Annotated in this window: 103 protein-coding genes; 53 read left to right on the top strand and 50 right to left on the bottom strand. The window is 65.4% G+C overall.

The features are described 5' to 3' along the window. The first annotated feature begins 243 nt into the window (after window positions 1-243). The 3 genes from ABIA90_RS36670 to ABIA90_RS36660 all read left to right on the top strand — a co-directional run bounded on the left by ABIA90_RS36670 (window position 244) and on the right by ABIA90_RS36660 (window position 3,485). Complete coding sequence (locus tag ABIA90_RS36670) at window positions 244-1,710, top strand: amidase family protein (protein ID WP_354121016.1); 1,467 nt, start codon at window positions 244-246, stop codon at window positions 1,708-1,710. 146 nt (window positions 1,711-1,856) lie between these two features. Beyond that, complete coding sequence (locus tag ABIA90_RS36665) at window positions 1,857-2,438, top strand: TetR/AcrR family transcriptional regulator (protein WP_071916179.1); 582 nt, start codon at window positions 1,857-1,859, stop codon at window positions 2,436-2,438. Between the two features lie 303 nt (window positions 2,439-2,741). Next, window positions 2,742-3,485: an outer membrane protein gene (locus tag ABIA90_RS36660; protein ID WP_354121015.1), complete on the top strand. Its 744-nt coding sequence runs from the start codon at window positions 2,742-2,744 to the stop codon at window positions 3,483-3,485. A gap of 76 nt (window positions 3,486-3,561) precedes the next feature. On the opposite strand, the gene ABIA90_RS36655 is transcribed toward ABIA90_RS36660, so the two are convergent. From ABIA90_RS36655 to ABIA90_RS36630, 6 genes are all read right to left on the bottom strand, one after another. Further along, window positions 3,562-3,768 (bottom strand): YodC family protein, encoded by a 207-nt coding sequence (locus ABIA90_RS36655; RefSeq protein WP_028153663.1) that lies wholly within the window; start codon window positions 3,766-3,768, stop codon window positions 3,562-3,564. 329 nt (window positions 3,769-4,097) lie between these two features. Continuing rightward, window positions 4,098-4,847 (bottom strand): HAD family hydrolase, encoded by a 750-nt coding sequence (locus ABIA90_RS36650; protein ID WP_354121014.1) that lies wholly within the window; start codon window positions 4,845-4,847, stop codon window positions 4,098-4,100. After that, window positions 4,838-5,725 (bottom strand): oxygen-dependent coproporphyrinogen oxidase, encoded by an 888-nt coding sequence (gene hemF / locus ABIA90_RS36645; RefSeq protein WP_208085104.1) that lies wholly within the window; start codon window positions 5,723-5,725, stop codon window positions 4,838-4,840. Before hemF ends, ABIA90_RS36650 begins: the two co-directional genes overlap by 10 nt. Before the next feature lie 115 nt (window positions 5,726-5,840). Then, window positions 5,841-6,206: a 6-pyruvoyl trahydropterin synthase family protein gene (locus ABIA90_RS36640; RefSeq protein WP_028153666.1), complete on the bottom strand. Its 366-nt coding sequence runs from the start codon at window positions 6,204-6,206 to the stop codon at window positions 5,841-5,843. Between the two features lie 17 nt (window positions 6,207-6,223). Beyond that, window positions 6,224-6,859, bottom strand: a complete 636-nt coding sequence (gene queE, locus ABIA90_RS36635) for a 7-carboxy-7-deazaguanine synthase (RefSeq protein ID WP_354121013.1) — start codon at window positions 6,857-6,859, stop codon at window positions 6,224-6,226. A gap of 18 nt (window positions 6,860-6,877) precedes the next feature. Beyond that, the gene (locus ABIA90_RS36630) at window positions 6,878-7,336 is read right to left on the bottom strand and encodes a tRNA (cytidine(34)-2'-O)-methyltransferase (RefSeq protein WP_354121012.1); all 459 of its coding nucleotides are present in this window, start codon (window positions 7,334-7,336) and stop codon (window positions 6,878-6,880) included. 278 nt (window positions 7,337-7,614) lie between these two features. On the opposite strand from ABIA90_RS36630, the gene petA reads away from it, so the two are divergent. The 5 genes from petA (at window position 7,615) to ABIA90_RS36605 (ending at window position 14,161) form a co-directional block, all read left to right on the top strand. Continuing rightward, on the top strand, window positions 7,615-8,145 hold the full coding sequence (petA, locus tag ABIA90_RS36625; protein WP_063985148.1) for a ubiquinol-cytochrome c reductase iron-sulfur subunit: 531 nt from the start codon (window positions 7,615-7,617) through the stop codon (window positions 8,143-8,145). Window positions 8,146-8,207: 62 nt separating this feature from the next. Next, window positions 8,208-10,271: a cytochrome b/c1 gene (gene fbcH / locus ABIA90_RS36620; protein WP_071916174.1), complete on the top strand. Its 2,064-nt coding sequence runs from the start codon at window positions 8,208-8,210 to the stop codon at window positions 10,269-10,271. Window positions 10,272-10,543: 272 nt separating this feature from the next. Beyond that, window positions 10,544-11,218 carry a dienelactone hydrolase family protein gene (locus tag ABIA90_RS36615; RefSeq protein ID WP_063985146.1) on the top strand — a complete coding sequence of 225 codons (675 nt, stop codon included), beginning with the start codon at window positions 10,544-10,546 and terminating at the stop codon, window positions 11,216-11,218. 228 nt (window positions 11,219-11,446) lie between these two features. Then, window positions 11,447-13,612 (top strand): anthranilate synthase component I, encoded by a 2,166-nt coding sequence (locus tag ABIA90_RS36610; protein ID WP_354121011.1) that lies wholly within the window; start codon window positions 11,447-11,449, stop codon window positions 13,610-13,612. A gap of 9 nt (window positions 13,613-13,621) precedes the next feature. After that, window positions 13,622-14,161 carry an adenine phosphoribosyltransferase gene (locus ABIA90_RS36605; RefSeq protein WP_038943444.1) on the top strand — a complete coding sequence of 180 codons (540 nt, stop codon included), beginning with the start codon at window positions 13,622-13,624 and terminating at the stop codon, window positions 14,159-14,161. Between the two features lie 24 nt (window positions 14,162-14,185). Here the strand turns inward: ABIA90_RS36605 and ABIA90_RS36600 are convergent, their stop codons facing one another. The 9 genes from ABIA90_RS36600 to ABIA90_RS36560 all read right to left on the bottom strand — a co-directional run bounded on the left by ABIA90_RS36600 (window position 14,186) and on the right by ABIA90_RS36560 (window position 24,323). Continuing rightward, window positions 14,186-14,518, bottom strand: coding sequence for a GIY-YIG nuclease family protein (locus ABIA90_RS36600; RefSeq protein ID WP_063985144.1), 333 nt, complete (start codon window positions 14,516-14,518; stop codon window positions 14,186-14,188). Window positions 14,519-14,612: 94 nt separating this feature from the next. Continuing rightward, a complete protein-coding gene (locus tag ABIA90_RS36595) occupies window positions 14,613-15,281 on the bottom strand; it encodes a hypothetical protein (RefSeq protein WP_063985143.1) in 669 nt (222 codons plus the stop codon). 59 nt (window positions 15,282-15,340) lie between these two features. After that, window positions 15,341-16,093 (bottom strand): P-loop NTPase family protein, encoded by a 753-nt coding sequence (locus tag ABIA90_RS36590; protein WP_085402523.1) that lies wholly within the window; start codon window positions 16,091-16,093, stop codon window positions 15,341-15,343. A 194-nt stretch (window positions 16,094-16,287) separates the two neighbouring features. Beyond that, window positions 16,288-17,490: a M48 family metallopeptidase gene (locus ABIA90_RS36585; protein ID WP_354121010.1), complete on the bottom strand. Its 1,203-nt coding sequence runs from the start codon at window positions 17,488-17,490 to the stop codon at window positions 16,288-16,290. A gap of 32 nt (window positions 17,491-17,522) precedes the next feature. Further along, window positions 17,523-18,083 (bottom strand): LemA family protein, encoded by a 561-nt coding sequence (locus tag ABIA90_RS36580; RefSeq protein WP_014497379.1) that lies wholly within the window; start codon window positions 18,081-18,083, stop codon window positions 17,523-17,525. Between the two features lie 136 nt (window positions 18,084-18,219). Further along, complete coding sequence (locus ABIA90_RS36575; RefSeq protein WP_354121009.1) at window positions 18,220-19,197, bottom strand: small ribosomal subunit Rsm22 family protein; 978 nt, start codon at window positions 19,195-19,197, stop codon at window positions 18,220-18,222. Between the two features lie 154 nt (window positions 19,198-19,351). Continuing rightward, window positions 19,352-22,816 (bottom strand): chromosome segregation protein SMC, encoded by a 3,465-nt coding sequence (gene smc, locus ABIA90_RS36570; protein WP_166085454.1) that lies wholly within the window; start codon window positions 22,814-22,816, stop codon window positions 19,352-19,354. Window positions 22,817-23,034: 218 nt separating this feature from the next. Further along, window positions 23,035-23,691, bottom strand: a complete 657-nt coding sequence (locus ABIA90_RS36565) for a DsbA family protein (protein ID WP_028150717.1) — start codon at window positions 23,689-23,691, stop codon at window positions 23,035-23,037. 140 nt (window positions 23,692-23,831) lie between these two features. Next, window positions 23,832-24,323, bottom strand: coding sequence for a DUF721 domain-containing protein (locus tag ABIA90_RS36560; RefSeq protein ID WP_354121008.1), 492 nt, complete (start codon window positions 24,321-24,323; stop codon window positions 23,832-23,834). A gap of 128 nt (window positions 24,324-24,451) precedes the next feature. On the opposite strand from ABIA90_RS36560, the gene mutY reads away from it, so the two are divergent. Together mutY and ABIA90_RS36550 are read left to right on the top strand one after the other, a co-directional pair. Beyond that, complete coding sequence (mutY, locus tag ABIA90_RS36555; protein WP_354121007.1) at window positions 24,452-25,591, top strand: A/G-specific adenine glycosylase; 1,140 nt, start codon at window positions 24,452-24,454, stop codon at window positions 25,589-25,591. 52 nt (window positions 25,592-25,643) lie between these two features. After that, window positions 25,644-26,066 carry a PaaI family thioesterase gene (locus ABIA90_RS36550; protein ID WP_354121006.1) on the top strand — a complete coding sequence of 141 codons (423 nt, stop codon included), beginning with the start codon at window positions 25,644-25,646 and terminating at the stop codon, window positions 26,064-26,066. A 208-nt stretch (window positions 26,067-26,274) separates the two neighbouring features. On the opposite strand, the gene ABIA90_RS36545 is transcribed toward ABIA90_RS36550, so the two are convergent. Beyond that, window positions 26,275-27,555 carry a flavin-dependent oxidoreductase gene (locus tag ABIA90_RS36545; RefSeq protein ID WP_354121005.1) on the bottom strand — a complete coding sequence of 427 codons (1,281 nt, stop codon included), beginning with the start codon at window positions 27,553-27,555 and terminating at the stop codon, window positions 26,275-26,277. Between the two features lie 140 nt (window positions 27,556-27,695). Here ABIA90_RS36545 and ABIA90_RS36540 point away from each other — a divergent pair, with 140 nt between their 5' ends. Further along, complete coding sequence (locus ABIA90_RS36540; protein ID WP_063986629.1) at window positions 27,696-28,316, top strand: glutathione S-transferase family protein; 621 nt, start codon at window positions 27,696-27,698, stop codon at window positions 28,314-28,316. 93 nt (window positions 28,317-28,409) lie between these two features. Here ABIA90_RS36540 and ABIA90_RS36535 read toward each other — a convergent pair whose 3' ends face one another. Continuing rightward, entirely contained in the window at window positions 28,410-29,333 is a 924-nt protein-coding gene (locus ABIA90_RS36535) for a LysR family transcriptional regulator (protein ID WP_354121004.1), read from the bottom strand. Window positions 29,334-29,424: 91 nt separating this feature from the next. On the opposite strand from ABIA90_RS36535, the gene ABIA90_RS36530 reads away from it, so the two are divergent. The 5 genes from ABIA90_RS36530 to ABIA90_RS36510 all read left to right on the top strand — a co-directional run bounded on the left by ABIA90_RS36530 (window position 29,425) and on the right by ABIA90_RS36510 (window position 35,629). Further along, window positions 29,425-29,868, top strand: coding sequence for a nuclear transport factor 2 family protein (locus ABIA90_RS36530; protein ID WP_354121003.1), 444 nt, complete (start codon window positions 29,425-29,427; stop codon window positions 29,866-29,868). Window positions 29,869-29,921: 53 nt separating this feature from the next. Further along, entirely contained in the window at window positions 29,922-30,089 is a 168-nt protein-coding gene (locus ABIA90_RS36525) for a YjiS-like domain-containing protein (protein ID WP_354121002.1), read from the top strand. Between the two features lie 132 nt (window positions 30,090-30,221). After that, the gene (locus ABIA90_RS36520; RefSeq protein ID WP_354121001.1) at window positions 30,222-30,806 is read left to right on the top strand and encodes a biliverdin-producing heme oxygenase; all 585 of its coding nucleotides are present in this window, start codon (window positions 30,222-30,224) and stop codon (window positions 30,804-30,806) included. Continuing rightward, window positions 30,803-33,349: an HWE histidine kinase domain-containing protein gene (locus ABIA90_RS36515; protein ID WP_354121000.1), complete on the top strand. Its 2,547-nt coding sequence runs from the start codon at window positions 30,803-30,805 to the stop codon at window positions 33,347-33,349. The genes ABIA90_RS36520 and ABIA90_RS36515 overlap by 4 nt, the downstream gene beginning before the upstream one ends. A gap of 270 nt (window positions 33,350-33,619) precedes the next feature. Further along, the gene (locus ABIA90_RS36510; RefSeq protein WP_354120999.1) at window positions 33,620-35,629 is read left to right on the top strand and encodes a HAMP domain-containing methyl-accepting chemotaxis protein; all 2,010 of its coding nucleotides are present in this window, start codon (window positions 33,620-33,622) and stop codon (window positions 35,627-35,629) included. A 58-nt stretch (window positions 35,630-35,687) separates the two neighbouring features. Here the strand turns inward: ABIA90_RS36510 and ABIA90_RS36505 are convergent, their stop codons facing one another. Further along, window positions 35,688-36,374, bottom strand: coding sequence for a glutathione S-transferase family protein (locus tag ABIA90_RS36505; RefSeq protein ID WP_354120998.1), 687 nt, complete (start codon window positions 36,372-36,374; stop codon window positions 35,688-35,690). 161 nt (window positions 36,375-36,535) lie between these two features. After that, complete coding sequence (locus ABIA90_RS36500) at window positions 36,536-37,411, bottom strand: LysR family transcriptional regulator (RefSeq protein ID WP_354120997.1); 876 nt, start codon at window positions 37,409-37,411, stop codon at window positions 36,536-36,538. 103 nt (window positions 37,412-37,514) lie between these two features. On the opposite strand from ABIA90_RS36500, the gene ABIA90_RS36495 reads away from it, so the two are divergent. Further along, entirely contained in the window at window positions 37,515-38,405 is an 891-nt protein-coding gene (locus ABIA90_RS36495; protein ID WP_166085767.1) for an SDR family NAD(P)-dependent oxidoreductase, read from the top strand. 16 nt (window positions 38,406-38,421) lie between these two features. Here the strand turns inward: ABIA90_RS36495 and ABIA90_RS36490 are convergent, their stop codons facing one another. Together ABIA90_RS36490 and ABIA90_RS36485 are read right to left on the bottom strand one after the other, a co-directional pair. Further along, complete coding sequence (locus tag ABIA90_RS36490; protein ID WP_028150730.1) at window positions 38,422-38,748, bottom strand: hypothetical protein; 327 nt, start codon at window positions 38,746-38,748, stop codon at window positions 38,422-38,424. 179 nt (window positions 38,749-38,927) lie between these two features. After that, on the bottom strand, window positions 38,928-40,058 hold the full coding sequence (locus ABIA90_RS36485; protein ID WP_354120996.1) for a site-specific DNA-methyltransferase: 1,131 nt from the start codon (window positions 40,056-40,058) through the stop codon (window positions 38,928-38,930). A gap of 401 nt (window positions 40,059-40,459) precedes the next feature. On the opposite strand from ABIA90_RS36485, the gene ypfJ reads away from it, so the two are divergent. Next, a complete protein-coding gene (gene ypfJ, locus ABIA90_RS36480; RefSeq protein WP_354120995.1) occupies window positions 40,460-41,395 on the top strand; it encodes a KPN_02809 family neutral zinc metallopeptidase in 936 nt (311 codons plus the stop codon). Between the two features lie 188 nt (window positions 41,396-41,583). Beyond that, window positions 41,584-42,147, top strand: coding sequence for a molybdenum cofactor biosynthesis protein B (gene moaB, locus ABIA90_RS36475; protein ID WP_354120994.1), 564 nt, complete (start codon window positions 41,584-41,586; stop codon window positions 42,145-42,147). Between the two features lie 237 nt (window positions 42,148-42,384). On the opposite strand, the gene ABIA90_RS36470 is transcribed toward moaB, so the two are convergent. The 3 genes from ABIA90_RS36470 to ABIA90_RS36460 all read right to left on the bottom strand — a co-directional run bounded on the left by ABIA90_RS36470 (window position 42,385) and on the right by ABIA90_RS36460 (window position 44,132). Beyond that, window positions 42,385-42,513, bottom strand: coding sequence for a hypothetical protein (locus tag ABIA90_RS36470; protein WP_354120993.1), 129 nt, complete (start codon window positions 42,511-42,513; stop codon window positions 42,385-42,387). Then, the gene (locus ABIA90_RS36465; RefSeq protein WP_354120992.1) at window positions 42,513-43,490 is read right to left on the bottom strand and encodes a bifunctional helix-turn-helix transcriptional regulator/GNAT family N-acetyltransferase; all 978 of its coding nucleotides are present in this window, start codon (window positions 43,488-43,490) and stop codon (window positions 42,513-42,515) included. Before ABIA90_RS36465 ends, ABIA90_RS36470 begins: the two co-directional genes overlap by 1 nt. A 66-nt stretch (window positions 43,491-43,556) precedes the next feature. Next, window positions 43,557-44,132, bottom strand: a complete 576-nt coding sequence (locus ABIA90_RS36460; RefSeq protein WP_231144353.1) for a glycosyltransferase family protein — start codon at window positions 44,130-44,132, stop codon at window positions 43,557-43,559. Between the two features lie 335 nt (window positions 44,133-44,467). On the opposite strand from ABIA90_RS36460, the gene ABIA90_RS36455 reads away from it, so the two are divergent. Together ABIA90_RS36455 and ABIA90_RS36450 are read left to right on the top strand one after the other, a co-directional pair. Continuing rightward, on the top strand, window positions 44,468-45,307 hold the full coding sequence (locus ABIA90_RS36455) for an RMD1 family protein (RefSeq protein WP_354120991.1): 840 nt from the start codon (window positions 44,468-44,470) through the stop codon (window positions 45,305-45,307). 176 nt (window positions 45,308-45,483) lie between these two features. Next, window positions 45,484-45,867 carry a hypothetical protein gene (locus ABIA90_RS36450; protein WP_071916148.1) on the top strand — a complete coding sequence of 128 codons (384 nt, stop codon included), beginning with the start codon at window positions 45,484-45,486 and terminating at the stop codon, window positions 45,865-45,867. A gap of 179 nt (window positions 45,868-46,046) precedes the next feature. Here ABIA90_RS36450 and ABIA90_RS36445 read toward each other — a convergent pair whose 3' ends face one another. Both ABIA90_RS36445 and ABIA90_RS36440 read right to left on the bottom strand, forming a co-directional pair. After that, window positions 46,047-47,228, bottom strand: coding sequence for an acetate/propionate family kinase (locus ABIA90_RS36445; RefSeq protein ID WP_354120990.1), 1,182 nt, complete (start codon window positions 47,226-47,228; stop codon window positions 46,047-46,049). Between the two features lie 4 nt (window positions 47,229-47,232). Then, window positions 47,233-49,620, bottom strand: coding sequence for a phosphoketolase family protein (locus ABIA90_RS36440; RefSeq protein WP_354120989.1), 2,388 nt, complete (start codon window positions 49,618-49,620; stop codon window positions 47,233-47,235). Between the two features lie 210 nt (window positions 49,621-49,830). On the opposite strand from ABIA90_RS36440, the gene ABIA90_RS36435 reads away from it, so the two are divergent. From ABIA90_RS36435 to ABIA90_RS36420, 4 genes are all read left to right on the top strand, one after another. Next, window positions 49,831-50,994 carry a PA0069 family radical SAM protein gene (locus ABIA90_RS36435; protein ID WP_354120988.1) on the top strand — a complete coding sequence of 388 codons (1,164 nt, stop codon included), beginning with the start codon at window positions 49,831-49,833 and terminating at the stop codon, window positions 50,992-50,994. A gap of 23 nt (window positions 50,995-51,017) precedes the next feature. Beyond that, a complete protein-coding gene (locus ABIA90_RS36430; protein ID WP_354120987.1) occupies window positions 51,018-51,473 on the top strand; it encodes a VOC family protein in 456 nt (151 codons plus the stop codon). Window positions 51,474-51,549: 76 nt separating this feature from the next. Then, window positions 51,550-52,320, top strand: a complete 771-nt coding sequence (rnhB, locus tag ABIA90_RS36425; RefSeq protein ID WP_354120986.1) for a ribonuclease HII — start codon at window positions 51,550-51,552, stop codon at window positions 52,318-52,320. Window positions 52,321-52,419: 99 nt separating this feature from the next. Then, window positions 52,420-53,928, top strand: coding sequence for a glycosyltransferase family 39 protein (locus ABIA90_RS36420; RefSeq protein ID WP_354120985.1), 1,509 nt, complete (start codon window positions 52,420-52,422; stop codon window positions 53,926-53,928). 111 nt (window positions 53,929-54,039) lie between these two features. Here ABIA90_RS36420 and ABIA90_RS36415 read toward each other — a convergent pair whose 3' ends face one another. Further along, on the bottom strand, window positions 54,040-54,846 hold the full coding sequence (locus tag ABIA90_RS36415; RefSeq protein ID WP_247314283.1) for a uracil-DNA glycosylase: 807 nt from the start codon (window positions 54,844-54,846) through the stop codon (window positions 54,040-54,042). A gap of 139 nt (window positions 54,847-54,985) precedes the next feature. Here ABIA90_RS36415 and ABIA90_RS36410 point away from each other — a divergent pair, with 139 nt between their 5' ends. The 3 genes from ABIA90_RS36410 (at window position 54,986) to ABIA90_RS36400 (ending at window position 59,680) form a co-directional block, all read left to right on the top strand. Next, the gene (locus ABIA90_RS36410) at window positions 54,986-56,647 is read left to right on the top strand and encodes an electron transfer flavoprotein-ubiquinone oxidoreductase (RefSeq protein ID WP_354120984.1); all 1,662 of its coding nucleotides are present in this window, start codon (window positions 54,986-54,988) and stop codon (window positions 56,645-56,647) included. 329 nt (window positions 56,648-56,976) lie between these two features. Beyond that, window positions 56,977-58,770 (top strand): tetratricopeptide repeat protein, encoded by a 1,794-nt coding sequence (locus tag ABIA90_RS36405; RefSeq protein WP_094184200.1) that lies wholly within the window; start codon window positions 56,977-56,979, stop codon window positions 58,768-58,770. A gap of 25 nt (window positions 58,771-58,795) precedes the next feature. Further along, window positions 58,796-59,680, top strand: coding sequence for a 4-(cytidine 5'-diphospho)-2-C-methyl-D-erythritol kinase (locus tag ABIA90_RS36400; protein ID WP_354120983.1), 885 nt, complete (start codon window positions 58,796-58,798; stop codon window positions 59,678-59,680). Between the two features lie 90 nt (window positions 59,681-59,770). Here the strand turns inward: ABIA90_RS36400 and ABIA90_RS36395 are convergent, their stop codons facing one another. Continuing rightward, complete coding sequence (locus tag ABIA90_RS36395; RefSeq protein ID WP_354120982.1) at window positions 59,771-60,706, bottom strand: AEC family transporter; 936 nt, start codon at window positions 60,704-60,706, stop codon at window positions 59,771-59,773. A gap of 99 nt (window positions 60,707-60,805) precedes the next feature. Here ABIA90_RS36395 and ABIA90_RS36390 point away from each other — a divergent pair, with 99 nt between their 5' ends. After that, window positions 60,806-61,699 (top strand): LysR family transcriptional regulator, encoded by an 894-nt coding sequence (locus tag ABIA90_RS36390; RefSeq protein WP_354120981.1) that lies wholly within the window; start codon window positions 60,806-60,808, stop codon window positions 61,697-61,699. Here the strand turns inward: ABIA90_RS36390 and ABIA90_RS36385 are convergent. Continuing rightward, on the bottom strand, window positions 61,696-62,562 hold the full coding sequence (locus ABIA90_RS36385) for an alpha/beta fold hydrolase (protein ID WP_354120980.1): 867 nt from the start codon (window positions 62,560-62,562) through the stop codon (window positions 61,696-61,698). The two genes, ABIA90_RS36390 and ABIA90_RS36385, sit on opposite strands and share 4 nt — an antisense overlap. Window positions 62,563-63,046: 484 nt before the next feature. On the opposite strand from ABIA90_RS36385, the gene ABIA90_RS36380 reads away from it, so the two are divergent. Continuing rightward, complete coding sequence (locus ABIA90_RS36380) at window positions 63,047-63,310, top strand: hypothetical protein (protein WP_354120979.1); 264 nt, start codon at window positions 63,047-63,049, stop codon at window positions 63,308-63,310. A 38-nt stretch (window positions 63,311-63,348) separates the two neighbouring features. On the opposite strand, the gene ABIA90_RS36375 is transcribed toward ABIA90_RS36380, so the two are convergent. The 5 genes from ABIA90_RS36375 to ABIA90_RS36355 all read right to left on the bottom strand — a co-directional run bounded on the left by ABIA90_RS36375 (window position 63,349) and on the right by ABIA90_RS36355 (window position 67,781). Then, window positions 63,349-63,765: a RidA family protein gene (locus ABIA90_RS36375; RefSeq protein WP_354120978.1), complete on the bottom strand. Its 417-nt coding sequence runs from the start codon at window positions 63,763-63,765 to the stop codon at window positions 63,349-63,351. A 72-nt stretch (window positions 63,766-63,837) separates the two neighbouring features. Further along, entirely contained in the window at window positions 63,838-64,470 is a 633-nt protein-coding gene (locus ABIA90_RS36370) for a LysE family translocator (protein ID WP_354120977.1), read from the bottom strand. Window positions 64,471-64,514: 44 nt separating this feature from the next. Continuing rightward, a complete protein-coding gene (fabF, locus tag ABIA90_RS36365; protein WP_354120976.1) occupies window positions 64,515-65,777 on the bottom strand; it encodes a beta-ketoacyl-ACP synthase II in 1,263 nt (420 codons plus the stop codon). 1 nt (window position 65,778) lies between these two features. Next, window positions 65,779-66,294, bottom strand: a complete 516-nt coding sequence (locus tag ABIA90_RS36360) for a winged helix-turn-helix transcriptional regulator (protein ID WP_354120975.1) — start codon at window positions 66,292-66,294, stop codon at window positions 65,779-65,781. A gap of 479 nt (window positions 66,295-66,773) precedes the next feature. Then, window positions 66,774-67,781, bottom strand: a complete 1,008-nt coding sequence (locus tag ABIA90_RS36355; RefSeq protein ID WP_354120974.1) for a polyprenyl synthetase family protein — start codon at window positions 67,779-67,781, stop codon at window positions 66,774-66,776. Window positions 67,782-67,914: 133 nt separating this feature from the next. Between ABIA90_RS36355 and ABIA90_RS36350 the strand changes: the two genes are divergently transcribed. The 6 genes from ABIA90_RS36350 to glyS all read left to right on the top strand — a co-directional run bounded on the left by ABIA90_RS36350 (window position 67,915) and on the right by glyS (window position 73,607). Further along, window positions 67,915-68,142, top strand: a complete 228-nt coding sequence (locus tag ABIA90_RS36350) for a putative signal transducing protein (RefSeq protein ID WP_014497336.1) — start codon at window positions 67,915-67,917, stop codon at window positions 68,140-68,142. After that, complete coding sequence (locus ABIA90_RS36345) at window positions 68,135-68,965, top strand: tRNA1(Val) (adenine(37)-N6)-methyltransferase (protein ID WP_354121136.1); 831 nt, start codon at window positions 68,135-68,137, stop codon at window positions 68,963-68,965. Before ABIA90_RS36350 ends, ABIA90_RS36345 begins: the two co-directional genes overlap by 8 nt. Window positions 68,966-69,116: 151 nt before the next feature. After that, a complete protein-coding gene (locus ABIA90_RS36340) occupies window positions 69,117-70,025 on the top strand; it encodes a S49 family peptidase (protein WP_166350279.1) in 909 nt (302 codons plus the stop codon). Window positions 70,026-70,129: 104 nt separating this feature from the next. After that, on the top strand, window positions 70,130-70,321 hold the full coding sequence (locus ABIA90_RS36335) for a hypothetical protein (RefSeq protein WP_071916131.1): 192 nt from the start codon (window positions 70,130-70,132) through the stop codon (window positions 70,319-70,321). 239 nt (window positions 70,322-70,560) lie between these two features. Next, the gene (locus ABIA90_RS36330) at window positions 70,561-71,508 is read left to right on the top strand and encodes a glycine--tRNA ligase subunit alpha (RefSeq protein WP_354120973.1); all 948 of its coding nucleotides are present in this window, start codon (window positions 70,561-70,563) and stop codon (window positions 71,506-71,508) included. Beyond that, window positions 71,508-73,607: a glycine--tRNA ligase subunit beta gene (glyS, locus tag ABIA90_RS36325; protein WP_354120972.1), complete on the top strand. Its 2,100-nt coding sequence runs from the start codon at window positions 71,508-71,510 to the stop codon at window positions 73,605-73,607. The genes ABIA90_RS36330 and glyS overlap by 1 nt, the downstream gene beginning before the upstream one ends. A 311-nt stretch (window positions 73,608-73,918) precedes the next feature. Here glyS and ABIA90_RS36320 read toward each other — a convergent pair whose 3' ends face one another. Then, window positions 73,919-74,272 carry a DUF1236 domain-containing protein gene (locus tag ABIA90_RS36320; RefSeq protein ID WP_038944551.1) on the bottom strand — a complete coding sequence of 118 codons (354 nt, stop codon included), beginning with the start codon at window positions 74,270-74,272 and terminating at the stop codon, window positions 73,919-73,921. Window positions 74,273-74,495: 223 nt separating this feature from the next. Here ABIA90_RS36320 and ABIA90_RS36315 point away from each other — a divergent pair, with 223 nt between their 5' ends. The 3 genes from ABIA90_RS36315 (at window position 74,496) to ABIA90_RS36305 (ending at window position 79,655) form a co-directional block, all read left to right on the top strand. Then, on the top strand, window positions 74,496-74,651 hold the full coding sequence (locus ABIA90_RS36315; protein WP_014497329.1) for a DUF3096 domain-containing protein: 156 nt from the start codon (window positions 74,496-74,498) through the stop codon (window positions 74,649-74,651). 96 nt (window positions 74,652-74,747) lie between these two features. After that, window positions 74,748-77,687: a pyruvate, phosphate dikinase gene (ppdK, locus tag ABIA90_RS36310; protein WP_354120971.1), complete on the top strand. Its 2,940-nt coding sequence runs from the start codon at window positions 74,748-74,750 to the stop codon at window positions 77,685-77,687. A 513-nt stretch (window positions 77,688-78,200) separates the two neighbouring features. Next, window positions 78,201-79,655 carry a cell wall hydrolase gene (locus tag ABIA90_RS36305; RefSeq protein WP_354120970.1) on the top strand — a complete coding sequence of 485 codons (1,455 nt, stop codon included), beginning with the start codon at window positions 78,201-78,203 and terminating at the stop codon, window positions 79,653-79,655. Window positions 79,656-79,816: 161 nt separating this feature from the next. Here ABIA90_RS36305 and nadC read toward each other — a convergent pair whose 3' ends face one another. The 3 genes from nadC to nadA are packed head-to-tail and all read right to left on the bottom strand — an operon-like array spanning window position 79,817 to window position 83,430. After that, entirely contained in the window at window positions 79,817-80,695 is an 879-nt protein-coding gene (gene nadC / locus ABIA90_RS36300; protein WP_354120969.1) for a carboxylating nicotinate-nucleotide diphosphorylase, read from the bottom strand. A gap of 11 nt (window positions 80,696-80,706) precedes the next feature. After that, window positions 80,707-82,314 carry an L-aspartate oxidase gene (locus tag ABIA90_RS36295; protein ID WP_354120968.1) on the bottom strand — a complete coding sequence of 536 codons (1,608 nt, stop codon included), beginning with the start codon at window positions 82,312-82,314 and terminating at the stop codon, window positions 80,707-80,709. A 9-nt stretch (window positions 82,315-82,323) separates the two neighbouring features. Next, window positions 82,324-83,430 carry a quinolinate synthase NadA gene (gene nadA / locus ABIA90_RS36290; protein ID WP_354120967.1) on the bottom strand — a complete coding sequence of 369 codons (1,107 nt, stop codon included), beginning with the start codon at window positions 83,428-83,430 and terminating at the stop codon, window positions 82,324-82,326. 337 nt (window positions 83,431-83,767) lie between these two features. Here nadA and ABIA90_RS36285 point away from each other — a divergent pair, with 337 nt between their 5' ends. The 8 genes from ABIA90_RS36285 to ABIA90_RS36250 all read left to right on the top strand — a co-directional run bounded on the left by ABIA90_RS36285 (window position 83,768) and on the right by ABIA90_RS36250 (window position 95,151). Next, on the top strand, window positions 83,768-85,021 hold the full coding sequence (locus tag ABIA90_RS36285; protein WP_354120966.1) for an MFS transporter: 1,254 nt from the start codon (window positions 83,768-83,770) through the stop codon (window positions 85,019-85,021). A gap of 41 nt (window positions 85,022-85,062) precedes the next feature. After that, a complete protein-coding gene (acuI, locus tag ABIA90_RS36280) occupies window positions 85,063-86,049 on the top strand; it encodes an acrylyl-CoA reductase (NADPH) (protein ID WP_071916123.1) in 987 nt (328 codons plus the stop codon). A 112-nt stretch (window positions 86,050-86,161) separates the two neighbouring features. After that, entirely contained in the window at window positions 86,162-86,761 is a 600-nt protein-coding gene (locus ABIA90_RS36275) for a hypothetical protein (protein WP_354120965.1), read from the top strand. Window positions 86,762-86,915: 154 nt separating this feature from the next. Continuing rightward, window positions 86,916-87,149 carry a DUF6894 family protein gene (locus ABIA90_RS36270; protein WP_028152150.1) on the top strand — a complete coding sequence of 78 codons (234 nt, stop codon included), beginning with the start codon at window positions 86,916-86,918 and terminating at the stop codon, window positions 87,147-87,149. A gap of 224 nt (window positions 87,150-87,373) precedes the next feature. Continuing rightward, on the top strand, window positions 87,374-89,116 hold the full coding sequence (locus ABIA90_RS36265; RefSeq protein WP_354120964.1) for a methyl-accepting chemotaxis protein: 1,743 nt from the start codon (window positions 87,374-87,376) through the stop codon (window positions 89,114-89,116). A gap of 179 nt (window positions 89,117-89,295) precedes the next feature. Next, complete coding sequence (locus ABIA90_RS36260) at window positions 89,296-91,002, top strand: methyl-accepting chemotaxis protein (protein WP_354120963.1); 1,707 nt, start codon at window positions 89,296-89,298, stop codon at window positions 91,000-91,002. A 205-nt stretch (window positions 91,003-91,207) separates the two neighbouring features. Then, entirely contained in the window at window positions 91,208-93,178 is a 1,971-nt protein-coding gene (locus ABIA90_RS36255; RefSeq protein WP_354120962.1) for a methyl-accepting chemotaxis protein, read from the top strand. Window positions 93,179-93,462: 284 nt separating this feature from the next. Next, window positions 93,463-95,151 carry a methyl-accepting chemotaxis protein gene (locus ABIA90_RS36250; RefSeq protein WP_354120961.1) on the top strand — a complete coding sequence of 563 codons (1,689 nt, stop codon included), beginning with the start codon at window positions 93,463-93,465 and terminating at the stop codon, window positions 95,149-95,151. Between the two features lie 3 nt (window positions 95,152-95,154). On the opposite strand, the gene ABIA90_RS36245 is transcribed toward ABIA90_RS36250, so the two are convergent. The 6 genes from ABIA90_RS36245 to ygfZ all read right to left on the bottom strand — a co-directional run bounded on the left by ABIA90_RS36245 (window position 95,155) and on the right by ygfZ (window position 101,711). Then, window positions 95,155-97,911 carry a DUF2339 domain-containing protein gene (locus ABIA90_RS36245; protein WP_354120960.1) on the bottom strand — a complete coding sequence of 919 codons (2,757 nt, stop codon included), beginning with the start codon at window positions 97,909-97,911 and terminating at the stop codon, window positions 95,155-95,157. 51 nt (window positions 97,912-97,962) lie between these two features. Beyond that, complete coding sequence (locus ABIA90_RS36240) at window positions 97,963-98,931, bottom strand: NUDIX hydrolase (protein WP_063985091.1); 969 nt, start codon at window positions 98,929-98,931, stop codon at window positions 97,963-97,965. A 19-nt stretch (window positions 98,932-98,950) separates the two neighbouring features. Beyond that, on the bottom strand, window positions 98,951-99,457 hold the full coding sequence (locus ABIA90_RS36235; RefSeq protein WP_028152156.1) for a tyrosine phosphatase family protein: 507 nt from the start codon (window positions 99,455-99,457) through the stop codon (window positions 98,951-98,953). Window positions 99,458-99,601: 144 nt separating this feature from the next. Then, window positions 99,602-100,216, bottom strand: a complete 615-nt coding sequence (locus ABIA90_RS36230; protein ID WP_085402572.1) for a YfbR-like 5'-deoxynucleotidase — start codon at window positions 100,214-100,216, stop codon at window positions 99,602-99,604. Further along, window positions 100,213-100,839: a DNA-3-methyladenine glycosylase I gene (locus tag ABIA90_RS36225; protein ID WP_354120959.1), complete on the bottom strand. Its 627-nt coding sequence runs from the start codon at window positions 100,837-100,839 to the stop codon at window positions 100,213-100,215. Before ABIA90_RS36225 ends, ABIA90_RS36230 begins: the two co-directional genes overlap by 4 nt. After that, window positions 100,836-101,711, bottom strand: coding sequence for a CAF17-like 4Fe-4S cluster assembly/insertion protein YgfZ (gene ygfZ, locus ABIA90_RS36220; protein WP_354120958.1), 876 nt, complete (start codon window positions 101,709-101,711; stop codon window positions 100,836-100,838). Before ygfZ ends, ABIA90_RS36225 begins: the two co-directional genes overlap by 4 nt. Window positions 101,712-101,812: 101 nt before the next feature. Between ygfZ and ABIA90_RS36215 the strand changes: the two genes are divergently transcribed. The 5 genes from ABIA90_RS36215 to ABIA90_RS36195 all read left to right on the top strand — a co-directional run bounded on the left by ABIA90_RS36215 (window position 101,813) and on the right by ABIA90_RS36195 (window position 105,924). Next, window positions 101,813-103,147, top strand: coding sequence for a dihydroorotase (locus ABIA90_RS36215; protein WP_071916114.1), 1,335 nt, complete (start codon window positions 101,813-101,815; stop codon window positions 103,145-103,147). Between the two features lie 157 nt (window positions 103,148-103,304). Then, entirely contained in the window at window positions 103,305-104,174 is an 870-nt protein-coding gene (locus ABIA90_RS36210; RefSeq protein WP_354120957.1) for a sulfurtransferase, read from the top strand. A gap of 108 nt (window positions 104,175-104,282) precedes the next feature. Further along, on the top strand, window positions 104,283-104,972 hold the full coding sequence (locus tag ABIA90_RS36205) for an RNA polymerase sigma factor (protein WP_354120956.1): 690 nt from the start codon (window positions 104,283-104,285) through the stop codon (window positions 104,970-104,972). 88 nt (window positions 104,973-105,060) lie between these two features. After that, window positions 105,061-105,594, top strand: coding sequence for a DUF4142 domain-containing protein (locus ABIA90_RS36200; RefSeq protein WP_247314219.1), 534 nt, complete (start codon window positions 105,061-105,063; stop codon window positions 105,592-105,594). Window positions 105,595-105,603: 9 nt separating this feature from the next. Further along, a complete protein-coding gene (locus tag ABIA90_RS36195; RefSeq protein ID WP_354120955.1) occupies window positions 105,604-105,924 on the top strand; it encodes a cupredoxin domain-containing protein in 321 nt (106 codons plus the stop codon). A gap of 196 nt (window positions 105,925-106,120) precedes the next feature. Here the strand turns inward: ABIA90_RS36195 and ABIA90_RS36190 are convergent, their stop codons facing one another. From ABIA90_RS36190 to ABIA90_RS36175, 4 genes are all read right to left on the bottom strand, one after another. After that, window positions 106,121-106,387: a hypothetical protein gene (locus tag ABIA90_RS36190; RefSeq protein ID WP_014497305.1), complete on the bottom strand. Its 267-nt coding sequence runs from the start codon at window positions 106,385-106,387 to the stop codon at window positions 106,121-106,123. Window positions 106,388-106,664: 277 nt separating this feature from the next. Beyond that, window positions 106,665-107,042, bottom strand: a complete 378-nt coding sequence (locus ABIA90_RS36185) for a TIGR02301 family protein (protein WP_011085347.1) — start codon at window positions 107,040-107,042, stop codon at window positions 106,665-106,667. A 47-nt stretch (window positions 107,043-107,089) separates the two neighbouring features. Further along, complete coding sequence (locus ABIA90_RS36180) at window positions 107,090-107,524, bottom strand: NUDIX hydrolase (protein WP_354120954.1); 435 nt, start codon at window positions 107,522-107,524, stop codon at window positions 107,090-107,092. A gap of 30 nt (window positions 107,525-107,554) precedes the next feature. Next, window positions 107,555-108,055 (bottom strand): hypothetical protein, encoded by a 501-nt coding sequence (locus ABIA90_RS36175; RefSeq protein WP_354120953.1) that lies wholly within the window; start codon window positions 108,053-108,055, stop codon window positions 107,555-107,557. Window positions 108,056-108,118: 63 nt separating this feature from the next. On the opposite strand from ABIA90_RS36175, the gene ABIA90_RS36170 reads away from it, so the two are divergent. After that, window positions 108,119-108,883, top strand: a complete 765-nt coding sequence (locus ABIA90_RS36170) for an SOS response-associated peptidase (protein WP_354120952.1) — start codon at window positions 108,119-108,121, stop codon at window positions 108,881-108,883. 108 nt (window positions 108,884-108,991) lie between these two features. Here the strand turns inward: ABIA90_RS36170 and ABIA90_RS36165 are convergent, their stop codons facing one another. Together ABIA90_RS36165 and ABIA90_RS36160 are read right to left on the bottom strand one after the other, a co-directional pair. After that, the gene (locus ABIA90_RS36165) at window positions 108,992-110,185 is read right to left on the bottom strand and encodes a CaiB/BaiF CoA transferase family protein (protein ID WP_354120951.1); all 1,194 of its coding nucleotides are present in this window, start codon (window positions 110,183-110,185) and stop codon (window positions 108,992-108,994) included. 36 nt (window positions 110,186-110,221) lie between these two features. Continuing rightward, complete coding sequence (locus tag ABIA90_RS36160; protein ID WP_354120950.1) at window positions 110,222-111,151, bottom strand: glycine reductase; 930 nt, start codon at window positions 111,149-111,151, stop codon at window positions 110,222-110,224. Between the last annotated feature and the right edge of the window lie 232 nt (window positions 111,152-111,383).

Genomic DNA, 111,383 nt, shown 5'->3' with positions numbered 1-111,383 from the left:
TAGCCCCTTAGCAGACGTTCCAGCGCTCTGGGTCGATGCCGGCTTGTGACCCAAAGCAGAAATCGCCGTTGAAACCAATCATTGCCCGCAATCCATCGGCACCTCACGCTCATGTGTCCCCGGCGAGGCCACCACTTCTATTGAATTACGATCGTAATTTAATATTGTGACCGTAATGGCATCGAGCTGAGCCGCTGTTGGGCGGCGGCCGGGTGCCGCCCAACAGCTCCTAGCGAGGATTTCATGGACGACACGACCACGGCCTCACGCCACGTCGCATCGCGACAAACCACAGATGTCGACTCGCTTGTGCTCGCAACCGCTGCAGCAGCGATTCGCAACGGCGACATCACCTCGGAGGCCTACACCGCGGCGCTCTTACAGCGCGCCCGAGCGCTTGCCGAGCTGAACGCCTTCATCACAATCGACGAGGCCGGGGTGCTGGCGGCCGCGAGGGCCGCAGACAAATCGCGTGCGGCCGGATCGGCGGCCCCGCTCCTTGGCGTGCCGCTTGGGGTGAAGGACAGTTATTTGACGAAAGGGCTACCTACCAGCCTGGGCGTCGAAGGTCTCGCTCATTTCGTGCCGCGCGAAGATGCCGACGCTGTCCGGGCCATTAAGCGTGCGGGCGCTTTGGTCTTCGGCAAGAACAACCTCGTCGAGATGTCATACGGCTTGACCGGTCACAACGCACGTTACGGCCAGGTCAAGAATCCACACGCACGAGATCGCGTGTCGGGCGGCTCCTCAAGCGGCTCCGCCGCATCCGTGGCCGCCGGCATCGTTCCCGCGTCCTTGGGCGGTGACACAGTTGGGTCGATCCGGGTGCCAGCATCGTTCTGTGGCGTCGTGGGCTTCAAGCCAACCACTGGACGTTGGCCACGCGACGGCGTTGCGCCGATCTCCCATACGCTCGATACGACGGGCGTGTTCGCCCGAAACGTCGAGGACTGCATTTTGGTGGATCAGGTCGTGACCGGTGAACAGGCTGCGGAGTTCTCCAACGGCGGCTACGGACTGAAGGGGGCCCGGCTGGCCTTCGCGCCGCGACAGTTCCTGGATCTGGTGGACTCAGAAGTCGAGACCCGCTTCCGCGAGGTGGTTCGGCGCTTTCAGGACGCCGGCGCCGAGATCGTTGAAATAGACCTTGGCGACGATTTCAATTCCCTGGTCCAAACCGCAACATGGGGCATCTTCGCTCATGAGACGATGGACGAAATTTCGGAGTTTCTTCGCCGCCATGACATTCCGACCACGTTCGAGGCCATTTACGAGGGCCTTAAGCCCCAACTTCGGCAGGCGTGGGGGCACATCGTACTGCCGGGTGGTGCAGGTGCTACCTCGGCAGAGGCCTATCAGACTGCGCTCGACGTGAGCCGGCCGGAAATCCAGCGCCGGCTCAACACGGCGTTCGTCTCTCATGGGGCGCTGGTCATTCTGCAACCGACCACGCCCTGCACGGCGCCTTTGATCGAGGAGCAGGCGACCGTCCATATCGCGGGGCAGGAAGTTAGCTACCTCGCTTTGGCGAACCATACCGTGTCGGCAAGCAGCGTGGGGTTGCCCGGTGTCAGCCTTCCTGTTGGCTTGTCTCGCGCGGGGCTGCCGATTGGGCTTGAACTGGATGCCCCCTTGGGGAGCGACCGGGGGCTTCTAAACCTTGCCCGCGGCATCGAAGGCATCTTGGGCGCAGAGTCGAGTGCGATCTAACGTCGTGATCGACCAGCATCCGTTTTCAATCAGTTTGGCAGCGATAATGTCGATCCAGTGGCCCAGCAACTTGATCGCGACGTCCAGGCTTGGCTGGAAGCGGCCGCAGCGTAAGGGCCGCGGGATATTGGTGGAAAGGAGAGAAGATGCGCTTCGAGAAAGGTCATAAGGCGGCGACGCGACGGCACATCATCGATGTGGCGTCGAAGTGCATGCGCCGGAACGGCATCTCCGCCACCGGGATCGCCGGGATCATGGACGAGGCCGGCCTGACCAAAGGCGCATTCTCTCCGCACTTCGAATCCAAAGACGCGCTCGTTCGCGAGGCGCTGGCGAGCGCGCTCGACGACCAGCAACATCGCCTCGATGAGGATCAACGGAGAGGCCTGGACCTTGAGGGCGCGATCCGGAGATACCTGAACCGTGCTCACCTCGAAGACCCGACGGGCGGATGCCCCTCGGCGGCGTTGCTCCCCGAAATCGCCCGACAGCCCCTGTCCACCAAGAAAGATTACGAGAAGGGACTGCGAAGCTACGTTGCGACATTGGCCGCACTGCTTCCTGACGCAGATGCATCAGCGAGCCGCCGCCGCGCGACCGCCATCTTCGGTCTCATGGTGGGCACCCTTCAGTTCGCACGGGCCGTGCCCAACGCTGCGCAGGCGGAGCAGATCCTGGAAGGCGGCGTTGAGGCCGCCTTGCACTTGGCACGAGCTCCCTCTCCCTAGATTAGGAAGCCGGGAGAGGCAGTCCCTCGAGGTCCGCTTCACCAAACAGAGCAGGCACCGCGTCGCATTGTCCGCCGCGAGCAGCGAAGGGCGTCGCCGGCTCCGAGCGCAACGATTGGGCGATCTAATTCGCGCATTCAATCGCGCTTTGATGCTGCTTTGGTTTTGCTTCATATGATTGGCAGGCCGCCAGGGCGGCTCAATAAGGGGGTTTTGAAATGAGGAAGTTTGCACTTGCATTGCTGTCGACAGTCGCTCTCGGCCCGATCACGGCCGCAGGCTGCGGATCTGGCGCCGGTCCGTATGTCGTCGAAGGCTCCCGCTCAGGTGGGCAACTGGACGGGATTCTATATCGGCGGCAACGTTGGTTATGGCTGGGGCAGCTACGGTGCGTCGAACGCCACCGGGACAATCGTGAACTCGAATGGCGGTTCGGGCATCTATGGCTTCAACCCCGTATCCGGCAACGGTAATGGCGTCACCGCCGGTATCCAGACCGGCTACAATTGGCAGATCGAGCAGACGGTGCTCGGCATCGAGGCTGATTGGCAGTATCTCAATTCAAAGGCCAGCACCGGCAACTCGGCTATTGCTGTTCCCGTCTTCATCGGCGGCAATTTCAGCGGCAGCACGTCCGTCAGCACCGATTGGTATGCGACCTTCCGTGGCCGAGTGGGTTATGCGTTTGGGCCGGCGTTGCTCTACGCGACCGGCGGTATTGCGTTGGCCGATACCAAGGTCAGTGCGAACGCTACGGGCAGTATCGTCACTGCCCTCTTCCCGCCAACCCTGGGACCGCTGGGCTCCATGAGCGCTTCTGACAGCGCCGTCCTGATCGGCTACGCGGTTGGCGGCGGTTTCGAATATGCTCTGGGGGCAGGGTGGTCGGTCAAGGGCGAGTATCTGCACATGGGTTTCGGCACGAAAGGCTACAACTTGACCGGCTCGCTTCAATCGCCGGCCGGGTTGACGGGCGTCATCGCGACTCACGTCGATATCAAGCCGAGCTTCGACATCGCCCGCGTTGGTGTGAACTATCGCTTCTGATCAGCGGATCTGAAGACGTGAAGAAAGGGAGACTTCAGGTCTCCCTTTCTCGCAATCGCAGGCCGCTTAGGCGTGCCTACTCGTCATCCTCGTCTTCGTCCTCGTCCTCGTCGTGATCTTCCACTTCCAGGCGGTCGAGCGCGGCCAGCGGCAGTGTCTCGCGGAACAGATCGCCTTCCGAGCCCATCCAGAGGCAGAGGATGTCGTCGCCTTTCACCTCTGCGACGGTCAGCGGCTGGCCGCCGGATTTCAGCATCACGACGTCGCCGGTTTTCAGTTCCATGGATGGTCCTTTCGGGGTTGATCGACGAGAGGGGAGGCTAGCAAGCCGTCATGACAGGCCGATCACGGGCTATGGCACCCGTGAATTTGCTGCGGCTTGCACAGACTGCCGAAACGTCGATGGCAGAGGTTCGAGTGGGGGATCGCTCGAGGTCACCAGGGGCTATTCCGTCCCAGGCGCGGCGATGATGGCATCATGCGCCTGTTTTGCCCGACGCGTCAAATGATTTCGTAAAATCAGCAATGCATTGCGTTTGCGGCAAGCTGTTGAAATTGCAGCAGTCGGCTACTGTGCATGGGGTTGTTTTCGATGTTTTGTTTTCGCCCGGGTTACGGCTGGTCCGGCACGAGATCGGTCAGCGAGCGGATGATGCGGTCGGGCTTGACGGCCGAGCCTTCGGGCAGGCCGTCGCCATGCACGTCGATCCAGATCGAGTAGATGCCGAGGCGCTGCGGCGTCACGACTTCCCATTCCAGATTGTCGCCGATCATCCAGGTGTCTTTCGCGGTGACGCCGAGCGCCTCCATCGCGTGCAGATAGGCGCGCTCCTCGGGCTTGCCGAAACCGTGCTCGCCCTCGATCTGGATGTGATCGAAGCGATGCGTGAGCTCGAAGCGCTCGACCTTGGCGCGCTGCATGTCGGCGGCGCCGTTGGTGACCAGCGCGAGTTTGACGCCGCGTGCCTTGAACGCGTCGATCGCATCATGCGCACCGGGGAACACGAAGATCGCTTCTTCGCGATAGGTCGTGAAGCGGTTGGCGAGGCGATCGGCGAGATCGTCGGAGAGGGCGCGGTGGCCGTCGGCGGCGAGCGCGGCGAAGCCGCCCCGCACCGTGAGCCGCCGCGCCTCGCCAAGCTTCATCCGCCACGCGGCTTCCGCATTCGCCCAGAAGTTTCGTGCGAAGGCCAAAACTGCGGTCGCGACCTGCTGCGGCGGCAGCGGCGCGAGCTCGTCGGCAAATTCTTCTGCGATCGTATTCCAGGCGATCTCGGGCCGGCCGTAGGCCGACAGGATGGTGTCGTCCATGTCGATCAGCATGGCGCGCGGCAGCGGAGGCATCGCGGTGCTCATGGCCATTTCACCTCCGGCGGCAGCGACGACAGAATGGAGTCCACGTTGCCGCCGGTCTTGAGCCCGAAGATGGTGCCGCGGTCGTAGAGCAGGTTGAATTCGACATAGCGACCGCGCCGGATCAATTGCTCCTCGCGATCCTCCGCGGTCCAGGCGCTCGCGAAATTGCGCCTGACGATGTCTGGGTAGATCTTCTGGAAGGCGCGGCCGACATCCTGCGTGAAGGCGAGGTCGGCGTCCCAGTCGCCGCTGTCGTGCCAGTCGTAGAAGATGCCGCCGATGCCGCGCGCCTCTTTGCGGTGCGGCAGGTAGAAATACTCGTCGCACCATTTCTTGTACTTGTCGTAGTCGGCAACGCCGTTCGGGCCCGTGCAGGCCTCCTTCATCGCGGCGTGGAAGGCGAGCGTGTCGGGATCGTCCTGGGTGCGCCGGCGGTCGAGCACCGGCGTGAGATCGGCGCCGCCGCCGAACCAGGCTTTTGTGGTGACGACGAAGCGGGTGTTCATGTGCACGGCGGGCACGTGCGGATTGCGCAGATGCGCGATCAGCGAGATGCCGGAGGCCCAGAACTTGGGGTCGTCTGCTGCGCCCGGGATCTGGGCGCGAAACTCGGGCGCGAATTCGCCGTGCACCGTCGAGCAGTGCACGCCGACCTTCTCGAACAGGCGGCCGGACATCATCGACATCACGCCGCCGCCTCCGGGCGCGCCGGTATGATCGGTGCGCTGCCAGGGCGTGCGTTTGAAGCGGCCGGCATCGCCCGGATAAAGGCTTTCCGGCGCGTCATCCTCCAGCCGCTCGAAGCTCGTGCAGATGTCGTCGCGCAAAGCTTCGAACCAGGCGCGGGCGCGCGTCTTGCGGTCTTCGATTGTCGAGATGTCCATATCCAATTCCAAAACCGGTCTCGTAGGGTGGGCAAAGGCGCTCGTGCGCCGTGCCCACCATCTTCACTGTCGTCTTGATTGGTGGGCACGCTTCGCTTTGCCCACCCTACGAAGTCTAACCCTGCGGACCGTAATAGGTGCAGCTCTCGTTGCAACTGTCGCGGTGGATGCTGACGCGGGTGAGCTTGCCGATATGCTGGAGCCGCTCCCAGACGAAGCGCGAGAGGTTTTCCAGCGTCGGTGTGCCCAGCGCCTCGATCTTGTTGAGGTATTTGTGGTCCAGCGTGAGCCGTACGTCCTCGATCGCGCGCTGGACGAGGCCGAGATCGACCACCATGCCGGTCGCAGGGTCCGGAGTGCCGCGCAACGTCACCTCGGCGCGGAAGGAGTGGCCGTGGATCTCCTCGCTCGCGGCGCCAAATGTCGTTCCCGACAATGAGTGCGCCGCCTCGAAGCGGAACGATTTCGTCAATTCCCACATCTGTCCGAAAACCAATCCTATCTGATGCCGAGCGATTTATGCGTCTGTACGCTCAACCGCCATTGCGGATGGCGCAGGCAATAGTCGATCGCACGCACGGTGTTTTGGGCAACCTCGGGTCCGTCCATCGGCTGCAGCGAGAAGCGTTCGAAGGCGAGGCTCTCGAAGGTCTCGGGTGCGGCGAGGGCCTGCGGGTAGACCAGCTTCAGCTCGTGGCCGCGGCGCTGGACGAGTTCGCTGCCGCCCTTGGGGCTGACGCAGATCCAGTCGAGCCCCTCAGGCGCCGCAATCGTGCCATTGGTCTCGACGCCGATCTCGAAGCCGCGGGCGTGGAGGGCGTCGATCAGGGCGGCATCGACCTGGAGCAGCGGCTCGCCGCCGGTGAGCACCACGTAACGGTTGTTGTCAGCGGCAGCCGTCCATTGCGCGGCGATGGTGTCGGCGAGTTCCGCGGCCGAGGCATAGCGGCCGCCGAGCGTGCCGTCGGTGCCGACGAAGTCGGTGTCGCAGAATTTGCAGGTCGCGGCCTCGCGGTCGGCCTCGCGGCCGCTCCAGAGGTTGCAGCCGGCAAAACGGCAGAACACCGACGCGCGCCCGGCATGGGCGCCTTCGCCTTGCAGGGTCAGGAAGATTTCCTTGACCGCGTAACTCAATGGTCTCTCCTCAACATATCAAACTTGCGGGTTCCGGAGCTGCCGCAGCGCCTCGCCTGCGGCCATCGCCGCGGTCATGGCGACGTTGAGCGACCGCAGCCCCGCCGTGATCGGGATCACCAGCCGCGCGTCCGCAGCCTCGACCACCGCGTCGGTGACGCCGGCGCTCTCGCGCCCGAATAGCAGGATGTCCGCCGTCTGGTAATGAAAATCGCGGTAATCGGTGGCGGCCTTGGTGGTGAACAGCAGCAGGCGGTAGCCCTGTGTCGCACGCCAGTCCTCGAATTTCGACCAGGAGTCGTGGCGGGTCACGCTGACATGATCGAGGTAGTCCATTCCCGCCCGGCGGAACAAGCGGTCGGAGAACGGAAAGCCTGCCGGCTCGATGATGTGGGCGGCGATGCCCAGGCAGGCACAGAGCCTGAGAATCGTGCCGGTGTTCTGGGCGATGTCGGGTTGGAAAAGCGCGATCTGCATGGGCTGTATCGGGGTCGGTGCGGGCCGGAAATGTCTCAATAAAACATCGCTGGCTGCGGAATTCGTGCATTGCACGCCCCCACGCCGTTAGCGGGCTTGCGCTCGCCCGGCAAGGGTGCCAATAGAACGATTCTGGACTGCTGTTTTCGCCTTGTTTCGGTGGGGACAAGTGAAGTTCTGCCGCCGCGGGGGGCCGCGGGCGCCGGCACACTGTTTCGGAGACCTTGGGGGCTCCCGGAACGGTTCCGTCGGCAGCATAAGAAGAAAGGGTTGGAATCGTGACGACAGCGTCTTCGGCGGACCATCCGACACGCCGTGATTTCTTATTCGTTGCAACGGGGGCAGCTGCAGCAGTAGGGGGCGCAGCTGCGCTCTGGCCCTTCATCTCTCAAATGAATCCTGATGCGTCGACCATCGCCGCCGGTGCGCCGATCGAGGTCGATCTCAGCCCGGTTGCCGAGGGGCAGGACATCAAGGTGTTCTGGCGCGGCAAGCCGATCTACGTCAGCCACCGCACCAAGAAGCAGATCGACGAGGCGCGCGCCGTCAACGTGGCGAGCTTGCCCGATCCGCAGTCCGACGAGGCCCGGGTCAAGCCGGGCCACGAGCAGTGGCTGGTCGTGATCGGCATCTGCACCCATCTCGGCTGTATCCCGATCGCTCATGAGGGCAATTACGACGGGTTCTTCTGCCCCTGTCATGGTTCGCAGTACGATTCGTCCGGCCGCATCCGCCAGGGGCCCGCGCCCGCGAACCTGCCGGTGCCGCCGTACCAGTTCGTTTCCGACACCAAAATCCAGATCGGCTGAGCTTCGGGCCTTCGCCCGAAGCTTCGCGCCGTCTCGTCGTTATATTTCCTCAGGATCGCATCATGAGCGGACCATCCGACTACCAGCCGAGCAATCCGGCCCTGCAATGGATCGAGCGACGTCTGCCGATCATCGGTCTCGTCCATTCCTCCTTCGTCGTCTATCCCACCCCGCGCAACCTGAATTACTGGTGGACCTTCGGCGCCATCCTCTCCTTCATGCTGGGGATGCAGATCCTGACCGGCGTGGTCCTGGCGATGCATTACACGCCGCACGCCGATCTCGCCTTCAAGTCGGTCGAACTGATCGTCCGTGACGTCAATTACGGCTGGCTGCTGCGCAACATGCATGCCTGCGGCGCGTCGATGTTCTTCTTCGCGGTCTACGTCCACATGCTGCGCGGCCTCTATTACGGCTCCTACAAGGAGCCGCGCGAGGTGCTGTGGATCCTCGGCGTCATCATCTACCTCCTGATGATGGCGACGGGCTTCATGGGCTACGTGCTGCCGTGGGGCCAGATGAGCTTCTGGGGCGCCACCGTCATCACCAATCTGTTCTCCGCCATTCCCTATGTCGGCGAGAGCATCGTGACGCTGTTGTGGGGCGGCTATTCGGTCGGCAACCCGACGCTGAACCGCTTCTTCTCGCTGCACTATCTGCTGCCGTTCCTGATTGCTGGCGTCGTCGTGCTCCACGTCTGGGCGCTGCATGTCGCCGGCCAGAACAATCCTGACGGCGTCGAGCCGAAGACGGAAAAGGACACGGTGCCGTTCACGCCGCACGCGACCATCAAGGACGGGTTCGGTGTCGCCTGCTTCCTGCTGCTCTACGCCTGGTTCATCTTCTACATGCCGAACTATCTCGGCGACGCCGACAACTACATCCCGGCGAACCCGGGCGTGACGCCGCCGCACATCGTGCCGGAATGGTATTACCTGCCGTTCTACGCGATCCTGCGTTCGATCCCGAACAAGCTCGCGGGCGTGATCGGGATGTTCTCGGCGATCATCATCCTGTGCTTCCTGCCCTGGCTCGATGCCGCCAAGACCAGGTCGTCGAAGTACCGGCCGCTGGCCAAGCAGTTCTTCTGGATCTTCGTCGCGGTCTGCATCCTGCTCGGCTATCTCGGCGCGCAGCCGCCGGAAGGCATCTACGTGATCGCCGGCCGGGTCCTGACGGTCTGCTACTTCGCCTATTTCCTGATCGTGCTGCCGCTGCTCTCGCGCATCGAGACGCCGCGGCCGGTGCCGAACTCGATCTCGGAGGCGATCCTGGCCAAGGGCGGCAAGGCGGTGGCTTCGGTCGCCATCGCGCTCGTTGCCGCCGGCGCGCTGTTCCTCGGCAGCCTTCAGGACGCTCGCGCCTCCGAAGGCAGCGACAGGCCGCCGGGCAACAAATGGTCGTTCTCCGGCCCTTTCGGTAAGTACGACCGCGGCGCGCTCCAGCGCGGCCTGCAGGTCTACAAGGAGGTCTGCTCGAGCTGCCATGGCCTGTCCTACATCGCCTTCCGCAACCTCGCGGAAGCCGGCGGCCCCGGCTATTCGGTGGCGCAGGCAGCGGCGTTTGCCTCCGACTACAAGGTCAAGGACGGCCCGAACGATGCGGGTGACATGTTCGAGCGCCCGGGCCGGCCGGCGGACTATTTCCCCTCGCCATTCCCGAACGAGCAGGCGGCCCGCGCGGCGAACGGCGGTGCGGCACCGCCCGATTTGTCGCTGATCACCAAGGCGCGCTCCTACGGCCGCGGCTTCCCCTGGTTCATCTTCGACTTCTTCACCCAGTACCAGGAGCAGGGCCCGGACTATGTCGCGGCGGTGCTCCAGGGCTTTGAGGACAAGGTGCCTGAAGGCGTCACTATCCCCGAAGGCTCCTACTACAACAAGTACTTCCCGGGCCACGCCATCAAGATGCCGAAGCCGCTCAGCGACGGCCAGGTAACCTATGGCGACGGCTCGCCGACCACGGTCGCGCAATATTCCAAGGACGTCACCACGTTCCTGATGTGGACCGCCGAACCCCACATGGAAGCGCGCAAGCGTCTGGGCTTCCAGGTGTTCGTGTTCCTGATCATCTTCGCGGGCCTGATGTACTTCACGAAGAAAAAGGTCTGGGCCGACTCCCACTGAGCGGTGCAAGACGAGACATGAAGAAGCCCCCGCGAGGGGGCTTTTTTGTTGCCCGTGTCCCGGACGCGCTGCAGCTTGCAACGCTGCTGCGCAGAGCCTGGACCCAGCATGCTTGTGGCTGGGCCCCCGACCAGCAACGCACCACGCCGCGAAGGGCGGCGGCTGCATTGCATCCGGGGCACGAGAGTGTGTTGTTTGGCGCGATTGCCTATCGCGCTCCCAGCGGCCAAAGTACCTTTAACCGCTCCCCCAGAAACTCATCGGAGGACACCATGGGAACCGCCATCACCTTCAAGCGCCCGGACGGCAAGGACGCCTCGGGCTATCTCGCCAACGCCGCGCGCGGCAACGCGCCGGGCGTGGTCGTGATCCAGGAATGGTGGGGCCTGTCGGACCAGATCAAGGGCCTGTGCGACCGCTTTGCGCTCGCCGGCTTCGATGCGCTGGCGCCCGATCTCTACAAGGGCAAGGTGGTGCCGTATCACGACACGGACGCCGCCGGCAAAGAGATGAACTCGCTCGATTTCATGGACGCCACCACGCAGACCGTGCGCGGCGCCACGCAATATCTGTCGCGCAACGGCGCCAAGGTCGGGCTAACAGGCTTCTGTCTCGGCGGCGCCGTCACCATCATCGGGGCGACCAAGATTCCGGAGCTCGCGGCCGGCGTCGTGTTCTATGGCATCCCGCCCGAGCAGGCGGCCAAGCCCGCCGACGTCAAGATCCCGCTCCAGGCCCATTTCGCCAACAAGGACGACTGGTGCACGCCGCAACTGGTCGATGCCTTTGAAAACGGCATGAAGGCCGCCGGCAAGTCGCTCGAGCTGTTCCGCTATGATGCCGAGCACGCTTTCGTCAACGAGCAGCGCCAGGCCGTGCATGACCGCGAAGCCGCCGAGCTCGCCTGGGGCAGGGCGACGGAGTTTTTCAGGAAGCATCTGGGCTGATCGCCTCTAGGACGGCGCCCGCCCACCCTTGACGCCGTCCCCTTGCCATGGTGAGTATCCGCCCCATGAGCACCGCCGTCCGCCCAGCCCGTCTTTGGTGGCGCACCTCCTAAAGAGGTGGCCGGTGCGATTTCATTTCTCAAAATCGTCGAAGGTCGCCACGCAGTGCGGCGGCCTGATCGTTTGTCCTGTGTGGCGTTTCCTCGGCAAGTTTCGTAAGAGGACGACATGAACAGGACAGTCTTTGCCCTCCCGGCCCGAAGTGACTACGTGACCCGCGGCGGTCTCGCGATCGCGCGTGTGGCGGAGCAGTTCACCGGCGGCGCCAACAGGCTCGACGATCTCATCAACCTGCTCGACCGCCGCCGCGGTGTGGTGCTGTCCTCGGGCACGACCGTGCCCGGCCGCTACGAGAGCTTTGACCTCGGCTTCTCCGACCCGCCGCTCAAGCTCGAGACCACTGGCGTCAATTTCAAGCTGGAAGCGCTCAATGAACGCGGCCAGGTGCTGATCGCCTTCCTCGCAGACGTGCTGCACGAGCCCTGCGTCGTGATCTCCGAGAAGAGCGCCACGCGGCTTGCCGGCCACATCATCCGCGGCGATGCGCCGGTCGAGGAAGACCAGCGCACGCGGCGCGCCAGCGTGATGTCGCTGGTGCGCGATCTCGTCGCCGCCTTCTCCGCCAACGATGACGGGCTGCTCGGCCTGTTCGGCGCCTTCGCCTACGACCTCGTGTTCCAGATCGAGGACCTCGTGCAGAAGCGCGCACGCGAGCAGGACCAGCGCGACATCGTGCTCTACGTCCCCGATCGCCTGCTCGCCTACGACCGCGCCACCGGCCGCGGCGTGGTGCTGAGTTACGATTTTGCGTGGAAGGGCAAGTCCACCGAAGGCCTGCCGCGCGAGACCGTCGAGAGCCCGTACCTCAAGACACCGCGCCAGGGCTTTGCCGATCACGCGCCTGGTGAATATCAGGCCACGGTCGAGACCGCGCGCGCGGCTTTCGCGCGCGGCGATCTGTTCGAGGCCGTACCCGGACAACTCTTCGCCGAGCCCTGCGATCGCTCGCCGGCGGAAGTGTTCCAGCGCCTCTGCGTCATCAACCCGTCGCCCTACGGCGCGCTGATGAATCTCGGCGAGGGCGAGTTCCTCGTCTCCGCCTCGCCGGAAATGTTCGTGCGCTCGGACGGCCGCCGCGTCGAGACCTGCCCGATCTCGGGCACGATCGCGCGCGGCACCGATGCGATCGGCGATGCCGAGCAGATCCGCCAGCTCCTGAACTCGGAGAAGGACGAGTTCGAGCTCAACATGTGCACCGACGTCGATCGCAACGACAAGGCGCGCGTCTGCGTGCCCGGCACGATCAAGGTCTTGGCGCGCCGTCAGATCGAGACCTACTCAAAACTGTTCCACACCGTCGATCACGTCGAAGGCATGCTGCGTCCCGGCTTCGACGCGCTCGATGCCTTCCTTACCCATGCCTGGGCGGTGACGGTGACGGGCGCGCCAAAACTCTGGGCGATGCAGTTCGTCGAGGATCACGAGCGTTCGCCGCGGCGCTGGTATGCCGGCGCGATCGGCGCGGTGAATTTCGACGGCAGCATCAACACCGGCCTCACCATCCGCACCATCCGCATGAAGGATGGTCTGGCCGAGGTGCGCGTCGGCGCCACGTGCCTGTTCGATTCCGATCCCGCGGCCGAAGACCGCGAGTGCCAGGTCAAGGCCGCAGCCCTGTTCCAGGCGCTGCGCGGCGATCCGCCAAAGCCACTCTCGGCCTTCGCGCCCGATGCGACCGGATCGGGCAAGCAGGTGCTGCTGATCGATCACGACGACAGCTTCGTGCACATGCTGGCCGATTATTTCCGCCAGGTCGGCGCCGACGTCACCGTGGTCCGCCATGTGCATGCGCTCGACATGCTCAAGCGGAAGGCGTGGGATTTGCTGGTGCTGTCGCCCGGACCAGGCAGGCCCGAAGATTTCGGGATCAAGAAGACCATCGATGCGGCGCTGGAGAAGAAGCTACCGGTGTTCGGCGTCTGTCTCGGCGTGCAGGCGATCGGCGAATATTTCGGCGGCGAGCTCGGTCAGCTCACGCACCCCGCGCACGGCCGGCCCTCGCGGGTGCAGGTGCGCGGCGGGCGCCTGATGCGCAATTTGCCGAACGAGATCGTCATCGGCCGCTATCACTCGCTCTATGTCGAGCGCGACAGCATGCCCGAGGTGCTTGATGTCACCGCCAGCACCGAGGACGGCGTCGCGATGGCGCTCGAGCACAAGACGCTGCCCATTGCCGGCGTGCAGTTCCACCCGGAATCGCTGATGTCGCTCAGCGGTGAGGTGGGCCTGAGGATTGTCGAGAATGCGTTCCGGCTGGATGCGCGCGTTGATTGAGAGGCACCAATGACCTTTGACCACGATCTGAAGGCGAGCGTCCGCACCATCGTCGACTATCCCAAGCCGGGGATCATGTTCCGCGACATCACCACGCTGCTCGCGGATGCGCGCGCGTTCCGCCGCGCGGTCGACGAGCTCGTCAATCCCTGGGCCGGCAACAAGATCGACAAGGTCGCCGGCATGGAGGCGCGCGGCTTCATCATCGGCGGCGCGGTGGCGCATCAGCTCTCGGCCGGCTTCGTGCCGATCCGGAAGAAAGGCAAGCTGCCGCACACCACCGTGCGCATTGCCTACTCGCTCGAATACGGCATCGACGAGATGGAGATGCATGTCGACGCGATCCAGCCCGGCGAGCGCGTCATCCTGGTCGACGATCTCATCGCCACCGGCGGCACCGCGGAAGGCGCGGTGAAGCTCCTCCGCCAAATCGGCGCCAATGTCGTCGCCGCCTGCTTCATCGTCGATCTGCCCGATCTCGGCGGCGCCGCCAAGCTGCGTGCCATGGACGTGCCGGTGCGCACGCTGATGACGTTCGAAGGGCATTGAGCCCGGTCGGCGCCCCGGCGATCGTCAGATCGCCTCGGCCTTCAATGCGGACCGCCAATGCAGCATGCGCTCCTTAAGGAGCGCGTTCCTGACGTAGTCCGTCTCCTCATCTTCCAGCCGCTCGCATTCGCCGAACGTCAGGCCCGCCTCGCCATGCGCGTTCCAGGCGGCCTGGAGGGTACGGCAGGTGTGGCTGCCTTGGCGGAGCGAGAACCAGATGCGGTTCTGGATGGTCTGCAGGTTCGGCGCCTGGCCGACCCAGGCCTCGCCCGATGCCGCGCAGCGGACGACGTAGATGCCCGCAATGGTCTTGCGCTCCTTGTAGGCGGCGATGGCTGCCTTCCGGTCGATGCTCACGGAGGTGGGACCTTGCTGAGAGGGATACCGATGTCCGCCTCTCAATAGGCCCGGTCGGGCCTGTGGTCAATATTATCCGGGTAAAATAATCGCCTCAGGAGCTTTGCAGGATCAGGCTGAGCTCGAGCTCGCGGAAGGCGAGGTAGTTCCGCCGGGTCCACTGGTGCAGCTCGGTGGAGGCGTCCTTCTCCTGGCGCAGATAGCCGGTGAAGGAGAAGTTGAGCCGGTCGATATAGGTCTTGAGGAAGCCGGGTAGCGCGGGCAGGCGGAACAGCCGCCCGGTCGCCATCGCGGCCGGCAGCTCGCCGCGTACGATGTGCTCATTGTCCACCGTGATCAGGTTTATCCGCGGGATCTGTCCGCGCAGCATCTCGTGGGCGCGGGCCGAGACGCGGTCGGTGTCGGCGACGAACAGGATCATCGGCGCGACGTGGCGGCGCGCGGCCTCCTTCAACAGGCCGATCTCGTCGCTCATCTTGAAGAACTCGTCGAAGGCGTGGAAGCCGAGGTCGATCACCTTGGCCATGCCGTCATCGACGATGACGCGGTCCATCAGCTGCATCTTGCCGTAGGTGTCGATCACATCAGCCGTTTCGGTGACCTTCGGCAGATAGTCGAGTAGCGACGGTTCCTTCAGGTTGACGTCGAAGGCCGCGACGTCGCCGTTCTTGAGCAGCAAAAATTCGCTCAAAAGCCGCGCCAGCAGCGTCTTGCCGACCTGCGGGCGGGGCGAGCAGATGATGTAAAGGGGCGTCGCGGGCATCGACAGTATATCAGGCGAACTCACCGCCCAATCCAGCCGTATCCGCCCGGGCTCTGCAACTATTTTTCGCTGTTGCGGGTGGCGGGCTTCGAACCGACGATGTCGGTCAGCCGGATCCGGTCGAACTCGCTCCAGACATTCGCCAGCCAGTGGCGGACATAGCCGCGCAGCACGAAGGAATAGTTCGCGGCTTCGTCGTTGATGCCCTTATTGGCGACGAATTTCAGGAACGGGACGGAGGACACCTCGACCTGCTCATAGGCCATTTCGTTGAGCTTGGGGATGGTCAGCTCGGTCGCGTCCTTGATGCGGTGGAAGTAGGAATTGTAGGTCGCCTGGTCCCACTGGAAGAACTGGGTGTCGTTGATGAAGTTCTTCACCAGGAAATATTTTGCGCCCCCCATGAATCCCGCGGTCTCGGCGATTTCGTCGAGCGACGCGATCGAGGGGCCCAGGATGTGGAACACCGCGAAGGTAATCTGGCCGGCCTTGGCGGCGTCGAGGAAGCCGATGTCGCGCAGCGAGGCCAGCGCCGGCGAGAGCAGGCCGGCGCGGACGTCGATCACGGTCACCGACGGGCTCGCCGCGTTGAGCGTGTCGAAGATCTTCATCTGGTCCGAGGTCGTCATCATGTCGACGATCTCGGTGATCTCGGGGTGAAAGCGCTTCAGGGTTCCGCGCGGCGACTCCGTGTCGAAGGCGCGCGTCGGTACGTTGTTGGCGGAAAAATAATCGAGCAAGGTGCGCGACACCGTGGTCTTGCCCACCCCGCCCTTGTCCGCGCCCACCACAACCACTGCCGGCTTTGCCATTGCTGTCCCCTAACGCGCCCTCCGATTGCGCCTTGCAATCGGTCGGGCCCCAAATCGATGTCCCAAGTCTGCTGTTGGGCGCGAACATGGCAGAAACAAGGGAGAATTCAAATCCTCGGCCTATGGTTGTGGCAATTTCCGAGGTTTTTCCCAATCGCAACGCAACCCTTCGCAAGTCGCTTAAAATCCCGCCCTTAACGACGGCCCCATGGGCCCATCGGATTGCCGGCTGCAGTTCCGGAGGGTGCGGGCACGGGCGGCGGACTGGCCGAGCCGCCTGCATCGTCCCAAGGCCCCTGGCGCAACGGCGGCGGGCCGCCCTGCCGCTCCACCTGTGCCTCAGGCTCGTCCGCCTCGTCGGGCGGTGGCAGCGGGCCGGGATCATGGCCGCCGGCGAACTTGACCAGCGCGTCGACCCGGGACTGCACCGAGGGATGGGTCGCGAACAAATCGGCAAAGCCCTCGCGCGGATTGTCGACGCAGAGCTCCATCACCGCCGAAGTCGCGCCCGGCAGCTCGCCGCGGTTCTCGATCTTGCGCAGCGCCGAGATCATGGCGTCCGGATCTTTCGTCAGCTCGACGGAGCCTGCGTCGGCGAGATATTCGCGCGAACGCGACAGCGCGAGCTTCACCACCTGCGACAACAGCCACGCCACCACGATCAGCACGACCGCGATGATGATCACGATCACCGCGCCGCCGCCGGAGCTCTTGCTGTCGCTCGACGACGCGGACGATCGCGACGATGAGGACGAGCCCGACGACCACGAGCCGCCGGAGCCGGAGCTCCATTTGAAGCTCGTGAACAGGCGGAAGAACAGCTCGCCGAAGAAGCCGACCACGCCGGCGATGATGACGGCGACGACCATCAGCTGCACGTCGCCGTTCTTGATGTGGGTCAGCTCGTGGCCCAGCACCGCCTCGATCTCCTTGTCATCAAGCGCATTGAGGAGACCCGTGGTCACGGTGATCGAATATTGCCGCGGATTGAGGCCGGTCGCGAACGCGTTCAGCGCCGGGCTCTCCATGATCTTCAGCTTCGGCATCGTGATGCCGCGCGAGATGCAGAGGTTTTCGAGCAGATTGTAGAGCCGCGGCTCTTCCTGCCGGGTGACGTCGTGGCCGCCGGTCACGGCATCGATCATCGACTGGTGGAAGAAATAGGCGATTACGATCCAGGCCGCCGCCGCGATCGTCGCGAACGGCGCGGCGACGATGAGGTCGTGGAAAGCGCGGCTCAGATAGTAGGCGACAGTGCCATTGCTGTTGATGACGACTTCCGCGACCAGCGCGCCGGCATAGACCAGCACGTAGACCAGCATGAACAGGCCGGCGAGCAGCAGCATCGAACGAAACTTGTTCGAGGCGATGTGCGTGTAGAGACCATACGCGGCCATGACGCGATGCCCTGCCGGCCTATCGGCTCAACTCAGAACTTCACCTGCGGAGTGGCCTCGACTTCGGTGCGGCTCGCGCCGAGATCGAAGAAGTCCTTCTTGGTGAAGCCGAACATGCCGGCGAACAGGGCGGCGGGCATCTGCTGGATGCCGGTGTTGTACTCCTGGACCGCGTTGTTGAAGAAGCGGCGGCTCGCCGCGATCTTGTTCTCGAGGTCGGAGAGCTCGCTGGCGAGCTGCTGGAAGTTGGCGTTGGCCTTGAGGTCCGGATAGGCCTCCGACAGCGCGATCAGCCGGCCGAGCGCGCCGGAGAGCTGGTTCTCGGCGGCGGATACCTGTGCCGGCCCCTGTGCGGACATCGCCGAGTTGCGCGCCTTGATGACGTCGTCGAGCGTGCCACGCTCATGCGAGGCATAGCCCTTCACCGTCTCGACCAGGTTCGGGATCAGATCGTGGCGCTGCTTGAGCTGCACGTCGATGTCGGCAAAGGCCTGGCCGACGCGCTGGCCCAGCGCCACCAGCCGGTTGTAGGCGCTGAACGCCAGGAACACGAGGACGACGATGACGCCGAGAACGATCCAGCCGGTCGACATGGAGAACTCCTGAAGGGGGAAGAAGGCGGGCGCAGCCTAGACCAAATTGGCACAGGACGAGAGCCCGGCGCAGAGGAAGGTAAGACTTGGTCGAATGGGGAACCATCCGAGTTCAAGGCAAAAGCGTCCGACGAAGTTAACTTTCGGCAATGACCGCGTCACCCCAGCGCCAGCGCCGGGCGTTTGCATAGGCGGCCTTGTCGCGCCGCGGGACCTTGGTGATGGCGAGGCCGCCCTCCGTGCAGAGCTTTGCGGTGATCTCGGCCTTGCCGACATCCGGCGGCGCCAGCACGCGCGCGGCGCGTGTTGGGGGCGCAGTCCGGGTCAGGGCGACATAGATGAAGCGCTCGTCCTCGAACGGCACGTCGGCGCCCTTGATCTGCCGGTGCGCCTGCGAGCGCGGCAGGCGCTGGCTGAAATGGCACCAGTCGGGCGCTACGAGGGGGCAGGGTTTTTCGTGCGGGCAGGGCGCGGCGACGTAGGCACCTAGCGCGATCAGTTGCTGGCGCAGTGCCAGGATGCGGGCGTAGCCGGCCGGTGTGCCGGGCTCGATCACGACCAGCGCGTGGCGGGCCTTGGCCCACATCGTTTCCGCCAGCTTGCGCTGATCGGTCTCGCTGAGCTCGCCGACGACGTAGCTCGCGACGACGAGATCGGCTTGCGAGGCTTCCGCGAGGTTGGCACCGGCGTCGCCCGGCAGATAGCGGCAATCGGCGAGACGCGTGCTGTCGCGCGCCAGTTCGTGCGCGAGACGGCTGAGGGTGGCGTTGGCGTCGAGCAGGGTAAAATCCCGCAGCGACGGAAAGGCCTCACCAGCGGCCCAGCTCGCGGTGCCCGGGCCCGCGCCGACGTCGAGCAGGGTTTCCGGGGCGAGGTCCGGCGCCATCTCGGTCAGCGCATTCAGGCTGGCGGCCACGGCCGCATAGGTCGCCGGCATCCGCGCCAGCGCATAAGCGAGCGCATCGGCCTCCGACTTGATGGTGCCGGAGGTGCCGCCTGCGCGATAGGCGGTCGAGATTTTTTGCGAGCGCTGCGCGGCGTCGGTGCGGGAGAAGCCCTGAAGCTTGCCGTCGAGGGCGGCTTTCAGTTCGGCGGGGAGGGTGGGTGAGATCATTTTCTCATCGTCATGCCCCGCGTAGGCGGGGCATCCAGTATTCCGAGACGGCGCCGTGAACCGAGAGGCCGCGGCGTACTGGATCATCCGCTCCAGTGCGCAATTTGCGCACAAGGCGGATGATGACGTCAATGGGTGTGGGGCGACCGCAGCGTCACGCCACGTTCTGGTCGAGAATGTCCACCGCCTCTGACAGGCTCACCGACACCAGTTGCGAGACGCCGCGCTCGGCCATGGTGACGCCGAACAGCCGGTTCATCCGCGCCATCGTGATCGGGTTGTGCGTGATGATGATGAAGCGGGTGTCGGTCGAGCCGGTCATCTCGTGCAGCAGGTTGCAGTAGCGCTCGACGTTGTGGTCGTCGAGCGGTGCGTCGACTTCGTCCAGCACGCAGATCGGCGAGGGGTTGGTGAGGAACACCGCGAAGATCAGCGCCATCGCGGTCAGCGCCTGCTCGCCGCCCGAAAGCAGCGACAGCGTCTGCGGCTTCTTGCCCGGCGGCTTTGCGATGATCTCGAGACCGGCTTCGAGCGGGTCGTCGCTCTCGATCAGGTGCAGCGCGGCCTCGCCGCCGCCGAACAGCTCGACGAACAGGCGCTTGAAGTGGTTGTTGACGACCTCGAACGAGGTCAGGAGCCGCTCGCGCGCTTCCTTGTTGAGGCTCTGGATGCCCTGGCGCAGCCGCTTGATGGCTTCGACGAGGTCATCGCGCTCGGTGACGAGGCCCGTGTGCTGGGTCTCGACCTCGCGCAGCTCTTCCTCGGCGCGCAGGTTCACCGCACCCAGGCGCTCGCGGTCGCGGCGCATCTTTTCGAGGTCTTCCTCGATGTCGTGCAGCGGCGGCAGCTCGGCGCCGGGCTCGATCTCGGCGAGGCCGGCAACGGCCTGCGGCTCGACCTCCAGCATGTCGCGGATCTCGCGCTCGATGTCCTCGAGCCGGCGCCGTGCGCCTTCCATGCGTTCCTCGGCGCGGGCGGTGGCCTCGCGGGAGCTGGAGAGCGCCTCGAGGGTCAATTTCGCGACGCGATCGGTTTCGGCCATCGCGGTCTCAGCCGAGGCGAGCGCGTCGGCGGCCATGCGGCGGTCGTTTTCCGCGTATTCGATCTCGGTGATCAGCGCGCTGCGCTTCTCGGCGAAGACGGCGGGCGCGTTTTCGAGATCGCTGCGCTCGATCGAGACCTCGGTGATGCGGGTCTGGATGGTGTCGATGTGAGAGGCCGCGCTCTCCTTGCGGTTCTGCCACTCGGTGCGCTCGGCGAGGATCGCCTGCACGCGGCGGTCGGCGAGTTCCGCCTCGCGCGCCAGGGCCTGCGCCTCGGCGCGGACCTGGGCGGCCATACGGCGATGGCCTTCGATGTCGCTGCGGACGGCGGCGAGACGGGTTTCGGTGTCCTCGCTCGACGGCAGCTCGGTGATGCCGGCCTCGGCATATTCGTACGCGGCCTCGGCCTCGGCGCGGTCGGCGGCGAGGCGGCTATGGGCTTCCGACAGCGTCGCCTTGCGCGCGGCGCGGCGGCTGATCTCGCGCTCGGCGGTGGCATGGCGCTCGCGCGCGACGTTCACCTCGCGCTGCGCGGCGCGCCAGGCCTCGCGGCTCGCACCTTCGGTGCTGGCGGCCATCTGCAGCTCGGATTCGGCGTTCTCCAGCGCCTGACGCTTGATCTGCGCGTCGATGCGGGCCTGCTCCAGCTCGTTCTCGATGTCGACGAGGCGGGCGCGCTCGGCGAGGCGCCGTGCCGCGCCGGTCGGGGCGTGGGCCGCGGCGACAAAGCCGTCCCAGCGCCAGACGTCGCCTTCGGGCGAGACCAGCCGCTGGCCGGTCTTGAGCTGCGAGACCAGCTCGGCGCCGCGCTCGCGCGGCACCACGCCGATCTGCGCCAGGCGGCGCGCCAGCTCGGCGGGCGCCTGAACGTGGCTCGCGAGCGGCACGACGCCCTCGGGCAGCTCCGGATCGCCGTCGGTCACGCCGGCATTGGTCCAGCGCATCGGCGCGGACGGATCGACCGGCGCATCGAGATCGTCGCCGAGGGCTGCGCCGATCGCCTTCTCAAAACCCTTGTCGACGGTGATGCCGTCGATGATCGGCGGCCACAGATTCTTGGTCTCGCCATTGACGATCTTGGAGATCGTGCGCGCCTCGGTATCGAGGCGCTGCACGCGCTTGTCGGCTTCGACGAGCGGCGAGCGTGAGGATTCCAGCGTCTGGCGCGCGGCAACATGCGCAGCTTCGCTGGCCTGGGCCGCAGCTTCCGAAGCAGCAAGGGTCTGCTCCGCGTTCTCGACCGTTGCGGTCAGCTCGTCGAGATCGCCGAAGCCGCCAGTCTCGTCGGCAAGCTTCTGCTCCTCGGCCGCGACGTTCGAAATCTCCTGGTCGAGGCGGGCGAGCTTGTCGCGATGGGTGCGGACATTGGCTTCGAGCTGGTTGCGCTTGGCGGTGAGGTCGGCAAGCGCCGTGGTGAGCTCGGCGAACTGGTGCTCAGTTTCGGTCAGCACCGCCTCGGCTTCGCCGACGCGCTCGTCGACGCCGGAGCGCTTCTCGACCCGCGACTTGATCTCTTCCTTCAGCTCGGCGTCTTCGGTGTCGAGCCGCTGGAGCGCGACGTCGGCGTCCATGGTCTGCTGCTGGGCGCGGGAGATGTCGCCCTCGAACTGGGCGAGGCGCCGCTCGAGCTCGGCGACGCGCTCCTTGGCGCGCTCTTCCTCGCGGTCGAGCAGCTCGCGTGCGTTGGTCAGGCGCTGCAGCCCGGCCGCGGCGCGCGCTTCGGCATCGCGCAGCGCCGGCATTTCGGTGGCGCGGATGGCCTGGATGCGGGCGGCTTCGGCCTGGTGCTGGGTGCGTTCGGCCATCTCGCGAACCGCGAGATCATGGGTCTGGCCGGATTCGTTGACGTCGGCATGCGCGCCGATCCAGCGCAGGTGGAACAGCGTGGCTTCCGCCTTGCGGACCTTGGCCGCGACCTCGCGATAGCGCACGGCCTGACGGGCCTGCTTCTTCAGGCCTTCCATCTGGCCGGCGAGCTGGCCGATCACGTCCTCGACGCGGGTGAGGTTGGTTTCGGCCGCCTTCAGCCGCAGCTCGGCTTCGTGGCGGCGGGCGTGCAGACCGGCGACGCCGGCGGCGTCTTCCAGCACGCGGCGGCGCTGCTCGGGCTTGGCCTGGATGATCTCGCCGATCTTGCCCTGGTGGACGAGGGCGGGCGAGCGCGCGCCGGTGGCGGCGTCGGCGAACAGGATCTGCACGTCGCGCGCACGCACGTCGCGGCCGTTGATGCGATAGACCGAGCCGGCCTCGCGCTCGATGCGGCGGGAGATTTCGAGCAGCTGGCTGTCGTTCATCGCCGCCGGCGCGGTGCGATCGGTGTTGTCGATCGTCATCGTCACTTCGGCGTGGTTGCGCGCAGGACGGTTGCCGGAGCCGGCGAAGATCACCGCGTCCATATCGGCCGCGCGCAGCGACTTGTACGAGGTCTCGCCCATCGCCCAGCGCAGCGCCTCGACCAGATTCGACTTGCCGCAGCCGTTGGGTCCGACCACGCCGGTCAGGCCGGGCTCGATGACGAAGTCAGTGGCCTCAACGAAGGACTTGAAGCCGTGAAGGCGCAGGCGGGTGATTTTCATAAGCACGCATCTCTGTTGGCAGGCGCGAATCCCCCTGCCGGGACAATACCATGGAAGGCAATGTCACTCTCTGGGTGAGTCGCGCGAGGCGCCTCATGCGGTCGGACAATGGCCGCGGTGCGCCGCGAGGGCAACCGGCGAAAACCGCTTTTCCCAAGGGATTTATGCCGGGAAAGATACGGCTTTCGAGATGCGAATCAGGCGTTGAGCGGGGAAAATCAGCTCTTCAGCAGCGGATTGATCTTCTTGGCGAATTCATCGAACGAGGCTTCGCCCTTGATCTTCTCGCCGTTGATGAAGAACGTCGGCGTCGAATCCACCTTCAGAACGTCGCTGGCGTACTTCTGGTCGGCGGCGATCTTGTCGAGCAGCGCCTGGTCCTTCAGGCAGGCTTCGACCTGCTGCTGGGTGAGACCGGCCTGCTTGCCGATCCGCGTCAGCGTCTCCGTGGTGTTCTTCAGCACCCAATCGTTCTGCTGGCGGAACAGCATGTCGGTGACCGCGAAATATTTCGACGCGTCGTCCTTGGCGATGCAGCGCGACAGCATCGAGCCGGCGGCGGCTTTGATGTCGAGCGGGAACTCGCGGAAGATGTAACGCACCTTGCCGGTGTCGATGTATTCCGACTTGATCTTGGGGAACACCTGCTCGTTGAACGCCGCACAATGCGGGCAGGTCATCGAGGCATATTCGGTGATGGTGACGGGGGCGTCCTTGGGGCCGAGTGCCATGTCGGGCAGCGACACGGGCTTGGCCACATCGGCGGCCGACTGCGCCATCGCCTCGGAGATGAACCGCAGCGGCGACAGCCCGGCGAGCGCGGCAAGACCGGTCAGCGACAGCATCGTGTTGAAGGCGCGGCGGGTGATGATCAAGGTCGGCTCCCGGATTGGTGTGGTCTCGCCCCAAGGTTCTTATCAAAGTTCCCGTTCAGGCGGCCTGTCGCTAGCTTGAAACGTAGTTTGAGGCAATGGCGAGCGATAGGGAGGGGTCCAGATTACCGGCGGAATGAGGCTCAATTTCGCTTGATGGCGGCCCCGAGCCGCGCCAGCGCTGTCTTCAATTCTTCATCTTCGATGTCCCCCAGGCTTTCCGCCTCCTTGGCCACCGATTTGGGATCCGGCGGACCGGGCCGGACCGGCGGCCGGGCGCGCGACAGGGGGGCCTGGCGGAAGGCGAGCTTGCCGACCGCGCTCCAGCCGAAGAAGCGATTGACCCGCTCCAGGATCACATCGGCGGAGTGCTGGATCTCCAGCGCCATCGGCCCCTCGACCCGCAGCACCAGGGTCGCCGGCTCCTGCGGCTGGCCCTCGACCGGCCGCGGCCATTGCATCTTCAGAGGCTCGGCATGGGCCGCAATCTCCGGCCCGGCAATCTGCGCCCACCGGGTCACCAGCTCGCGCGCCGCAAATCCCTGCTTGGCATAGGCCTCGGCAAAGACGTCGTTGAGCAGCAGCGACAGCGGCTTGGCGCTGATGGGACCGGGTCTGGGAGGGAATTTGGACATGGACCCTTATAGCACCTTGGAGCGCAGGCCTCACCATTGGGGAGCGTTCCGCGAAGAAAGACGTGGATGCCCGCGACGAGCGCGGGCATGACGTGGAGAGGCCGGCGCGTTGGCGCTACAGTGAGAGCATGAGCCCCAAATCGGCACTAATGGCCAAGTCGGAACCAATTCAGTCGGAGGCATCGGCTCGCCCAACGCTGCTGCTCGCCTGGTACGACCGCCATCGCCGCCGTCTGCCATGGCGCGCCATGCCCGGCGAGACCTCGGACCCTTACCGCGTCTGGCTGTCCGAGATCATGCTCCAGCAGACCACGGTGAAGGCCGTCGGCCCCTATTTCGAAAAGTTCGTCGCGCGCTGGCCGGATGTCACGGCGCTGGGCCGGGCGTCGCAGGATGACGTGCTGCGGATGTGGGCCGGGCTCGGCTATTACTCCCGCGCGCGCAATCTCCATGCCTGCGCCGTGGCCGTGACGCGCGAGCACGACGGTGTGTTTCCCGACACGGAAGAGGGGCTGCGCGCGTTGCCGGGGATCGGCCCCTATACGGCGGCAGCGATCGCCGCGATCGCGTTCGACCGCCGCACCATGCCGGTCGACGGCAACATCGAGCGCGTGGTGTCGCGCCTGTTCGCGGTCGAGGAGGAGCTGCCGCAGGCCAAGCCGCTGATCCAGCAATTGGCGGCGACGCTGCTTGCCGACTCTCGCGCCGGCGAGGAGACGTCTCGCGCCGGCGACAGCGCGCAGGCGCTGATGGATCTGGGCGCCTCGATCTGCACCCCGAAGAAGCCGGCCTGCTCGCTCTGTCCGCTCAATGAGGATTGCACCGCGCGTGCGCTGGCGACGCAGGAAACGTTTCCGCGCAAGGCGCCGAAGAAGAGCGGAACGTTGCGGCGCGGGGCTGCCTTCGTCGTGACGCGCGGCGGCGAGCTGCTGGTCCGCTCGAGGCCCGAAAAAGGCCTCCTTGGCGGCATGACCGAGGTGCCGGGCTCGGACTGGCTGGCTGGTCAGCAAGACGCAACGGCGAAGCAGCAGGCGCCCGACCTGAAGGGGCTGTCGCGCTGGCAGCGCAAGGTGGGCGTCGTCACCCACGTCTTCACGCATTTTCCGCTGGAGCTGGTGGTCTACACGGCGAAGGCCGAAGCGCGCACGCGCGCGCCCAAGGGCATGCGCTGGGTGCCGATCGCGACCCTCGCCGGTGAAGCGCTGCCCAACGTCATGCGCAAGGTGATCGCGCACGCGCTCGATCCTTCAACGGCCGCACCCTCCTGACAGCACGCTGGCGGCAGCGCTACGCTATCAGCGCCCGATACGGAGGCTGCCAATGGTGAAGACCGCACTCGACAACTTCAAGAGGCCGCCCTGCGCCGAGCTGCTCGGATGGCGTCTGCTCGATGCCCGTCCGGAGGAGGGCTGGATCAGGCTCGGCTTCGAGGGCAAGCCCGAGTTCTGCAATCCGGCGGGCTTCATCCAAGGCGGCATGCTCTCTGCCATGCTCGACGACACGATGGGGCCGGCCGTGCTGGTGATGAGCGAGGGCCAGCTCTACACCACCACGATCAGCATGACCGTGAATTTCCTCAGCCCCGCAAAGCCCGGCTCGATCATCGGCGAGGCCAAGGTGACGCAACTCGGCAAGACGATTGCGTTCGTCGAGGCGAAGCTGATGGCAGAAGATGGCACGGTGCTGGCAACGGCGAGCGCCAGCGAGCGGCTGCTGGAGGCGGCGAGGGTGGTGGGGAAATAGTCTGACGGCACGCGCGGTATCCCTTCTCCCCTTGCGGGAGAAGGTGGCGCGAAGCGCCGGATGAGGGGTATGTCTCCGCGAACTCAAATGCGAGTTGGACTCGCGGAGACAGACCCCTCACCCGAGTGAGCCTGCGTCCACCGGCGTCGCTGCCCTCTCCCGCAAGGGGCGAGGGCACATTAATGCGCATCTCGCTTCTTGCGCGAGCTCACGCTCCCATCCGCTTTGCATCAGCGCTCACGATCGGCGGCTTCGCATTCAGCGCCTCGACCTGGAACCCCGCAACGCGCTTGTAATTCGCGGCGATGTCTTCCAGCTCCTGCTGCGACAGCACGTCGGTGACGACGTCGTAGCCGTCAGGCGCGCGCTCCTCGACGAGCTGCATCACCTGCTCGGGGCCGTTCTTGCGGTTGAGCAGGACGAGGTCGGTGGTCGCGGGCCTGCGCTCGGCCTCATAGGCGAGCAGCGCTGCAGTCGTCGGGCCATGCGCCAGGATCTCGCGCGTGATGGTGCGGGCATCGAGGATCGCCTGCGAGGCGCCGTTCGAGCCGATCGGGTACATCGGATGCGCCGCGTCGCCCATCAGCGTGACGCGGCCAAAGGTCCATTGCGACACCGGATCGCGGTCGACCAGCGGATATTCGTAGGCGTGCGGGCAGTTCTTGATCAGGCCGGGGACGTCGAGCCAGTCGAACTGCCAGCTCTCGAACCAGGGCAGAAACTCCTCGAGCCGCGCGGTGCGGTTATAATCCTCGCGCCGCCACTGATAGGTCGGCGGCATGTGGCGCTCGGCAACCCAGTTGATCAGATGGTTGCCCGCCGCATCGGGCGCCTTCGAAATCGGATAGCAGACGAATTTCAGGATCTCGTGCCCGGCCATGATCATGGTGCGGCCGGTGAGGAACGCCTTTGACGGCGTGACGCCGCGCCAGAGGATGCGGCCGTTCCAGATCGGCGGTCCCTCCTGCGGATAGAGCTTTTCTCGCACGGCGGAATGGATGCCGTCGGCGGCGATCAGGATCGCACCCTCGTAAGTGCCGGCGGCCTTGCCGCTCGTCTTGTCGATGAAGTCGGCGCGGACGCCGCCCGCCGTCTCGGTCCAGCCGGTCAGATGATGGCTGGTCAAAATGTTGTCGCGGCCGAGTCGCTCGACCGCAGTGTCGAGCAGGAGCTGCTGGAGGGTGCCGCGATGGATCGAGAACTGCGGCCATTTGTAGCCGGCTTCCAGCCCGCGCGGCTCGCTCCAGATCGGCTTGCCGTGCTTGGAGAAATAGGCGAGCTCGCGGGTGCGCACGCCGCTTTCGTCCAGCCGGTCCATCAGCCCGAGCTCGATCAGCTCGCGCACCGCATGCGGTAGCACGTTGATGCCGACGCCGAGCGGCTTCAGTTCCGCGACGCTCTCGAACACTTTTACGGGAACGCCGATTCCGTGCAGGCTGAGCGCAAGCGTCAGCCCGCCGATGCCGCCACCGGCGATGAGTACGGTCATGACAAAACCCCTCCGATTGCAGGCGTCTTGGCACAGGCGGGCGGCGGTGGGCAACTGCGAAGAGCAAAGCACGGAGAACAGCGTGCTATGGACCTGGCGGCCCGCAGCCGTTAGTTTCCAATTTTCCCATGAGGTCCGACATGCTCAAGCTCTACTACGCCACCGGCACCTGCGCGCTCGCCACCTACATGACCCTGGAGGAGGCCGGCGCCGACTACACGGCTGAACGGCTGAGCTTCAAGGATAACCAGCAGAACAGCCCGGACTATCTCGCGATCAATCCGAAGGGCCGCGTGCCGGCGCTGGTGACCGATCGCGGCGTGCTGACCGAGACGCCCGCGATGCTGGCCTATATCGCGCAGACCTTCCCCAAGGCGAAGCTCGCCCCGCTCGACGATCCCTTCGACTTCGCCCAGGTGCAGTCGTTCAATTCCTATCTCTGCTCGACCGCGCACATCAACCATGCCCACAAGATGCGCGGCGCGCGCTGGGCGACGCAGGAGAGCTCGTTCGCCGACATGAAGGCGATGGTGCCGAAGAGCATGGGCGCCTGCTTCTCCTTGATCGAGCAGAAGATGTTCAAAGGTCCCTGGGTGATGGGCGACCAGTTCACGATCTGCGATCCCTACCTCCACACGCTCTCGCACTGGCTCGAAGGCGACAGCGTCGACATCAACGCGACGCCGAAGATCGCCGACCACTTCAAGCGCATGTCAGACCGCCCCGCCGTGCGCAAGGTGATGGACGCGCAGAAGGCGTAAGGTTCTTGTAGGGTGGGCAAAGGCGCGAAGCGCCGTGCCCACCACCTATCCGCGCTATGAAAGGAGTGGAGGGCACGCTTTGCTTTGCCCACCCTACGATAGCTTGCGCTTGGCTTGGTCCAATTCCCGCCCCGTCTCCAGCATCAGCCGCCTGAGCCAGATCGAGCCCGGGTCCATCTGTGCGCGGGTCGGATGGAACATGAACTGCTCGTCGATCCCTGGATCGAGCGGCGGCGTCACCGTGACGAGGCCGAACTGCTTCGACAGCGCCGCGATCAGCCGGCGCGGCACGAAGGCGACGAGGTCAGTGCGGGCGGCGACGTGCAGCGCTTCGAGATAGCCTGACACCACCAGCGAAATGTGCCGCTCGATGCCCTTGGTCCGCAGCCAGGTGTCGATGAGATCCTCCGGCTGGCCGCGGATGATCACGCCGACATGGCGCGCGGCCAGGAACGTCTCGCGCCGCTTCAGCTTCGCAGCCATGGGATGGCCGCGCCGCACCGCCAGCGCGTCGCTGTCGGTGTAGAGCAACTGGCGGTGAAAGCCCTTGAAGGCGTTGCCGATCGAGATCACGAGGTCGATGGTGCGGGCGAACTCGGCGTGAAAGATCGCAGGGCCCCGCCACGGTACGACGTCGATGCGGACGTTGGGCGCGGCTCGCGTCACCTTCTCCATCAAGGGCGGCATCAGCAGCTCGACCGCGAGATCCGGCATCATCAGGCGAAATTGCCGCTCGCTGCGCGCGGCGTCGAAGTCGTCGGGTATGAACAGCCCGCGCACCTGGTCGAGCGCCTGGGCCAGCGGTGCGCGGAGGGCTTGCGCCCGCGGCGTTAGCTCCATGCGCGCGCCGGTGCGCACCAGCAGCGGATCGCCGAAGATGTCGCGCAGGCGTTGCAACGCATGGCTCGCGGCCGGCTGCGACAGCCCGATCCGAAGCGCGGCCCGGCTGACATTGGCCTCGCGCAGCAGCGCGTCGAGCGCGGTCAGGAGATTGAGGTCAAGCGAATTCAAATTCATGAAGCGAATAGATATCATATCCACTATCGATTTGAAGAATTCTCATCCGGCGGGGATGATCTCCGTGTTGCCACCAAACGGAGATGCCGCCATGAGCGCGAGCGCCAACAAGAAACTGATGCAGGATATCTTTGCCGCCGCCGCCAGCCCCGATCCGGCCGCGCGCGACCGGACCCTGTTCGCCGCAAGCCTTGCCGACGATGCCAGATGGGTCGTGACCGGACAGTACTCCTGGTCGCGCACCTTCACCGGCAAGGAGGCGATCCTCAACGATCTGCACGGTTATGTGCGCACCCGCTTGCGCGACCGGACCCGCACCGTAGCTCACCGTTTCATCGCCGATGGCGACGTCGTCGTGGTGGAAGCCAAGGGCGACAACGTCACGCCCGAGGGCGTTCGTTATGACAACGACTACTGCCTGGTGTTTCGCCTCGAGGACGGGAAGATCAAGGAGATCCGGGAATATTGCGACTCGACCCTGACCGAGAAGGCGCTCGGTCCGTTTCCGCAGACGCTCGTGAGGGCCGCGAGCTGACCGGATTGAGGACCATCTCGTCCGCCGACCGGTGCCGTCGGCCCGGGTCGGCGATGGTCGTGTCGATCTGGCGCGGGCTGGCAGCGATCGTTCGTGTCAGGCGCGAACGGTCCCGGGCCCGGTACCAGCTCGCCGCCATGAGCGATCGGGAGCTTCAGGACTGCGGCATGACCCGGGCGGAGATCGCGTACGAACTGAGGAGACCGGTGCGACGGAGTTAGACAAACGGACGAGATCCAGGCGCCACCTGCCTCCCATTTTATCGTAGCCGGCGGAACCTTCGGGTTCCGCCGGGCGTTTGCTCAGTTCGGGGGCAATCGCGCCCCCGGCATTGCACGCGTTTGGGAAATTTCATGCTGGCTGGGGTTTCGGACGTTTCAACACAGGTGGGCCGCAGCTTTTCCGGACTCCGCGAACGATTGAGAGATGCGACTGCGAATGCGCACCGGGAGCTCGATGCGCAGCTTTCGTCGTTCGACCTCACAGTCTTGTCCGGCTACCGCCGCTTCCTGCAGGCCAGCGCCGGCGCACTTCTTCCGCTCGAAGCTGCGCTTGTGCAGGCTGGCGTCGCCAAGATGTTTCCGGATTGGCGGGAGCGGGCGCGTAGCGCCGCGATCGCGGCCGATCTCGCGCAGCTCGGCAGCGCCGCGCAATCCACCGTGTCCGTGCCGCCGCTGACGCGCAGTGGCATGCTCGGCACGTTGTACGTTCTGGAGGGCTCCCGGCTCGGCGCAAAGTTTCTGCTGAAGGCGGTCGCGGATGCGGGCGATCCGCGCATCGGCGAGGCCACCGCCTATCTCAGCCATGGCGCGGGCAAACGGCTCTGGCAGAGCTTTCTGGCGAAGCTTCAAAACGAAGAGGATTGCGACGCGGACGAGACGATCGAATCGGCACGTCTCGCCTTCGCGGCCTTCGAGCAGGCGGCGGACCGCGCATGAACGAGGCGGTCAATCTCACCAATTGCGATCGCGAGCCGATCCACATCCCCGGCAGTGTCCAGCCGTTCGGCTTCCTGCTCACGGTGCTGTCGGATTTCACGATCTGCATGGCCTCCGACAATGTCGACAGCTTTCTCAGGACTGACGTCGCCGACCTGCTCCAGCAGCCGCTGTCGCGCGTCATCTCGGAAGCCGCCGTCGAGACCATTCGCAGCCGCGTCGATCATCTCAGCGGCCCCGATACGACCGAGCGCATGTTCGGTGTCGAGCTCCAGCCCGGCAAACCGCCTTACGATCTCTCCATCCACTTCTCCGGCGCCTATCTGGTCATCGAGGCGGAGCCCAGCGTCAACGAGCCCGGCGTCAATTCCGGCGAGCTCGTCCGCCTGATGCTGGAGCGAATCCGCAAGACGCGCGGCATGACCGAGCTCGCCCGCGAGGCGGCGCGCCAGCTCAAGGTCCTGACCGGGTTCGACCGCGTCATGGTCTATCAGTTTCATCCGGACGGATCGGGCGAGGTGATCGCTGAAGCTGCGGAAGCCGGCCTCGAACGGTTCCTCGGACTTCACTATCCGGCCTCCGACATCCCCAAACAGGCCCGCATCCTTTATCAGCGCAACTGGCTGCGCATCATCGCCGATATCAATTCGAAACCAGCCGCATTGTTTTCGACGGCCACGCACAATGCGGGGCTGCTCGATCTCTCCATGAGCGTGCTGCGCTCGGTCTCGCCGATCCACATCGAATATCTGCGCAACATGGGCGTCGGGGCCTCGATGTCGGTGTCGATCCTGCGCGACGGCAAGCTGTGGGGCCTGTTCGCCTGCCATCATTATTCGCCGCGCTACATCTCGTTCGAGAAGCGCACCGCGTCCGAGCTGTTCGGGCAGATGTTCTCCTGGATCGTGGAGGGGCGCGAGCGCGAGGGCAATGTCGCCTATGAGATGCGCGCTCACCAGGTGCAGGAGCGGTTGATCGAGACCGCGGCCTCGCACGAGCACAGCCGGCGCGCGATCGTCGACTTCCTCGGCGACTATCGCGGGATGATCGATTGCGACGGCGTGGCGGTGTGGTCCGACAACAAGATCACGCTTCAGGGCCAGACGCCGACCGAGGACGAGGTGAAGGATCTGGTTGCCTTCATCAACCGGACCTCGCCGGGACGGATTTTCGCCAGTGCCGAGATTGCCAAGGTCTATGCCGCCGGCCAGTCCTTTCGCGACCGCGCGGCGGGATTTCTCGCCATTCCGATCTCGCGGACTCCGCGCGATTGCCTGATCTTCTTCCGGCGCGAGGTCGTGCGCTCGGTGAACTGGGCCGGCGCGCCCGACAAGGTCTATGACGAGGGTCCGAACGGACCGCGGCTGACGCCGCGCAAGAGCTTTGAGCTCTGGCAGGAAACGGTGGCGGGCCAGTCGAAACCGTGGTCCACGGCCGACATCCGCATCGCCGAGAGCCTGCGCGTCACGCTGCTCGAAGTGATCCTGCAACTGTCCGACCTTGCGGCCCGCGAGCGTCGCGGCGCGCAGGAGCGGCAGGAGCTGATGATCGCCGAGCTCAATCACCGCGTCCGCAACATTTTGAGCCTTGTCCGCGCGCTGGTGGCGCAGAGCAAAGACACCGCCACGTCGGTCGAGGAGTTCGCCGGCGTGCTCGGCGGCCGCATCCAGGCCTTGGCCCGCGCCCACGACCAGATCACCAATTTGAACTGGGCGCCGGTTGCGCTGCGCTCGCTGGTCGAGTCCGAGGCCGGCGCCTATCTCGGCGCGCGCGCCGGCCGCGTGAAGATGGGCGGGCCCGACGTCGCGCTCGATCCCAAGGCGTTCGCGACGCTGGCGCTGGTCGTGCACGAGATGATGACCAATTCCGCCAAATACGGCGCGCTCGCGGATTCCACCGGCCAGGTCGAGGTGGTCTGGCGGCTCGATCCGAATTCGAGCCTCGAGATCGAGTGGAAGGAGAGCGGCGGGCCGCCGGTGCAGCCGCCGTCGCGCCGCGGCTTCGGCACCACCATCATCGAGCGCTCGGTGCCGTTCGACCTCAAGGGCGAAGCCGAAATCCGCTTCGACCTGCTGGGCGTCCAGGCCAAATTCGTCATCCCGCCCAATTTCGTCGAACTGGTCCCATCAATCGCAGGAGCCGCCATGCGCGTCGAGGAGCAGCAACCCGCCCGTCCGCGAATTTCCGAGACGGCACTGATCGTCGAGGACAATCTGATCATCGCCATGGCGGCGGAAGTCATCCTGCTCGATCTCGGTGCCCGCCATGTCGATACTGCGGCGAGCGTCGACCAGGCGTTGCGCGCGATCGAGCGCACGCGTCCGGGTTTTGCGCTGCTCGATCTCAACCTCGGCAACGAGAGCAGCATCAAGGTGGCCGAGAAGCTGAAGGAGATCGGCGTGCCCTTCATGTTCGCGACCGGCTATGGCGAGCGCGCGCCGATCCCGGAAGAGCTGGCGTCCGCGCCGGTGGTCCAGAAGCCCTACACGCTGGAAGTCGTCGAGAACGCGCTCGGCAAGTTGCAGGGGATGGTCGCCCAATAAACATCCATCCCGGCGACGCGTGCAGCGCTCTGCAAGCGGCTGCGGGCTTTGCGCCGAAACCTGCGCAACTGCTGATAAAATCAGCAGGTCCTGTGCGGGCCGGCGCACACATGCGCGAAAAATCGGAAGGTTCAATTAACGAGTGTCCCTCATTGTACCGCGGTGCAGCGTGGGTGCCGAAAAGCGACTCGCGGCTGCCGGGGGTGGCCGTGACGATTGCCGGGGTCGTTCGTCCGCCCGAATTCACATGCACCTGGGTGGACAGTGGGAATGCCGAACTTTCGTTTGCGGATCAGGGGACGCCTGTACGCAGGCTTCATGGCCTTGGTGGCGGTTGGTCTCGTGATGGCGGTGGTCGCCATCTGGAATTTGCGGTCCGTGCAGGACCAGGTCGCAAAGGCTTCGGCGTTTTCGGACAGCACGGCGCGGGTCCTGGAGGTCTCGACCCATCTTCAGGCGATCCAGCGCGCCAATCTGCGCTACATCTACGACGCCAGCGAGCCCGCAATGAAGGAGGCCGCAGAGCGGGAGACCGCGGCGACCGAGCTGTTGAAGGTCGGGGCGCAGGGGACGCTCTCCGAGGAGCGGCGGAAGCTCTACAACGATCTGATCGCCGACATCGCAAAAATGCGAAGCCTGCGTGACAATCTCGGCGACGCCGTCAATGAGGCGCGGACCGGCAAGGCGACCCTGCTGCCGAGCGGTGACGAGCTGACTGTCAAGATGGGCAAGCTGGTCGATGTGGCGCGCGCAGCCGTCGACGAAGACACCGGGGCCCTCGTTGCGGACCTCGAATCCAGGCTCCTTCTCGTCCAGATCGCGAACTGGCGTTTCCTGGCCCTGCGCGACAGCAAGGGGCCCGCCAACTTCAGAACCAATGTGGACAGGGCGTCGCAGCGCCTCTCGGCGCTCGAAAAGAGTCCGCAGGCGACCGAACTGCGCACGACGCTCGCGCCGGTGAAGACCTCGCTCGGAATCTACAAATCCGCGTTCGAGACGACGTCGGCCGCGATGCTCCAGGCCGACGAGATCTACCACAAGAGCCTCGCGCCCCTCATCGTCGACAGCATCGCCAAGCTCAAGGTCGCGGAAGCCGCCTTAAAGAAGGACTACAAGGAGTCGCGCAGCCAGGCCGAAGCCGTGATTGACGGCACGACCACCGTGCAGGGGATCGCGGGCGGGCTCGCCACCCTGTTCGGATTGATCGTCGCCTTCCTGATCGCCCGCAGCATCGTCGGTCCCCTGACCTCGATGACGCGCGCAATGGGGCTGCTGGCCGGTGGCAATCTCGAGGTCGAGATTCCCGGGCGCGGCAAGGCCGACGAGATCGGCGACATGGCCAAGGCGATCGAGGTGTTCAAGACCAACATGATCGACACCGAACGGCTGCGCACGGAGCAGACCGAGACCGAGGCGCGGCAGGCGGAGAGCCGCAAGGCCGACATGGTCCGGCTCGCCGACCAGTTCGAGCAGGCGGTCGGCGAGATCGTCGACACCGTGTCGTCGGCATCGAACGAGCTGGAGGCTTCGGCCGGCACGCTGACGGCGACCGCGACGCGCGCGCAGAATCTGTCGACCGAGGTGGCCTCGGCGTCACAGGAGGCCACGGCCAATGTGCAGGCGGTGGCGTCCGCGACCGAGCAGCTGTCCTCCTCGGTCACCGAGATCGCCCGCCAGGTGCAGGAATCCGCCCGGATCGCCAACGAGGCCGTCGGGCAGGCAAGCAGGACCAATGAGCGCGTCGGCGAGCTGTCCAAGGCGGCCGCCCGCATCGGCGACGTGGTCGAGCTGATCAGCACGATTGCCGGCCAGACTAATCTGCTGGCACTGAACGCGACGATCGAGGCGGCACGTGCGGGCGAGGCCGGTCGCGGCTTTGCCGTGGTCGCCTCCGAGGTCAAGGCGCTGGCCGAGCAGACCGCGAAGGCCACGGGCGAGATCGCCCAGCAGGTCTCCGGCATCCAGGCCGCGACGGAGGAGTCGGTCGGCTCGATCCGGGAGATCAGCGGCACCATCGAGCGGCTGTCGGAGATCTCGTCGACGGTCGCGGCGGCCGTGGAAGAGCAGGGCGCCGCCACACAGGAAATCTCCCGCAACGTCCAGCAGGCCGCTCACGGCACGCAGCGCGTCTCGACCAATATCGGCGACGTGCAGCGCGGCGCCTCCGAGACCGGCTCGGCCTCCTCGCAGGTGCTCTCGGCGGCGCGCTCGCTGTCTTCAGACAGCAATCGGCTGAAGCAGGAAGTCGCAAAATTCCTGAGCTCGGTCCACGCCGCCTGAGCCGCAAACGCAAAAGGCCACGCGCATGCGCGTGGCCTCCAAAAGCTGCGTCGCGCGATCAGGCGACCTTCGTCGTCATGTGCTTGAACATGTTGGCGCGCGCCTCGTCGTCCATCTCGGCCTTGAAGGTGAACTTGTCCTTCAGGGCGATCGCACGCGCCGCCGCCGGCCGCGCCGAGATCTCGTCCACCAGCCGCTTCACGTTCGGGTAGCGCGCAAAGGCATCGTCGCCGAGCTTGAACGGCACCATCCGCGCCCAGCCCCACAGCGCCATGTCGACGATCGAATAGCTGTCGCCGACCATGTAGCTGCGGCCTTTGAGGTGAGCGTCCAGGATCTTGTAGTGGCGATCGGTCTCGTACTGGTAGCGGTTATGGGCGTAGTCGTGGTTCTGGTCCTTCGGCGCAAAATGCTTGAAGTGCACGGCCTGGCCCGAATACGGCCCGACGCCGGTGGCAATGAACATCAGCCATGACAGCGTCTCGCCGCGGACGTTGGCGGCGGGAAGGAACTTGCCGGTCTTCTCGGCGAGGTAGAGCAGGATGGCGTTCGAGTCGAACACGATGGTGCCGTTGTCGTCGATCGCCGGCACCTTGCCGTTCGGATTGATCTTCAGATAGTCCGACGCGAACTGCTCGCCCGTGCGGGTGTCGATCTTGACCGGCTCGAAGGCCAGGCCGGCCTCTTCGAGATAAAGCGCGACCTTGGTCGGGTTCGGCGATCCGTTGAAATAGAATTTGAGCATGTTTGTCTCCCCAATTCCCTTTTTAGAGAATGATTGCGGCGTCGCGGCCTTCTGTGCCTGAACATGGCCGGGGAGAGCAACCGGCGAGTTTGCCGGGCGGTGTCTGCGCGGTACGCAGATCAGCCAGCGTAACAAAGGCCGATCGCCGCCGTAATGGCGGTTCAAGTCCGGCTGAGCCGTTCCCGCAGGAATTCGATGAAGCGCTGCGTCTTGGCTGGCAGCAGGCGCGTCTCGGTGACTGCGTAGACGGTGACGGGCGAGCCCTGCCATTGCGGCATGATGCGACGCAGCCGGCCATCCGCCACTTCCTCGGCCACGATCTCTTGCGGCAGAAAGGCGATGCCCATGTCGAGCGTTGCGAGGCGGCGGATCAGTCCCACGTTGTTGAGCCGAAAACGGCCGCCGACGTCGGTCTGCTCCATCTGCGTGCCGCTGTGTAACGTCCACGCATTCACCTTCGTCATGCACAGGCATTGATGACGGGTGAGGTCCGCAGGTTCATGCGGCTCGCCGTTGATGTCGAGATAGCGCGGCGAGGCGTAGAGATATCCCGGCATACGGGCGAGCGGCCGCGCGATCATGTGGGATGGCTCTGATTCTCCGACGCGGATCGCCAGATCGAACGGCTCCAATACGAGATCGACACGTCGCGGCGTCAGGTCGAATTCGAAATCGATGTCGGGATATTGCCGCGCGAATTCGGCGATCAACGGTGCGAGGTAGGTGTTCGCGAAATCCACCGGCAGCGAGACGCGGAGCATGCCGCTCGGCTGCGCCAGCATCCCGTCCAGTTGCTCGTGCGCCAGGCGCGCCTCGTCCACAATGCGCTTGCAGCGCTCGAAGTAGATCTGGCCGGCTTCGGTCAATTCGATCTTGCGGGTCGTCCGGTTCAACAGGCGAAGCCCGATCTCCTTCTCCAACAGATCGATCCGGCGCGACAGCGTCGAATTGGGCATGTCGAGGGTCTTGGCGGCGCGACGGAAGCTACGGGCCTTCGCGACCTCCACGAACAGCGCCATATCGTTCAGCAACGCCATTTCATTATTCCATCAATGGATCAATCAGTTCCAATTTACGGCATTTATTCCATTGAGTGGAAGGTCCATCTGCCCTTTGCTGACATTGCAGGGCGAGCCATCCATGAAACGCGTAGAACTCGACAAGAACCTGAAGGTGAATCCGCCGGCGCTCGAAGGCCTCAGGCTCGCTGGATTGAATGTGGCGGTGATCGGCGGCACCGGCGGCATTGGCCGGGCGTTCAGCCGCCAATTGGCGGCCAAGGGGGCGCGTGTCCTCGTCGTCGGCCAGACATTCCGCGATCAGAACGTGCCGGGCATCGCATTCATGCAGGCCGATCTGAGCCTCATGCGGGAAGCCAGGCGGATCGGCCGTGAGCTTCCCGCCGAGACGCTCGATATCGTCGTCTTCACGACCGGCATCATGGCGGGGCCCAGGCGTGAGGTGACGGCGGAAGGCATCGAACGCGATCTTGCTGTCAGCTATCTGAGCCGCTTCGTCATCCTGAACGCGATCGCCTCTCGTCTTGGAAGGGACAGGGCCACGGCCACATTCAAGCCCCGGATATTCGTCATGGGATTTCCCGGGACGGAGCAGAGGGCCGATGTCGCCGATCTGAATTCGGAACGGAGCTACAAGCGGTTCGCGGCCCACTCGAACACCGTGGCGGGCAACGAAGTGCTCGTCCTCGAGGCCGCCAGGCGCTTTGCCGATGTCGATGTGTTCGGCCTCAATCCCGGCTTCGTGAAGACCGATATTCGCGCCAATCTGCTCGGGTCGCGTGCGCTCGTCTCGCTGATCAACTGGCTGACCAGCTTCATGATGGTCGAGCCGGACGCCTATGCCGAGCGACTGGTGCCGCTCCTGGTGTCGCCTGATCTCAACGGCCGCAGCGGTGTCATGTTCAACAACAAGGCTGAGGCGATCCTGCCGAGCCCTTCGTCTGCGGAGCGATCCTACGCGGCGGCGCTCATGGATGCCTCCGATCGATTGATCGCTCGTCTGGCGCCGTGAGGCCGCGCCTCGACGCTCAACTGGAATAGAGCAGGCCGACGACGGCGATGACGATCATCCCGGCGCCGACAGCGTCCAGCCGCATCGCGAGCCGCGTTGCGGCGTGCATGCTGGAGGCCCGCGTCTTGCGCTCCGATCCGCGCGCGTAGCCATGCACGATGACGTCGTGATTGAAATTGTCGTGGGCCTCGTTGCTGCTGGCCAGCCCGACGCAGACCACCAGCACGCCGAAGATGGCGAGGCCGAAAAAGCCGAGCAGGGCGATCAGGAACATCGGAAACATGCCGAGCAGGAAGATCGGCAACAGCGGCACCAGCAGCAATGTCTCGGACTGTCGTCGCATCGGAGCCGGACCGGTCAGGACGGGGCTGATCGGTGAAATCTAGTCCTGGCTGTGGCGGCATTCAAGGAGCCGTAGGGTGGGCAAAGGCGCGAAGCGCCGTGCCCACCGCGTCGCTTGCGGCATATTCCAAGGTGGTGGGCCCGCTTCGCTTTGCCCACCCTACGGGACCGCGGAGAAAACTACTCCGCCCCGATCCCCGCACGGATCTCGGCGCGGAACTCGTCGATCAGCTTGAGACCTTTCTTGGTCTCGACATGCCAGAAGGTCCAGCCGTTGCAGGCTTGCGCCCCTTGCGCCACCGCGCCGATGCGGTGGATCGAGCCGACCTTGTCGCCGAACATGATGGCGCCGTCGGCACGCACCAGCGCACCGAGCTTCTTCTTGGCGTCGAACAGCTTTGTGCCGGGCATGATCATGCCGCGCTCGATCAGCTCGGAGAACGCGACCCGCGGCGCTTCGCGCGCGGTCATGAACGGGGCGAGGCTTTCTTCCGGCAGCGGCTCGATCGCAGCGATGCGGGCTTCCGCCGCCTTGGCATAGGTCTTGTCGCGCTCGAAGCCGATATAGGAGCGGCCGAGACGCTTGGCGACAGCACCTGTGGTGCCGGTGCCGTTGAAGGGATCGATCACGAGATCGCCGGGCTTCGACGACGACAGCAGCACGCGCGCGAGCAGGCCTTCCGGCTTCTGCGTCGGATGCACTTTCTTGCCGTCGGCGCCCTTGAGGCGCTCCTCGCCGGTGCAGAGCGGGATCAGCCAGTCGGACCGTGCCTGCACGTCCTCGTTGGCGGCCTTCAGTGCCTCGTAGTTGAACGTGTAGCCCTTGGCCTTCTCGTCGCGCGCGGCCCAGATCATGGTCTCGTGCGCGTTGGTGAAGCGGCGGCCGCGGAAATTCGGCATCGGGTTCGACTTGCGCCAGACGATGTCGTTCAGGAGCCAGAAGCCGAGGTCCTGCATGATCGCGCCGACGCGGAAGATGTTGTGATAGGATCCGATCACCCAGATCGTCGCCGACGGCTTCATCGCGCGGCGGGCGGCAAGCAGCCAGGCGCGGGTGAAATCGTCATAGGCGGAGAACGAATCGAACTTGTCCCAGTCGTCGTTGACGGCATCGACATGGGATTCGTCGGGGCGCTTCAGATCGCCCTTGAGCTGGAGATTGTAGGGCGGATCGGCGAACACGAGGTCGACCGAACCGGCCTGAAGCTTCGACATCTCGGCGACGCAATCACCGAGGATGATGCTGTGCGAAGCGGACTCAAAATTTGTGCGGGGCGCCCTTGCAGACGCCCCGCGACGCGACACTACCATGACTCAAGAACTCTGACTCAGGCGACGCTGTCGGCGACGCGGGACCAAACAACCGACTGACCGTTACAATGGAGCGGCAAAGTAAAAATCGACTTAACCCGCCGCTTTCGTGAGCATCCCTCGCATCGCGCATGGCGCGCGTTTCGCTCTGCGCATTCGTCGTGTTTTCCAGTGTATTTCGTATTTCTTCGCGTTGCGGGAGCAGTCAGGTCGCCAAATTTCTCTCGGAAAAAATTGCACGACCCCGGAAAAAATTGCTGGCATCGGCATGCTGTCGCACTAGGCAATAATTGCCGAGCGGGATATTGATTAACGCATTGGAAATTTTACGTGTGTGGCGCGTTGAGCTTTCGCGCTTCTGCGCCCAAATGACGCCAATTGAGGACTGAGGGAAACCCGCCATGCGTTATGATGATTTCCGCCGCAGCGACGACATTGAGGATCGCCGCGACGGCGGTGGCGGCATGGGCGGCGGCGGAGGCGGGTTCGGCCTGCCGATGGGCGGCGGCGGTCTGGGCATCGGCACCATCATCGTGCTCGGCCTGGTCGGTTATGCCTTCGGCATCGATCCGCGCATCCTGATCGGCGGCGCCGAGATCCTCACCGGCGGCGGCCAGGCGCCTTCCTACCAGACCGATCGTCAGTCGACCTCCGCCAAGCGCGGCGCGCCGACCGACGAGATGGGCAGCATGATCTCCGGCATCCTTGGCGAGATCGACGACCGCTGGAGCGAAATCTTCCAGGCCAGCGGCCAGTCCTACACCGGTCCGAAGGTCGTGCTGTTCCGCAACGTCACCAATGGCGGCCGCTGCGGCCGGGCAGAGTCGGCGATGGGACCGTTTTATTGTCCGCCGGACCGCACCATCTTCCTCGACACCGGCTTCTTCCGCGAGGTCGAGACGCGCTTCCGCGGCTGCTCCGGCAAGTCCGCCTGCAACTTCACCACCGCCTACATCATCGCGCATGAAGCCGGCCATCACATCCAGAACCTGCTCGGCATCATTCCGCGCGTGACGCGGCTGCAGCAGCAGGCCGGGAGCAAGGCCGAGGCCAATGCGCTCCAGGTGAAGGTCGAATTGCAGGCCGACTGCCTGTCCGGCGTCTGGGTCAACCGCGAGGCGAAGAAGCGTCCGAATTTCCTCGAGCCCGGTGACATCGACGCCGCGCTGACCACGGCGAGTGCGATCGGCGACGATACGCTGCAACGCCAGGCCACGGGACGCGTCGTGCCCGATTCCTTCACGCACGGCTCGGCGGCGCAACGCAAGCAGTGGTTCATGACCGGCTACCAGCAAGGCACCGTCCAGGCCTGCAACACGTTCGGCAGCGGGTCGTAGTCGCCAGGACTTCGTGCCCCGGACGCAGCGCAGCGCTTCTTCAGCGATGCGCTGCAGAGCCGGGGCCCACAATGCCGGTCTCTCAGCTCTGGGTCCCGGCTCTGCGACGCACCGCCATAGCGCGTCGACGACGCGCGTAAACGCGCTTAGGGCGCTGCATCGCGTCCGGGACACGAGAGGAAGGACCGATGGTCTCCATCGACGAAACGAAACAATTCATCCCGCTCAACATCGCGGTGCTCACCGTGTCCGACACGCGCGCGCTCGCCGACGACAAGTCCGGCCAGACGCTGGGCGACCGCCTCACCGCGGCGGGCCATCACCTCGCCGCGCGCGAGATCGTCACCGACGACGTCGAGGCGATCCGCGCCGTCGTCCGCCGCTGGATTGCCGATGCCGGCATCGACGTCGTCATCACCACCGGCGGCACCGGTTTTACCGGGCGCGACGTCACGCCGGAGGCGATCGAGCCGCTGTTCGAGAAGCGCATGGACGGTTTCTCGATCGCCTTCCACATGCTCAGCCACGCCAAGATCGGGACGTCGACGATCCAGAGCCGCGCCACCGCCGGCGTCGCCGGCGCCACCTACATCTTCTGCCTGCCGGGCTCGCCCGGCGCCTGTCGCGATGGCTGGGATGGCATCCTCGCGGCCCAGCTCGACTACCGCACGCGTCCCTGCAATTTCGTCGAGATCATGCCGCGCCTGGACGAGCATCTGCGAAGAGCAAAGGCGCAGGGCGCGACGGTGTAGCGCGGACGCTGAGGCTCTTTTTCTTCCCTTCCCCCCTCACGTCCGCCGAAGCCTTGGCGAAGGCGGATGTGGGGGAAGGTGGCGCGAAGCGCCGGATGAGGGGTCTCCATCCACACGGAGTACTCGGAGACATACCCCTCACCCTAGTGAGTTCGTATCTACTGGCGTCGCTGCCCTCTCCCGCAAGGGGCGAGGGCGCAATCATGCGCATCGCGTCAGCTGCGCCAGTGATAGCGACTAGCTCTTCCGCCGTAGCGAGCTCCACACCACGCGCCACATAGTCCGGCGCGCCTCCACGTGCAGCCGTCGTGCGCGGCGCTTGTAGAGATCGACCAGCTCTCCCGTGATGAGCGCGTGCTGCCGCATCAGAGATCGCGCTCCCAGGTTTCGCCGGTGAGGTTCTGGCCAAAGCTGCGATGCGGCTCGGTGGCGGTCAGCTTGAAGCCGGCATCCTGATAGATTTTTCGCGCGGCGACCAAATTGCTCTGCGTCCACAGCGTCATCCGCCGATAGCCGCAGGCGCGCGCGAAAGAGACGCATTCGGCGACCAGCCGTTGGCCTAGCCCCTGTCCGCGTGCGGCCGGATCGAGCAGCAACAGGCGCAGCTTGGCGACGTCGTCGCTGGCCTTGACCAGAAATACCGAGCCGACCGGCCGGCCCTCGATGTCGGCGATCCAGCAGCGCTCGCGCGAGGCATCATAGGAGGTCATGTATTTCGCGACGATCTCGGCCACCAGCGCCTCGAAGCCGGAGTCGAAACCGTATTCGCTGGCATAGAGCGCGCCGTGGCTCTGCACCACCCAGCCCATGTCGCCGGGCCGGGGCTCGCGCAGGGTCGCGCGCGGGGATGGCCTGCGCGGCATGGCGAGCAGCCGCTCGATCGTCTCCATCGCGCCGGTGAGCTTGCTGCGCTCCTCATCCGGCAGCGGCCGCAGCATCGCGGCGACGTCGTCCTGGGACGAGCGTTCGAGCTTGGCGAACGCCTGGCGGCCCTTCGTGGTCAGGCTCAACTGAACCTGCCGGCGGTCGCTCGGAAGCGGCTTGCGCGCGATCAGGCCGCTCTCGTCGAAATTCTGCACGATGCGGCTGAGATAGCCGGCGTCGAGCCCGAGCGCGATGCCGATCTCCTTGGCCGACTGCTCGCCACCATGGGCCAGCTCGTAGAGCACGCGCGCCTCGCTCAGCGAGAACGGGCTCATCAGGAGCTGCTGGTCGAGCACGCCGAGCTTCTGGGTGTAGAAGCGGTTGAAGGCGCGAACCGCCTGGACCTGGTCGTCAGCGACCTGTTCGGTCGAAGCGGGGCCGGATGGCGAAGGGCTGGATGACGAAAGGGCAGATGGCATGGGTCACCTCGATACTTGCCATTGTCAAACAATTATTTGACTTTGGCAAGTATTAGATCAGTGACCTCAGCCGACCATGACGATCCGGCTGCGCAGCATGGTCCGGGACGAGCGGCCGAGCCGCCGGAGCAGCCGCGCCTCGGAACGGCGGGCCTGGGGCGGGTAGCCACCGATCCGGTCGTAATGATCGCGCGCGATCAAGAGTCCCTGATCGCCGAGGGGGCCGACCAGTTTGCGCACCACGGCCCAGAGGACGTCGCGAAACCCGGTATCGGCATAAGGCGACCGTGTGTAGCGGAACACCGCCGCGCGATCCCTGCCGCTGGTCGAGACAGCCTGGATGAACTGGGTGGTTTCCTCGATCCAGCCGGTCTCCAGCACGGCGCCGGCCGGGAGGAACATCAGCCAGGGCGAACGGGCCTGGAGCGCACCGGCGGCGAGCGCCGCGCCCTGCGAAGAACCCTCGAAGCCGATGAAACGGCAGCCTGCGACGTCGGCGACGCGCTCGATGACACCGTTGCGGGTGCCATCGACCAGCAGGACTTCCTTGATGATTCCCGCAGCGGCACCGGGTACCAGCGCGGCCAGAGTTGCGACCGCCGTCTGCTCGACGCCTTCGGTCGGTATGATGACGCTCAGCATGATTGAGGCTTCGATGTCTGCACTTCGGGAGAAGCGTAGCTTGTTATGAATGTGTCATAAACACGCGGCGTCGCCGAGTGCAACTTTTCGCCGGTGTTCCGGCATGCGATGGTAAATCGCCGCCGGTCTATCGCAGCCGAATATGTCGTGCGCGGGGTGGCCCTGTTGCCGAATGTTTCCGCGAATGTCGTTTCCGTGAGCTTCAAACGGGGGCTTTCTCTGCCGATATGATCGGGGCGAGGACGGCACGTTCCGCAAGGCTGCACCGGCAGTCTGACACAATCCTTGCGACGGGAAAAACGTGCAACGCTCGCCGCGCAAAGTGAGATAGTCCAGTGAACGCCGATCAACTTCCCGTTGGCACCACGCCAACACCGCCGAAGCCGGAGGCCGCGCCGACCCTGCGGATCCGCGCCGTGATGCTGGGCGAACGCATCAATCCGTCCGGGCTCGAGCTTGGCGCACCTGTCTCCTCGACGCCTGCTGCCTTCCGCGTCCATGCCGGGCTCGTCGTGATCTTCCGCTACGGCGTCGTGGTGCTGATCGGCCTCCTCCCTTCGGAGGAGAAGGTGCTGATCGACAGCCTGAAACCGCGGGTGACCGGCGAGTTCAGCCCTTTTGAAGAGGAGATCGCACAGGCGCAGCTCTGCAAGGATGAGAACGCCGAGGCGATCCAGCCCGGCGGGCCGATCTGCCTCGCCAAATTCTCCGACGATCGGCTGCTGATCGTTGCGGACGCGCTCGCCAAGAGCACCTCGCTCGCCCGCGACGAGCGCCGCGTCGCCGCGGTTTTCGACGTGATCGAGCCCTTTGCGCGGGCGCTCGCCGAGCAGGGCCGCACCCCGCCCCGGCGCAAGAACATCCTGCAACTGATCGGCAATGCGCTTCTGGTCCAGCAGCGCGTCGCCGGCCGTGTCGCGGTGGCCGAGAAACCGGACGTGCTCTGGGAGAAGCCCGAGCTCGACCGCCTCTATGCCCGTCTCGAAGACGAGTACGAATTGAAGGAGCGCCTCGACACGCTCGAGCGCAAGCTCACCGCGGTCTCGGAAACCGCCAACGCGCTGACCGACATCATCGACACCCAGCGCTCGCTGCGTCTCGAAATCGCAGTCGTGGTGCTGATCGTGATCGAGGTCGTGATCGGGTGCATCCAGATCCTGTCGGGCACGCATTAGATCGGCCTGAGATCGGCCTGCACGCCACTGTGCGGGCGGGGAACCGTCGTTCATGTAGATGAACGTTGATCCAAATCAAAGGCACGAAGCTCCAGCGCACGAGACTTCGATCGGACCCGCGGTCAACGCGATGTGCAGCTGTCCGCGGCTTCCTCCCTCGAAGAAGGAGTACGCTGATGTTGCGTCAAGCTCTCATCGCTTCGGCAGCCGCAGCTATGCTGCTTGTCGCCTTCACTCCCGATGACGCATCTGCCCGCGGCGGTCGCGGCGGCGCCATGCGCGCAGGAGGTTTCCACGGCGGTGCCGTGCGGGCAGGAGGCTACCGCGGGGGCGCGGTCGCGGCGCGTGGATATCGGGGCGGTGCTGTCGCCGTGCGCGGCGGGCGTTACGGCTATCGGGGCGCTTATGCAGGGTATCGCGGATATCGTTACGGCGTCGGTGCGGCGGCAGTGGGGGCCGCGGCGATCGGCGCAGCTGCGACGGGGGCCTACTACCGCAGCGGCTGCGGCTATGACGCTTACGGAAACTATGTTTGCCCGGGCGGGTACTCTCCGTACTGAGCGGAGCGACGTAGTTGGCCCATGGTGCTTGAAGCGCTGGCGAAATCGTTTGCTTTGCGCACCATGGTCCTTTCGACAGTGGCGCAGCAGCGCTGCGACAAGTCATGGCCCGACAAGTCATGGCCCGCTGAAATTCTCCCACGGGGGAGAAGGGAAAGATGCAGCGGTCGACCGGGCTTTCATTTCGCTCGCAGCACAGCCGCGCAATGCCGAGCGATCGTCAGCTCCTCATTCGTCGGAATGACGAACACATTGACGGTGCTGCCACTGCTGCTGATCCGCTCGCGTGCCGCGTCATTCACACCCGCGTCAATATGCACGCCGAGCCACCCGAGCCGCTCACCAATCGCGGTGCGGATTTCCTTCGCATGCTCGCCGATGCCGCCGGTGAAGACCAGACAGTCCAGCCCGCCCAGCGTGGTCGCCATCACCGCGACCTGCTGCGCCGCACGGAAGGTGAAGAGCTCGACCGCCTGCCGCGCCGCAGCCTCACGGCTCGCCAGCAGCGTGCGCATGTCGGCAGAGATGCCGGAGACGCCGAGCAGGCCTGACTCGTGATAGAGCAGGTGCTGGACATCCTCGACCGACATCCTCTCGTGCTGTTGCAGATAGAGCAGCACGCCGGGATCGATGGTGCCGCTCCGGGTGCCCATCACGAGGCCATCGAGCGGCGTCAGCCCCATCGTGGTGTCGACGCTGCGGCCATCGCGCAACGCGCACAGGCTGGCGCCATTGCCGAGATGCGCGATGACGGTGCGCTTGGCAACGAACTGCGGCGCGATTTTCGCGAGGCGCCCCGCGACATATTCGAACGAGAGGCCGTGAAAGCCGTAGCGCCGGATACCGCGCTCTTCATAGCGCCGCGGGATGGCGAAGCGGCTCGCGGGTGGCGCCATGCTGTGATGAAAGGCGGTGTCGAAACATGCGAACTGTGCCAGGTCGGGCTTTATTGCCCTGATGGTGCGGACTGGTTCAAGGCACCGCGGCTGGTGCAGCGGCGCCAGTGGCGTCAGTGCGTCCAGCTTTGCGTAGACGTCATCAGTCAGCTCGACCGGGCCCGAATAATCCGGCCCGCCATGAACGATGCGGTGACCGACGGCGCGCAGGCGGTGGTCGGCAAAACGCTCCTCGATGAAGCCGAGCACCTCCGCGAACAGATGAGCGCTGTCCGCATCGGATGCTTCCCTCTGCGTCTCGAACAGGTCTCCGCCCGCAGGGCTTTTCACCACGAGCCGCGGCTTCGCCTCATGCTCGTCGAGCAGGCCCTTGCACAGCAGGGCAGGCTCGTCCGCCGCGATGTCGAACAGGCCGAACTTGATGCTCGACGAGCCCGAGTTGAGGACGAGGACCGACGCCGTCATGACGTCAACCCGTCTTGCCCGGCCAGACCCAGTCGCGGATTTCAGGCATGTCCTCGCCGTGTTCGCGCACATAGTGCGAATGTTCGATCAGTCTGTCGCGGAACTGCTGTTGCACCTGCGCGGCCCTGGTCGCCAGACCCGGCACGCGCGCGATCGCCTCGATCGCGAGGTGATAGCGGTCGAGCCCGTTGAGCACGACCATGTCGAACGGCGTCGTCGTGGTGCCTTCCTCGGCAAAGCCGCGCACATGCATTCCGGCATGGTTGGTGCGGTTATAGGTGAGACGGTGGATGAGATAGGGATAGCCGTGATAGGCGAAGATCACCGGCTTGTCTGGTGTGAACAGGCTGTCGAAGTCGCGGTCGGACAGGCCGTGCGGGTGCTGGTCTTTCGGCTGCAGCGTCATGAGGTCGACGACGTTGACGACGCGGATCTTCAGGTCGGGCAGCGCCTTGCGCAGCAGATCGACGGCGGCGAGCGTCTCCAATGTCGGCACGTCGCCGGCGCAGGCCATCACGACGTCGGGCTCGCCATCCGCATCCTCCGTGCCGGCCCAGGTCCAGATGCCGATGCCGGCATCACAATGCGTGGCGGCGTCCTGCATCGACAGCCATTGCGGCGCCGGCTGCTTGCCGGCGACGATGACGTTGATGCGGTCATAGGTGCGCAGGCAGTGATCGGCGATCCACAACAGCGTGTTGGCGTCGGGCGGGAAGTAGATGCGGACGATGTCGGCCTTCTTGTTGGCGACGAGATCGACGAAGCCGGGATCCTGATGGCTGAATCCGTTATGGTCCTGCCGCCAGACATGCGAGGTCAGGAGATAGTTCAGCGAGGCGATCGGTCGCCGCCAGGGCAGATGTCGCGTCACCTTCAGCCATTTGGCGTGCTGGTTGAACATGGAATCGACGATGTGGATGAAGGCCTCGTAGCAGGAGAACAAGCCGTGCCGTCCCGTGAGCAGATAGCCCTCGAGCCAGCCCTGGCAGAGATGCTCGCTCAAAACCTCCATCACGCGTCCGTCCTGGGCGAGATGCACGTCGTAAGGCTCCGTCGGCTCCATCCAGACCCGTTCGGTCGCCTCGAACACGGCGTCGAGCCGGTTTGACGCGGTCTCGTCCGGACCCATGATGCGGAAGTTGCGCGCCTCGGCGTTGAGGCGGATGACATCCCGCAAAAATTTGCCGAGCTCACGCGTCGCTTCGCCGGTGACGCCGCCCGGCTGCGGCACGTCCAGGGCAAAACTGCGGAAGTCCGGCAGCTTCAGTTCCTTCTTCAACAGCCCGCCATTGGCGTGCGGATTGGCGCCCATGCGCCTGTTACCATCGGGCGCCAGCGCCTGGAGTTCGGGAACGAGCGCACCATTTGCGTCGAACAGCTTTTGGGGCTCGTAGCTGCGCATCCAGTCTTCGAGGATTTTCAGATGCGCCGGGTTCTCGCGACAGCCCGCAACGGGAACCTGATGTGCGCGCCAAAAGCCCTCGACCTTCTTGCCGTCGACCTCCTTCGGGCCGGTCCAGCCCTTCGGGCTGCGCAGCACGATCATCGGCCAACGCGGCCGCTCGACGCTTTTACGGCCGTCGCGGGCATGCTGCTGGATCGAGCGGATGCTGGCGAGCGCGACGTCGAGCGCGTCCGCCATGGCCTGGTGCATCAATTCGGGATCGTCACCCTCGACGAACAGCGGCTCGTGGCCGAACCCGCGGAACAGGTCGCCGATCTCCGCGTCGCGCATCCGTCCGAGCACGGTCGGGTTCGCGATCTTGTAGCCGTTGAGATGCAGGATCGGCAGCACGGCGCCGTCATGGGCGGGATTGAGGAACTTGTTCGAGTGCCAGGACGCCGCGAGCGGGCCGGATTCGGCCTCGCCATCGCCGACGACGCAGGCGACGACCAGGTCGGGATTGTCGAATGCGGCGCCATAGGCGTGCACCAGCGCGTAGCCGAGCTCGCCGCCTTCGTGGATCGAGCCCGGCGTTTCCGGCGCCGCGTGGCTCGGAATGCCGCCGGGGAAGGAGAACTGCCTGAAAAGTTTTCGCAATCCGTCCGTATCGCGCGCGACGTCAGGATAGATTTCGCTGTAGCTGCCTTCGAGATAGGTGTTGGCCACCATGCCCGGGCCGCCATGGCCGGGACCGCAGATATAGAGCACGCTGACATCGAGCGCGCGGATGACGCGGTTGAGATGGGCGTAGATGAAGTTCAAACCGGGCGTCGTGCCCCAATGGCCGAGCAAACGCGGCTTGATGTGTTCCGGCCGCAACGGCTCGCGCAGCAGCGGATTGTCGAGCAGATAGATTTGCCCGACGGAGAGGTAGTTCGCGGCGCGCCAATAGCGATCGAGCAGATCGAGGTCGCTGCTCCCTGAGGCCGATTGTCGTTGATTTGTCATGTTCCTGCTGACCTTCACCCAGCGATCGTCACCAACTTTGTTCCGGTGCGATTGATCCCTGTCCGGCATCGAACCGGATCGCCGGGCCGGATGTGTTGCGTGAGGTCAAAGGACCGCGCCCGAAATTTGGGCGGCTACTGTGCATGGGGTTGTTTTTCAGTTTTTTGTTTGTGTTCTTGATTTGTTCCTTTGGCGTGCTATCTTGGCTTCATGAGTCCAGCATCCTCTCATGCTCTCAAGCACCCGCCGGTCACGGCGCCCTCCGAGCCGGCGGGTGCGGACTCTGATTTTCCCGAACTGGCGGTCGCCATTGACAAACAGCGCAGGCGAGGGCGGGGCGCCCAGTCCAATGCCAGCGGCCGCTTCGAGGCCGAGGCCCGCGTCGCCTTCGACGATGGCTGGCAGAGCCTGGAGGAGCTGCCGCCGTTCAAGACCACCGTCGGCGTCGATACCTCGCGCAAGGTGATCACCCGCAACGAATCCCCCGATATCGGCTTCGACCGCTCGATCAATCCTTATCGCGGCTGCGAGCACGGCTGCGTCTATTGTTTCGCGCGGCCGACGCATGCCTATCTCGGCCTGTCGCCGGGGCTCGACTTCGAGTCAAAGCTGTTTGCCAAGCCAGATGCGCCGGCGCTGCTCGAGAAGGAGCTGGCCGCGACCGGCTACGAGCCGCGGATGATCGCGATCGGGACCAACACCGATCCGTATCAGCCGATCGAGCGCGAGCGCAAAATCATGCGCGGCATTCTCGAAGTGCTGGAGCGCGCCGGCCATCCCGTCGGCATCGTCACCAAGTCGGCGCTGGTCGTGCGCGACATCGACATTCTCGCGCGGATGGCTAAGCGCAACCTCGCCAAGGTCGCGATCTCGGTCACCTCGCTCGATCCAAAGCTCGCGCGCACCATGGAGCCGCGCGCGGCGACGCCGCCGAAGCGGCTGGAGGCGCTGAAGCAGCTTTCGGAGGCCGGCATTCCGACCACCGTGATGGTCGCGCCGGTGATCCCCGCGCTGAACGATTCCGAGATCGAGCGCATCCTCGATGCCGCCGCCCATGCCGGCGTCAAGGAAGCCTCCTATGTGCTGCTGCGGCTGCCGCAGGAGGTGCGTGATCTCTTCCGCGAATGGCTGATGGCCAATTATCCGGACCGCTACCGCCACGTCTTCACCCTGATCCGCGATATGCGCGGCGGCCGCGATTACGACGCGAAATGGGGCGAGCGGATGAAGGGCACCGGACCGATGGCCTGGACCATCGGCCGCCGCTTCGAGATCGCCTGCGACAGGCTTGGGCTGAACAAGCGACGCTCCAAGCTGACGACGGATCACTTTGCGAGGCCGAAGCGGAACGGCGATCAGCTCAGCCTGTTCTGATCGGGAAGTGGAAGAGGCGTAGCATGAGTAAGGAACTGCCACCCCCGGTGCCGCGGCTCACCGTCATCACGCTGGGTGTGAGCGACATTCGTGCCAGCATCGCCTTCTATGACGCGCTCGGCTTCGCGCGTCGGCTGAAGGCGACCGGCGAGGCGGTTGCGTTCTACGATACCGGTGGTCCGGTACTGGCCCTGTTTCACTGGGACAAACTCGCGGCCGACGCCAAGTTGCCGGACAATCCGAGGCCCGCGACCTTCCGCGGCATGACGCTCGCCTGGAACTGCGCCACGCGCGGCGAGGTCGATGCGGTTCTGGCCTTCGCCGTCGGCAAGGGCGCGGCGCTGCTGAAAGCGGCGCATGAGACCGACTACGGCGGTTATTCCGGCTATTTCGCCGACCCCGACGGCCATCCCTGGGAAGTCGTGGTCGCGCCCGGCATCGAGGTCGGTGAGGACCGGCGGGTGCATCTGGCCGAGTAGGCGGCTGGTCTGAATAACGGGAATTGTCCGGGGTTCCCGGTTGCGCCGGCCGGACCGCTTGCGCACGATCCCGGCCATGATTCGAGATAAGTCCGCCAGGAAGCCAGTCAAAGAGACGCCAAAGAAGGCCGCGCCCGCCAAGGCGAGCTTCCGCCGCGAGCGCGCGCTGATCAAGCGCGGTGTCTGGCCGATCGCGGGTTGCGACGAGGCCGGTCGCGGGCCGCTGGCTGGTCCCGTGGTCGCGGCCGCCGTGATTCTCGATCCCGACCGCATTCCCCGCGGCATCGACGATTCCAAGCGCTTGACGGCCGAGGAACGGGAAAGACTGTTCGACAAGATCTGCGCCACCGCGCAGGTCTCGGTCGCCGTCGCCTCGCGCTCCCGGATCGACCGCGACAACATCCTGCGTGCCTCGCTGTGGGCGCTGAAGCGCGCCGTGGTGGCGCTGCCCGACGCGCCGCGTCATGTGTTTGTCGACGGCCGCGATCGGCTCGACACCGCCTGCGACTGCGAGGCCGTGATCGGCGGCGACGGCATCGTCCTGTCGATCGCCGCAGCCTCGATCATCGCCAAGGTGACGCGCGACCGGCTGATGTGCGCGCTGGCGCAGGACTGCCCCGGCTATGGCTTCGAGCAGCACAAGGGCTATGCTGTTCCCGAGCACCTCGACGCGCTCGACCGCCTCGGTCCCACCGTCCACCACCGCAGCTTCTTCGCCCCCGTCGCCGCCGCACGGGCCAAGCACATGCCCTGGACCGTCGAGCCGGTGCGGGACTTGTTTGAGGTGACCGAGATGGACGCGCAGGTGGAAGCAAGCGTTGAAATTGATGCGTCAGCAGGCTTGTAGGGCAGACGGTCGTTGCCACAACGCGCAGCGCCCTTTATCAAAACAGATGTGAGCGAATAGGGCCGGCTGGACGGGTTGGCTGCATCTTTCGGACGTTGCATGCGGTTTACCTCCCTGGTCATCGAGCTCATTCGCGCCCGGCCGCGGCTGATCGTGTGGATCGCCGTGCTGCTCCAGGCCGCGATGTGGCTGTTCGTGGCGCTTGTGTTCTATCGCAGCCCGCCCGGCACGCTCGCGACCCTGCTCGCGTTCGGCCGCGAGTACCAGGTCGGTACCGATCTGGGCCCGCCCTTGCCGGTCTGGCTCGCCGACATCGCCTATCGCGCCGCCGGCGGCCACATGTTCGGCGTCTATGTCCTCGCCCAGCTCTGCGAGGTCGCGACCTTCATCGCGCTCTATCATCTCTCCCGCGCCGTGGTCGGCTCACAGCAGGCGGTGCTCGCTGTGCTGCTGACCATGACCGTGCTGGCCTTCTCCTCGCCGGCGCTCGACTTTGGCCCGCTGGTGCTGGCGCGGCCGCTCTGGGCGCTGCTGCTGCTGCATTCCTGGCAGATCATCGGCCAGCGCCGCGGCAATGCCTGGTTTGCCTGGTCGATCGAGGCGGGCCTCCTGCTGCTGACGACGCCCGCGGCGATCTTTCTTCTCCTCCTGCTCGTCGTCTTCGCGATCTCGACCGCCGGCGGACGCCGGACGCTGCGCGCGCTCGATCCGCTGTTCGCGCTGATCGTCGTCGCCGTGCTGGCGCTGCCCTATGCGGTCTGGCTGATGCGCGCCGAGACGCTTGTCATGCCGACCCTGCCTGAAGTCGCCGCGCTGAACGCCCGCGCGCTGCACGCGGCCTGGCTGCTCGGCGGGCTCGTGCTTGGCGCGGCGGCGATCCCGGCGCTGACGTTTCTCAATAGCGGCCTGTTCGTCGCCAAGGGCGAGGAAGCGCCGATCATCTACCGGCCGCCGGTCGAGCCGCTCGCGCACAACTTCGTCTATTTCTTCGCGCTGGCGCCTGCGCTCGGCGCGGTCCTGATCTCCGGTGTGCTCGGGCTCGATGCCGTTGTCGGCGGTGCCGGCGTCGTGCTGGTCATGTCGGGACTTGCCGTGGTCGTGACGGCCGGCGACCTCATCGCGATGCGCCGCGCGCGCGTGCTGCGGACGGTGTGGGCTGCCGCCGTCCTGGCGCCCGCAGCCGGCGTCGTGCTCGCCGTGCTGTTCCTGCCCTTGACCGGCGCCAACGAGATTGCGACCTCGATGCCGGCGCGCGCGATTTCGGACTTCTTTGACGAGAGCTTTGCCCGCCGCACCAATCATCGCCTGCGCGCGGTCGCCGGCGAGACCCAGCTTGCGAGCCTGATCACGCTGCATTCCGGCCGGCCGCATCTCTTCATCGATGCCCAGCCCGCGCGCACGCCGTGGATCAATCAGGCCAAATTCAGCGAGACCGGCGGCGTCGTGGTCTGGCGCGCCTCCGACACCGCCGGCACCCCGCCGCCGGAAATCCTCGCGCGCTTTCCCGGCATCGTTCCGGAAGTGCCGCGCGCGTTCGAATGGCTGGTGACCGGCCGCCAGCAGCTCTTGCGCATCGGCTGGGCCATCGTGCGGCCGAAGGGGACGTAAGTCGGGAATCGTAGGGTGGGCAAAGCGAAGCGTGCCCACCACGCATCCATGATCGCGGAGAGAGACGGTGGGCACGGCGCTTTGCGCCTTTGCCCACCCTACGACAGCTCGCTATCCCGCCATCACCTTCGCGATCGCGCGCAGATCCTGCCACGCCAGCCGCTTGTACGATGGCGAGCGCAAGAGATAGGCCGGATGGAAGGTCGGCAGCGCGCGGATGGTGCGCCCTCCCGTCTCGTAGTCGAACCAGCGGCCGCGGGTGCGCATGATGCCTTCGCGCGTCGACAGCAGCGTCTGCGTCGAGGGATTGCCGAGCGTCACCAGCACGTCAGGATTCACCAGCTCGATCTGGCGCTGGATGAACGGCAGACAGATTTGCGTCTCCTGCGGTGTCGGCGTGCGGTTGCCGGGCGGCCGCCAGGGAATCACGTTGGCGATGTAGGCGGTGGTGCGGTTGAGGCCTATAGCGCCTATCATCAGATCGAGCAGCTTGCCGCTGCGCCCGACGAAGGGCAGCCCCTCGATGTCCTCGTCGCGGCCCGGCGCCTCGCCGACGAACATGATGCGCGCCTGCGGATTGCCGTCGGCGAACACCAGCCGCGTCGCGGTATGCTTCAGCGCGCAGCCTTCAAAATTCTGCATCAGCTCGCGCAGTGCCTCGAGCGTCGGCGCGGTACGCGCGGCCTCGCGCGCGGAGGCGATCGCAATGTCCGGCGCAGGTGCGGCCTCGCCGCGCATCACCGCGGGCGCGGCAACAGGCCGTGGTGCCTCGACCGGAGGTGCGGCGCGCGGGGCCGGCGGCGGAGCATCCAATTCCGCCAGGCGGTCGACAGGTTCCTCCGCGAGCGCGCAATCGACCCCGGCCTCCAGATAGAAGGCGAGAAGCTCTCGGACGGTGGGTGCGGGTTCGGGGATCATTTGGAAAGTCAGACTTTTACTATATCAGTTTGGGGTGCCTTGCATCCCAGTGGAACGCATTTCCGTGGTTGTCCTACCCGGAAAAATCGGAAACAAGGGGGCGCAAATGACGAGGAACCGTCTCAAGGGCTGAGATCAGATGAGCACCGAAGAACTTCCCCCGCGCGAATCCATGGAATTCGACGTCGTCATCGTCGGCGCCGGCCCCTCTGGCCTGGCGGCTGCGATCCGGCTGAAGCAGCTCAACGCCGATCTCAACGTCGTCGTGGTGGAGAAGGGCTCCGAGGTCGGTGCGCACATTCTCTCCGGCGCCGTGATCGATCCGGCCGGGCTCGACAAGCTGATCCCGGACTGGCGCGAGGATTCCGACTGTCCGCTGAAGACGCAGGTGAAGGACGACCGCTTCTACTGGATGACGGGAGGCGGCGCGATCAAGCTGCCGAACTTCATCATGCCGCCGCTGATGGACAATCATCACTGCTATATCGGCTCGCTCGGCAACGTCTGCCGCTGGCTGGCGCGCAAGGCGGAGGCGCTTGGCGTCGAGATCTATCCGGGCTTTGCCGCAGCCGAGGTGCTCTATGACGAGCAGGGCGCGGTGAAGGGCATCGCCACCGGCGACATGGGCATCGGCCGCGATGGCAAGCCGAAGGACTCCTTTACCCGTGGCATGGAATTGCTCGGCAAGTACACCCTGTTCGCCGAAGGCGCGCGCGGCAGCCTGACCAAGCAGCTGATCGCGAAGTTCGCACTCGATGCCAACAGCGAGCCGCCGAAGTTCGGCATCGGCCTGAAGGAAGTCTGGCAGATCGATCCCGCCAAGCACCAGAAGGGTATGATCCAGCATTCCTTCGGCTGGCCGCTCGACCTGAAGACCGGCGGCGGCTCGTTCCTCTATCACTACGACGACAATCTCGTCGCCGTCGGCTTCGTCGTGCATCTCAACTACGACGATCCGTATCTGTCGCCATTCGACGAGTTCCAGCGCTTCAAGACCCATCCCTCGATCCGCGGTACCTTCGAAGGCGCCAAGCGGCTCGCCTATGGCGCGCGCGCCATCACCGAAGGCGGCTATCAGTCGGTGCCGAAGCTGAGCTTCCCCGGCGGCGCGCTGGTCGGCTGCGCGGCGGGCTTCGTCAACGTGCCCCGCATCAAGGGCGTGCACAATGCGATGGGCACCGGCATGCTCGCCGCAGAGCATGTCGCGGCGGCCCTTGCTGCCGATCGCGCCAATGACGAGATCGTCGACTACGAGAACGCCTGGCGGTCCTCGGCGGTCGGCAAGGATCTGTTCCTGGTCCGCAACGTCAAGCCGCTATGGTCGAAGTTCGGCACCGTGCTCGGCGTCGCGCTCGGCGGCTTCGACATGTGGTGCAACACGCTGTTCGGTGGCTCGCTGTTCGGCACGCAGTCGCATGCGAAGCCCGATCGCGCCACCCTCGATCCGGCGAAGAGCCACGCGCCGAAGAACTACCCGAAGCCGGACGGCAAGATCTCGTTCGACAAGCTCTCGTCGGTGTTCCTGTCCAACACCAATCATGAGGAGGACCAGCCGGTCCATCTCAAGGTCGCCGACATGAACCTGCAGAAGACCTCGGAGCACGACGTCTTCGCCGGTCCCTCGAATCGCTATTGCCCGGCCGGGGTCTATGAGTGGGTCGAGGAAGGCGCGAGCCCGCGCTTCCAGATCAATGCCCAGAACTGCGTCCACTGCAAAACCTGCGACGTGAAGGACCCCAACGGCAACATCACCTGGGTTCCCCCGGAGGGCGGCGGCGGTCCGAACTACGAGGCCATGTAAGCTAGGCCATGTAAGCCGGGATCATTGGACCAAAGCGATCAAGCCGGGGCCAATGTGACGTGCCCCCGGCATTGTGACGCACGTTCGCGTGAGAACCGGCCCGGGGTAGCGGTCCGCGGCCACGATAAGGCCATACTGGCAGCGTCTTGGGGCGTAGTCGGCCGATTTGGGGCGTGCTGAGGGGATCGCATGCCCGAATCCTTGCGGTGAAGCGCCAAAAGCGGCATTGTCGGCCCGACGGTTCCGGGTCCCCATGCCACCGGCCGCGTTCGCATGCGATACGGCCTACTGCTGCAAACCCAGGCACTACAACTCAAGGCGAGCCCCTGATGTTCTCAAATCGTTTCAACCGCTGGACTGTTGCCGCCATCGCCCTCATGGGCACAGCGATCGCGACGGTCCCCGGCGCGGTCCTGGCGCAGACGCCGGACCATCCGTCCGACACGGCGGCGCAATTCCCGACCCGGAACGATCTGAAGTCGCTGACGACCTCCGGCAGCTATCTCGCTGCCCGCCACGCCAGCGTCGAGCGCGATGCGGCCTCGGCCGCCGCCTTCTACCGCTCGGCGCTCCGCACCGATCCCAAGAACAACGAACTGCTCGATCGCGCCTTCATCTCGTCGGTTGCCGACGGTGACATCGACGAGGCGGTCAAGCTCGCCGAGCGCGTCCTGACCATCGACAAGACCAACCGCGTCGCGCGTCTCGTCGTCGGGGTGCACGATCTCAAGATGAAGAAATATGCGACCGCGCAAACCAACATCAACCAGTCGATCCGCGGTCCGATCACCGATCTCGTCGCCACGCTGCTGTCCGGCTGGGCCGCCTATGGTGCGGGCGATGCCAAGGGCGGCGTCGCCACCATCGACAAGCTCGCCGGTCCGGAATGGTATCCGCTGTTCAAGGACCTCCATGCCGGCATGATCCTCGAGCTCTCCGGCAAGGAGAAGGACGCCGGCGTCCGCTTCGAGCGCGCCTACAAGCTCGATGATTCCATGCTGCGCGTCACCGAGGCCTATGCGCGCTGGCTGTCGCGCAACAAGGATTCCGCGGCCGCGACCACCGTCTACCTGGCTTTCGACAAGAAGCTCGCCCGCCATCCGCTGATCGTGGAGGGCCTGCGCGACACCAAGGCCGGCAAGAAGATGCCGCCGCTGGCCGACTCCGCGCAAGCCGGTGCCGCCGAAGCGCTCTACGGCATCGGCGCCACGCTGACCCGCCGCGGCGGCGAGGATCTGGCGCTGGTCTATCTCCAGCTCGCGCTCTATCTCCAGCCGACCCATCCGCTGGCGCTGCTCTCGCTCGCCGATCTCTATGAATCGGTGAAGCGGCCGCAGATGGCGATCAAGGTTTATGAGCGGGTGCCCGCGACCTCGCCGTTGAAGCGCAACGCGCAGATCCAGCTCGCCATCGATCTGGATTCCGCCGACCGCACCGACGAGGCGATCAAGATCCTCAAGGGCGTCACATCGGACGATTCCAAGGATCTCGAAGCCATCATGGCGCTCGGCAACATCGAGCGCGGTCGCAAGAAGTTCGGCGATTGCGGCGCGACCTATTCGCGGGGCATCGACGTGCTGCCGGCCGGCAACGACAAGGCCAACAGCGTCTGGTATTATTATCGCGGCATTTGCGAGGAGCGCTCCAAGGAGTGGAGCAAGGCCGAAGCCGACATGAAGAAGGCGCTCGAGCTCCAGCCCGACCAGCCGCATGTCCTCAACTATCTCGGCTATTCCTGGATCGACCAGGGCGTGAATCTCGACGAAGGCATGAAGATGATCAAGCGTGCCGTCGAGCAGCGTCCCGACGACGGCTACATCGTCGACTCCCTCGGCTGGGCCTATTACCGCATCGGCAATTACGAAGAGGCGGTGAAAAACCTCGAGCGCGCGATCGACCTCAAGCCCGAGGATCCCACCATCAACGATCACCTCGGCGATGCCTATTGGCGCGTCGGCCGTACGCTGGAAGCGAAATTCCAGTGGGCCCATGCCCGCGATCTCAAGCCCGAGCCGGAGGAGCTTCCGAAGATCGAGGCCAAGATCGCCAACGGTATGACCGACGATTCGAACTCTTCGGCCGCGCAGGCGGACAAGAAGAAGGACGACGGCAAGGGCGGCTAAGAGTGCGTTTGGGGGCTGATCGCCAATGTCGGCGTTGATTGAAGAAGGGCGCGCGAAGGTCAATCTGAGCCTTCGCGTGGTCGGCCGTCGTGCCGACGGCTATCATGATCTCGAAAGCGTGGTCGCGTTTGCCGACTGCGCGGACCAGCTGACGCTGGAGCCGGGCGGCGAGCTGAAGCTCGTCACCACTGGGCCGCTGGCCGCGGCCTGCGGCGACACCGCGGACAATCTCGTGGTCAAGGCGGCCAGGCTTCTGGCCGAGGCCGTGCCGAACCTGAAGCTCGGGGCCTTCGCGCTCGACAAGGTGCTTCCCGTCGCGGCCGGCATCGGCGGCGGTTCGGCCGATGCCGCGGCGGCACTGCGGCTGCTCGCACGTCTCAACAATCTCTCGCTCGACGATCCGCGCCTGCAGAAGGTTGCGCTCGCCACCGGCGCCGACGTGCCGGTGTGCCTGTTCTCGCGCGCCTGCGACATGACCGGCGTCGGCGAGCAGCTCCTGCCGCTGGCGCTGCCGAGCATGCCCTGCGTGATGGTCAATCCGCGCGTGCCTGTTGCCACCAAGGACGTGTTCCAGGCGCTGGGCCTGCGCAACGGCGAACTCTTGGTCGGCGCAACGTCCGTTCTCGACGCTCCGGCGTGGCCCGAAGAGGGTGAGTCGATCGCCGATTGGGTCGACGTTCTCGAAACCGTGGCCAACGATCTCGAAGCCCCTGCGTTGCGGATCGAGCCCGTGATCGGCGAGGTGCTGGAAGCCTTGCGTGACTCCGCCGGCGTCAAGCTTGCCCGCATGTCCGGCTCCGGCGCGACGTGCTTTGCGATCTACGGCGCAGCGAACGAGGCGCATGCCGCCGCGGAAAAGATCCGGCGCGACCACCCCGGCTGGTGGGTGCATGCGGGGACGTTGAGCTAGGTTTTTCCTCGGCCGCGATACGTAGCCCGGATGGAGCGAAGCGCAATCCGGGATTCTTCCGCCGCGGCGTCCCGGATTGCACTACGATCGCTACCTTGCCAGCGCCAGATAGCCACTGATGGTCACGATCGACGTGATCGTCGATGCCAGAATGACATCGGACGTCATCGCCGCCTCGCGCTTGTAAAACTCCGCCAGCATGAACGGGCCCGTACCGGTCGGGAGCGCGGCCAGCAGCACGGCTGCATGCGTGAGTAGCGGGGAGAGGCCGAACACGGCGGTCGCCATCACCCAGGTGATAGCCGGCTGAAGCACGAGCTTGAAGCTCACGAGCAGCGCCGCCGATCCGACGTTCGTTTCCGAACTCTCGCGCCTGGTCGCAAGGAACAACCCGAGTGCAACAAGGGCGCAGGGTGAGGCCGCACCCCCCAGGAGTTTCAGGAAGCTTTCGGCGGCATCGGGCACGCTGAGACCGGTGACCGGAACGATCGCAGCCACGGCGGGAGCGACGAGCAGCGGATTGCGCAGCAGGGAGCCGCCGACCTTGGTGACGAGGTGCCTGCGCCGCTTCTCGGTCTGCAGCCCGGTCTCGATCAGCACGATCGCGATCGCAAAGAGCACGCAGACCGTGATGATCGTGGCAATCAGCGTCGGCGCCAGCGCCTCGCGGCCGAGCGCCGCGAGCGCAAGCGGGAAACCGACGAAACCGGTGTTGGCGTAGCCGGCATTGAGCGCGTCGATGGCAGCGTCGGCGAGATGGCGCGGGCGGCGCAGCCGAACGGCGATGGTCAGGCAGAACACCAGCGCCGCGCCGATGCCGAAGGCGGCGATGAAGCGCGGTTGCCAGACCTCGGCCCATTGCGCGTGGGCGACGATGTCGAACAGCAGAGCGGGAAGGGCGAGATAGACGACGAAGCGGTTCAGCTCGCCGGTGGCATGCGGGCCGAGGACGCCGATCCGCCGGGCCAGCCAGCCGGCGAAGATGAGCGCGAAAATGGGGAGGACGGCCGCGAGGGTGGAGAGCATCGGGAAACCAGGCATTGGAGGGACGAATTAGCCCTATCCAATCCAATCGATGTCATCCAATACTGATTGCTGCACTGCTTCATACCTTTTCGGTATAAAATGATCGACATCAGACAGATGCGCTACTTCGTGGCCGTCGCCGAGACGTTGCATTTCGGCCGTGCTGCCGAGCGCCTCCACATCAGCCAGCCGCCGCTCAGCCGGCAGATCGCGGCCCTGGAGAAGGAACTCGGGGTTCGCCTGTTCGACCGCCAGTCGCGGCGTGCGACGCTGACGCCAGCGGGCCGGCGCTTCCTGGAGGACGCGCGGGTGGTGCTGATCGGTTTCGATCAGGCCTGCCAGAACGCGCGCATGGCCGAGCGGGGCGAAATCGGCGAACTCTCGGTCGGCTTCATGATGCACGCGGCCTACACGGTTCTGCCGGGTCTGACGCGGCGCTACATGGCGAGCCATCCCGGCGTGCGCGTCGAGCTGCGCGAGGTGATCCCGGGAACCCTCGGCGACGCGGTGCTGACCGGGCGCTTCGATGCCGCGATCCTGTTCGATCCCGGTCCCGTGCGCGGTCTTGCGACGCAAGTCATCTTTCGTGAGCCGCTCAGCCTTGCGGTGCACGTCAGTCATCCGCTCGCCGCGCGGAAGGCGGTATCTGCGGGGCAGCTCAATGGTGAAGCCTTCATCGCCGCGCCGGCCGAAGTCGCGCCGAGGCTGCGCCAGTCGATCGCCGGCTATTGTCGTTCGGGCGGGTTCGAGCCGACGTTCAGGCTCGAAGTCGAACTGCAGCAGACCATCGTCAGCCTCGTGGCGGAGAATCTCGGCATTGCGCTGATACCGCGGTCGATGGCGAAGCTCGGAATTGCAAACCTGGCCTTCCGCGATCTCGAAGATGCGCCGATCATCGAGCACGTCGTCGCATGGCGGCCGGGCAATCTCAATCCGGCGCTGGCGCCATTTCTGGCGGAAGCGCACAGCGATGTCGCGGCTGGTCTGGATTAGCCCTCGGCCAGCCCGAGAAACCGCAGGATCTCACTCAAGACCTCTTCCGGTTTGTCATGCTGCAGCCAGTGTCCGGCGCCGGCGATGGTTTCGATGCGCGCCTGCGGGAAGTAGCGCTCCAGGCCCGCAGCCTTGGCGCCGGCGAGAAAACTTTCACCGGCATTGAGCAGCAGCGTCGGGCAGGCAATGCGCGACCACAGCGCGACGTGATCGTCCGGCCAGAGCCGGTGCGGCGCAGAGGCGCGCTGGTAGGGATCGAACTTCCAGCTATAGGTGCCGTCCTCGTTCCGCCGCGAGCCGTGCGTTGCAAGATGCAGCGCGAGGTCGCGGGCGAGGCGCTTGTTGTGAAGCACCATCTGCGCGGCCGCGTCTTCGAGGGTCGAATAGCGGCGCGGCGTGCGGTCGTGCAGCCTGTCGAGCTGGCTGACCCATTTGCTGATGCGCTCATGCGTCGGCGCTTTGGGGGTGTCCGGCAACATGGTGACGCCGTCGAGGACGACGAGCTTCGTGACCAGCTCGGGGAACGATCCTGAAAAGATCAGGCTCACCATGCCGCCCATGGAATGACCGATGAGAGTCACTTGAGGCGCTGCGATGCTGCGAATGAGCTGGGCGAGATCGTAGACATACTCGGTCAGCGCGTAGCTGCCGCCCTTGGTCCAGTCGGAATCGCCATGACCGCGCAGGTCGGGCGCGAGCACGTGAAAATGCGGCTGAAGCGAGCGGGCGATGGCGTCCCAGCTCCGGCAATGATCGCGGCCGCCATGGACCAGGATGGCGACGGGCGCGCCGTGATTGCCCCAATCGGCATAGTGCAGCCGCAGGCCGTGGGACTCGTAAGTGCGACTTTGCGGGGCGAGCATCGGGCGCCGATCCTTCGAAATGCCGGACGAGATAACAGCACGACTGGAGTAGCCTGCTGCCGGCCATTCCACAAGCAAGCCGCAGGTCACGGGCGCTTCGGCGGCGAGCTCGTGCCGGCTAGGCGGCGCATAGCGCGTCGGCGCTGCCGGGTCTTGCGCATCTTCGCGTCGTGACAGCGACGCGCGGTGCGCGACAACGACCTTGTCAGGAGGCGATAACGCGACCAGGACATCATCCTCATCGAACTCTCCATCGCAACAACCATGGGTGAGCCGCGAGCGATGGGTCGTTCGAATTCCACGCGTTACATCTTGGTCATTACGGGTCGGAAAGTCTTTCGGGCCGATGGCGACAATGTTGCGCGCACGCCGTCATCGCGAGCGGATCGGCCTCATCGAAATCGTTCATCGGTATTAAACCTGCGTAAGGCGCCGAACGCAGGACGCACTCGTCGCCTCCAACGGATGTTAGGAGGTGAACATCATGAAACTTGTATCTGCGTTTGTCGGCCTTGCCGCGCTTGGCGGGGTCACGCTGTCGAGCGGGGCTGCGTCAGCAGCACCGATCGAGGTACCTACCGGCTATGTCTGCAATGAATGGGGCCATTGCTGGCAACGCCACTACCATGGAGGCTACGACGATCCGCACTACTGGGGTGGTTACGGCTGGCACCATCATTGGGGTGACGGCTGGCGCTGGCATCATTGGGCTCGCTGGCACCGCTGGCATCATTGGCACCACTGGTGAAATCTGAGAAAGGGGCTTCGGCCCCTTTCTTTCTTCGGCTATCGCGTCGCCGGCGAGGCTGCCTGTCTCGTCACAGCCGTCAGATTCATGGTCAGCATGACGCCAGGTTTCGGAAGCTCCTGCACGGCAAACACGGTACGAGCGGGCCGGTGCTCCCCCATCATCTCGACATAGGCTGCGTTCATCGCGTCGAAATCCGACATGTGCTTGAGAAATACGTTGATGTGGGTGACGTGGTTGAGGTCGGAGTCCACCGCAGCCAGCATCGCCTCGAACGATCTGAAGATTTGCCGCGTCTGGGAGGCGACATCGGAGCCGGCCAGCTGTCCCGTCTCCGGATCGAAGCCCGCGGTCCCGCCGATCCAGATGTGTTCGCTGACCCTGGCAACGTGATTATAGGGTCCGATCGGTTTTGGCGTGTTCGGTGGAGTTAGCGTTTCTACCCGTGATGTCATCGTCGACCTCGCTCCATGGATCGCCTTCCAATGTACAATGGAAGATGGAGCAAGCGCATCTGCCAACCTTCGCTAGCCCTGCACCGGCCGCCGCGCCAGCGCGAGCGAGAGGCCAAGGCCGGCGATGAAGACGCCCGAGCCCTGTGTGAGACGCCGCATCAGATGCGGCCTGCCAATCAGCTGCGTGCGCGTTGCAGTTGCCATCAGCACCACAACGACATCGGCGAGCGTGTTCAGGATCACCGAGATCGCGCCGAGCACGATGAATTGCAGCGTGGGGCTCGTCCCCGCGGGATCGAGGAACTGCGGAATGAAGGCGAGGAAGAATGCAGCGGTCTTCGGGTTCAGCGCCTCGACCAGCACGCCGTCGCGGAACGCGCGCCTGTCGCCGACGGGCTCGCTCTCCAGCGAGAGCGCGCGGCCGGCGCTGCGGAAGGTCTTGATGCCGAGCCAGACCAGATAGAGCGCGCCGATGAATTTCACGACGGCAAACAGCTCCGCACTGGCAAGGATGATCGCGGAGATGCCGAGGCTGCCCGCGACGACATGAACCAGCCCGCCCAGCGCCGTGCCCGCAGTTGACGCAAAGCCGCTGGCGCGCCCCTCCGACAAGGTCCGTGCCGCGACGTAGAAGATGCCGGGGCCGGGAACGGCGGCAATGAGACACGCTGCGGCCAGGAACAGCCAGAAATTCGTTTCGATCATCCCGGTTTGGTAACGAAGCGTGCCGCGATTGCAAGGCCTCTTGTTCAGCCCATCCGGCGGAAGATCACGCTGGCATTCACCCCGCCGAAGCCAAATCCGTTGGAGATGGCGTTGAGCATCGGCATCGGCCGCGCGCTGCCTGCGACGATGTCGATGCCATCAGCGCCGGGATCTGCGTTTTCGAAATTGCGCGTCGGCGGCGCGACCTGGTCGCGCAAGGCGAGGACGGTGAAGATCGCCTCGAGGCCGCCGGCGGCGCCGAGCAGATGGCCGGTGGCCGATTTGGTCGCGCTCACCGCGATGCCGCGGTTGCGGCCGAACAGCGCGGCGATCGCGCCGAGCTCGCTTTCGTCGCCGGCCGGCGTCGACGTCGCATGCGCGTTCAGATGCTGCAAATCCGCGGGCGCGAGCTTCGCCTGGCGGAGCGCGATCTCCATCGCACGGCGGGCGCCGTTGCCGTCGGGCGGGCCCGACGTCATGTGATAGGCGTCCGCCGTCGTGCCGTAGCCCACGATTTCCGCAATCGGGGAGGCGCCGCGCGCCAGCGCGTGCTCCAGCTCCTCGATCACCAGGATGCCCGCGCCTTCGCCCATGACAAAGCCGTCGCGGTCGCGATCGAACGGGCGCGAGGCGCGCGCGGGCTCGTTGTTGAATCCGCTCGACAGCGCGCGGGCCGCGGCAAAGCCGCCAATGCTGACGATATCGATGCAGGCTTCCGCGCCGCCGCAGATCGCGACATCGGCTTCGCCTGCGCGGATCATGCGCGCGGCATCGCCGATCGCCTGGACGCCGGCGGCACAGGCGGTGACCGGTGTGCCCAGCGCACCCTTGTAGCCGTATTTGATCGAGACGTGGCCGGCGGCGAGATTGGCGAGAAACGAGGGGATGGTGAAGGGCGAGAGCCGGCGCGCGCCGCGCTGCTCGGTGATGCGCACCGCCTCCGCCATTGCCGGGAAGCCGCCGACGCCGGAAGCGATGATCGTCGCGGTGCGTTCCTGTGCGCTCGCGTCCTGCGGCACCCATTTGGCCTGCGCGACCGCCTCTGCGGTCGCGAGCAGCGCGAACAGGATGAAGCGGTCCATCTTGCGCTGGTCTTTTGGCGCGGCGGCTTGCGCGGGGTCGAAGCCGCCTTCGGCATCGTCGGCCTTGTCGGGCACGCGACCGGCAATACGCGCGGGCAGCGCCTGCGACCATTCCGGCAGAGGGCGCAGCCCGCTCTGGCCGGCGAGCAGCCGGCGCCAGGACAGTTCAACACTGCAGCCGAGCGGCGACACCGCCCCCATTCCCGTCACGACGATACGACGCATGTCAGTCTCCAGCCGGCGCAACGGCCGGGTTCATGGCTTTGAGCGAGCCGAGCCGCTTGCGCATCCCGCGACTGGCGCGGGGACCTGGGACGACGACCGCATTTGCGAGGGTGATCGGACGCATGTCGGCGGCATCGACCACGATCGGATCGAACGGGCGAGCGTCGCTCCGATTCGCCAGCACGATGGATTCGCCCCTGGGCGCGAGATGCCTGTTGCCGAAGGCCAGCAGCGCCACGATCACAGGGAAGAAATCCCGCGCCTTCTGCGTCAGCACGTATTCGTACCGCGGCGGCCGTTCATGATAGCGGCGGCGGACGAACATGCCGCTCTCGGTGAGATGGGCAAGGCGCCGCGAGAGGATGTTCGGCGCGATGCCGAGGCTTTGCGAGAATTCGTCGAATTTTGTCGCGCCCTGGAAGGCATCCCGCAAGATCAGGATGCTCCACCATTCGCCGACCGTCTCTACGGCGCGGCCGACCGGGCATTCCAGGATGGAGGGGGATTTCGGCTGCATGGCTGGAGCGTAGGTCAGTGGCTTGCAAAATGCAAGTTACTGGCTGAGCAGCAGCGGGTGTGGACGAGTGTTTGGCGAGAACGCCGTGGTCGGGTTCGTGGTGGGATGTACGGCAGGGACCTGCGCAAATGCTCTCGTGCCCCGGACGCAGCGCAGCAGCGTTTTCACGCTGCAGCGCGTCCGGGACAAGAGAGGGAATGCGCCGTTGCCTGGCTCTCCGTCATTGCGAGCGTAGCGAAGCAATTCAGAGTCTCGCCGCGGTGACGGACTGGATTGCTTCGCTGCGCTCGCAATGACGATGTTGATGCAGCGTGCGCATATCCGTCACCGTCACCCTGAGGCGCCGGAGCGTAGCGGAGGCCTCGAAGGGCGGCGGCCCGGCTGCATCCGGGCCGTTCATCCTTCGAGGCTCGCTACGCGAGCGCCTCAGGATGACGGGGCTAATAGTGGTGCGGAAGCGGAGCGCTAAGCCGTCTCGCTCAGTGCGACCGGGCCAGACAGAACGCGACCACCTGCTCCAGCGCGCTCTTCATCGGCGAGGACGGGAACAGCGCCAGCGCGTCGACGGCCATCGCACCGTAGTGCTGGGCGCGGCTGAGCGTATCTTCCAGCGCGCGGTGCTTGTTCATCAGGCCGATGGCATGGTCGAGGTCGGTGTCGCCGATCTCACCGCGCTCCAGCGCGCGGATCCAGAAGGCGCGCTCAGTGTCATTGCCGCGGCGGAAGGCGAGCACGACCGGCAGCGTGATCTTGCCCTCGCGGAAATCGTCGCCGGTGTTCTTGCCGAGCTTGGCGCTCTTGCCGCCATAGTCGAGCACATCGTCGACGAGCTGGAAGGCGATGCCGAGATTCATGCCGACCGAGCGGCAGGCGGTCTGCTCCGCCTTCGGGCGGTTGGCGATGACGGGGCCGACCTCGCAGGCGGCCGCGAACAGCTCCGCGGTCTTGCCACGGATCACGGCGAGATATTCGTCCTCGGTGGTGGCGGTGTTCTTGGCGGCGGCAAGCTGCATCACCTCGCCCTCGGCGATGGTGGCGGCGGCCGCGGAGAGGATGTCGAGCGCGCGGAGCGAGCCGACCTCGACCATCATGCGGAACGCCTGGCCGAGCAGGAAGTCGCCGACCAGCACGCTCGCCTCGTTGCCCCAGAGCATGCGCGCCGACAGCTTGCCGCGGCGCATCTCGCTCTCGTCGACCACGTCGTCGTGAAGGAGCGTTGCGGTATGCATGAATTCGACGGAGGCAGCGAGCTTGATGTGGCCGTCGCCGGTGTAGCCGGCGAGGTTGGCCATGGCGAGCGTCAGCATCGGGCGCAGGCGCTTGCCGCCGGAGGAGATGAGGTGGTTGGCGACCTCCGGGATCATGGTGACCTCGGAGCCCGTCCGCGACAGGATCGTGGCGTTGACGCGCTCCATGTCACCGGCGACAAGGGCAACCAGCTGTTCGATCGACGCGCCGGGAGTTTCGAAAGGTACGATGACGGCCACGCCGGTCTCCAATATTTGCCCCGGAGGGGCTATTCTGATGCAAATACAATAGAAACTGGCAGCGGATGCGGCAAGTGCCGCGGAACCATTGACATTTGCCGCTTTAGCCCCTTTCAGGCAGGAGACCTGCGTTTTGCGTGAACTGGTTCGGACCAACGACATGGTGCTGGTGTCGGCGATCGGCGCGCTGCTCGACGGCGCCAACATCCATCATCTGGTGCTGGACCAGAACATGAGCATTATCGAGGGCTCGCTGGGTATCCTGCCGCGGCGGATCCTGGTCCATGAGGACGACGCCCAGGAGGCCAGGGAACTCCTCACCGAGGCGGGCCTCAGCCATGAACTGCGCGGCGATGATTGAGGCCGCGGCAGAAATTACCGAGGACGCCTTTCTCGGCGGGCAGTTGCGGCTGAAGCAAAAGCGCTCTGGCCACCGCGCCGGCCACGACGCCATCCTGCTCGCGGCGGCGACGGAAGCGCGGGCGGGCGACCGTGTCGTCGATCTCGGCGCCGGCATCGGCGCGGCTGGGCTGGCGCTCGCCCGGCGCGTGGCTGGCATCAGCCTCAGCCTGGTCGAGATCGATCCGGAACTGGCCGAGCTTGCGCGCGCCAATGCGGTGGCGAATGCGATTGCTGCCGAGACGATTGTGCTCGACGTCACGGCGGACGCGCAGGCGTTTGCGGCAAATGGCCTCGTGCCCGACAGCGCCGACCTGGTGCTGATGAACCCGCCCTTCAACGATCCCGCACGCCATCGCGGTTCGCCCGATCAGGCGCGCCGGACCGCGCATGTTGCGAGCGAGGAGACGCTGAATGCATGGGTGCATGCGGCACGGCGCATCCTCCGATCGGATGGCGCGCTGACCTTGATCTGGCGCGCCGATGGAATCGCGGAGGTTTTGGCAGCGCTGTCACGTGGCTTCGGCAGCCTGTCGATCCTGGCGGTTCATGGCGAGGCGGGACGACCCGCGATCCGCGTGCTGGTGCGCGCGGTCAAAGGCGGCCGAGCGCCGACGCGACTGCTGCCGGGCCTCATGCTCAACGACGAGTCAGGCGTGCCTAAAAATCAGGTGACGGAGATTCTGGAGGGAAGGGCGCTCTTGCCGCTGGCGGAGCCGCGACGACTTACTGCGGAAGCGATTCCGACTGCTGCTCTTGCGGGGTCGTCAGACGGATCGCCATGAACAGCGCACCGACCAGCAGCAACAGCAGATAGATTTTCATGGTGTTCTCCGCTGCCTCATTGCAGCTTCCCAACGGGGAATCTGCAAAACACGTTCCGGGCACTTCCAATGACAGTCGCGTGATAAGAAATGGTTAAGCAGAGGTAACGGCATGGCCGAACAATTGAACGATCGTGAGGGTTCCGGCCTGGCCGACAAGCTCATGCAATATCTGCCGGCGCGCTTCCGTCCCGGCACGGCAGTGGTGCCGGTGGTGCGCCTGTCCGGTGTGATCGGTGCGGTGACGCCGCTGCGCCCGGGCATGACGCTTGCGGGCGTCGCGCGGGTGCTGGAGCGGGCGTTTTCGTACCGGAACGCCAAGGCGGTGGCGCTGGTGATCAATTCGCCCGGCGGCTCGCCGGTGCAGTCGCGCCAGATCTATCTGCGCATCAAGCAGCTCGCGGCGGAGAAGAAGCTGCCCGTGCTGGTGTTCGTCGAGGACGTCGCGGCGTCCGGCGGCTACATGATCGCCTGCGCCGGCGACGAGATCATCTGCGATCCGTCCTCCATCCTCGGCTCGATCGGCGTGGTCGGCGGCAGTTTTGGTTTCCAGGAGGCGATCAAGCGGCTCGGCATCGAGCGGCGGCTCTACACGGCCGGCGCGCACAAGGCGATGCTCGATCCGTTCCTCCCGGAAAACCCCGACGACGTGGCGAGGCTGAAGGCGCTCCAGCGCGAGATCCACCAGATCTTCATCGCGCTGGTGAAGGAGAGCCGCGGCGCGCGGCTGAAGGGCGCCGACGACACGCTGTTCACCGGCGAATACTGGGCCGGCGAGAGTTCGATCGCGCTGGGGCTCGCTGACGGCATCGGCGATCTCCGCTCAACTCTTCGTGCCCGCTACGGCGAGAAGGTTCTCACCCCCGTGATTGCGCAGCCGACCGGTCTGCTCTCGGGCCTTTTGGGGCGGAAATCGCCCGGTGCGGGCCAGCTTTCGGCCATGGAATCAATGGCCGGCCTGCCGGACGAGCTGATCTCGGCGGTCGAGACGCGGGCGATTTGGGCGAAATTCGGGTTCTAGGCGACGCCCTGCCGCGCCATTTGGTCCGGGCCGAGCCAATTGCGGCGCGGCCCGGTCTGCGCAAGAATGTCTGTGGGGGCTGAGCACTAGACAAGGATCGACCGATGCCGCCGTTTGTCGCTTTCGCGGGCGTCCTGGGCGGGCTTGCCGTGGTCCGCTGGGCCTACAAGACCGCTGTCCGGATCAACCATGAGCTGGAGGAGATGCGCCTGTCGCGCGTCGCTGAAGCCGCCCATGCCGGGGATATTCAGAAGCTGAAACGTGACCCAGTGACCGGAGCGTATCGGCCCGGCTAGGTAGCGCCACTCGCGTCATGCCCAGGCTTGTCCCGGGCATCCACGTTCTTCGTACCGCGACCAAGGTCGTGGATGGCCGGGACATAGGCGAGCGGAAGCGACGCCGTCTTTCAGACGGCTATGCCCGGCCATGACGGAGCACAGGGCCGCTTTCCGGGCCCCCTTTGCCTTGATTCCCATCCCCGCCGTCGATACGGTCCCGCGCGATTCAAAACCCCCCGCGAGAGCCTGATCTGACGATGGACGCCTCATTGCCCGCCCATATGCGCCCGGAACGCTCGTTCCAGGGCTTCATCCTCGCGCTCCAGCGGTTCTGGGCCGAGCAGGGCTGCGTGATCCTGCAGCCCTACGACATGGAGATGGGCGCAGGCACCTTCCATCCGGCGACCACGCTGCGCGCGCTTGGGCCAAAGCCCTGGAACGCCGCCTATGTGCAGCCCTCGCGTCGGCCCAAGGACGGCCGCTACGGTGAGAATCCGAACCGGATGCAGCACTACTACCAGTTCCAGGTGATCATGAAGCCGTCGCCGCCGAATCTTCAGGAGCTGTACCTGAAGTCGCTCGCCGCGATCGGCATCGATTCCGCCGTGCACGACATCCGCTTCGTCGAGGACGATTGGGAGAGCCCGACGCTGGGCGCCTGGGGCCTGGGGTGGGAATGCTGGTGCGACGGCATGGAAGTCAGCCAGTTCACCTATTTCCAGCAGGTCGCGGGTTTTGAATGCGCGCCTGTTGCCGGCGAGCTCACCTACGGGCTCGAGCGCCTCGCGATGTATGTGCAGGGCGTCGACCGCGTCTACGACCTCAACTTCAACGGCCGCGAGGGCGACGCCAAGGTGACCTATGGCGACGTGTTCCTGCAGGCCGAGCGTGAATATTCGAAGCACAATTTCGAAGTCGCCGACACCGCGATGCTGTTTGAGCAGTTCAAGATGGCGGAAGCCGCGTGCCGGAAGTACCTCGACGCCGGCTGGCAAAATAATTCAGAGTCCGGCAAGCGCGAGGCGCACCTGATGGCGCTGCCGGCCTATGACCAGTGCGTCAAGGCGAGCCACGTCTTCAACCTGCTCGATGCGCGCGGCGTGATCTCCGTGACCGAGCGGCAGAGCTACATTCTTCGCGTGCGCGAGCTGGCCAAGGCCTGCGGCGAAGCGTGGATCCATACTGAAGCGGGCGGAGCGGCCTGATGCCCGATCTTTTGCTTGAACTGTTCTCGGAAGAAATCCCCGCGCGCATGCAGGCCAAGGCGGCCGACGATCTGCGCCGCATGGTCACCGACAAGCTGGTCGCCGAGGGCCTGGTCTATGAGGGCGCGAAAGCGTTCGCGACACCGCGCCGCCTTGCGCTCACCGTGCACGGCATCCCCGCGCGCCAGCCCGACCTGAAGACCGAACGCCGCGGTCCGAAAATGGGCGCGCCCGATGCGGCCGTGCAGGGTTTTCTGAAAGCGACGGGTTTGAATTCGCTCGACGAAGCCAAGATCCAGCGCGACCCGAAGGGCGACTTCTACATCGCGCTGATCGAAAAGCCCGGCCGCGACGCGATCGACGTGCTCGCCGAGATTCTGCCGGTCATCATCCGCACCTTCCCCTGGCCGAAATCGATGCGCTGGGGCGCGCGCTCCGGAAAACCGGGATCGCTGAGCTGGGTGCGTCCGCTGCACGCGATCACCGCGACGTTCGGGCCCGAAACGGAAGATCCCGATGTCGTCAAATTCTCGATCGACGGCATCGAGACAGGCCAGACCACCTACGGTCATCGCTTCATGGCGCCGGCGGCGATCAACGTACGCCGCTTCGAGGACTACGAAGCGAAGCTGAAGGCCGCCAAAGTCATCCTCGATCCGCAGGCGCGCAAGGACATCATCTTCGCTGACGCCAAGGAGCTGACGTTCGCGCAAGGGTTCGAGCTGGTCGAGGATCAGGTGCTGCTCGACGAGGTTTCGGGCCTCGTCGAATGGCCCGTCGTCATGATGGGCTCGTTCGAGCCGGAATATCTCGCGATCCCGGAAGAGGTGATTCGCGCCACCATCCGCAACAACCAGAAGTGCTTTGTCGTCAGGGATGCCAAGACGGGCAAGCTGACCAACAAGTTTGTCCTCACCGCCAATATCGAGGCGCCCGACGGTGGCAAGACCATCGTCGCCGGCAACGAACGCGTGATCCGCCCGCGCCTGTCGGATGCGAAGTTCTTCTACGAGACGGACCTCAAGACCAGGCTTGAGGACCGGCTGCCGAAGTTCGAGCAGATCGTGTTCCATGAGAAGCTTGGAACTCAGGCCGCGCGGATCAAGCGCATCGAACGTCTCGCCGCCGAGATCGCGCCGCTCGTCGGCGCCGATGTCGCCAAGGCAACGCGCGCCGCGCATCTCGCCAAGGCGGACTTGCTGACGGAAGTCGTTGGCGAATTCCCGGAAGTACAGGGCCTGATGGGCAAGTACTACGCGCTGGCCCAGGGCGAGGATGCCTCTGTCGCCGCCGCGTGCGAGGAGCACTACAAGCCGCAGGGCCCGACCGATCGCGTGCCGACCGATCCGGTCAGCGTTGCGGTCGCGCTTGCAGACAAGATCGACACGCTGGTCGGCTTCTGGGCGATCGACGAGAAGCCGACCGGCAGCAAGGACCCGTATGCGCTGCGCCGTGCGGCGCTCGGTGTGATCAGGTTGATCGCTGAGAACAGCCTGCGTCTGTCGCTCATGAAGGTGGCGGCATCCGCACTCGCCGGCTTGTCGGTGAAGTCGGCCGATGCGGAGAAGCTTCCAAGCGATCTCCTCGCCTTCTTCGCTGATCGCCTCAAGGTCCAGCTCCGTGAGCAGGGTGCGCGTCACGATCTCGTCGATGCCGTGTTCGCCCTCGGTGGCCAGGACGATCTTCTTATGATCGTCCGTCGCGTCGAGGCGCTCGGCAAGTTCCTCGAGAGCGACGACGGCAAGAACCTGCTCGCCGGCATCAAACGTGCGAGCAATATCCTCGGTATCGAGGAGAAGAAGGACAAGCGCGCGTTCGACGGTGCGCCCGATGCTGCGCTCTATGGCCTCGCTGAGGAGAAGGCGCTGGCGAAGGCGATCGGCGAGGTGCAGGCGGAAGCGGGCGCCGCCGTCGCCAGGGAAGACTTTGCCGCCGCGATGAGCGCGATGGCAAAGCTGCGTCCGCCGGTCGATGCGTTCTTCGAGAAGGTTCGCGTCAACGACGACGATCCGAAGGTGCGTGAGAACAGGCTGAAGCTGCTCAACGAGATCCGCAGCGCCACGCGTGCGGTCGCGGATTTCTCGAAGATCCAGGATTGAGTTGGTCTCGTGCCCCCGGACGCAGCGCTTCTTCAGCGGTGCGCTGCAGAGCCGGGGCCCATGTTAGCCTCGTGCTCGTAGCTTCTGGGTCCCGGGTCGCGCTGCGCTTGCCCCGGGACACGAGAGCGTGCACAGACGACGCCCAAAAAAGCCCCGCCCGGCGGGGGGAGAACCGGGCGGGGCCTGATGTCCGTACTACGCGATGCGCGCCAGCCTGATTGAAGTGACACGCCGGACATCGAGTTGATCGGAAGCGTTTTCGAGCGAAGTGGATACCGGTTCGCGTGAAGAAAACGCGTTCAGACGAGAATCTAATCCATCACCTCGACGACGCGCCGCGAGCGCGGCTCGACCAGCACGGTTGCGCCGTTTACGACGGTGTAGCGGTAGGTGGTGGCGCCGAAACGTTGCGGCACGTCATAATAAGTGACGCCGCTTTCAGGTAAGGTGGCGCCGACCACCACGCGATCCGGGACACGGAAGGCCGGCACACGTTGCTCGACGACATATTCGCGGAATGCCGGCCTCTGTTCGACCGCAATCGTCGGGCCGCTGTCGACGACAACAGGCGCGCGGCCAACAGTGAGACCGGATTGCGCAGACGCTGCGATCGGCGAGCCGAGCGCGGCGCCAAGCGCAGCGAGGGCGAGAATCCTGTTCCGCATGGGCAACTCCTTCGAACTGATTTCAGCCGGCGCCACTGGCGCGACCGGTTGCCAATGCATGTCCCCTTCGCAATGTTCCGGGAAAAGCCCTGCCGCATCAGCGGCAATTTCGGGCAGTTTTCGCGAAGCCGGGAACCTGTTCGCGCCTTGTGCGTCTCTACCCGCGGAACCCGGTCCGGTATGATCCAGCCGCGATTCGCCTCACGTCACGGAAAGACAATTCATGCACATCACCGTCGCCCACATCTCGCCGCTTCTGTCGCTGCTTGCGGGCGTGCTCATCCTGATCATGCCGCGCCTTCTCAACCTGATCGTCGCGATCTTTCTCATCATAAATGGTGCGATCGGGCTCGGATTGTTGAAGTGGCTCCATCTCTAGGCCTTCATTTTCCGGAACTCTTCGACTTGCGCGGGCCTGCCCAAAGTGGTGTAAGGCGCGCGATTTCCCTTTCCTCTCGCAGGTTGTGTGCAAGCTATGGCCAAAGCCGCCTCGAAGCCCAATAAAACTCCAGCGAAAACGCCAGCGAAATCAAAGTCCTCCGCCGCGGCGAAAGCCGCGCCGGCGGCTCGCAAGGCGCTCGCCAAAAGCGCCCCGAAGCCGGTTGCCAAGGCGGCTGTAAAGCCGGCTGCGAAGCCCGCGGCGAAGGCTGCGACCAAGTCGGCTGCGCCGAAGGTTGCCGTGAAGCCTGCCCCCAAAAAGGCCGCGCCCGCCAAGGCGGCGCCAGCCGCGGGCAAGGCCGGCAAATGGGTGTTCACGTTCGGCGACGGCAAGGCCGAGGGCCGGACGGAGATGCGCGACCTGCTTGGCGGCAAGGGCGCCAACCTCGCCGAGATGGCCAATCTCGGCCTTCCCGTGCCTCCCGGCTTCACCCTCCCGACCTCGGTCTGCACCTACTTCTACGCACACGACAAATCCTATCCGAAGGAATTGCAGTCGCAGGTTGAGAAGGCGCTCGACCATGTCGGCAAGTTGACCGGCAAGGTGTTCGGTGACGTCAAAAACCCGCTGCTCGTCTCCGTGCGCTCCGGCGCGCGTGCCTCGATGCCGGGCATGATGGACACCGTGCTCAATCTCGGCCTCAACGACGAGACCGTGGAAGCGCTGTCGGAACTGTCGGGCGACCGTCGCTTCGCCTATGACAGCTATCGCCGCTTCATCACGATGTATTCGGATGTGGTGCTCGGCTTCGAGCATCATCACTTCGAGGAAATCCTCGACACCTTCAAGGACAGCCAGGGCTATACGCTCGACACGGACCTCAGCGCCGAGGACTGGGTCGGACTGGTCGGCAAGTACAAGGACGCGGTCGCGCGCGAGACCGGCAAGGATTTCCCGCAGGACCCGCACGACCAGCTCTGGGGCGCGATCGGCGCGGTGTTCTCATCCTGGATGAACGCGCGTGCGGTGACCTATCGCAGGCTGCACGACATTCCGGAATCCTGGGGCACCGCGGTCAACGTGCAGGCCATGGTGTTCGGCAACATGGGCGAGACGTCGGCGACCGGCGTCGCCTTCACCCGCAACCCCTCGACCGGCGAGAGCAAGCTCTACGGCGAGTTCCTGATCAACGCGCAGGGCGAGGACGTGGTGGCGGGCATCCGCACGCCGCAGGACATCACCGAGGAAGCGCGCAAGGAATCCGGTTCCGACAAGGCGTCGATGGAAGCGGCGATGCCGGAAGCCTTCAAGGAGCTGACGCGGATCTACACGCTGCTCGAGAAGCACTACCGCGACATGCAGGACATGGAGTTCACGGTCGAGCAGGGCAAGCTGTGGATGCTCCAGACCCGCGGCGGCAAGCGCACCGCCAAGGCGGCGCTGCGCATCGCGGTCGAGCTTGCCAATGAAGGGCTGATCTCGAAGAAGGAAGCGGTGACGCGGATCGATCCCGCCTCGCTCGACCAGCTGCTGCATCCGACCATCGATCCCGACGCCAAGCGCGACGTGATCGCGACCGGCCTGCCGGCCTCGCCCGGCGCGGCCTCCGGCGAGATCGTGTTCTCCTCGGACGAGGCGGCCAAGCTCCAGGCCGACGGGCGCAAGGTGATCCTGGTCCGCATCGAGACCAGCCCGGAAGACATCCACGGCATGCACGCCGCCGAAGGCATCCTGACCACCCGCGGCGGCATGACCTCGCACGCGGCGGTGGTCGCGCGCGGCATGGGCAAGCCCTGCGTCTCCGGCTGCGGCACCATCCGCGTCGATTACGGCCGCGGCACCATGAGCATCGGCTCCCGCACCTTCAAGACCGGCGACGTCATCACCATCGACGGCTCGCTCGGCCAGGTGCTCGCCGGCCGCATGCCGATGATCGAGCCGGAGCTGTCCGGCGAGTTCGGCACGCTGATGAAATGGGCCGACCAGGTCCGCAAGATCGGCGTGCGCGTCAACGGTGACACGCCGGAGGACGCGCGCACCGCGATCAAGTTCGGCGCGGAAGGCATCGGCCTCTGCCGCACCGAGCACATGTTCTTCGAGGAGACGCGCATCCGCACGGTGCGCGAGATGATTCTCTCCGAGGACGAGCAGTCGCGCCGCGCTGCGCTGGCCAAGCTGTTGCCGATGCAGCGCGCCGACTTCGTCGAGCTGTTCGAGATCATGAAGGGCCTGCCCGTCACGATCCGACTTCTGGATCCTCCCCTCCATGAATTCCTGCCGCACACCCATGCCGAGGTCGAGGAAGTGGCGCGCGCCATGAACACTGACCCGCGGCGCCTGGCCGACCGTGCGCGCGAGCTCTCGGAGTTCAATCCGATGCTCGGTTTCCGCGGCTGCCGCATCGCGATCGCCTATCCGGAGATCGCCGAGATGCAGGCGCGTGCGATCTTCGAAGCCGCAGTCGAGGCCGAGAAGCGCACCGGCAAGGCCGTCGGCCTCGAGGTGATGGTGCCGCTGATCGCAACCAAGGCGGAACTCGACCTCGTCAAGGCGCGCATCGATGCCACCGCGAAAGCCGTGATGCGCGACACCAACACCAAGATCGCCTACCAGGTCGGCACCATGATCGAGCTGCCGCGCGCCTGCCTGCTCGCGGCCGAGATCGCCGAGAGCGCGGAGTTCTTCTCGTTCGGCACCAACGACCTCACGCAGACCACCTACGGCATCAGCCGCGACGACGCGGCGAGCTTCCTCGGAACCTACGTGTCCAAGGGCATCCTCCCGGTCGATCCCTTCGTCGCGCTCGACCAGGAAGGCGTCGGCGAGCTCGTCAAGATCGGCGTCGCGCGCGGCCGCAAGACGCGCCCGAAGCTCAAGGTCGGCATCTGCGGCGAGCACGGCGGCGATCCCGCCTCCGTCGCCTTCTGCCACGACATCGGCCTCGACTACGTCTCCTGCTCGCCCTACCGCGTGCCGATCGCCCGCCTCGCGGCGGCGCAGGCGGCGCTCGGCAAGGCGATCGCGAGCCAGGCGTAAGCGCGGCGTTGAAGTGCTGAAAGCGAAGAGGCGGGGCTAGGCCCCGCCTCTTTCATTTGAGGCGACACTCCACCCACACTTCATTGCGAGCGCCCCACACTCACTGTCATCGCCCGGCTTGACCGGGCGATCCAGTATTCCGAGACAACGGTGATTGAATCGAGAAGCCACGGCGTACTGGATGCCCCGCTTTCGCTGGGCATGACAGCTGTGGTGTGGAGGGGCTTTGCGAAAACGCTAACGATGAGAACTCGTCGCACGTCCCGTAATGGCACGCCTGCGCAAGAGTTCCTTCACCATTCGCGTTGACCGAATGTTTACCGCTTTACGAGAGGCGGCGTTTACCAACGTGCATCATTGCCCGTGAAAACACCTGCAATCGCTTGAGTGTGCCGCACGCGCAACGCCGATTAACGCCCCGGCAACCTAAATTGGATATTGACGATAAAGATCGAATTGTACGGACGTACTGCGGTTCGATTTTTCTGGCGTAAGCGTAGCGTGAGCGTGTCGATGTCAGTGTTGCGTAACCATCCGAAGGGCGCGCGGTTCGCGTCCTTCGGAATCGGTCTCTGCATCTTCGCATTGATGCCGAGAGAGACCGGCTATCAGGATATCGCGTCTTTGCTGGCGCGCCAGCCCGGCGTCGCCGAACGCTGGCAGAAGCAGGTGTTTTCCGCCGCGTCCTCGATCCAGCTCGCCACCTACAGCTTTTCCCGTCCGATCGGCACTTCGCTTCCGCAAAGCGCGATGGTTCGCCTGGCGAGCCTCGATGGTCGCGACGTCACCGGCGCGATCGGCCGCAATCCTGCGCTTCAGGCGCCGCCGCGCTACCAGGCTGCCGATTTTCCCAAGGTCGATCGCTCCATGAAGGGCGATCGTCTCGCGAGCGTCACGCCCACGCAGGCTCCCGAGACGACCGCACCATCGGCCGCGCCGGCACAGCAAGATCCAGCGACATCAAACAGCTCGGTGTTCGGCGCCAAGACCGCCGCGTTGCCGCAAATCATGTCGCCGGAGTCCGCGGCGGCGCTCGATCCCGAGCTTCAGGAAGCGCTGCGTGCGCCGCCGCTGCCGCAATATGCCAATCCGCCACAAGCCAGTGACGCAGCGCACGCGTTCGCGGTCCAGCCGCTCGAGGCGCTGAAGCAGGCGACCCTTCCGGATGCAGCGCCGCGCGATCCCTTCCGCGTCAAGACCTCGAACCTGTTTTTCGGCAGCTCCTCGCTCGGCGGCAATCTCGAGAGCATCGAGAGCTGGCAGCCCGGCGCCGAGCCGCTGATCGTGATGCCCGACCCTGACATGAAGGTGACGGCCGCGCTGTCGCCGCCGTCGGCCGAGATCGCCAGGGACATCGAAAGCGGCGAGAGCGTCGCGCCGAAGGGCGAGGTCAATGCCGACAACCAGCGCGCCAGATCGCCGGCGGAGCGGCTCGCGCTCGACGGCAAGTCGCGCGCAAAGGCCGAGAAGTGTCTCGCCGAAGCCGTCTATTTCGAATCGCGCGGCGAGGCCGTGCGTGGCCAGATGGCTGTTGCGCAAGTCGTGATGAACCGCGTCTTCTCCGGCAAATATCCGGACACCGTGTGCGGCGCGGTCTATCAGAACAAGCACCGCCATTTGGCGTGTCAGTTCACCTTCGCCTGCGACAACAATGCCGACGTCATCCGCGAGCCCGAGATGTGGGAGCGCGCGAAAAAGATCTCGGAGGCGATGCTCGACGGCCAGATCTGGCTGCCCGAGGTGGGCAAGTCCACGCACTACCACGCCTATTGGGTGCGTCCGTCCTGGGTCGCCGAGATGAAGAAGATGTACAAGACCGGCGTCCACACCTTCTATCGCCCGCGCGCCTGGGGCGACGGCAGCGAAGAACCGAGCTGGGGCACGCCGGCCCAGACCGCCGCGCTGTCCGCCGAGCTCGCCCAGGAAGCCAAGAGCTCCGCCGAGATGGGTGTGAGCGAGCGAAGGTAGACTGCCTTAATTCTCGGTGCTTGCGGCCCATCCTTCGAGACGCCCGCCGTGGGCGGGCTCCTCAGGATGAGGTCTTGCTCCGCGGCGAAATCTTGGACCCTCATGGTGAGGAGCGCCGCTTGCGGCGCGTCTCAAACCACGAGGCCGAGGTGGCTCGCCGCTCACGCCTCGATATCCAGCGCGCAGTCGAAATTCGGCGCCGAATGCGTCAACGCGCCGGATGAGGCGTAGTCGACGCCGGTCGCCGCGATTGCCGCGATCGAGTCCAGCGTGACGCCGCCGGATGCCTCCAGCTTGAGGCGCCCCTCGTTGAGCCTGACAGCCTCGCGCAGCGTCGCAAGGTCCATGTTGTCGAGCAGCACGGCATCGGCGAGCCCGGTGCCGAGCACCTCGCGGAGTTGCGCGAGCGTATCGACCTCGATCTCGATCTTGACGAGATGACCGGCATGCGCGCGGGCGCGCTCCAGAACCGGGCGGATGCCGCCGGCGACCGCGATGTGGTTGTCCTTGATCAGGATCGCATCGTCGAGCCCGAAGCGGTGGTTGAAGCCGCCGCCGCAGCGCACGGCGTATTTCTCCAGCGCCCGGAGCCCCGGCGTGGTCTTGCGCGTGCAGCAGATGCGCATTGTCGTGCCTTCGGTCCGCGCGACGTAGTCGGCAGTGAGCGTCGCGACACCCGACAGCCGGCCGATGAAATTCAGCGCGGTCCGCTCGGCCGTGAGGATGGCGCGCGCCGGGCCCGTGATCGTCAGCACGTGCTGGCCGCGGGCAACCCGTGCGGCGTCGCGGACATGCGCGCGCACGTCGATGTCGGGCGAGAGCTTTTGCAGCGTCGCCAGCGCCAGCGGCAAGCCGGCGATCACGCCGGACTGGCGCGCGACCAGGATGGCCTGCGCCTTGGTCGCCTCCGGGATCGTTGCAAGCGAGGTGATGTCGCCGGCGCGGCCGAGATCCTCGTCGAGCGCGCGATGCACTGCCTCGTCGATCGCAAGCGGCGACAGGAAGGCGTCGGGATAAAGCAGTGACGTCGGGGTGATCATGGGGGACTCCATCAGGCGATCATCGGTCGGGCGGTGCGTGGCAGCGGACGCTCGCTCAGGCTCTCGGCGATCTCACGTGCCTCCGTGAGCGTCGTCATCGTTCTCTTTGCCAGCGTCGGGACATCCGCCGGATGGTCGGAGCGGAAATGCGCGCCGCGGCTCTCGCGCCGCCTCCAGGCTGACGCAGCGACGAGCAGGGCTGACGCCGCCATGTTGCGGAGCGCGATGCTTGCGGGGCCGCGTTCGACTGCGGCGAAGCTGCGCACGGCCTCCGCAAGCCCGTCACTGTTGCGGATCACGCCGACATGCGCGCTCATCATCGTTCGCAACCGCTTCACGTCGGCAGCGTCCGGCGTGCCGCCGCGCGACGTCACCAACGCATCGGGAAGGCGGGCAGGTGAGGGGATCGCGCAGCCGGCGATGTCGTCGGCGATGCGGGCGGCGTAGACCACGGCCTCCAGCAGCGAATTCGACGCCAGCCGGTTGGCGCCATGCGCGCCGGTGGAGGACACTTCGCCGCCGGCCCAGACCCCGTCGATCGAGCTGCGGCCGCGCTCGTCCACCGCGATGCCGCCCATATGGTAGTGCGCCGCCGGCGCGATCGGGATGGCCTGCGTGGCGGGATCGATGCCGGCCGCGATGCAGCTTGCATGGACGGTCGGAAATTTATCGGCGAAGCGCGTGCCGAGCGCCTGCCGGGCATCGAGGAAGGCACCGCGCCCGGCCGCGATCTCGGCGAACACGCCGCGCGCCACGATGTCGCGCGGCGCGAGCTCTGCGAGCGGATGGAGCGTCGTCATGAAACGTTCGCCATCGCCGTTGATCAGCGTCGCCCCTTCGCCGCGCAGCGCCTCCGTTGCCAGCGGCGCCGGATCGCGGCCGACCATGATGGCGGTAGGGTGGAACTGCACGAATTCAGGGTCGGCGATCACGGCGCCGGCGCGTGCGGCGACCGCAAGGCCGGAGCCGCTGGCTTCTAGCGGGTTGGTGGTGACGGCATAGAGATGGCCGAGGCCACCGGTCGCCAGCACCACCGCGCGAGAGGCAAGCAGGAGCGGACTTGCAGCGGGATTGCCGGCCTCGCGCAATTGAAGGCCGGTGATCGCGCCGTCCTCGGTCAACAGCGCTTCGGCGACGAGACCTTCCATCAGTCGGATCGACGGCGTGCGGCGCACGGCCTCGCTCAGCGCCGCAATGATCGCGGCTCCGGCCCCGTCGCCGCGCACATGCACGATGCGCCGCGCCGAATGCGCGGCCTCGCGGCCGACCGCGAGCTGGCCTTCGAGGTCGCGGTCGAACGGCACGCCATAGGCGAGCAGGTCATGGATTCGTGGCGCGGCCTCGCGCGCGATCCCGAGTGCGACCGCCTCGTCGACAAGACCGCCGCCGACGGCGATGGTGTCAGCGGCGTGCGCCTCCGGGCTATCGCCTTCAGCCACGGCCGCTGCGATGCCGCCTTGCGCCCATGCGGACGACGCGCCCTGTCCGAGCGGGGCGGCCGAGATCAGCGTTACCGGCCGCGGCGCGAGCTTCAGTGCACAAAAGAGTCCGGCGAGGCCACCGCCGACGATGACGATGTCATCGGTGCTGCGGGTGAGATTGTGGATGTTGTCTTGCATGCTTCACTCTCAATTCTTCAGATTGATCATCCGCTCGACCGAGCGCCGCGCGCGTTCCGCGAGCGCGGGATCGATCGTGACCTGCTCGCCAAGCGTGAGCAGGCTGTCCAGAATGTTGGCGAGCGTGATGCGCTTCATGTGCGGGCAGAGATTGCAGGGGCGGAGCATCTCCACATCAGGCAGCTCGGCGCGGACATTGTCGGCCATCGAGCATTCCGTGATCATGACGAGCCGCCGCGGCCGCCGCTCGCGCACCCAGTTGATCATGTGCGCGGTCGAGCCGGTGAAGTCGGCTTCCGCCAGCACATCAGGCGGACATTCGGGATGCGCGATGATCTGCACCGACGGGTCGGCCTCGCGATAGGCGCGCAGCTCCTCGCCGGTAAAGCGCTCGTGCACCTCGCAGGCACCCTTCCAGGCGATGATCTTCACGTCGGTCTTCGAGGCCACATACGTCGCGAGATAGCGATCGGGCAGGAAGATCACGGTCGGTGCGTTCAGGCTCTCGACCACTTGCACCGCGTTCGACGAGGTGCAGCAGATGTCGACCTCGGCCTTCACCTCTGCGGAGGTGTTGACATAGGCGACGACAGGCACGCCGGGAAATTTTTCGCGGAGCAGGCGAACGTCCGCGCCCGTGATGCTGTCCGCGAGCGAGCAGCCAGCGCGCGCGTCCGGGATCAATACCATCTTGTCCGGGTTGAGCAGCTTTGATGTCTCCGCCATGAAGTGCACGCCGCATTGCACGATGATGTCGGCCTTCACCTTGGTCGCTTCGACCGCGAGCTGCAGCGAGTCGCCGCCGATGTCGGCGACGCAATGAAAGATCTCCGGCGCCTGATAGTTGTGCGCGAGGATGACCGCGCCGCGGGCCTGCTTCAGCTCGTTGATCGCCTTGATCGTCGGCGCCATCAGCGGCCACTCGATCGGGGGGATCACGTGCTTCACGCGCTCATAGAGCGGTGCAGTGGCCCGCTCGACGTCCGCAGTCCATTCCAGTGAGGGCTTCGGCAGCGCGGGGCCGGTTCGCGCTGCTATGGCGCGCGGAGGAGCGGGGACTTGGCCCTTCGGCCGGTTGGCAAAGTCGTCGGGGCCGTAAATTCCAGTGATGGGCATCGAAGCCTCCCGTGAATGCTAATTATGCTCCATGTGAGTATATATAGGGTCTGAGAAATCCGGCCGAGAGGGCCGGTGGGTTTCGCTAGAGCTCACATATACTCAATCTGAGTAAATCAAAGATAACACGTGCCCGAGCAGGCCGCTAGCCCCAGCCGCACACATTCCCGTCAAATCGCGCCCGACGGGTCGGGGAGCGCCGCGATGAAACGCAATGCTCCGGCGGCGGCCCTTCGTGGAACGCAATCATTTTTCACTTGGGATCTTCATGCATCTGCATTAAACGCGTGACTCGCGGTTGCCTATTCCGGATCCGCCAGCGACTGATGAGGAACCCATGTCCACTCAAGCGGGCGAGCTCGGTCCGGTCTCGCGTTCCTCCTCCTGGCGCACCCCGGCGATCATCATTCTCTGCGGCTGTGCCATCGGCATGCTTGGCTTCGGCCCGCGCTCGGCGCTCGGCTTCTTCGTGCAGCCGATGAGCCATGAGTTCGCCTGGGGCCGCGACGTGTTTGGCCTCGCCATCGCCTTTCAGAATTTGCTGTGGGGATTGGGCCAGCCGATTGCCGGCGCGGTCGCCGATCGCTTCGGCCTGTTCCGGGTGATGTGCGTCGGCGCGCTGCTCTATGCCGGCGGCCTTCTTTTGATGCGCTATTCCTCGACGCCGCTGTCGCTGAACATCGGCGCAGGTGTCATGGTCGGCTTCGGTCTCGCCGGCTGCTCTTTCAATCTGGTGCTGTCGGCCTTCACCAAGCTGTTGCCGGCCGAGAAGCGCGGGCTTGCACTCGGCGCCGGCACCGCGGCGGGTTCGTTCGGGCAGTTCCTGTTCGCCCCGATCGGCGTCGCGCTGATCGACAATTTCGGCTGGCAGCAGGCGCTCACCGTGTTCGGCTTCCTGATGCTGCTGATCATCCCGCTGTCGCTGGCACTCTCGACGCCGCCGGTCGCAACCACGGCCAATGCGACGCCAGCGGATGAGCAGACCTTCACGAAAGCGCTCGCCGAAGCCTTCGGCCATCGTTCCTATGTGCTGCTGGTGCTCGGCTTCTTCACCTGCGGCTTCCAACTCGCCTTCATCACCGTGCATCTGCCGGCGTTCCTGGTCGATCGCGGCATCTCGACGCAAACCGGCGGCTGGGTGATCGCGGCGATCGGCCTGTTCAACATCATGGGATCGCTGAGCGTCGGCTATCTCCAGAACTCGCTGCCGAAGCGCTACATCCTCTCCGCGATCTATTTCACGCGCGCGCTTGCGACGCTCGCCTTCATCTCGTTCCCGATCACGCCGTTCTCGGCGATCGCATTCGGTGCGGTCTCCGGTCTGACCTGGCTGTCGACGGTGCCGCCGACCTCGGCGCTGGTGGCGCTGATGTTCGGCACGCGCTGGCTCGCCACGCTCTACGGCTTCGCCTTCGTCAGCCATCAGGTCGGCGGCTTCCTCGGCGTCTGGCTCGGCGGCATCGTGTTCGAAAAGTTCGGTTCCTATACGCCGATCTGGTGGCTCTCGATCCTGTTCGGCGTGCTGTCCGCGCTGATCAATCTTCCGATCGTCGAGAAACCGGTTCAGCGAGCGGTTGCGCAGCCTGCCTGATCGGCTAAACATCCCCTGAAACAAGTCCAGGGAGTTCAGTCGTGGCCACATTCAAGGCGATCCGGATCGACAAGGCGGACAAGGGCACCACCGCCGCACTCACGCAGTTCGACGACGCCGAACTGATGGACGGTGATGTCACGGTCCGCGTGGAATGGTCGACGCTGAACTACAAGGATGGCCTCGCGCTCACCGGCAAGGCGCCGGTGGTGCGCCGCTTCCCGATGATCGCCGGCATCGATTTCGCCGGCACGGTTGAAACCTCCTCCCATCCGCAATGGAAGGCGGGCGACAAGGTCGTCTGCACCGGCTGGGGCATGGGCGAGACCCATCTCGGCGCCTATGCCGAGAAGGCGCGGGTCAAGGGCGACTGGCTGGTCGCCTTGCCGCAGGGCCTGTCGGCGCGTGACGCCATGGCGATCGGCACCGCCGGCTTCACCGCGATGCTGTCGGTGCTGGCGCTGGAGAAGCACGGCCTGTCGCCGAAGAGCGGCCCTGTGGTGGTGACGGGCGCGGCCGGCGGCGTCGGCTCGGTCGCCACCGCCGTGCTCTCGAAGCTCGGTTATCACGTCATCGCCTCGACCGGCCGCGCCTCGGAAGCCGACTATTTGAAAGAGATCGGTGCGGCCGAGATCATCGACCGCAATGAATTGTCGGCGGCGGCCAAGCCCCTCGCCAAGGAGCGCTGGGCGGGCGGCGTCGACAGCGTCGGCTCGACCACGCTCGCGAATCTCCTGTCGATGACCAAGTATGGCGGCGCGATCGCGGCGTGCGGTCTGGCGGCCGGCATGGACCTGCCGTCTTCTGTCGCACCCTTCATTTTGCGCGGGGTGTGCCTTCTCGGCATCGATTCCGTGATGTGCCCGATCGAGCCGCGGAAAGCCGCCTGGCAGCGTCTGGCCTCGGATCTGGATCGGACAAAACTATCTGAAATTACTCATGAAATTCCGCTCGAAGAAGTTTCGGAATGGGGCGCGAAAATACTCGCCGGCCAGGTCCGCGGCCGCATCGTGGTAAAAATTGTCTAACGGCGTTCAGACTTTACCAACCAAGCTGCTTCAATGTTGCCTTGGTTAGTATGGTAAGCAGCGGGTAAAGAGATAAGGCATCGCCCGCGCTGGGGTTGGTTCGGAGTTGAGCATGCTTGCGCGTATTGTGTTGGGGGCTGTCACGGCGGCAGCGACGTTTGCGCCGGCCATTGCAGGAAGCATGAACGCCGACGAGGCGCGCCGCTTCGTTGCCGGTAAGGTGTTCGCCTTCACCTGTTTCGACGGCACCCGCGGCGCAGGCCGCATCCTGGACGATCTCGGCGCCGCCGGCGCGGTGCAGTTCTCGGGCGCAGGCCCGGTGAAGCATCTCCGCCTGCCCGGCAACACGCTCCAGATCCGCGGGCAGAACGTCTGCGCCTCGATCAAGGGCATTCCGTTCGAGCCCTGCTTCAACCTGGATAAGACCGACGATCGCAGCTTCCGCGGCTCGGTGTCGGGCATGGGCTTCGCCTATTGCGACTTCCACCACCAGGGCGGCAATCAGATGCTGATGGCCCGCGCCGTGGCGCGTCCGCGTTCGCTGCGCTCTTCGGAGCGCACCGGTTCGGTCGCTGCGTCCAACACTGAAGTCGCCGCGCGCGTCGAGACGCCGCGTGTCGAGAGCAGCCGGCTCGAGCCGGTGAAGTCCGAAGCCAAATCGGAGCCCGCCAGGAACGACGCTCCGCTGGAATTGCGCCGCTCGACCCAGTGAGCTGGCTGCGCGGGACCGCCCGCGCATTTTGTCGTTGAAAATATTCGTCGGTCACCAAGCCGCCGCGCCGTAGTCATACGGACGGCGGCTTTCATGCCTTGGTAGCGACTCGCGTCCCAGTTTGCCCAGGGCCGGGGGGTGCAAGGGTACTACGATGTCGCTGTATTTCTTTCGCATCAGCACCGGTCGTTATTCCGGCGCCGCCGACCAGCCGTACGAGTTCGAGGATCGCGCCGCTGCTTGGGCCGAGATGAGCGAGGTCTGCGCCAACCTGCTCGGCAGCATCGCGCGCAACCTGAAGCCGAACGCGAAGTGGAGCATGGAGCTGCTCGACGAGAACAAGAAGCCGGTCTTCCGCGTCAGCCTGGTCGGTGAGACCGTGTGCTGATGACCGCGAACGGGCAACCGTTAACGGACGCCAGCGCGTGCAAATCCGCGAGTTCCATTTCATTGCACGTGAAAAGTGTGCAACTGCAGTAGTTTAAGCACGATTTCAGTATTTCTACCCAGGCTGCCGCGGCTACCCTTAACGTTAATGAGTAACCTCGCGGTTAGCCTTCCCGGACTGTTCACGCGCGTCGGCGCGGCAATGCGTATCCGGGGATTATGTCGATGATGTTCATTCAGAACCTGCGAATTGGCACCAAGCTCGCTGTGACCTCGGCACTCACCATCGCGCTCGTCGCGCTGATGATCGTCCTCCAGATGAACGGCGACGCTGCGGTTCAGAAGCTCAGCAATGGGGCATCGGGGCAGCAGTCGATCGCGCAAAGCGCCGCGGAAGCCAAAGCGTCGGTCCGCGGGATGCAGATCGGCATTCGTGACATCCTGAGCTCCACGTCGCCGGCCGAGTTGCAGAAGGCCGTCACCTATTTCAACGATCGGCAGACCGCGGCCCTGAAATTCGCGGACGAGATGGCGAAGCTGTCGCGCTCGCCGGAGAATCACAAGCGGATCGACCGCCTGGTCGTGTTGGTCGGCAATTTCAGCAAGGGGCAACAGCAGATCGAAGCGATCCGCAAGCAGGAGCTCGCCCTGAGCGCGAAGAAGGACGGCGAGGCGGCAGCACCGCTCGCAAAGCTCGTGGCCGAGGTCGACCGCATCCGCAAGGAGATGCTGGCGCCGATCAACGAAGAGATATCGGAGCTGACCAACGAGATCATCAACTTTGCCAAGCAGAAGAGTGCCGAAGCCCGCACCGAAGCCGAAGCTGAGGCCGCGTCCGTTGCGCGGACCTCGTTCGTCGCCGGCGTGCTGGTCGCGCTGGTTCTGATCGGGGCGTGCATCTTCTCCGTCTTCAGCATTGCGCGGCCCATGCGCGCATTGACGGCGGCGATGGAGAAGCTCGCCGGCGGCGATTTCTCTGTGGTGCTGCCGGGCCTCGGCCGCAAGGACGAGGTCGGCGAAGTCGCCGGTGCCGTCGAGAAATTCAAGATCGTGTCCGAACAGAAGGCGCGGGAGGACGCGGAAGCCAAGTCGCGGCAGGATCAGCTCGCGGCCGAGCAGCGCAAGTCCGAGATGCGCAGGCTCGCCGACAGCTTCGAAGGCGCCGTCGGCGAGATCGTCGGTACGGTGTCGTCGGCTTCCACGGAGCTTGAAGCATCCGCCACCACGCTCACCTCGACCGCGGAGCGCACGCAGCAGCTCACCACCGTGGTCGCGGCGGCCTCCGAAGAGGCCTCCACCAACGTGCAGTCGGTGGCGTCGGCAACGGAGGAGCTGTCGTCGTCGATCACCGAGATCAGCCGTCAGGTGCAGGAATCTGCGCGCGTCGCCAGCGAGGCGGTCGGCCAGGCCCGCACCACGACCGACCGTGTCAGCGAGTTGTCGAAGGCGGCGACGCGGATCGGCGACGTCGTGGAGCTGATCAACACCATCGCCGGCCAGACCAATCTGCTGGCGCTCAATGCCACGATCGAGGCCGCGCGCGCCGGCGAAGCGGGCCGCGGTTTTGCCGTGGTCGCCTCCGAAGTCAAGGCGCTTGCCGAGCAGACCGCGAAGGCGACCGGTGAGATCGGCCAGCAGATCGCCAGCATTCAGGCCGCGACCGAGCATTCGGTCGGCGCCATCAGGGACATCAGCGACACCATCGAGAAGCTGTCGGAGATCTCCTCGGCGATCGCGGCTGCGGTCGAAGAGCAGGGCGCCGCGACGCAGGAGATCTCGCGCAACGTGCAGCAGGCGGCGGAAGGCACCCATCAAGTGTCGTCCAACATCACCGACGTGCAGCGCGGCGCGAGCGAGACCGGCTCGGCGTCCTCGCAGGTGTTGGCGGCGGCGCAGTCGCTGTCCGGCGACAGCAATCGCCTCAAGCTCGAGGTCGGCAAGTTCCTGGGTACCGTTCGCGCGGCCTGACCAAAACCGCAGGGAGAGCCTTGCTCCCTGCGCAACTCTCGGAACGCAAGAGCGGCGTCGATCGCGGTGAAAACTCCGTGTTTCTACGGCAAACGTGGTTAAGGGAAGCGGAATGGTTTTGGACGAAGTTCATGGGAATTCAGCCGCTTGAGCGGCAACGTCCATGAAGGATTCCAGTCATGCATTTTCTCGGCCGCTTCCGCATCCTGAGCAAGATCCTCGGGATCGTCCTCCTGCTGTGCGGGATCGGCGCCGCGATCGCCTGGATCGGCGTCTCCGCCCTCAGCGATCTCAGCGAAAAGGCCGACGTGATGTCGACCGCGGCCAAGCGGGCCCTGCTCGCCGCGCGCGCCAACCAGAACGTCATCGCGCTGAACCGCGCTGAATTCCGCAGTGCGCTTGATCCGCGTGACGACAATCGCCTCGCCGCGCGTGATGTCATCAACGCCCAGCTCAAGCAGTATCAGGAGCGTTTCGACGAGGTCAGCCAGACCCCGGACGAGAAGGCCAAGACGCTGCTCCCGGGCGTGCGCGAGGCGTTCTCGGCTTACAAGAGCCAGATGGACACGACGCTCGCGGCCGTCGATGCTGAGAAGTCGGCGAAGCTCAGCGACAGCGCAGACAAGCTGCGCGACATCGCGATGAAGAGCAGGACCGCTGCGGAGAACCTTCAAGGCAAGATCCGCGAACTCGCCGATCGGCTGAATACGCGCGTCGAGGAGAAGAGCAAGGAAGCGCGCGAGCGGTATGAATCGACGTCACGCTTCCTGATCATCCTCGCAGGCCTCGGTGTCATCATCGGCGGCGCGTTGGGCTTCATCATCGGTCAGTACGGCATCGCGCGGCCGATCCGCATGATCGTCGGTGTGCTCCAGGAGCTTGCCTCCGGCCGCTATCAGGTCGAGATCGCCGGCCTTGACCGCAAGGACGAAGTCGGCGAAGTCGCCAAGACCGCGGAAGTGTTCCGGGAGAACGGCCTTGCCAAGATCCGGATGGAAGCCGAGCAGAAGGAGATGGAGCAGCGCAGCGCGGCGCAGCGTCGCCAGGACATGCTCCGGCTTGCCGACCAGTTTGAAACCGCCGTCGGCGAGGTGATCGAGACCGTGAGCTCGGCCTCGACCGAGCTCGAGGCTTCCGCGACGACGCTGACCTCGACCGCGGAGCACGCGCAGCAGCTTGCGACCGTGGTCGCTTCGGCCTCGGAGGAAGCCTCCACCAACGTGCAGTCGGTGGCCTCGGCGACCGAGGAGTTGTCGTCCTCGATCACCGAGATCAGCCGCCAGGTGCAGGAATCCGCGCGCGTGGCGAGCGAAGCCGTCGGCCAGGCCCGCACCACCACCGAACGTGTCAGCGAGCTGTCGAAGGCGGCGACGCGGATCGGCGACGTCGTGGAGCTGATCAACACCATCGCCGGCCAGACCAACCTGCTGGCGCTCAACGCCACGATCGAGGCTGCGCGTGCAGGCGAAGCGGGCCGCGGATTTGCCGTGGTCGCTTCCGAAGTGAAGGCGCTTGCCGAGCAGACCGCGAAGGCCACCGGCGAGATCGGCCAGCAGATTTCCGGCATCCAGTCTGCTACCCAGGAATCGGTCGGCGCCATCAAGGACATCAGCGACACCATCGAACGGCTGTCGGAGATCTCTTCGGCGATCGCGGCGGCGGTGGAGGAGCAGGGCGCGGCGACGCAGGAAATCTCCCGCAACGTGCAGCAGGCGGCGGAAGGCACCCATCAAGTGTCGTCCAACATCACCGACGTCCAGCGCGGTGCGAGCGAGACCGGCTCGGCGTCGTCGCAGGTGCTTTCGGCTGCGCAGTCGCTGTCCGGCGACAGCAACCGCCTCAAGCTCGAGGTCGGGAAGTTCCTCACCACGGTGCGCGCCGCCTGAGGGCGGCCGTCCTCAGCCCATCGTCCGCCGATTGCAACCGCCGCGCGAGGCCGCGTGGCGGTTCGCATGCGTCCACAGCCGATGCCGCGGTGAGAAGGTCTGCACGGTTAACCTTCCGGAAAACCGATGCAGTCATGATCTCGCAATATTCGGGTGCCGAGTCGCCCTCCCTGTATTGCGTATCGAACGTATCGGAGCACATTCAATGAGCGGCTTCTCCATTCGCCTCACCCACAAGGTCATGGCGATCGGACTCTTCGGCCTTGTCGGTCTCGTCGTCTTCGGCGCGATCTACGAGATCGGCAGCCTCTCTCAGGACGCCTCCCGCACCGTTGCCAACCGCGCCCGCGCGATCGCTGACCTCAACAAGCAGCTCACGATCGAGATGCTGGAGGCGCGCCGCAACGAGAAGAATTTTCAGCAGCGCCGCAACGAAAGCTACGCCAAGGCCCATGCCGAGCTGATGGGACCGATCAACCGCGATTTCGACGAGGTCGAGCGGTTGATGGCGGCCGGCGGCATGAGCGCGCTGTCCGACAAGACCAGGCAGGCGCATGACGGCTTCAAACGTTATGCCGAGGATTTCAAGGCGCTCGTCGTGGCCGAGACCAGACTCGGGCTGAACGAGACGCTTGGCCTGTCCGGCTCGCTCCGCGCCGCCGTGCACGACATCGAGGTGAAGCTCAAGGAGATCGACGATCCCAGGACGACGAGCTGGATGCTGATGATGCGCCGGCACGAGAAGGACTTCATGCTGCGGCGCGACCCCAAATACATTGCCGAAGTGAAGAAGGCCGGGGTCGAATTCTCCAAGGCGATCGAGGTGGTCGCAGTCCCGACGGCGGTGATGAACGACATCACGGCCAAGCTCCAGAAATACCAGTCCGAGTTCGCGGCCTGGGCCGAGACCGCGCAGCAGAGCGCTGCGCTGGACGCCAGCATGATGAAGACGTTCCGCGAGCTCGAACCCTCCATGGTCGAGGTGCGGGCCGCCGTCGACGCCATGTACAGGCAGGCGGACGCCGCCGAGGCCGCAACGCGCGATGCCGTGCGCATGTGGATGATGATCGCTTTCGCCGTCACCGTCGTCGTGCTCGCCGTGGTCGGCTTCTTCCTCGGGCGCTCGATCTCGAAGGCGCTGTCCGGCATGGTCGGTGCGATGACGCGGCTGGCACGCGGCGAGCTTTCGATCTCCGTCCCCGGTGTCGGGCGCAAGGACGAGATCGGCGAGATGGCCGGCGCGGTCGAGGTGTTCAGGACCAACATGGCGGAGGCAGAGCGGCTGCGTGCGGAGCAGGCCGAGGCTGACGCGCGCGGGCGCGAACGGCGCAAGGCGGACATGCAGCGCCTCGCTGACGGGTTTGAAGGCGCAGTCGGCGAGATCATCGATACGGTGTCGTCGGCGGCAACCGAGCTCGAGGCGTCCTCCAACACGCTGACGCAGGCCGCCGAGCGCGGCAACGGGCTCGCCACGGCGGTGGCGGCGGCCTCGGAGGAGGCGTCCGCGAACGTGCAGTCGGTGTCGTCCGCGAGCGAGGAGATGACCACATCGATCTCGGAGATCAGCCGCCAGGTGCAGGAATCGGCCCGCGTCGCGGACGTCGCGGTGGAGCAGGCCCAGCGTACCAACGCGCGCGTCGCGGAGCTGAGCAAGGCGGCAGGCCGCATCGGCGACGTGGTAGAGCTGATCAACACCATCGCCAGCCAGACCAATCTGCTGGCGTTGAATGCGACGATCGAGGCGGCACGTGCGGGCGAGGCCGGCAAGGGCTTTGCGGTGGTCGCGACCGAAGTGAAGGCGCTCGCCGAGCAGACCGCGAAGGCCACCGGCGAGATCAGCCAGCACATCGGCGCGATCCAGACCGCGACGCAGGATTCGGTCGGCGCGATCAAGGAGATCGGCGACACCATCGCGCGGATGTCGGAAATTTCCTCGGCCATCGCCGCAGCGGTGGAGGAGCAGGGCGCCGCGACGCAGGAGATCTCCCGCAACATCCAGCATGCCGCGCACGGCACCTCGGAAGTCTCCGCCAATATCGGCAACGTCCAGCGCGGTGCAGGCGAGACCGGGGCTGCGTCGGCCCAGGTGCATTCAGCGGCGCAATCGCTGTCTCAGGAGAGCAACCGGCTGAAGAGCGAGGTCGCGCGCTTCCTGGAGTCGGTCCGGGCGGCCTGAGGTCGTCAGTTGCTCCGTTCGAGCCGCGCATCGCGGTGCGCCGGTGTGGCGTCGCGCGATGTCTGCTGCACTGCAACCAATAATTGCGGAACATCTAACGGCGGCGACAGCGAATTCCGTAGTTTCACGTAGGCTCCTGTTAACGCCTGTTTGCAACTATGAGCGCAATCTTACGGGATAAAAATCAGCCAGCATTGTTGAACTGACTTCCGCCCTGTCGTCCGTCGTGACGATGGCGGCGCAGGTGATTTGCGCGTTGCTAGGTCTCATCGGGATTTGCTGTGATGTCGAAGTTGTCGATCGTGTTCAAGCTTCTGACCGTGTTGTCGGTCCTCGTGCTGTCGCTCGCCGGCGTCGGCGTGATGGCGATCGGCACCATGCAGAGTATCAATTCCCACACCGTCGAGATCGCCGAGAGCTGGCTGCCGAGCGTGCGTGCGCTCGGCTCGCTTCGCGCCGATATCAACGAGCTGCGCGTCGCGCTGCGCCTGCACCTGATGCAGGACACCGTCGAGGGCAAGGAAGCCGCCGAGAAGCGCCTCGCCTCGCTGCAGGCGCGCATCGACCAGACCCGCAAGGTCTACGAGCCGCTGATTACCTCGGCCGAGGAGCGTTCGCTCTATGAGCAGTGGAGCAAGGCATGGGCCGAGTACCTGAACGGGGTGCAGGACGTCATGGCGCTGTCGCGAAAGGGCGTCGGTCGCTTCCCGACCGATGCCAACGAGCTGTTGCAGACCAAGGTCGCGAAGATGGCCCAGGCCGCCGATCCGCTGCTCCAGAAGGGCATCGAGATGAACAACCGGGGCGCTGAGCTGGAGACGAAGCAGGCGGCCGACAGCTACGCCACGATCTTCCGCGTGCTGGTCGGCATCATCGTGTTCTCGGTCGTGATCGCGATCGGTGCCGCCTATTATCTCGTGCGTGACGTTTCTCGCGGGATTGCCTCGATCATCCATCCGATGCAGTCGCTTGGCGAAGGCGACCTCTCCGCCGAGGTGCCGCATCGCGGCGAGAAGACCGAGATCGGCTCGATGGCGGATGCGCTCCAGATCTTCAAGGAGGCGTTGATCGCCAAGAAGGCCGCCGACGAAGTCGCTGCGGCCGACGCCGAAGCCAAGATCGAACGCGGCCGCCGCGTCGACGCCATCACCCGCAAGTTCGAGGCCATGATCGGCGAGGTCGTCGGCACCGTGTCGTCGGCCTCGACCGAGCTCGAGGCATCCGCGACCACGCTGAGCAGCACCGCGCAGCGGGGGCAGGAGCTTGCGACCGTGGTCGCTGCGGCGTCCGAGGAAGCCTCCACCAACGTCCAGGCGGTTGCGTCCGCATCGGAGGAGCTGTCGTCCTCCATCACCGAGATCAGCCGCCGCGTGCAGGATTCGGCGCGGATGGCCGCGGAGGCCGTCGAGCAGGCGACGCGGACCAACGACCGCGTCAACGCGCTGTCGCAGGCGGCATCCCGCATCGGCGACGTGGTCGAGCTGATCAACACCATCGCCGGTCAGACCAACCTGCTGGCGCTCAACGCCACCATCGAGGCGGCGCGTGCCGGTGAAGCCGGCCGCGGCTTCGCGGTCGTCGCCTCCGAGGTCAAGGCGCTGGCCGAGCAGACCGCGAAAGCGACCGGCGAGATCGGGGCGCAGGTCTCCGGGATCCAGTCCGCGACGCAGGAATCCGTCAGCGCCATCCAGGAGATCGGCGGCACCATCGAGCGGCTGTCCGAGGTGGCGGCGGCCATCGCAGCCGCCGTCGAGGAACAGGGCGCGGCCACGCAGGAGATCTCGCGCAACGTGCAGCAGGCTTCGGTCGGCACGCAGGAGGTCTCGATGAACATCACGGACGTTCAGCGCGGTGCGATCGAGACCGGCTCGGCGTCGACGGAGGTGCTGTCGGCGGCGAAATCGCTGGCGACCGACAGCACGCGGCTCAAAGTCGAGGTCGCGCAGTTCCTGGAGTCGGTCCGCGCGGCTTGATCCTCAAGTGCTCGCCTGCGGAGCCGGCGGCGGTGCTATCTGCCGCCGGAACAGGATGCGCTGGTAGAGCCACCCGATCGCGACCAGCACGATGCCGAGGCACATGAACGACAGCGCGCGGTAGACGCCTGTCAGCGTCGACATGTCGATCACGAAGGCCTTCAGGATCGTCAGCGCGATCACCGCGGCCGACGCCAGCCGTGCCCGCTCGGAGTTGACGAGAATGCCGACGCCGAGCAGCACCACGCCGAAGCCGAGCCAGCCGATCGAATAGGTGTATTGCTCCGCACCCGTGGTGGCGCCGTAGAGCAGGACCGGGCCGTGATAGAAGCGGCGGATCTCCAGCGTCAAATAGGTGAGCGCGAACACCAGCGCAGCGCCGGCAATCGTGTTCGCATAGGCGACGGGGCGATGTCCTGCCACCACATAGGACAGCAGCAGCATCAGCACCGCCGGGAGCGCGTAGCCGAGCAGCAGCAGGTTGAAGGCGAGACCTCCGACATCGACGCTGGAGAGCAGCCACGGATTCTCCAGGATCAGCAGGCCGAACACGCTGATGAGCCCGGCGATCGCGGTGAGCGCGACCGCGCCGACATTGTGAACGATGCTGCGGCTCCTCAGCCGCAGCCGCTCCAGCCCGATCGCCATCGCGAGCGCGACGCAGACTTGCAGGGCAAATTCGAGCAGCGAGGGCGGCGACGTCATGCGGCCGCCGGTGGCAAGATGCCGGATCTCCATGAAGGCGAGCAGCGCGGTGAACAGGATCGCGGCAGCCTCCACGATGCGCAGCGGCGGATCGTCGCCGCGGCGGCGCAGGAAGATGCTCGCGCCCCAGAACGAGGCCGCCGGCAGGCCGTAGCCCCACAATAGCCAGTTGAAGATCGGCGTGGTGCCGACGGCATCGCCGACGATGCGCGGATCATAGCCGATGCGTGCGGTAACGATCGCGGCAAAGATGGCGGCGAGCCGGCGCAGCACCGGGATCGGCCGCTGCAGCGAGATCCAGGCCGTGCCGAGCGACATCAGCGCCAGCGCGATGGTGAGCCAGCCCTTTTCGAGGGCGAAGGTCAGCGCCAGCGCCAGCGCGCCGAGCGTGCCGGTCGCGAACAGCGCGACGGAGGTCGCAGCGCCCGGCCGATCTTCGCGGCGCGCCAGCGCTTCGGTCGCAGCGCCAAAGGCGGCGGCGAGCAGTACCGCGAGGATCGCAAAGGGGATCGAGCGGTCGAGATGGGCGATGCGCGCGTAGAGCGCAACGAGGATCGCGATCGGCGTCGCAACGGCTGCCGCCGACCACACCACCGGAATGACCGCCGAGCTCGAGCGGCCCTGCGCGAGAAAGCCCGCGATGCCGAAGCCGGCAGCGAAGATTGCGGCCATCACCAGATGCAGCGTCACCGAGCTGTCGGTGGCGACCGGTCCAACGCCGGGCATCGGGCCGCCCGGCAGCACCAGCATGTCGGGATTGGCGCGCACCGCCCATTCGGCGAACACGATGAAGACGGTCGCTGCGGCCGCGCCCAGCGCGCCCGTTGCCGCCGGCGCGCGCCAGGCGACGAACAGCGTCGCACCAACGAGAAGCGTGAAGGCGATCAGCGCAAGGTCCGCATGCGCGCTAGACAGCACGATCAGCATCGCGCCGAACAGATAGGCGCCGAGCGAGCTCGACGACACCGGCTCGATCTCGCCGTCCTCGATGGTCGGGCCGAACATGAAGCCGCAGACCACGAGCAGCGCGGCGAGTACGAAGCCCGCGATCGCATGGAAGGCGTGCGGCGCGACCTGTAGCTCGCTGGTATCGAGCCCCGGGAAGATCCAGAGCACGGCGAAGGCGATGGTGGTGACCGCGAGCCAGCGCCACAGCCGGATGCGGGCGAGACCGAAGCTCGCGGCGGTGACGATCGCAAGATAAATATAAAGCGCCCAATAATCCGGCTTGCCGCTGGAGACGAGGATCGGCGTCACGAACGCGCCGACCACGCCGAGGCCCGCGAGTGCGGGCCCATGCAACAGTGCCGCGGCGAGCGTGCCCATCGCGACGATGCCGAGCAGCACGAAAGCGGTGGCGGGCACGAGGAAGCCATAGAGCGCATAGGCCGCGTAGATGGTCGCGAACGCCACGGCCGTTCCGGCCGCGGTGAGGATCGCGGGGATGTTGGCGATCGGCAGCGCCGCGATGTTGGAGATGCTCTCCTTGCGCCGCGACCATTCGCCGGCGCCCAGTAGCGCGGCTGCGAACAGCCCGCCGAGGAACACGCGCACGCCGGGGCCGACGAGGCCCGCCTCGATCGAATAGCGCACCATGAAGAAGCCGCCGAGCGCGAGCGCGAGGCCGCCGATCCAGACCACCCAGCGCGTGCCGAGCCGCTCCTCGAAGCCAGGCTCTCTAATATCAGGTGCCGGCGCGGGCAAAGGCGGCGGTGCGTAGGCCTCGGTGCTCGCCGCAAGCGGCGGCGGTGCATCGGCTTCGGTGCTCGCTGCGAGCGGCCGCGGTGAAACCTCTTCGGTGACGAGCGGAGGCGGTGCTGCCTCGGCTTCGGGCGCGAGCGGCGGCGGCTCGGCGGCCGTCGTCGCGGGCGCCTCGGCCTGCACCTGCGTGGGCATCAGCGGCGGTGGCTGCACCTGCCGCTGCGCGTAAAACATCTCTTCGAGCGAGGCCAGCCGGCGGCGCAGCTCGGCCGCCTGGCTGGAGGCCTTGATCGCGATCAGGACAGCGATGATCGCAATGATCAGCGCAAAGACGTCAAACGGGCCGTCGAACATGAAGCCTCCAGGCAACCGGCGGGCAGGGGCCGGTCACGCAAATCCTAGGATCTAGCGCCGGGAGCGTACGCGCAAGCCCGGCGCGGGTCGTTCCTGGAGCACGTCGCGGCGGAAGCGGTAGAGCGCCGCCGGCCGTCCGCCGGTCTGTGTCGACATCACCCCGGTCGGTTCGACCAAGGCTTCGGTTTCGACCAGGCGGCGGAAATTTTGTTTGTGCAGGTGCCGGCCGGAGATCGCCTCCACCGTGTACTGCAGTTCAGTGAGTGTGAACTCCGCGGTCAAAAGTTCAAACACCACAGGACGATACTTCAGTTTTGCACGCAGCCGCGCGATCGCTGTCGCGAGAATCCGGCGGTGATCGAACCGCATGGAGGTGCCGAGCGCGGGAAGCTGCTTGCGCGCCAATGCCGCAGGACGGCCGTCGCGCCGCGCCTCCTCGATCAGCCCGGCCTCGTACAAGAGCTCGTAGCGGTCGAGCACGCGCTCCTCGTCCCAGGGCGCGCCGTCGAGACCGAAATAGAACCGCACGCGATCCCGGCGCGGCAGAGCGCGTGTGGTCTCTGGCGTCTCCTCCTCGGCCCATAGCGTCAGCGCCGGAATGATGTCACGGGCGATGATCGCAGGCGGCTCCTCGCGCCAGTCTTCCCAGGGGAGGAAGCGATACCACGGTTCGAAGCTCGCGCCGGTCGCTGCGAGCTCGCCGCCCACCGCGCGCGTCAGCGCCAGATAGCCGATCGACACCATATGCGCACCGGTGTCGCCGGCCTCGGCATGACGGCCACGATCGCCGAACGTGTAGAGCTGCTCGACATAGCCGAGCCGCAAGCCCGCCTGCGCCTCGACCCAGGCGCGCAGGCCGATCTCGAACGTGCGATGGCTGGGCGCATCGAACGGCCCGAACGGCAGGCCCGCCAGCCCATCACTGCTGTGCGCGGTGAGGATCAGCGGCTCATGATCCTCGATCGCGACGATCGCCGCGGTCAGGCCGATCTCGATCGGCGTCAGCTGCGTGTCGCTCATGCGGCTGATGTCGCAGTTGTCATTCGAGCTCGATCACGAAGGGGCGGCCCTCGACCATCATGGCGCCCGGGCCCATCTCGTCGAGCGCGCGCAGCATGCGGCCGTTGCGTCCGAGCGCGCGGTCGGCAAGACCGACGATGCGGCGGTTCGGCGAGGCGATCGGGGAGGCCGCGCGGATCTTCTTGGCGATCTCGATCTCGTCGCGATCCGGATTGAGGGCGCAGACGGCCGCAAAGGCGCTCGCAGTGGAGCGGCTGATGCCGGCATAGCAATGCACCACCAGCGGCGCGCTGCGGTCCCAGCCGCGCACGAAATTCAGCACCTGGTCGATATGAGCTTCGGATGGTGCGGTGAAGCCGTCCATCTCCTCGGTGATGTCGTCCATCGACACCTTGAGATGGTTGGCCGGCAGCACCGACACCGGACGTGCCACCTGCTCGACATTGGCCATGACGGTCAGCACATGGCTGGCCCTGGTGAGGCGGACGGTTTCGGGAAGGGCGGCGAGGGAACAGACGTGGATCATGGCGGACCTTTTTGCCGCTGATTATAGCGAGCGCTCGTAGGGTGGGCAAAGGCGCATCGCGCCGTGCCCACCGTTTCGCACCGCGCACACCGCGGCTAGTTTGGTGGGCACGCTTCGCTTTGCCCACCCTACGAAGGGATGATGCTACGCGAACACCGCGTTGAACCGCTCCAGAAACTGCTTCTCGGCCCGCGCCGCGGTCCAGGGCGTGAGGTAGTCGCGCCGGACGCTGTCGGAGAGGCCGGGGTCCCTGCCGAACAGGCGCTTCGCCTCGCTTTCGCTGAAGCCGGCAAGCTCGGTTGCCTCCAGATAGGCCGCCCCGCGATCGGCGGCCTTGATGGCTTGCGTGATCTCCTCGGGCAGCGCCGGCGGTAGGCCGAAGCGGATGTGGATGGCGCCGAGCAGGCGCTTCTCCACCGCCTTGTAGTGGCCGTCGAGCACGGCCTTGAACGGCGAGATCATGTCGCCGATCACGTATTCGGGCGCATCGTGCAGCAGCGCGGCGAGCCGCATGCGCTCGTCGACGCGCGGCATCTCGTGCCGCATTACGGTCTCCACCAGAAGCGTATGCTGCGCGACCGAGAAGATGTGCGCGCCGGTGGTCTGCCCGTTCCAGCGCGCCACGCGCGCCAGCCCATGCGCGATGTCGGCGATCTCGACATCGAGCGGAGAGGGATCGAGCAGATCGAGCCGGCGGCCCGACAGCATGCGCTGCCAGGCGCGGGATGCCACGTCGCGTGCCGTTTTCTTCGCGGTCATTTGGCCTTGAGGCGCGGCTTGCGCTGCGTCTTGCCGCAGCTCGTGTGACAATGGCAGTCGACGAGATGGTCGTTGACCATGCCGGTCGCCTCCATGAAGGCATAGACGATGGTCGGACCGACGAATTTGAAACCGCGCGAGGACAGTTCCTTGGAGATCTGCATCGACAGCGGCGTCGAGGCCGGCACGCTCGCAGTGGTCTTGAACTTGTTGACCTTGGGCCGTCCGTCCATGAAGTCCCACAACAGCTTCGAGAAGCCCGGGCCCTTCTCCATGATGTCGAGATACGATTTCGCGCTCAGGATCGCGCCGTCGATCTTGGCGCGGTTGCGCACGATGCCGGCATCGTTCATCAGTGCGTGCACCTTCTTGTCGTTGTAGCGCGCGATCTTCTCCGGCTGAAAATCGTCGAAGGCTTTGCGGAAATTGTCCCGCTTGCGCAGGATCGTGATCCAGGAGAGGCCGGCCTGGAAGCCGTCGAGGATCAGCTTTTCATAGAGCGCACGGTCGTCATATTCCGGCACGCCCCATTCGGTGTCGTGATAGGCGACATAGAGCGGGTCTTCGCCGGGCCAGGGGCAGCGGGTCTTTCCGTCGGGATGCAGGCGGGGGGCTCGGCTCATGCGGTGGGCTGCTTCAGGGGAATGCGGACGACGTCGGGTTCGGCGAGCCTCACGGCGAGGCCGCCGGCGGTGAGCGGCTGGCCGGCATCGAGCGCGTCCGCAACGCGGTCGATACGTACCAGCGCGATGCCCTTGCCCTGCGCGGACGAGCCCATCGTGCCAACCGGCTTGTCGCCGGCCATAACACTGACGCCGGCCTCCGGCGAGAGGTCATCGAGCAGCACCTTGACGCTGCGGGTGCGCGCGGTGCCGCGATGCTGCATGCGCGAGACGACCTCCTGGCCGACATAGCAGCCCTTGTCGAAATCGACGCCGGCGAGACGGTCCATGTTGGTCTCGTGCGGGAACGCATCGCTGTACATGAAATCGAGCCCGCCGCGCGGCACGCCGAGCGCAATGCGATGCGCCTCGTATTCGGAGGCGTCGACCAGCTCGGCGCCGATGAGATCGGACAGCTTCTGCTTGAGATCTTCGGGGATCAGGATGCGAGTGCCGAGCGCATCATTGCGCGGATCGGCGAATGCAAGGTCCGGCTGCGCCGCAGGCTGACCGTCCCAGGCCGCGAGCACACCGAGATCGAGGTTTTCCACCGTGACCTTGGCGCGCAGCTTGTAGAATTTCAGCTTGGTGGCGAGGCCCTCGGCCAGCGCCTTCGGACAGTCGATCAGGAACCCGCCGCCATGGCCTGCCGGCACCTCGGTGATCAGGAAATCCACGATGATCTTGCCCTGCGGCGTCAGCAGCGCACCGAATCGCCCCAGGCCCGGCTTCAGCTTGTCGAGATCGGTCGTGATCAGGCCGTTGAGGAAGTTGCGCGCGTCCTCGCCCGCGACCTTGACCACGCTCCGGTCGGGAAGAAACGCTGATTTCATGTGAAAATCTCTTGCGACATGTTGCTCCGGAACGTAAGCCCGCAAGGCATAAACGACAAGACCTCAAGCCCCGCGCTTGGGGATGAGAGAGGCCTTCAGCCATGACCCAGCGCTTCGATGTGATCCTCAAAGGCGGCACCGTCGTCAACCAGGACGGCGAGGGTATTCGTGATATCGGCATCACTAACGGCCGCATCGCGGAGCTGGGCCCGCTGTCGCAGGCCTCAGCCGCTGAGGTGATCGACTGCAAGGGCCTCCACATCCTGCCCGGCGTGATGGACACTCAGGTGCATTTCCGCGAGCCCGGGCTGGAGCAGAAGGAAGACCTCGAGACAGGGTCGCGCAGCGCCGTGATGGGCGGCGTCACCGCCGTGTTCGAGATGCCGAACACGTCGCCATTGACCGTGACGGAGGCCACCTTCACCGACAAGGTGAAGCGTGCCCATCATCGCATGCATTGCGATTTCGCCTTCTTCATCGGCGGCACCCGCGAGAACGTGCAGGATCTGCCGGTGCTGGAGCGCGCGCCCGGCTGCGCGGGCGTCAAGGTGTTCATCGGCTCGTCGACCGGCGCGCTGCTGGTGGAGGACGACGAGAGCCTGCGCCGCATCTTCCAGGTGATCCGCCGCCGCGCCGCCTTCCACGCCGAAGACGAATACCGCCTCAACGACCGCAAGTCGCTGCGCATCGAGGGCGATCCGCGTTCGCATCCGGTCTGGCGCGACGAGACCGCGGCGCTGATGGCGACGCAGCGGCTGGTCAAGCTCGCGCACGAGACCGGCAAGCGCATCCATGTGCTGCACATCTCGACCAAGGAAGAGATCGAGTTCCTGCGCGACCACAAGGATGTCGCTTCCTGCGAGGCGACGCCGCATCATCTCACGCTGGTCGCACCCGAATGCTACGAGCGGCTCGGCACGCTGGCGCAGATGAACCCGCCGGTGCGCGGGGCCGATCACCGCGCCGGCATCTGGCGCGGCATCGAGCAGGGCATCATCGACGTGCTCGGCTCCGACCATGCCCCGCATACGCTGGAAGAGAAGTCGAAGACCTATCCGGCCTCGCCCTCCGGCATGACCGGGGTGCAAACGCTGGTGCCGCTCATGCTCGACCACGTCAACGCCGGCCGCCTGTCGCTGGCGCGCTTCGTCGATCTCACCAGCGCCGGCCCCGCGCGTCTCTACAACATGGCCTGCAAGGGCCGCATTGCCGCGGGCTACGACGCCGATTTCACGGTCGTCGACTTGAAGCGCAGCGAGACCATCACCAACAAATGGGTGGCGTCGAAGGCCGGCTGGACCCCCTATGACGGCGTTCGCGTCACGGGCTGGCCCGTCGGCACCTTCATCCGCGGCCGCCGCGTGATGTGGCAGGGCGAACTGGTGACGGCCTCGCAGGGCGAGCCGGTGCGGTTTCTGGAGACGCTGAAGCAGTAAGGTGATGTGTGGGGACGCACAGTGCCTCCCCACCCGTCATTGCGAGCGCAGCGAAGCAATCCAGAATCCCTCCGCGGTGGTAGTCTGGATTGCTTCGCTGCGCTCGCAATGACGAGGGGAGAGGTCTACACTTCCTCTCGAACGGGAGAGCAGTCCGATGTCCCAACCGACGCCCCTCATCACCACTGTGCAACTCGCCGCGATTCTCGGCGATCCCAACCTCCGCCTCTACGACTGCACGACCTATAACGAGCCGGTGCCGCCCGGTAGCGATGTGCCCTATCGCGCGGTGCCCGGCGACAAGACGTTCGCGGCCGGCCACATCCCCGGCGCCGATTTCCTCGACCTGCAAGGCGAGTTCTCCGACACCTCCGCGCAACAGCTCTTCATGATGGCTGGCGTGCCCCAGCTAGAGGCCGCCTTCGGTCGCCACGGCGCTGACGCATCCAAGACCATCGTGCTCTACAGCATCGGCACCATGATGTGGTCGACGCGATTCTGGTGGATGCTGCGCTCGCTCGGTGTCGATGCACAGGTGCTCGACGGCGGTTTTGACAAATGGAAGGACGAGGGGCGCCCGGTCGAGACGGGCGCGCCGAAGGGCTATCCCGCCACCACCTTCAAGGCCGCGCCGCGCGCGGACTTCTTCGTCGACAAGACCACCGTGAAGGCGCGGATCGGCGATCCCTCGACCGTGATCGTCAACGCGCTCGGGCCGCAATTTCATCAAGGCCTCGAGCCGAGCCGCTACGGCCGGCCCGGCCGCGTACCCGGCAGCGTCAACGTGCCCGCGGCCACGCTCGCCAAGGCCGACAAGACACTGACGACGCTTGCCGATGCCGAAGCGAAATTCGCGGCCCAGGGCGTTACGCGCGACAAGAATGTGATCTGCTATTGCGGCGGCGGCATCTCGGCGACGATCGACCTCTTGATGCTGACGCAGCTCGGCTACGACAAGCTGACGCTGTACGATGCCTCCATGGGCGAATGGGCGAGGGATCCGGCACTGCCGATCGAGACGGACTAGGGGACTTCCTTACCCTCCCCCCTCCAGGGGAGGGTAAGGAAGAAAGTCGGGAACCTTTATCGCAGGCCTGCATCCAATGTCCGGAACGAATGGAAACAGGTGACCACCATGCAGCGGACCGCAGCCGGCCTGTCCGCCGGCGCCAGAGCATCGGAAGCCGAACTGGTCGACCGCGCGCGGGGCCGTGACGAGGCCGCGTTGCGCGAGATCATGCAGGCCAACAACCGCAGGCTCTACCGTCTAGCGCGCGGTATCCTGCGCAGCGACAGCGAAGCCGAGGACGTGGTGCAGGAAACGTATGTCCGGGCCTTTACCCATCTGGACGACTTTCGCGGCGAGTCCGGGCTGTCGACCTGGCTGTCGCGCATTGCCATCAACGAGGCGCTTGGCCGGGCGCGAAGCCGCAGGCCGCATATCGAGCTCAGCGCTCTGCCGGAAGAGGCGCTCGACGCGCAGATCATAAAATTTCCCGTTTCTCCCGCAGGCGATCCGGAAAGGACCATGGCCCAACGTGAAATCCAGCGCGTCGTCGAACGCGCAATCGACGAACTGCCGGATGTCTTCCGCATGGTCTTCGTCGCGCGCGTCATGGAGGGGATGAACATCGAGGAGACCGCCGATCTGCTCGGCGTCAAGCCCGAGACCGTGAAGACGCGGCTGCACCGTGCGCGCACCATGCTGCGCGAGAACGTCGAGAAGGAGATCGGTCCGGTGGTGATGGATGCGTTCCCGTTCGCCGGGTGGCGCTGCGAGCGGCTAACCGTATCGGTGCTGAAGCGGCTCGCCAGCGGCGGCTGAAGTTTTTCGGGAACGTTTGCGCGAAAATCCCATCCAACGCCTGTGAAGCAACGCCGGCAAACCGTCCGGCAGCACAGGAGTTTCAAACATGTTCACCCGATGGAGCACGGCGATCGCCGCGGCAATTCTGTTGTCGAGCCCGGCGCTGCTGCAAGGCGCGAGCGCAGCCGACAAGCCCACCGATCCGCAGATCGCTCACATCGCCTACACCGCGGGCGTGATCGACATCAACGCGGCCAAGCAGGCGCAGAAAAAGGCCAAGAACAAGGACGTCAAGGCGTTTGCCGAGGACATGCTGCGCGACCACGAGGCGGTCAACAAGCAGGCGCTGGCGCTGGTCAAGAAGCTGAACGTTACGCCTGAAGACAACGATACCAGCAAGGCGCTGTCGAAGCAGGCGAGCGACAAGCTGGCTGAGCTCGACAAGCTGAGCGGCGCGGCCTTCGACAAGGCCTATGTCGCGAACGAGGTCGCCTACCACAAGGCGGTCAACGGCGCGCTGGAAACCCAGCTCATCCCGTCCGCCGGCAATGCCGAGCTCAAGAGCCTGTTGCAGACCGGCCTGAAGATTTTTCAGGGCCATCAGCAGCACGCCGAGCATGTCGCGGCCGAGCTGAAATAGGAGGGTGGGATGAAGCCGGGACGCCTCGCTTCGATCGCGCTTGCGGTCGTCTTGCTGTCGATCGTCGTCCCGGCGCGCGCCGCGACCATTCAGATCACAATGGACAATCTCGTGGTTTCACCGGCCGAAACGTCCGCGAAGGTCGGCGATACCATCGAATGGATCAACAAGGACGTGTTCGCGCACACCGCCACGGCGAAGAGCGGCGATTTCGACGTGATGCTGCCACCGAAGAAGTCGGCAACGTTTGTTCTGAAGAGGGCGGGAACAGTCGATTATTACTGCCGCTATCATCCCAACATGAAAGCGACGCTCAAGGTCGCGCCGTGAGGGAGGAGGGAGTGCATTCCCGATCGTAGTGGGAATATCTCCCGGTCATCGCGAGACTAATGCTTGTCCGGGGGAGGCGGCTTCCGTGCGATAAACGCAGCAGACTTCGCGAACCTGTTCGCCAGATCCCGTTCGCCAGGTCATTCATCCGTAGACTGGCCCCGCCCGTGTGGCGGGGTCATTTTTCGCAAGCAGCTTACTGCCTTGCGAGAGTGACCGAGAATTCGCCGTTGCGGATGCGGCCCGGAAAGCCCTCGACGAATTTCGCCACCGCATCCTCGCCGTAGGTGCCGACGAGCTCGGCGAATGCCGCAAACAGGCTCGCCTGCGCCAGGCAGTCGCCGTCGACGCCATCATGGCGCGCTTCGGCCCAGGCCTCGTTGAGATAGCTCAGCGCGGCCTGTTTCTGCTCGTGATCGGGCAGCGGCGCGCGGGCGGGGGCGTAGGACACTGAATGGCTCATGAAACTCGATCAGGGCTGGGGCGCGATCCACGGCGATGCGCTGTACGAAAGGTGTAGCACGCGTATTAACGCCCGCTAGGCCACATCTTTAGGAACGGTTAACGGCTGTGAACAAAGTCGATGACAGGGTTCCAGATGCGCGTTCGAAGGTTCGACCCTCATGGTGAGGAGGCGCGTTAGCGCCGTCTCGAACCATAGAGGCCGTGCTGCGGCAGCGGGGCTTTGCATCCTTCGAGACGCGCGCGAAGAGCGCGCTCCTTAGGATGAGGAGATGCGCTCAGTTCGCGTAACGCGCCGTGAGATCGCGCGAGATCTTCGAGCCTTCCTCGATATAGCGGCGGATCGCCACCGTCGCGGCCGGCGTGCAGCTCCGATAGGTCTGCTGGAAGCCGTTATAGCCGCGGTTGAAGCCGGCGATCATGCGGGTGCGGCGCTCGCCCGAGGGGGTTTCGGCATCGATCAGCGCCTGCATCTCGCTGCGCCATTTGTTGCCCTCGTTGGACCCGCAGATGCCGCGCAGATAGTGCAGGCCGCCCAAAATCTCCGCCAGCCGCTGCAAATCGGCGTCAAACGGCGCCGCCACGTCCTGGGCCCTCGTGGGCACGGAGGCGCAGGCGAGAATCAGGGCAAAAATGGCCAGAAATCGCGTGGACATCGGCGGGGTGTATGCCCCCTCGGGGCGGAGGACGCAAGACGGGGCAGTCAGGGCCCGATCAGCCGGGCGGCCGACTGGATGACCTCCTCCAGCCCCCCGGTCGGCTTGAGGTCGCCGAGGCTCGCCAGGGCGTCCGGGGCGATCCAGCGGTAGTCGTCGAGCTCGTCGTTGAGAGCCGGCTCCTTGGCCACCCAGCGGGCGGCAAAGGACATGATCAGATAATGGCCGGCGCCGGGGGCGGCCGGCAGCACCTCGCGCCAGCCGGCGAGGCCAATGATCTCGATGGCGAGCCCGGTCTCCTCGTCGACCTCCCGCGCCAGCGCCTGGTGCAGCGATTCGCCGAACTCGACCCGGCCGCCCGGCAGCGAATAGAACCCCTTGGCGGGTGAGCGGGCGCGGCGGGTCAGAAGTACCTTGCCGTCGCGGAAGATGGCGGCGCTGACCGCGATCTGTGGGTGGGTGGGCTGGATGACCGCAGGCATATCTTCAACAACCCTTCAACAGCCCTTGGCTCAATTCGCCATGATGGTGTCGACGTCGGCTTCCGCGCCGCCATTGATGATGCCGCCGCAGGCCGCGATCAGCGGCTTGACCCAGAGCGTGGCCTGCTCGGCGAGGCGGACGCGGGTCGTGTCCTTCTCGACCTCGCGCATGGCCGAGCCGACCGCTGTGAGAATCGAGGTCATGGTATCAGTGATGTGGTCGAACTGGGCGCGCACGTTCGGATCGGCCTTCTCATAGGCTTCGATGGCCAGATCCCGTGCCTTGAAATTCGACGCGGTGAAATGCTCGGCATAGGACAGCGGCGACCAGGTTAAAAAATCTTCGGCGCATTCCGGCATATCAGGGACCATTTCCAGCAGCATCACGGCTTCATTGAAATGGTTGAGATAGTCGGTGGCAAGCCCGGTTCGCGGGTTGATGTTGGCCGCGCGCAGCCGCTCGGCCCAGGCGGCAGCCTCGGGGCCCGTCTGTACATGCGTCCGCGCGGGTTGGGAGGCCTTTGAGCTCATCTGCCGCAGTGTTAGCGTTCGGGGTTAAAACGACCTGAACGGACCCTATATAGATACCCAAGGATGTGTGGACGCTTCGTCATAACTTCGCCCCCCGCGGCTTTGCGGCAACTGTTCGGCTATGTCGAGCAGCCGAATTTCCCGTCACGGTACAACGTCGCGCCGACACAACCGATTCCGGTCGTGCTGCTCGAGAACGGCGCGCGCCATTTCCGCTTGATGCGCTGGGGATTGTTGCCGGGCTGGGTCAAGGATCCCAAGGGATTTACGCTCCTGATCAACGCGCGCTCCGAGACGGTGCTGGAAAAGCCTGCCTTCAAGAACGCGATTCGGAGGCGCCGCGGCCTGATCCCGGCCGACGGCTATTATGAATGGAAGGCGGAGGGCGGCCGCAAGCAGCCCTTCTTCATCCACCGCGCCGACGGCGAGCCGCTCGGCTTTGCTGCGGTATTCGAGACCTGGGTCGGGCCGAACGGTGAGGAGCTCGACACCGTCGCGATCGTCACGGCGGCGGCAGGCGAGGATCTCGCCGCCCTGCATGACCGCGTGCCCGTCACCATCAGCCCACGCGATTTCGAGCGCTGGCTCGACAGCCGCGGCGACGATGTCGATGCCGTGTTGCCGCTGATGTCCACCCCGCGCATCGGTGAATTCGCCTGGCACCCGGTCTCCACCCGCGTCAACCGCGTCGCCAATGACGACGATCAGCTCGTGTTGCCGATCAGCGCGGAGGAGATGGAGGCCGAGGCAGAGGCTGCGAAGCCGAAGAAGGCGGCCCGGAAGGTTGCTGCTAGCTCGTCAGATGACGGGCAGGGGTCGTTGTTTTAGGCGGCGGTGCCGTAGGGTGGGCAAAGCGAAGCGTGCCCACCATCGTGTTTCAAACAAGTGGATAGATGGTGGGCACGGCGCGTTGCGCCTTTGCCCACCTTACGCAATCTACACGATCTCTTTCGCCCTGAGCGCCGCGATCTCCGCTGCATCAAATCCCAGCTCGCCCAGCACCGCATCCGTATCCGCACCCAATTCCGGCGCCATCCGGTCCAGCCGGCCGCCGCCATGGGCGAGCTTGAAGCCGCTGCCGGCAAAGCGCAGGCGGCCGTAGGGCGTATCCAGCTCCTGGATCGCGCCGCGGGCCTGGATTTGCGGATGATCGATGACCTCCTCGACCTTCCAGATGCTGGCGCAGGGCGCGCCGGCATCTTCCAGGATTGTCTCCCACTCGCGCGCAGGCCTGGCCGCCAGCGCCTCCTCGATGATGGCGCGCAATGCGCTCTCGTTCTCGTTGCGCGCGAACCAGTCGGCGAAGCGCGGGTCTGACAGCGTGTCCTCGCGGCCGAGCGCGGACATCAGCGCGCGATACTGCTTCTCGTTGTTGACGGCGAGCAGGATGTGGCCGTCGCCGCATTTGAACAGATTTGCCGTGGTCCGGCGGCTGACGGCCTGGTTGCCCGACAGCTGCTGGCGATGCCCGGCGACCGACCAGTCCGCGATCTGCCCCGAGAGAAACGCCATCGTCGCCTCAAGCATCGAGACGTCAATGAGCTGTCCCTTGCCGGTGCGGTCGCGCTGATACAGCGCACTCGACACGCCGAATGCGGCCGTGGCGCCCGAGAGCACGTCGCACACCGCAAAGCCCGCGCGCGTCGGCCCAGTCTCCGGGTGGCCGGTGATTGCCATGATGCCCGACAGCGCCTGCATCTTGCCGTCATAGCCGGGCCGCAGGCGGTCCGGGCCGGTCTGGCCGAAGCCGGACACGGCGCAATAGATCAGTTTTGGATTGATCGCGGAGAGCGCCTCATAGCCGATCCCGAGCTTGTCCATCACGCCGGGGCGAAAGTTCTCCATGACGACGTCGACTTGAGCCACGAGCTTCTTCACGATCGCGATGGCGTCGGGCTTTTGCAAATCGAGCGTCAGGCTGCGCTTGTTGCCGTTGATGGCCTGGAACGCCGGCGCGAGTCCGCGCTCGGCCCATTCGCGGCTGAGCGGCGTGCGGCGCATGTCCTCGCCCTCGCGCCGTTCGACCTTGATCACGTCGGCCCCCAGCAGCGCGAGCTGGTAGCTCGCATAGGGGCCGGCCAGCACTTGCGTGAAGTCCAGGATCTTCACGCCCTCGAACGGTCGCGTCACGTCGCTCTCCCCATTGTTTGTTGTTGTCGGAGGACGTCAGGCGGCGCGGTTGCCGCGCGCGATCTCCTTCTGCTTGTCGAATTCGGCGCGGCGGCGCGCCAGCTCTTCAGGCGAAAGCTGTGCGACGTTGTTGTAGTCGAGCTTCCAGGAGGCGTCCTCGCTCCAGCGCAGCGGCGACTGCATCGTGGTCTGCGGCCCGCTCGCGCTTTCCAGCAGCGTCAGCGCGAGCTCCAGCGTCTGCGCTTGCGAGGCGACGTCGTGCGGCTTGCCGGCGGAATTGCCGAGCGGGAAGTCCGAGAACAAAAAGCGCGGCACGGCGGCGTGCTCGATGATGTCCTTGGCGCAGCCCATCACCACGGTCGGAATGCCGTTGGCCTCGAGATGCCGCGCCACCAGTGCGGTGGTCTGGTGGCAGACCGGGCAGTTCGGCACCAGCACGGCGACATCGACCTTGTCGGCAAGGCAGCGCGCCAGGATTTCCGGCGCGTCGGTGTCGAGCGTGACGCGATGGCTGCGATTGGTCGGCGCGCCGAAGAAACGCGGCGCGATCTCGCCGATGCGGCCTGCGGCAGATGCCTTCAAAAGCTGCGGCAGCGGAAACCAGGTGCCGTTGTCGGTCGCCGTGGTGTGCTTGCGGTCGTAGCCGATGTGCGAGATGCGCAGATCGTGCTGCTTCGAGGTGTCGCCGTCATAGACCTGGTAGAATTTCGCGCCGCCATTATACGCCGCGCCCGGCCCCTGGTCGCCCTTGGTGGGATCGTAAGGCGCGGCCGTGGTGATGATCGTCAGGCGCGATTGCGACAGCGGTTTCTTCAGCGGCTGGAACGGCGCCTGCGTGTAATGCGCCCAGCGATACGGCGTGGCGTAGCCGATCGCGGTGTAATAATCGCGCGTGCGCTGCATATAGGGGACGGGGGAGTCGTAGTCGGGCGCAAAGCCGAATTCATCGTCGCGCGGGGCGGACATGGGGCGCGTCTCCTGGTTCTTGTTGAGAGGCAGACTAGAGATAGTTTTGGGGTAGCTCAACGGGGAGCGGGGCGGCGCAGGTCTGAATTGCAGATGAGGATGGTGCGGCGCGGACGGTGCCGACCCTCTCCCTTTGTGGGCCTGTTGCGTAATTCGTCAATTGTGATTCCCTAGGGCAAAGCCTTGGAGGGTAGCGATGGCGGTCAAGCGGACGGGACAGCCGAGCTTTGTG

This window comes from Bradyrhizobium sp. LA6.8 (assembly GCF_040547935.1).
GTDB lineage: Bacteria > Pseudomonadota > Alphaproteobacteria > Rhizobiales > Xanthobacteraceae > Bradyrhizobium > Bradyrhizobium barranii.
The sequence above is the reverse complement of the archived record's forward strand: the minus strand, read 5'-3'. Positions and strand labels throughout refer to the sequence as shown.

What these genes read in the sequence shown, in the direction of transcription:
- ABIA90_RS36670 (WP_354121016.1), top strand. Translation starts at nt 244, where the DNA reads ATGGACGACACGACCACGGCCTCACGCCACGTCGCATCGCGACAAACC.
- ABIA90_RS36665 (WP_071916179.1), top strand. Translation starts at nt 1,857, where the DNA reads ATGCGCTTCGAGAAAGGTCATAAGGCGGCGACGCGACGGCACATCATC.
- ABIA90_RS36660 (WP_354121015.1), top strand. Translation starts at nt 2,742, where the DNA reads ATGTCGTCGAAGGCTCCCGCTCAGGTGGGCAACTGGACGGGATTCTAT.
- ABIA90_RS36655 (WP_028153663.1), bottom strand. Translation starts at nt 3,768, where the DNA reads ATGGAACTGAAAACCGGCGACGTCGTGATGCTGAAATCCGGCGGCCAG.
- ABIA90_RS36650 (WP_354121014.1), bottom strand. Translation starts at nt 4,847, where the DNA reads ATGGCCATGAGCACCGCGATGCCTCCGCTGCCGCGCGCCATGCTGATC.
- hemF (WP_208085104.1), bottom strand. Translation starts at nt 5,725, where the DNA reads ATGGACATCTCGACAATCGAAGACCGCAAGACGCGCGCCCGCGCCTGG.
- ABIA90_RS36640 (WP_028153666.1), bottom strand. Translation starts at nt 6,206, where the DNA reads ATGTGGGAATTGACGAAATCGTTCCGCTTCGAGGCGGCGCACTCATTG.
- ABIA90_RS36630 (WP_354121012.1), bottom strand. Translation starts at nt 7,336, where the DNA reads ATGCAGATCGCGCTTTTCCAACCCGACATCGCCCAGAACACCGGCACG.
- fbcH (WP_071916174.1), top strand. Translation starts at nt 8,208, where the DNA reads ATGAGCGGACCATCCGACTACCAGCCGAGCAATCCGGCCCTGCAATGG.
- ABIA90_RS36615 (WP_063985146.1), top strand. Translation starts at nt 10,544, where the DNA reads ATGGGAACCGCCATCACCTTCAAGCGCCCGGACGGCAAGGACGCCTCG.
- ABIA90_RS36610 (WP_354121011.1), top strand. Translation starts at nt 11,447, where the DNA reads ATGAACAGGACAGTCTTTGCCCTCCCGGCCCGAAGTGACTACGTGACC.
- ABIA90_RS36605 (WP_038943444.1), top strand. Translation starts at nt 13,622, where the DNA reads ATGACCTTTGACCACGATCTGAAGGCGAGCGTCCGCACCATCGTCGAC.
- ABIA90_RS36595 (WP_063985143.1), bottom strand. Translation starts at nt 15,281, where the DNA reads ATGCCCGCGACGCCCCTTTACATCATCTGCTCGCCCCGCCCGCAGGTC.
- ABIA90_RS36590 (WP_085402523.1), bottom strand. Translation starts at nt 16,093, where the DNA reads ATGGCAAAGCCGGCAGTGGTTGTGGTGGGCGCGGACAAGGGCGGGGTG.
- ABIA90_RS36585 (WP_354121010.1), bottom strand. Translation starts at nt 17,490, where the DNA reads ATGGCCGCGTATGGTCTCTACACGCACATCGCCTCGAACAAGTTTCGT.
- ABIA90_RS36580 (WP_014497379.1), bottom strand. Translation starts at nt 18,083, where the DNA reads ATGTCGACCGGCTGGATCGTTCTCGGCGTCATCGTCGTCCTCGTGTTC.
- ABIA90_RS36575 (WP_354121009.1), bottom strand. Translation starts at nt 19,197, where the DNA reads ATGATCTCACCCACCCTCCCCGCCGAACTGAAAGCCGCCCTCGACGGC.
- smc (WP_166085454.1), bottom strand. Translation starts at nt 22,816, where the DNA reads ATGAAAATCACCCGCCTGCGCCTTCACGGCTTCAAGTCCTTCGTTGAG.
- ABIA90_RS36560 (WP_354121008.1), bottom strand. Translation starts at nt 24,323, where the DNA reads ATGTCCAAATTCCCTCCCAGACCCGGTCCCATCAGCGCCAAGCCGCTG.
- mutY (WP_354121007.1), top strand. Translation starts at nt 24,452, where the DNA reads ATGAGCCCCAAATCGGCACTAATGGCCAAGTCGGAACCAATTCAGTCG.
- ABIA90_RS36550 (WP_354121006.1), top strand. Translation starts at nt 25,644, where the DNA reads ATGGTGAAGACCGCACTCGACAACTTCAAGAGGCCGCCCTGCGCCGAG.
- ABIA90_RS36545 (WP_354121005.1), bottom strand. Translation starts at nt 27,555, where the DNA reads ATGACCGTACTCATCGCCGGTGGCGGCATCGGCGGGCTGACGCTTGCG.
- ABIA90_RS36540 (WP_063986629.1), top strand. Translation starts at nt 27,696, where the DNA reads ATGCTCAAGCTCTACTACGCCACCGGCACCTGCGCGCTCGCCACCTAC.
- ABIA90_RS36535 (WP_354121004.1), bottom strand. Translation starts at nt 29,333, where the DNA reads ATGAATTTGAATTCGCTTGACCTCAATCTCCTGACCGCGCTCGACGCG.
- ABIA90_RS36530 (WP_354121003.1), top strand. Translation starts at nt 29,425, where the DNA reads ATGAGCGCGAGCGCCAACAAGAAACTGATGCAGGATATCTTTGCCGCC.
- ABIA90_RS36525 (WP_354121002.1), top strand. Translation starts at nt 29,922, where the DNA reads ATGGTCGTGTCGATCTGGCGCGGGCTGGCAGCGATCGTTCGTGTCAGG.
- ABIA90_RS36520 (WP_354121001.1), top strand. Translation starts at nt 30,222, where the DNA reads ATGCTGGCTGGGGTTTCGGACGTTTCAACACAGGTGGGCCGCAGCTTT.
- ABIA90_RS36515 (WP_354121000.1), top strand. Translation starts at nt 30,803, where the DNA reads ATGAACGAGGCGGTCAATCTCACCAATTGCGATCGCGAGCCGATCCAC.
- ABIA90_RS36510 (WP_354120999.1), top strand. Translation starts at nt 33,620, where the DNA reads ATGCCGAACTTTCGTTTGCGGATCAGGGGACGCCTGTACGCAGGCTTC.
- ABIA90_RS36505 (WP_354120998.1), bottom strand. Translation starts at nt 36,374, where the DNA reads ATGCTCAAATTCTATTTCAACGGATCGCCGAACCCGACCAAGGTCGCG.
- ABIA90_RS36500 (WP_354120997.1), bottom strand. Translation starts at nt 37,411, where the DNA reads ATGGCGTTGCTGAACGATATGGCGCTGTTCGTGGAGGTCGCGAAGGCC.
- ABIA90_RS36495 (WP_166085767.1), top strand. Translation starts at nt 37,515, where the DNA reads ATGAAACGCGTAGAACTCGACAAGAACCTGAAGGTGAATCCGCCGGCG.
- ABIA90_RS36490 (WP_028150730.1), bottom strand. Translation starts at nt 38,748, where the DNA reads ATGCGACGACAGTCCGAGACATTGCTGCTGGTGCCGCTGTTGCCGATC.
- ABIA90_RS36485 (WP_354120996.1), bottom strand. Translation starts at nt 40,058, where the DNA reads ATGGTAGTGTCGCGTCGCGGGGCGTCTGCAAGGGCGCCCCGCACAAAT.
- ypfJ (WP_354120995.1), top strand. Translation starts at nt 40,460, where the DNA reads ATGCGTTATGATGATTTCCGCCGCAGCGACGACATTGAGGATCGCCGC.
- moaB (WP_354120994.1), top strand. Translation starts at nt 41,584, where the DNA reads ATGGTCTCCATCGACGAAACGAAACAATTCATCCCGCTCAACATCGCG.
- ABIA90_RS36470 (WP_354120993.1), bottom strand. Translation starts at nt 42,513, where the DNA reads ATGCGGCAGCACGCGCTCATCACGGGAGAGCTGGTCGATCTCTACAAG.
- ABIA90_RS36465 (WP_354120992.1), bottom strand. Translation starts at nt 43,490, where the DNA reads ATGCCATCTGCCCTTTCGTCATCCAGCCCTTCGCCATCCGGCCCCGCT.
- ABIA90_RS36460 (WP_231144353.1), bottom strand. Translation starts at nt 44,132, where the DNA reads ATGCTGAGCGTCATCATACCGACCGAAGGCGTCGAGCAGACGGCGGTC.
- ABIA90_RS36450 (WP_071916148.1), top strand. Translation starts at nt 45,484, where the DNA reads ATGTTGCGTCAAGCTCTCATCGCTTCGGCAGCCGCAGCTATGCTGCTT.
- ABIA90_RS36445 (WP_354120990.1), bottom strand. Translation starts at nt 47,228, where the DNA reads ATGACGGCGTCGGTCCTCGTCCTCAACTCGGGCTCGTCGAGCATCAAG.
- ABIA90_RS36440 (WP_354120989.1), bottom strand. Translation starts at nt 49,620, where the DNA reads ATGACAAATCAACGACAATCGGCCTCAGGGAGCAGCGACCTCGATCTG.
- ABIA90_RS36435 (WP_354120988.1), top strand. Translation starts at nt 49,831, where the DNA reads ATGAGTCCAGCATCCTCTCATGCTCTCAAGCACCCGCCGGTCACGGCG.
- ABIA90_RS36430 (WP_354120987.1), top strand. Translation starts at nt 51,018, where the DNA reads ATGAGTAAGGAACTGCCACCCCCGGTGCCGCGGCTCACCGTCATCACG.
- rnhB (WP_354120986.1), top strand. Translation starts at nt 51,550, where the DNA reads ATGATTCGAGATAAGTCCGCCAGGAAGCCAGTCAAAGAGACGCCAAAG.
- ABIA90_RS36420 (WP_354120985.1), top strand. Translation starts at nt 52,420, where the DNA reads ATGCGGTTTACCTCCCTGGTCATCGAGCTCATTCGCGCCCGGCCGCGG.
- ABIA90_RS36415 (WP_247314283.1), bottom strand. Translation starts at nt 54,846, where the DNA reads ATGATCCCCGAACCCGCACCCACCGTCCGAGAGCTTCTCGCCTTCTAT.
- ABIA90_RS36410 (WP_354120984.1), top strand. Translation starts at nt 54,986, where the DNA reads ATGAGCACCGAAGAACTTCCCCCGCGCGAATCCATGGAATTCGACGTC.
- ABIA90_RS36405 (WP_094184200.1), top strand. Translation starts at nt 56,977, where the DNA reads ATGTTCTCAAATCGTTTCAACCGCTGGACTGTTGCCGCCATCGCCCTC.
- ABIA90_RS36400 (WP_354120983.1), top strand. Translation starts at nt 58,796, where the DNA reads ATGTCGGCGTTGATTGAAGAAGGGCGCGCGAAGGTCAATCTGAGCCTT.
- ABIA90_RS36395 (WP_354120982.1), bottom strand. Translation starts at nt 60,706, where the DNA reads ATGCTCTCCACCCTCGCGGCCGTCCTCCCCATTTTCGCGCTCATCTTC.
- ABIA90_RS36390 (WP_354120981.1), top strand. Translation starts at nt 60,806, where the DNA reads ATGATCGACATCAGACAGATGCGCTACTTCGTGGCCGTCGCCGAGACG.
- ABIA90_RS36385 (WP_354120980.1), bottom strand. Translation starts at nt 62,562, where the DNA reads ATGCTCGCCCCGCAAAGTCGCACTTACGAGTCCCACGGCCTGCGGCTG.
- ABIA90_RS36380 (WP_354120979.1), top strand. Translation starts at nt 63,047, where the DNA reads ATGAAACTTGTATCTGCGTTTGTCGGCCTTGCCGCGCTTGGCGGGGTC.
- ABIA90_RS36375 (WP_354120978.1), bottom strand. Translation starts at nt 63,765, where the DNA reads ATGACATCACGGGTAGAAACGCTAACTCCACCGAACACGCCAAAACCG.
- ABIA90_RS36370 (WP_354120977.1), bottom strand. Translation starts at nt 64,470, where the DNA reads ATGATCGAAACGAATTTCTGGCTGTTCCTGGCCGCAGCGTGTCTCATT.
- fabF (WP_354120976.1), bottom strand. Translation starts at nt 65,777, where the DNA reads ATGCGTCGTATCGTCGTGACGGGAATGGGGGCGGTGTCGCCGCTCGGC.
- ABIA90_RS36360 (WP_354120975.1), bottom strand. Translation starts at nt 66,294, where the DNA reads ATGCAGCCGAAATCCCCCTCCATCCTGGAATGCCCGGTCGGCCGCGCC.
- ABIA90_RS36345 (WP_354121136.1), top strand. Translation starts at nt 68,135, where the DNA reads ATGATTGAGGCCGCGGCAGAAATTACCGAGGACGCCTTTCTCGGCGGG.
- ABIA90_RS36340 (WP_166350279.1), top strand. Translation starts at nt 69,117, where the DNA reads ATGGCCGAACAATTGAACGATCGTGAGGGTTCCGGCCTGGCCGACAAG.
- ABIA90_RS36335 (WP_071916131.1), top strand. Translation starts at nt 70,130, where the DNA reads ATGCCGCCGTTTGTCGCTTTCGCGGGCGTCCTGGGCGGGCTTGCCGTG.
- ABIA90_RS36330 (WP_354120973.1), top strand. Translation starts at nt 70,561, where the DNA reads ATGGACGCCTCATTGCCCGCCCATATGCGCCCGGAACGCTCGTTCCAG.
- glyS (WP_354120972.1), top strand. Translation starts at nt 71,508, where the DNA reads ATGCCCGATCTTTTGCTTGAACTGTTCTCGGAAGAAATCCCCGCGCGC.
- ABIA90_RS36320 (WP_038944551.1), bottom strand. Translation starts at nt 74,272, where the DNA reads ATGCGGAACAGGATTCTCGCCCTCGCTGCGCTTGGCGCCGCGCTCGGC.
- ABIA90_RS36315 (WP_014497329.1), top strand. Translation starts at nt 74,496, where the DNA reads ATGCACATCACCGTCGCCCACATCTCGCCGCTTCTGTCGCTGCTTGCG.
- ppdK (WP_354120971.1), top strand. Translation starts at nt 74,748, where the DNA reads ATGGCCAAAGCCGCCTCGAAGCCCAATAAAACTCCAGCGAAAACGCCA.
- ABIA90_RS36305 (WP_354120970.1), top strand. Translation starts at nt 78,201, where the DNA reads ATGTCAGTGTTGCGTAACCATCCGAAGGGCGCGCGGTTCGCGTCCTTC.
- nadC (WP_354120969.1), bottom strand. Translation starts at nt 80,695, where the DNA reads ATGATCACCCCGACGTCACTGCTTTATCCCGACGCCTTCCTGTCGCCG.
- ABIA90_RS36295 (WP_354120968.1), bottom strand. Translation starts at nt 82,314, where the DNA reads ATGCAAGACAACATCCACAATCTCACCCGCAGCACCGATGACATCGTC.
- nadA (WP_354120967.1), bottom strand. Translation starts at nt 83,430, where the DNA reads ATGCCCATCACTGGAATTTACGGCCCCGACGACTTTGCCAACCGGCCG.
- ABIA90_RS36285 (WP_354120966.1), top strand. Translation starts at nt 83,768, where the DNA reads ATGTCCACTCAAGCGGGCGAGCTCGGTCCGGTCTCGCGTTCCTCCTCC.
- ABIA90_RS36275 (WP_354120965.1), top strand. Translation starts at nt 86,162, where the DNA reads ATGCTTGCGCGTATTGTGTTGGGGGCTGTCACGGCGGCAGCGACGTTT.
- ABIA90_RS36270 (WP_028152150.1), top strand. Translation starts at nt 86,916, where the DNA reads ATGTCGCTGTATTTCTTTCGCATCAGCACCGGTCGTTATTCCGGCGCC.
- ABIA90_RS36265 (WP_354120964.1), top strand. Translation starts at nt 87,374, where the DNA reads ATGATGTTCATTCAGAACCTGCGAATTGGCACCAAGCTCGCTGTGACC.
- ABIA90_RS36260 (WP_354120963.1), top strand. Translation starts at nt 89,296, where the DNA reads ATGCATTTTCTCGGCCGCTTCCGCATCCTGAGCAAGATCCTCGGGATC.
- ABIA90_RS36255 (WP_354120962.1), top strand. Translation starts at nt 91,208, where the DNA reads ATGAGCGGCTTCTCCATTCGCCTCACCCACAAGGTCATGGCGATCGGA.
- ABIA90_RS36250 (WP_354120961.1), top strand. Translation starts at nt 93,463, where the DNA reads ATGTCGAAGTTGTCGATCGTGTTCAAGCTTCTGACCGTGTTGTCGGTC.
- ABIA90_RS36245 (WP_354120960.1), bottom strand. Translation starts at nt 97,911, where the DNA reads ATGTTCGACGGCCCGTTTGACGTCTTTGCGCTGATCATTGCGATCATC.
- ABIA90_RS36240 (WP_063985091.1), bottom strand. Translation starts at nt 98,931, where the DNA reads ATGAGCGACACGCAGCTGACGCCGATCGAGATCGGCCTGACCGCGGCG.
- ABIA90_RS36235 (WP_028152156.1), bottom strand. Translation starts at nt 99,457, where the DNA reads ATGATCCACGTCTGTTCCCTCGCCGCCCTTCCCGAAACCGTCCGCCTC.
- ABIA90_RS36230 (WP_085402572.1), bottom strand. Translation starts at nt 100,216, where the DNA reads ATGACCGCGAAGAAAACGGCACGCGACGTGGCATCCCGCGCCTGGCAG.
- ABIA90_RS36225 (WP_354120959.1), bottom strand. Translation starts at nt 100,839, where the DNA reads ATGAGCCGAGCCCCCCGCCTGCATCCCGACGGAAAGACCCGCTGCCCC.
- ygfZ (WP_354120958.1), bottom strand. Translation starts at nt 101,711, where the DNA reads ATGAAATCAGCGTTTCTTCCCGACCGGAGCGTGGTCAAGGTCGCGGGC.
- ABIA90_RS36215 (WP_071916114.1), top strand. Translation starts at nt 101,813, where the DNA reads ATGACCCAGCGCTTCGATGTGATCCTCAAAGGCGGCACCGTCGTCAAC.
- ABIA90_RS36210 (WP_354120957.1), top strand. Translation starts at nt 103,305, where the DNA reads ATGTCCCAACCGACGCCCCTCATCACCACTGTGCAACTCGCCGCGATT.
- ABIA90_RS36205 (WP_354120956.1), top strand. Translation starts at nt 104,283, where the DNA reads ATGCAGCGGACCGCAGCCGGCCTGTCCGCCGGCGCCAGAGCATCGGAA.
- ABIA90_RS36200 (WP_247314219.1), top strand. Translation starts at nt 105,061, where the DNA reads ATGTTCACCCGATGGAGCACGGCGATCGCCGCGGCAATTCTGTTGTCG.
- ABIA90_RS36195 (WP_354120955.1), top strand. Translation starts at nt 105,604, where the DNA reads ATGAAGCCGGGACGCCTCGCTTCGATCGCGCTTGCGGTCGTCTTGCTG.
- ABIA90_RS36190 (WP_014497305.1), bottom strand. Translation starts at nt 106,387, where the DNA reads ATGAGCCATTCAGTGTCCTACGCCCCCGCCCGCGCGCCGCTGCCCGAT.
- ABIA90_RS36185 (WP_011085347.1), bottom strand. Translation starts at nt 107,042, where the DNA reads ATGTCCACGCGATTTCTGGCCATTTTTGCCCTGATTCTCGCCTGCGCC.
- ABIA90_RS36180 (WP_354120954.1), bottom strand. Translation starts at nt 107,524, where the DNA reads ATGCCTGCGGTCATCCAGCCCACCCACCCACAGATCGCGGTCAGCGCC.
- ABIA90_RS36175 (WP_354120953.1), bottom strand. Translation starts at nt 108,055, where the DNA reads ATGAGCTCAAAGGCCTCCCAACCCGCGCGGACGCATGTACAGACGGGC.
- ABIA90_RS36170 (WP_354120952.1), top strand. Translation starts at nt 108,119, where the DNA reads ATGTGTGGACGCTTCGTCATAACTTCGCCCCCCGCGGCTTTGCGGCAA.
- ABIA90_RS36160 (WP_354120950.1), bottom strand. Translation starts at nt 111,151, where the DNA reads ATGTCCGCCCCGCGCGACGATGAATTCGGCTTTGCGCCCGACTACGAC.